This window comes from Rhizobiaceae bacterium, assembly GCA_023953835.1.
In the GTDB taxonomy this organism is placed as follows: domain Bacteria; phylum Pseudomonadota; class Alphaproteobacteria; order Rhizobiales; family Rhizobiaceae; genus Mesorhizobium_G.
Genome location: JAMLJB010000001.1, coordinates 2,555,711 through 2,669,156, shown reverse-complemented (window position 1 = coordinate 2,669,156; position 113,446 = coordinate 2,555,711). Strand labels below are relative to the sequence as shown.

At 60.6% G+C, this 113,446-nt stretch carries 105 protein-coding genes, 1 tRNA gene and 5 pseudogenes (2 of these 111 cut by a window edge); 52 read left to right on the top strand and 59 right to left on the bottom strand.

Going from position 1 to position 113,446, the window contains the following annotated elements; all coding sequences use genetic code 11:
- The 3 genes from M9924_12600 to M9924_12590 all read right to left on the bottom strand — a co-directional run.
- On the bottom strand, positions 1-616 hold the 5' portion of the coding sequence (locus M9924_12600) for an ABC transporter permease (GenBank protein ID MCO5065236.1). It extends 290 nt beyond the left edge of the window; the window shows 616 of its 906 coding nt (coding positions 1-616); its start codon is at positions 614-616; its stop codon lies off the left edge, out of view.
- Between the two features lie 11 nt (positions 617-627).
- Positions 628-1,692, bottom strand: a complete 1,065-nt coding sequence (locus M9924_12595) for a putative urea ABC transporter substrate-binding protein (GenBank protein ID MCO5065235.1) — start codon at positions 1,690-1,692, stop codon at positions 628-630.
- Positions 1,693-1,993: 301 nt separating this feature from the next.
- Positions 1,994-2,221, bottom strand: coding sequence for a hypothetical protein (locus M9924_12590; GenBank protein MCO5065234.1), 228 nt, complete (start codon positions 2,219-2,221; stop codon positions 1,994-1,996).
- Positions 2,222-2,300: 79 nt separating this feature from the next.
- On the opposite strand from M9924_12590, the pseudogene M9924_12585 reads away from it, so the two are divergent.
- The 5 genes and pseudogenes from M9924_12585 (at position 2,301) to M9924_12565 (ending at position 10,619) form a co-directional block, all read left to right on the top strand.
- Positions 2,301-4,004: pseudogene (locus M9924_12585) on the top strand (adenylate/guanylate cyclase domain-containing protein).
- 906 nt (positions 4,005-4,910) lie between these two features.
- Positions 4,911-5,615, top strand: coding sequence for an alpha/beta hydrolase (locus M9924_12580; GenBank protein ID MCO5065233.1), 705 nt, complete (start codon positions 4,911-4,913; stop codon positions 5,613-5,615).
- A 556-nt stretch (positions 5,616-6,171) separates the two neighbouring features.
- Entirely contained in the window at positions 6,172-7,821 is a 1,650-nt protein-coding gene (locus M9924_12575) for an FAD-dependent oxidoreductase (GenBank protein MCO5065232.1), read from the top strand.
- Between the two features lie 440 nt (positions 7,822-8,261).
- A complete protein-coding gene (locus M9924_12570) occupies positions 8,262-9,722 on the top strand; it encodes an NAD-dependent succinate-semialdehyde dehydrogenase (protein MCO5065231.1) in 1,461 nt (486 codons plus the stop codon).
- A 195-nt stretch (positions 9,723-9,917) separates the two neighbouring features.
- On the top strand, positions 9,918-10,619 hold the full coding sequence (locus M9924_12565) for a GntR family transcriptional regulator (GenBank protein ID MCO5065230.1): 702 nt from the start codon (positions 9,918-9,920) through the stop codon (positions 10,617-10,619).
- A gap of 39 nt (positions 10,620-10,658) precedes the next feature.
- Here the strand turns inward: M9924_12565 and M9924_12560 are convergent, their stop codons facing one another.
- The gene (locus M9924_12560) at positions 10,659-11,375 is read right to left on the bottom strand and encodes a GntR family transcriptional regulator (protein MCO5065229.1); all 717 of its coding nucleotides are present in this window, start codon (positions 11,373-11,375) and stop codon (positions 10,659-10,661) included.
- A 508-nt stretch (positions 11,376-11,883) separates the two neighbouring features.
- Between M9924_12560 and M9924_12555 the strand changes: the two genes are divergently transcribed.
- Both M9924_12555 and M9924_12550 read left to right on the top strand, forming a co-directional pair.
- Complete coding sequence (locus tag M9924_12555; protein MCO5065228.1) at positions 11,884-12,909, top strand: LysR family transcriptional regulator; 1,026 nt, start codon at positions 11,884-11,886, stop codon at positions 12,907-12,909.
- 262 nt (positions 12,910-13,171) lie between these two features.
- Entirely contained in the window at positions 13,172-14,101 is a 930-nt protein-coding gene (locus M9924_12550) for a dihydrodipicolinate synthase family protein (GenBank protein MCO5065227.1), read from the top strand.
- Positions 14,102-14,187: 86 nt separating this feature from the next.
- Here M9924_12550 and M9924_12545 read toward each other — a convergent pair whose 3' ends face one another.
- From M9924_12545 to M9924_12520, 6 genes are all read right to left on the bottom strand, one after another.
- Positions 14,188-15,183, bottom strand: a complete 996-nt coding sequence (locus M9924_12545; GenBank protein MCO5065226.1) for an ATP-binding cassette domain-containing protein — start codon at positions 15,181-15,183, stop codon at positions 14,188-14,190.
- A complete protein-coding gene (locus tag M9924_12540) occupies positions 15,180-16,181 on the bottom strand; it encodes an ABC transporter ATP-binding protein (protein ID MCO5065225.1) in 1,002 nt (333 codons plus the stop codon). The genes M9924_12545 and M9924_12540 overlap by 4 nt, the downstream gene beginning before the upstream one ends.
- Positions 16,178-17,077, bottom strand: coding sequence for an ABC transporter permease (locus tag M9924_12535; GenBank protein MCO5065224.1), 900 nt, complete (start codon positions 17,075-17,077; stop codon positions 16,178-16,180). The genes M9924_12540 and M9924_12535 overlap by 4 nt, the downstream gene beginning before the upstream one ends.
- A 5-nt stretch (positions 17,078-17,082) precedes the next feature.
- Entirely contained in the window at positions 17,083-18,000 is a 918-nt protein-coding gene (locus M9924_12530; protein MCO5065223.1) for an ABC transporter permease, read from the bottom strand.
- 315 nt (positions 18,001-18,315) lie between these two features.
- On the bottom strand, positions 18,316-19,857 hold the full coding sequence (locus tag M9924_12525; GenBank protein ID MCO5065222.1) for an ABC transporter substrate-binding protein: 1,542 nt from the start codon (positions 19,855-19,857) through the stop codon (positions 18,316-18,318).
- Between the two features lie 181 nt (positions 19,858-20,038).
- On the bottom strand, positions 20,039-21,205 hold the full coding sequence (locus M9924_12520) for a mandelate racemase/muconate lactonizing enzyme family protein (protein MCO5065221.1): 1,167 nt from the start codon (positions 21,203-21,205) through the stop codon (positions 20,039-20,041).
- 424 nt (positions 21,206-21,629) lie between these two features.
- Between M9924_12520 and M9924_12515 the strand changes: the two genes are divergently transcribed.
- Positions 21,630-22,583: a hypothetical protein gene (locus M9924_12515; protein ID MCO5065220.1), complete on the top strand. Its 954-nt coding sequence runs from the start codon at positions 21,630-21,632 to the stop codon at positions 22,581-22,583.
- Between the two features lie 235 nt (positions 22,584-22,818).
- Here the strand turns inward: M9924_12515 and M9924_12510 are convergent, their stop codons facing one another.
- The 3 genes and pseudogenes from M9924_12510 to M9924_12500 form a co-directional block, all read right to left on the bottom strand.
- Positions 22,819-23,274, bottom strand: coding sequence for a hypothetical protein (locus tag M9924_12510; GenBank protein ID MCO5065219.1), 456 nt, complete (start codon positions 23,272-23,274; stop codon positions 22,819-22,821).
- A 132-nt stretch (positions 23,275-23,406) separates the two neighbouring features.
- A pseudogene (locus tag M9924_12505) lies at positions 23,407-23,724 on the bottom strand (site-specific DNA-methyltransferase).
- Entirely contained in the window at positions 23,660-24,274 is a 615-nt protein-coding gene (locus M9924_12500; protein ID MCO5065218.1) for a TetR/AcrR family transcriptional regulator, read from the bottom strand. The pseudogene M9924_12505 and the gene M9924_12500 overlap by 65 nt, the downstream one beginning before the upstream one ends.
- Positions 24,275-24,425: 151 nt before the next feature.
- On the opposite strand from M9924_12500, the gene M9924_12495 reads away from it, so the two are divergent.
- Complete coding sequence (locus M9924_12495; GenBank protein MCO5065217.1) at positions 24,426-24,917, top strand: cupin domain-containing protein; 492 nt, start codon at positions 24,426-24,428, stop codon at positions 24,915-24,917.
- A 1,015-nt stretch (positions 24,918-25,932) separates the two neighbouring features.
- On the opposite strand, the gene M9924_12490 is transcribed toward M9924_12495, so the two are convergent.
- Positions 25,933-26,841 carry a LysR family transcriptional regulator gene (locus tag M9924_12490; protein MCO5065216.1) on the bottom strand — a complete coding sequence of 303 codons (909 nt, stop codon included), beginning with the start codon at positions 26,839-26,841 and terminating at the stop codon, positions 25,933-25,935.
- A gap of 625 nt (positions 26,842-27,466) precedes the next feature.
- On the opposite strand from M9924_12490, the gene M9924_12485 reads away from it, so the two are divergent.
- From M9924_12485 to M9924_12470, 4 genes are read left to right on the top strand one after another with little or no spacing between them, the layout of a single operon-like run.
- The gene (locus tag M9924_12485; GenBank protein ID MCO5065215.1) at positions 27,467-28,126 is read left to right on the top strand and encodes a hypothetical protein; all 660 of its coding nucleotides are present in this window, start codon (positions 27,467-27,469) and stop codon (positions 28,124-28,126) included.
- 7 nt (positions 28,127-28,133) lie between these two features.
- Positions 28,134-31,199, top strand: a complete 3,066-nt coding sequence (locus M9924_12480) for an OmpA family protein (protein ID MCO5065214.1) — start codon at positions 28,134-28,136, stop codon at positions 31,197-31,199.
- 19 nt (positions 31,200-31,218) lie between these two features.
- Positions 31,219-31,713 (top strand): GTP-binding protein, encoded by a 495-nt coding sequence (locus M9924_12475; GenBank protein MCO5065213.1) that lies wholly within the window; start codon positions 31,219-31,221, stop codon positions 31,711-31,713.
- Positions 31,714-31,716: 3 nt separating this feature from the next.
- A complete protein-coding gene (locus tag M9924_12470) occupies positions 31,717-32,787 on the top strand; it encodes an adenylate/guanylate cyclase domain-containing protein (protein ID MCO5065212.1) in 1,071 nt (356 codons plus the stop codon).
- Between the two features lie 395 nt (positions 32,788-33,182).
- Here the strand turns inward: M9924_12470 and M9924_12465 are convergent.
- Positions 33,183-33,258 (bottom strand) — tRNA-Ile (locus tag M9924_12465).
- 129 nt (positions 33,259-33,387) lie between these two features.
- Between M9924_12465 and M9924_12460 the strand changes: the two genes are divergently transcribed.
- Positions 33,388-34,101: an SIMPL domain-containing protein gene (locus M9924_12460; protein ID MCO5065211.1), complete on the top strand. Its 714-nt coding sequence runs from the start codon at positions 33,388-33,390 to the stop codon at positions 34,099-34,101.
- A gap of 90 nt (positions 34,102-34,191) precedes the next feature.
- Here M9924_12460 and M9924_12455 read toward each other — a convergent pair whose 3' ends face one another.
- Positions 34,192-34,659, bottom strand: coding sequence for a hypothetical protein (locus tag M9924_12455; GenBank protein MCO5065210.1), 468 nt, complete (start codon positions 34,657-34,659; stop codon positions 34,192-34,194).
- A gap of 160 nt (positions 34,660-34,819) precedes the next feature.
- Positions 34,820-35,266, bottom strand: a complete 447-nt coding sequence (locus tag M9924_12450) for a YcgN family cysteine cluster protein (protein MCO5065209.1) — start codon at positions 35,264-35,266, stop codon at positions 34,820-34,822.
- 120 nt (positions 35,267-35,386) lie between these two features.
- Here M9924_12450 and M9924_12445 point away from each other — a divergent pair, with 120 nt between their 5' ends.
- Positions 35,387-37,177 (top strand): OmpA family protein, encoded by a 1,791-nt coding sequence (locus tag M9924_12445; GenBank protein ID MCO5065208.1) that lies wholly within the window; start codon positions 35,387-35,389, stop codon positions 37,175-37,177.
- A 45-nt stretch (positions 37,178-37,222) separates the two neighbouring features.
- Here M9924_12445 and M9924_12440 read toward each other — a convergent pair whose 3' ends face one another.
- The gene (locus M9924_12440) at positions 37,223-38,185 is read right to left on the bottom strand and encodes a LysR family transcriptional regulator (GenBank protein ID MCO5065207.1); all 963 of its coding nucleotides are present in this window, start codon (positions 38,183-38,185) and stop codon (positions 37,223-37,225) included.
- Positions 38,186-38,309: 124 nt separating this feature from the next.
- Between M9924_12440 and M9924_12435 the strand changes: the two genes are divergently transcribed.
- Positions 38,310-38,957 (top strand): FMN-dependent NADH-azoreductase, encoded by a 648-nt coding sequence (locus M9924_12435; GenBank protein MCO5065206.1) that lies wholly within the window; start codon positions 38,310-38,312, stop codon positions 38,955-38,957.
- An 87-nt stretch (positions 38,958-39,044) separates the two neighbouring features.
- Here the strand turns inward: M9924_12435 and M9924_12430 are convergent, their stop codons facing one another.
- Together M9924_12430 and M9924_12425 are read right to left on the bottom strand one after the other, a co-directional pair.
- Complete coding sequence (locus M9924_12430) at positions 39,045-39,332, bottom strand: HlyU family transcriptional regulator (GenBank protein MCO5065205.1); 288 nt, start codon at positions 39,330-39,332, stop codon at positions 39,045-39,047.
- A gap of 54 nt (positions 39,333-39,386) precedes the next feature.
- Positions 39,387-40,016, bottom strand: a complete 630-nt coding sequence (locus tag M9924_12425; GenBank protein ID MCO5065204.1) for a TetR/AcrR family transcriptional regulator — start codon at positions 40,014-40,016, stop codon at positions 39,387-39,389.
- A gap of 497 nt (positions 40,017-40,513) precedes the next feature.
- Between M9924_12425 and M9924_12420 the strand changes: the two genes are divergently transcribed.
- Positions 40,514-40,969 (top strand): hypothetical protein, encoded by a 456-nt coding sequence (locus M9924_12420; GenBank protein ID MCO5065203.1) that lies wholly within the window; start codon positions 40,514-40,516, stop codon positions 40,967-40,969.
- A gap of 54 nt (positions 40,970-41,023) precedes the next feature.
- Here the strand turns inward: M9924_12420 and M9924_12415 are convergent, their stop codons facing one another.
- From M9924_12415 to M9924_12395, 5 genes are all read right to left on the bottom strand, one after another.
- A complete protein-coding gene (locus M9924_12415) occupies positions 41,024-41,446 on the bottom strand; it encodes a secondary thiamine-phosphate synthase enzyme YjbQ (protein ID MCO5065202.1) in 423 nt (140 codons plus the stop codon).
- Positions 41,447-41,498: 52 nt separating this feature from the next.
- The gene (rpoD, locus tag M9924_12410; GenBank protein ID MCO5065201.1) at positions 41,499-43,526 is read right to left on the bottom strand and encodes an RNA polymerase sigma factor RpoD; all 2,028 of its coding nucleotides are present in this window, start codon (positions 43,524-43,526) and stop codon (positions 41,499-41,501) included.
- Positions 43,527-44,117: 591 nt separating this feature from the next.
- The gene (locus M9924_12405; GenBank protein ID MCO5065200.1) at positions 44,118-44,339 is read right to left on the bottom strand and encodes a hypothetical protein; all 222 of its coding nucleotides are present in this window, start codon (positions 44,337-44,339) and stop codon (positions 44,118-44,120) included.
- Between the two features lie 305 nt (positions 44,340-44,644).
- On the bottom strand, positions 44,645-46,573 hold the full coding sequence (gene dnaG / locus M9924_12400; GenBank protein ID MCO5065199.1) for a DNA primase: 1,929 nt from the start codon (positions 46,571-46,573) through the stop codon (positions 44,645-44,647).
- A 242-nt stretch (positions 46,574-46,815) separates the two neighbouring features.
- A complete protein-coding gene (locus M9924_12395; protein ID MCO5065198.1) occupies positions 46,816-47,199 on the bottom strand; it encodes an RcnB family protein in 384 nt (127 codons plus the stop codon).
- A 291-nt stretch (positions 47,200-47,490) separates the two neighbouring features.
- Between M9924_12395 and M9924_12390 the strand changes: the two genes are divergently transcribed.
- Positions 47,491-49,152 (top strand): Na/Pi cotransporter family protein, encoded by a 1,662-nt coding sequence (locus tag M9924_12390; GenBank protein ID MCO5065197.1) that lies wholly within the window; start codon positions 47,491-47,493, stop codon positions 49,150-49,152.
- A 10-nt stretch (positions 49,153-49,162) separates the two neighbouring features.
- On the opposite strand, the gene M9924_12385 is transcribed toward M9924_12390, so the two are convergent.
- The 3 genes from M9924_12385 to M9924_12375 all read right to left on the bottom strand — a co-directional run bounded on the left by M9924_12385 (position 49,163) and on the right by M9924_12375 (position 50,687).
- Positions 49,163-49,867, bottom strand: coding sequence for a nucleotidyl transferase AbiEii/AbiGii toxin family protein (locus M9924_12385; protein MCO5065196.1), 705 nt, complete (start codon positions 49,865-49,867; stop codon positions 49,163-49,165).
- 69 nt (positions 49,868-49,936) lie between these two features.
- Positions 49,937-50,155: a hypothetical protein gene (locus M9924_12380; GenBank protein ID MCO5065195.1), complete on the bottom strand. Its 219-nt coding sequence runs from the start codon at positions 50,153-50,155 to the stop codon at positions 49,937-49,939.
- 82 nt (positions 50,156-50,237) lie between these two features.
- Positions 50,238-50,687, bottom strand: a complete 450-nt coding sequence (locus M9924_12375; protein MCO5065194.1) for a GatB/YqeY domain-containing protein — start codon at positions 50,685-50,687, stop codon at positions 50,238-50,240.
- 274 nt (positions 50,688-50,961) lie between these two features.
- Here M9924_12375 and carA point away from each other — a divergent pair, with 274 nt between their 5' ends.
- Positions 50,962-52,167: a glutamine-hydrolyzing carbamoyl-phosphate synthase small subunit gene (gene carA, locus M9924_12370; GenBank protein MCO5065193.1), complete on the top strand. Its 1,206-nt coding sequence runs from the start codon at positions 50,962-50,964 to the stop codon at positions 52,165-52,167.
- A gap of 111 nt (positions 52,168-52,278) precedes the next feature.
- Here carA and M9924_12365 read toward each other — a convergent pair whose 3' ends face one another.
- Both M9924_12365 and M9924_12360 read right to left on the bottom strand, forming a co-directional pair.
- Positions 52,279-53,193 carry a zinc metallopeptidase gene (locus tag M9924_12365; protein MCO5065192.1) on the bottom strand — a complete coding sequence of 305 codons (915 nt, stop codon included), beginning with the start codon at positions 53,191-53,193 and terminating at the stop codon, positions 52,279-52,281.
- A 100-nt stretch (positions 53,194-53,293) separates the two neighbouring features.
- Positions 53,294-53,482, bottom strand: a complete 189-nt coding sequence (locus M9924_12360; protein MCO5065191.1) for a hypothetical protein — start codon at positions 53,480-53,482, stop codon at positions 53,294-53,296.
- Between the two features lie 141 nt (positions 53,483-53,623).
- On the opposite strand from M9924_12360, the gene M9924_12355 reads away from it, so the two are divergent.
- The 4 genes from M9924_12355 to M9924_12340 all read left to right on the top strand — a co-directional run bounded on the left by M9924_12355 (position 53,624) and on the right by M9924_12340 (position 61,132).
- Positions 53,624-54,973 carry an Nramp family divalent metal transporter gene (locus tag M9924_12355; protein MCO5065190.1) on the top strand — a complete coding sequence of 450 codons (1,350 nt, stop codon included), beginning with the start codon at positions 53,624-53,626 and terminating at the stop codon, positions 54,971-54,973.
- Between the two features lie 276 nt (positions 54,974-55,249).
- Complete coding sequence (locus tag M9924_12350) at positions 55,250-55,618, top strand: SH3 domain-containing protein (GenBank protein ID MCO5065189.1); 369 nt, start codon at positions 55,250-55,252, stop codon at positions 55,616-55,618.
- A 159-nt stretch (positions 55,619-55,777) separates the two neighbouring features.
- Complete coding sequence (gene carB / locus M9924_12345) at positions 55,778-59,257, top strand: carbamoyl-phosphate synthase large subunit (protein MCO5065188.1); 3,480 nt, start codon at positions 55,778-55,780, stop codon at positions 59,255-59,257.
- A gap of 105 nt (positions 59,258-59,362) precedes the next feature.
- Positions 59,363-61,132: a DUF262 domain-containing protein gene (locus M9924_12340; GenBank protein MCO5065187.1), complete on the top strand. Its 1,770-nt coding sequence runs from the start codon at positions 59,363-59,365 to the stop codon at positions 61,130-61,132.
- Between the two features lie 36 nt (positions 61,133-61,168).
- On the opposite strand, the gene M9924_12335 is transcribed toward M9924_12340, so the two are convergent.
- Together M9924_12335 and M9924_12330 are read right to left on the bottom strand one after the other, a co-directional pair.
- Positions 61,169-61,609 carry a DNA-binding protein gene (locus M9924_12335; GenBank protein MCO5065186.1) on the bottom strand — a complete coding sequence of 147 codons (441 nt, stop codon included), beginning with the start codon at positions 61,607-61,609 and terminating at the stop codon, positions 61,169-61,171.
- A 64-nt stretch (positions 61,610-61,673) separates the two neighbouring features.
- On the bottom strand, positions 61,674-62,495 hold the full coding sequence (locus M9924_12330) for a lytic transglycosylase domain-containing protein (GenBank protein MCO5065185.1): 822 nt from the start codon (positions 62,493-62,495) through the stop codon (positions 61,674-61,676).
- Positions 62,496-62,681: 186 nt separating this feature from the next.
- On the opposite strand from M9924_12330, the gene M9924_12325 reads away from it, so the two are divergent.
- On the top strand, positions 62,682-63,227 hold the full coding sequence (locus tag M9924_12325; protein ID MCO5065184.1) for a methylated-DNA--[protein]-cysteine S-methyltransferase: 546 nt from the start codon (positions 62,682-62,684) through the stop codon (positions 63,225-63,227).
- Between the two features lie 6 nt (positions 63,228-63,233).
- On the opposite strand, the gene M9924_12320 is transcribed toward M9924_12325, so the two are convergent.
- The 3 genes from M9924_12320 to M9924_12310 form a co-directional block, all read right to left on the bottom strand.
- Complete coding sequence (locus M9924_12320) at positions 63,234-63,557, bottom strand: hypothetical protein (GenBank protein ID MCO5065183.1); 324 nt, start codon at positions 63,555-63,557, stop codon at positions 63,234-63,236.
- Between the two features lie 71 nt (positions 63,558-63,628).
- Positions 63,629-64,441 (bottom strand): hypothetical protein, encoded by an 813-nt coding sequence (locus M9924_12315; GenBank protein MCO5065182.1) that lies wholly within the window; start codon positions 64,439-64,441, stop codon positions 63,629-63,631.
- An 8-nt stretch (positions 64,442-64,449) separates the two neighbouring features.
- Positions 64,450-65,361: an EAL domain-containing protein gene (locus M9924_12310; GenBank protein MCO5065181.1), complete on the bottom strand. Its 912-nt coding sequence runs from the start codon at positions 65,359-65,361 to the stop codon at positions 64,450-64,452.
- Positions 65,362-65,526: 165 nt separating this feature from the next.
- Between M9924_12310 and M9924_12305 the strand changes: the two genes are divergently transcribed.
- The 4 genes from M9924_12305 (at position 65,527) to M9924_12290 (ending at position 70,563) form a co-directional block, all read left to right on the top strand.
- Complete coding sequence (locus M9924_12305; GenBank protein MCO5065180.1) at positions 65,527-66,729, top strand: pyridoxal phosphate-dependent aminotransferase; 1,203 nt, start codon at positions 65,527-65,529, stop codon at positions 66,727-66,729.
- Positions 66,730-66,874: 145 nt separating this feature from the next.
- Positions 66,875-68,926 carry an elongation factor G gene (locus M9924_12300; protein ID MCO5065179.1) on the top strand — a complete coding sequence of 684 codons (2,052 nt, stop codon included), beginning with the start codon at positions 66,875-66,877 and terminating at the stop codon, positions 68,924-68,926.
- Between the two features lie 119 nt (positions 68,927-69,045).
- Positions 69,046-70,002, top strand: coding sequence for a protein-methionine-sulfoxide reductase catalytic subunit MsrP (gene msrP, locus M9924_12295; protein MCO5065178.1), 957 nt, complete (start codon positions 69,046-69,048; stop codon positions 70,000-70,002).
- A gap of 318 nt (positions 70,003-70,320) precedes the next feature.
- Entirely contained in the window at positions 70,321-70,563 is a 243-nt protein-coding gene (locus M9924_12290; GenBank protein ID MCO5065177.1) for a hypothetical protein, read from the top strand.
- A 243-nt stretch (positions 70,564-70,806) separates the two neighbouring features.
- Here M9924_12290 and M9924_12285 read toward each other — a convergent pair whose 3' ends face one another.
- The 3 genes from M9924_12285 to M9924_12275 form a co-directional block, all read right to left on the bottom strand.
- Positions 70,807-71,703 carry a LysR family transcriptional regulator gene (locus M9924_12285; protein ID MCO5065176.1) on the bottom strand — a complete coding sequence of 299 codons (897 nt, stop codon included), beginning with the start codon at positions 71,701-71,703 and terminating at the stop codon, positions 70,807-70,809.
- 125 nt (positions 71,704-71,828) lie between these two features.
- Complete coding sequence (gene trxB / locus M9924_12280; GenBank protein MCO5065175.1) at positions 71,829-72,803, bottom strand: thioredoxin-disulfide reductase; 975 nt, start codon at positions 72,801-72,803, stop codon at positions 71,829-71,831.
- Positions 72,804-73,016: 213 nt separating this feature from the next.
- The gene (locus M9924_12275) at positions 73,017-74,309 is read right to left on the bottom strand and encodes an NAD(P)/FAD-dependent oxidoreductase (GenBank protein MCO5065174.1); all 1,293 of its coding nucleotides are present in this window, start codon (positions 74,307-74,309) and stop codon (positions 73,017-73,019) included.
- Positions 74,310-74,546: 237 nt separating this feature from the next.
- Between M9924_12275 and M9924_12270 the strand changes: the two genes are divergently transcribed.
- Positions 74,547-75,023: an Lrp/AsnC family transcriptional regulator gene (locus M9924_12270; protein ID MCO5065173.1), complete on the top strand. Its 477-nt coding sequence runs from the start codon at positions 74,547-74,549 to the stop codon at positions 75,021-75,023.
- A 1-nt stretch (position 75,024) separates the two neighbouring features.
- On the opposite strand, the gene M9924_12265 is transcribed toward M9924_12270, so the two are convergent.
- Together M9924_12265 and greA are read right to left on the bottom strand one after the other, a co-directional pair.
- Positions 75,025-76,113: a glycosyltransferase family 4 protein gene (locus tag M9924_12265; protein MCO5065172.1), complete on the bottom strand. Its 1,089-nt coding sequence runs from the start codon at positions 76,111-76,113 to the stop codon at positions 75,025-75,027.
- A gap of 7 nt (positions 76,114-76,120) precedes the next feature.
- Complete coding sequence (greA, locus tag M9924_12260) at positions 76,121-76,594, bottom strand: transcription elongation factor GreA (protein MCO5065171.1); 474 nt, start codon at positions 76,592-76,594, stop codon at positions 76,121-76,123.
- Positions 76,595-76,840: 246 nt separating this feature from the next.
- Here greA and M9924_12255 point away from each other — a divergent pair, with 246 nt between their 5' ends.
- Positions 76,841-77,968 (top strand): PQQ-dependent sugar dehydrogenase, encoded by a 1,128-nt coding sequence (locus tag M9924_12255; GenBank protein MCO5065170.1) that lies wholly within the window; start codon positions 76,841-76,843, stop codon positions 77,966-77,968.
- Positions 77,969-77,977: 9 nt separating this feature from the next.
- On the opposite strand, the gene M9924_12250 is transcribed toward M9924_12255, so the two are convergent.
- Both M9924_12250 and M9924_12245 read right to left on the bottom strand, forming a co-directional pair.
- Positions 77,978-78,523 carry a tetratricopeptide repeat protein gene (locus M9924_12250; protein MCO5065169.1) on the bottom strand — a complete coding sequence of 182 codons (546 nt, stop codon included), beginning with the start codon at positions 78,521-78,523 and terminating at the stop codon, positions 77,978-77,980.
- 72 nt (positions 78,524-78,595) lie between these two features.
- Positions 78,596-78,946: a DMT family protein gene (locus M9924_12245; GenBank protein ID MCO5065168.1), complete on the bottom strand. Its 351-nt coding sequence runs from the start codon at positions 78,944-78,946 to the stop codon at positions 78,596-78,598.
- A gap of 127 nt (positions 78,947-79,073) precedes the next feature.
- Between M9924_12245 and M9924_12240 the strand changes: the two genes are divergently transcribed.
- The 5 genes and pseudogenes from M9924_12240 to M9924_12220 all read left to right on the top strand — a co-directional run bounded on the left by M9924_12240 (position 79,074) and on the right by M9924_12220 (position 83,538).
- Positions 79,074-79,499 carry a DUF3775 domain-containing protein gene (locus M9924_12240; GenBank protein ID MCO5065167.1) on the top strand — a complete coding sequence of 142 codons (426 nt, stop codon included), beginning with the start codon at positions 79,074-79,076 and terminating at the stop codon, positions 79,497-79,499.
- The gene (locus M9924_12235) at positions 79,496-80,191 is read left to right on the top strand and encodes an extensin family protein (GenBank protein MCO5065166.1); all 696 of its coding nucleotides are present in this window, start codon (positions 79,496-79,498) and stop codon (positions 80,189-80,191) included. The genes M9924_12240 and M9924_12235 overlap by 4 nt, the downstream gene beginning before the upstream one ends.
- A gap of 707 nt (positions 80,192-80,898) precedes the next feature.
- A pseudogene (locus M9924_12230) lies at positions 80,899-81,432 on the top strand (extensin family protein).
- A 43-nt stretch (positions 81,433-81,475) separates the two neighbouring features.
- Positions 81,476-82,183 (top strand): LssY C-terminal domain-containing protein, encoded by a 708-nt coding sequence (locus tag M9924_12225; protein MCO5065165.1) that lies wholly within the window; start codon positions 81,476-81,478, stop codon positions 82,181-82,183.
- A gap of 53 nt (positions 82,184-82,236) precedes the next feature.
- Complete coding sequence (locus M9924_12220; protein MCO5065164.1) at positions 82,237-83,538, top strand: hemolysin family protein; 1,302 nt, start codon at positions 82,237-82,239, stop codon at positions 83,536-83,538.
- A gap of 18 nt (positions 83,539-83,556) precedes the next feature.
- Here M9924_12220 and M9924_12215 read toward each other — a convergent pair whose 3' ends face one another.
- Both M9924_12215 and M9924_12210 read right to left on the bottom strand, forming a co-directional pair.
- Positions 83,557-83,946 carry an acyl-CoA thioesterase gene (locus tag M9924_12215; protein MCO5065163.1) on the bottom strand — a complete coding sequence of 130 codons (390 nt, stop codon included), beginning with the start codon at positions 83,944-83,946 and terminating at the stop codon, positions 83,557-83,559.
- 88 nt (positions 83,947-84,034) lie between these two features.
- Positions 84,035-84,430 carry a cupin domain-containing protein gene (locus tag M9924_12210; protein ID MCO5065162.1) on the bottom strand — a complete coding sequence of 132 codons (396 nt, stop codon included), beginning with the start codon at positions 84,428-84,430 and terminating at the stop codon, positions 84,035-84,037.
- 168 nt (positions 84,431-84,598) lie between these two features.
- Here M9924_12210 and M9924_12205 point away from each other — a divergent pair, with 168 nt between their 5' ends.
- Together M9924_12205 and M9924_12200 are read left to right on the top strand one after the other, a co-directional pair.
- Positions 84,599-86,215, top strand: a complete 1,617-nt coding sequence (locus M9924_12205) for a GMC family oxidoreductase N-terminal domain-containing protein (GenBank protein MCO5065161.1) — start codon at positions 84,599-84,601, stop codon at positions 86,213-86,215.
- Positions 86,212-87,423, top strand: a complete 1,212-nt coding sequence (locus tag M9924_12200) for a mandelate racemase/muconate lactonizing enzyme family protein (protein ID MCO5065160.1) — start codon at positions 86,212-86,214, stop codon at positions 87,421-87,423. The genes M9924_12205 and M9924_12200 overlap by 4 nt, the downstream gene beginning before the upstream one ends.
- 72 nt (positions 87,424-87,495) lie before the next feature.
- Here the strand turns inward: M9924_12200 and M9924_12195 are convergent, their stop codons facing one another.
- Positions 87,496-88,428, bottom strand: coding sequence for a diacylglycerol kinase family lipid kinase (locus M9924_12195; GenBank protein MCO5065159.1), 933 nt, complete (start codon positions 88,426-88,428; stop codon positions 87,496-87,498).
- Positions 88,429-89,033: 605 nt separating this feature from the next.
- Between M9924_12195 and M9924_12190 the strand changes: the two genes are divergently transcribed.
- Positions 89,034-89,462 carry a DUF4383 domain-containing protein gene (locus M9924_12190; GenBank protein ID MCO5065158.1) on the top strand — a complete coding sequence of 143 codons (429 nt, stop codon included), beginning with the start codon at positions 89,034-89,036 and terminating at the stop codon, positions 89,460-89,462.
- Between the two features lie 3 nt (positions 89,463-89,465).
- Positions 89,466-90,599, top strand: coding sequence for a hypothetical protein (locus tag M9924_12185; GenBank protein MCO5065157.1), 1,134 nt, complete (start codon positions 89,466-89,468; stop codon positions 90,597-90,599).
- On the opposite strand, the gene M9924_12180 is transcribed toward M9924_12185, so the two are convergent.
- Together M9924_12180 and M9924_12175 are read right to left on the bottom strand one after the other, a co-directional pair.
- Complete coding sequence (locus tag M9924_12180) at positions 90,593-91,207, bottom strand: hypothetical protein (protein MCO5065156.1); 615 nt, start codon at positions 91,205-91,207, stop codon at positions 90,593-90,595. The genes M9924_12185 and M9924_12180 overlap by 7 nt on opposite strands.
- Complete coding sequence (locus M9924_12175) at positions 91,204-92,826, bottom strand: FAD-binding oxidoreductase (GenBank protein MCO5065155.1); 1,623 nt, start codon at positions 92,824-92,826, stop codon at positions 91,204-91,206. Before M9924_12175 ends, M9924_12180 begins: the two co-directional genes overlap by 4 nt.
- A gap of 249 nt (positions 92,827-93,075) precedes the next feature.
- On the opposite strand from M9924_12175, the gene M9924_12170 reads away from it, so the two are divergent.
- The 4 genes from M9924_12170 to uvrB all read left to right on the top strand — a co-directional run bounded on the left by M9924_12170 (position 93,076) and on the right by uvrB (position 98,310).
- On the top strand, positions 93,076-94,374 hold the full coding sequence (locus tag M9924_12170; protein MCO5065154.1) for a hypothetical protein: 1,299 nt from the start codon (positions 93,076-93,078) through the stop codon (positions 94,372-94,374).
- A 79-nt stretch (positions 94,375-94,453) separates the two neighbouring features.
- Complete coding sequence (locus tag M9924_12165; GenBank protein MCO5065153.1) at positions 94,454-95,062, top strand: hypothetical protein; 609 nt, start codon at positions 94,454-94,456, stop codon at positions 95,060-95,062.
- A gap of 166 nt (positions 95,063-95,228) precedes the next feature.
- The gene (locus M9924_12160) at positions 95,229-95,447 is read left to right on the top strand and encodes a SemiSWEET transporter (protein ID MCO5065152.1); all 219 of its coding nucleotides are present in this window, start codon (positions 95,229-95,231) and stop codon (positions 95,445-95,447) included.
- Positions 95,448-96,048: 601 nt separating this feature from the next.
- The gene (gene uvrB, locus M9924_12155) at positions 96,049-98,310 is read left to right on the top strand and encodes an excinuclease ABC subunit UvrB (protein MCO5065151.1); all 2,262 of its coding nucleotides are present in this window, start codon (positions 96,049-96,051) and stop codon (positions 98,308-98,310) included.
- 4 nt (positions 98,311-98,314) lie between these two features.
- On the opposite strand, the gene M9924_12150 is transcribed toward uvrB, so the two are convergent.
- The 4 genes from M9924_12150 to M9924_12135 form a co-directional block, all read right to left on the bottom strand.
- Positions 98,315-99,388 carry a class I SAM-dependent methyltransferase gene (locus M9924_12150; GenBank protein ID MCO5065150.1) on the bottom strand — a complete coding sequence of 358 codons (1,074 nt, stop codon included), beginning with the start codon at positions 99,386-99,388 and terminating at the stop codon, positions 98,315-98,317.
- Entirely contained in the window at positions 99,385-100,218 is an 834-nt protein-coding gene (gene lgt, locus M9924_12145; GenBank protein ID MCO5065149.1) for a prolipoprotein diacylglyceryl transferase, read from the bottom strand. Before lgt ends, M9924_12150 begins: the two co-directional genes overlap by 4 nt.
- Before the next feature lie 7 nt (positions 100,219-100,225).
- Complete coding sequence (locus tag M9924_12140) at positions 100,226-100,870, bottom strand: MBL fold metallo-hydrolase (GenBank protein ID MCO5065148.1); 645 nt, start codon at positions 100,868-100,870, stop codon at positions 100,226-100,228.
- 68 nt (positions 100,871-100,938) lie between these two features.
- Positions 100,939-101,232 carry a hypothetical protein gene (locus tag M9924_12135; GenBank protein ID MCO5065147.1) on the bottom strand — a complete coding sequence of 98 codons (294 nt, stop codon included), beginning with the start codon at positions 101,230-101,232 and terminating at the stop codon, positions 100,939-100,941.
- 271 nt (positions 101,233-101,503) lie between these two features.
- Here M9924_12135 and M9924_12130 point away from each other — a divergent pair, with 271 nt between their 5' ends.
- The 5 genes from M9924_12130 to M9924_12110 all read left to right on the top strand — a co-directional run bounded on the left by M9924_12130 (position 101,504) and on the right by M9924_12110 (position 105,823).
- Positions 101,504-102,037 (top strand): MarR family transcriptional regulator, encoded by a 534-nt coding sequence (locus M9924_12130; protein ID MCO5065146.1) that lies wholly within the window; start codon positions 101,504-101,506, stop codon positions 102,035-102,037.
- Positions 102,024-102,746, top strand: coding sequence for a response regulator transcription factor (locus tag M9924_12125; protein ID MCO5065145.1), 723 nt, complete (start codon positions 102,024-102,026; stop codon positions 102,744-102,746). The genes M9924_12130 and M9924_12125 overlap by 14 nt, the downstream gene beginning before the upstream one ends.
- A gap of 105 nt (positions 102,747-102,851) precedes the next feature.
- On the top strand, positions 102,852-104,159 hold the full coding sequence (locus tag M9924_12120; GenBank protein MCO5065144.1) for an ATP-binding protein: 1,308 nt from the start codon (positions 102,852-102,854) through the stop codon (positions 104,157-104,159).
- 102 nt (positions 104,160-104,261) lie between these two features.
- Entirely contained in the window at positions 104,262-104,822 is a 561-nt protein-coding gene (locus M9924_12115; GenBank protein MCO5065143.1) for an isochorismatase family protein, read from the top strand.
- A gap of 35 nt (positions 104,823-104,857) precedes the next feature.
- Positions 104,858-105,823, top strand: a complete 966-nt coding sequence (locus tag M9924_12110) for a helix-turn-helix domain-containing protein (GenBank protein ID MCO5065142.1) — start codon at positions 104,858-104,860, stop codon at positions 105,821-105,823.
- On the opposite strand, the gene M9924_12105 is transcribed toward M9924_12110, so the two are convergent.
- The 3 genes from M9924_12105 to M9924_12095 form a co-directional block, all read right to left on the bottom strand.
- Positions 105,815-106,174, bottom strand: a complete 360-nt coding sequence (locus M9924_12105; GenBank protein ID MCO5065141.1) for a tRNA-binding protein — start codon at positions 106,172-106,174, stop codon at positions 105,815-105,817. The genes M9924_12110 and M9924_12105 overlap by 9 nt on opposite strands.
- A gap of 11 nt (positions 106,175-106,185) precedes the next feature.
- Positions 106,186-106,686: a YbjN domain-containing protein gene (locus M9924_12100; GenBank protein ID MCO5065140.1), complete on the bottom strand. Its 501-nt coding sequence runs from the start codon at positions 106,684-106,686 to the stop codon at positions 106,186-106,188.
- A gap of 293 nt (positions 106,687-106,979) precedes the next feature.
- The gene (locus tag M9924_12095) at positions 106,980-107,294 is read right to left on the bottom strand and encodes an accessory factor UbiK family protein (protein ID MCO5065139.1); all 315 of its coding nucleotides are present in this window, start codon (positions 107,292-107,294) and stop codon (positions 106,980-106,982) included.
- Positions 107,295-107,477: 183 nt separating this feature from the next.
- On the opposite strand from M9924_12095, the gene M9924_12090 reads away from it, so the two are divergent.
- The 3 genes from M9924_12090 to M9924_12080 are packed head-to-tail and all read left to right on the top strand — an operon-like array spanning position 107,478 to position 109,084.
- On the top strand, positions 107,478-107,831 hold the full coding sequence (locus M9924_12090; GenBank protein ID MCO5065138.1) for a metalloregulator ArsR/SmtB family transcription factor: 354 nt from the start codon (positions 107,478-107,480) through the stop codon (positions 107,829-107,831).
- The gene (locus M9924_12085) at positions 107,828-108,385 is read left to right on the top strand and encodes an arsenate reductase ArsC (protein ID MCO5065137.1); all 558 of its coding nucleotides are present in this window, start codon (positions 107,828-107,830) and stop codon (positions 108,383-108,385) included. Before M9924_12090 ends, M9924_12085 begins: the two co-directional genes overlap by 4 nt.
- Before the next feature lie 15 nt (positions 108,386-108,400).
- Complete coding sequence (locus tag M9924_12080; GenBank protein MCO5065136.1) at positions 108,401-109,084, top strand: aquaporin family protein; 684 nt, start codon at positions 108,401-108,403, stop codon at positions 109,082-109,084.
- 113 nt (positions 109,085-109,197) lie between these two features.
- Here M9924_12080 and M9924_12075 read toward each other — a convergent pair whose 3' ends face one another.
- From M9924_12075 to M9924_12055, 5 genes and pseudogenes are all read right to left on the bottom strand, one after another.
- A complete protein-coding gene (locus M9924_12075; protein MCO5065135.1) occupies positions 109,198-109,410 on the bottom strand; it encodes a cold-shock protein in 213 nt (70 codons plus the stop codon).
- Between the two features lie 343 nt (positions 109,411-109,753).
- Entirely contained in the window at positions 109,754-109,966 is a 213-nt protein-coding gene (locus M9924_12070; protein ID MCO5065134.1) for a cold-shock protein, read from the bottom strand.
- Between the two features lie 324 nt (positions 109,967-110,290).
- On the bottom strand, positions 110,291-110,494 hold the full coding sequence (locus M9924_12065) for a type I secretion C-terminal target domain-containing protein (protein ID MCO5065133.1): 204 nt from the start codon (positions 110,492-110,494) through the stop codon (positions 110,291-110,293).
- A gap of 93 nt (positions 110,495-110,587) precedes the next feature.
- Positions 110,588-110,686: pseudogene (locus tag M9924_12060) on the bottom strand (hypothetical protein).
- Between the two features lie 300 nt (positions 110,687-110,986).
- Positions 110,987-113,077: pseudogene (locus M9924_12055) on the bottom strand (BspA family leucine-rich repeat surface protein).
- 198 nt (positions 113,078-113,275) lie between these two features.
- Between M9924_12055 and pgeF the strand changes: the two are divergent.
- On the top strand, positions 113,276-113,446 hold the 5' end (the start) of the coding sequence (gene pgeF, locus M9924_12050) for a peptidoglycan editing factor PgeF (protein ID MCO5065132.1). It continues 624 nt past the right edge of the window; only the first 171 of its 795 coding nucleotides appear in the window; its start codon is at positions 113,276-113,278; the stop codon falls past the right edge of the window.

The window sequence follows — 113,446 nt, the reverse complement described above, 5'->3', positions numbered from 1 at the left end:
TGCCGCCAAGAGTCTGCGCCTTGGCGACAAGCTCCGGGGGAACCTCCATAACGCGACTGGCGACGTCACGCACCATGACCGGCGCAACGCCGACGGCGATCAGCGTGATCTTTGCGGCCTCGCCAAGACCAAGAACGATAAAGAGGATCGGCAGGAGCGCCAAGGGCGGGATGACGCATACAACCGTGACGAAAGGTGCAAGCAAGGCACGCACACGCGGAATGAAGCCGATCGCGATGCCGAGGCAGAGCGCGATCAGGGTCGCGATCCCCACCCCTGCGAACAGGCGCAGCAAGCTCGCATAAGTGTCTACCCACAGGACCAGATCGCCGGACCTCTTGTCGGGAACCGTAGCGAGATCGAAAAAGGCGGACCACATCTGTTCGGGCGACGGCAGCAGCTTGTCATTGGGATTGACCGCGAGCCGTCGCGCCGAAGCAATGACATAGGCTATGCCCACCGCCACGAAAGGCAGCGCTCCAAGGACAAGAGCGGCTCCTTTCGTCGGCTTCAGGTTTATCAGGCGGAGCCGGACCTTCGTCGGGGTCCGGACTTGCTGTGGAATGGGATCGGCTTCGGCAGAAGAGCCTGCGACGCCGACCTTGCCCGACGACATTGTGCCGGGTCTCAAAGCGATCCGGCCGCAGCTTCCGCCATGAAGGCCGGATCAAAGCGCAGCTTGACATTGGCGGTGTCGCCCAGCGTCGAACCGTCCGCAAAGCTCATGCCGATGAAATCGACGCTCGGGGCGTTGGCGCCAAGAATGCCATGACTGAAGAGAAAGTTGCGCACATGGTCCATGGTCTTCGGCAGTTCGGCGCCCTTGGCGAACTCGACCGCTTTGGCCGGTTCGAAGAACATCGCGGTCGACGCAAGCTGTGCGTCGAAACCGGCAAGGTCCGTACCGGATGCCTTGGCCATTTCCTCCTTTGCCGCCTGGCCCTCCGGTGTACCAGATGCCATCAGGGCCATCGTCTCATACCAGGCGCCGACCAACGCCTTGCCGAGTTCCGGATTGTCCTTCAGCGTAGCGGTGTTCACCACCATCATGTCGATGATTTCGCCCGGAATTTGCGAGGAATCGAACACTTTGTTGGCGCCGGGCATGGCTAGGATTTCCGATACGAGCGGGTTCCAGGTCACCACCGAGGTGACGTCGGCCGTTCCGTAGGCGGCGACCATGTCCGCGTCGGAGGTATTGACGACGGTGATATCCTTTTCGGCCAGCCCCACCGTATCGAGTGCACGGGCCAGCAGGTAGTGAGAGACTGAAAGTTCGACCAGATTGACCTTCTGCCCGGCTATATCCTTCAGTTCGGTCTTGTCCTTCAGGATCACGGCGTCATTGCCGTTTGAGAAGTCCCCAATAATCAACGCGGTCGTATCGACGCCACCGCCAGCCGGGATAGACAGCGCGTCCATATTGGTCATGGAACACCCGTCGAACCCTCCGGCCGTATACTGGTTTATCGACTCGACATAGTCGTTGATGCGCGTGATCTCGACATTGATCCCATATTTATCGGCCCACTTCTTCATGATCCCGCTGTCCGAGAGATAGCCCCACGGCATCCAGCCGACATAGATCGACCAGCATATCTTGAAATCCTTCTTGGCTTGAGCCTGTGCCGTCGTCAGGGGCGCAAGGGCAAGGAAAGCAGTGAGAAACGTGACGGCCAGTTTGCGAAGCATGTTTTACCCCTCGGTTTCGTCCGGATCGCGTCCGAATGTCCTGTTGGAGTCCGCGCAGCGCAAAACCGGGAGAGGTTCGCGCCAGCAAACCCGTGCAGTCTTCTCCCGGGATTTTGGCCCGCCGTGTTCCGCCTTACGCGTCAACGCATAAGCTGCGGTTGCGTCTCTCGGACCAGCACCGCCACGTCGACAACATGACCTTCTCCGGAAACTTCCCGGATCATGTTGCGGCGGCCGGAACCCTAGACGCTCTGCACGTCCTCAACGAAGCAAGGACTGTGCCAAGCACGGCAGATTCCGCTCACGCCCGATTCTCGGGGCTTTCGAGCGGCCCTTGAAAACCGGCGAGAGCAAGAATGGTAAAAAAGTCATCTGAACGCCGAAAAAAGAGGCACATTCCGTCGCGCGGCTGCAAAGGCACGGTAAATCCATGTGAAACGGCAAGATGTCTGGTGGAATTTGCAGTCTGGAGCGAACCTGTCTCAGAAAAAGCACAGGGATTGCTGCGGAAAGACTTGCCACCGCTCATGCCGTTGCACCTTGTGCGGAACACGAGTCGCCTTCACTATGACCTCTTGCTCCAGTTCTGCTCGTAGGACGTAATTGGCATGCCGCTTCAAGCCATCCGACGCCGTCTCGCAGCTGTCGTCGTCGTGGACATGGTCGGTTTCTCTCGCCTGATGGAAATCGACGAGGCCAGTACCCTTGCCGGATTGAAGCGACTTCAGAGCAGGGCAATTGAGCCGGTCGTCCATCGCAACGGAGGGCGAGTGGTCAAGAATTCCGGCGACGGGTTTCTTATCGAGTTTCCCAGCGCGGTCAATGCAGTCATCGCGGCGCTCGAAATGCAGCGGGAAACGGCGCTTCCTGATATGAATATCATTGAGCACGAGCGATTGCTCTTGCGCATCGGAGTCAACCTTGGCGATGTTGTCGATGAGGGAGATGATGTTCTGGGCGAGGGTGTGAATGTTGCCGCGCGCCTTGAAACGTTAGCCTCGCCCGGCGGAATTTGTATTTCATCAAAAGTCTACGAGGAAATCGCGGGGAAAGTCGCCGCCAGTTTCTTCGATGCAGGATTGAGGAAACTCAAGAACCTCGCAAGGCCCGTGCATGTGTGGCATTGGCCGGACGCTCTGGAAAGCACGTTGCAGCTGCCGGAGAAGCCGTCGATAGCTGTTCTGCCGTTCACATGCACTTCCGGAACCGCGGAAGACGAGGCATTCGTTGATGGATTGACCGACGATCTTATAACGGATCTGTCGCGTTCGACCGAGTTGTTCGTCATCGCTCGGAACTCGGTTTTTGTATATAAAGGCAAAGCAGTCGACATACCTCATGTCGCGCAAAAACTGGGCGTCCGCTACATACTGGAAGGCAGCGCACGGCGTGCTCATGGCAGGCTGCGCATAAACGCACAACTTATCGACGCCGTGCACGGCCAGCATCTGTGGGCAGAACGCTTTGATCGGACTGAGGAAGATGTGTTTTCACTTCAGGACGAAGTGAACGCCAAAATTGTCGAAGCACTGGTCGGAAGGCTGACCACGCCACTTCGACGCAAGCGTCCCAGGAACCTGGAGGCCCACGACCTCTGCCTGCGGGCGCGGGCCTTGACCGAGGAATCTCCGCAAACGGCGCGCGAAGCGTATCTATTGCTCAAGCGGGCGATCGAACTTGAGCCCGGCTATGCTGAAGCTACCGGAATGCTTGCATACAACAGATGGCTTGCCTGGACGCATTTCGGCGAACCGGAGGATCCAAACCGACAACTTGCGGTTCAACTTTCGGAAAAGGCCGTCGAACTGGATCCCAGCGATGCTGGAAACTACTATTTCCTCGGTACGATCCTCGCTTATGAGAGAAGATGGCAAGAGTCGGAGCAGGCGTTTTCAAAGGCTCTCGAATTGGATTCGAACCACGCTGATACGTGGGCGGCCATGTCCGATATTTCCGTACTCAGCGGAAAGATTTCTGAAAGCCTGGAGCAAATCCAAAAGGCAATTCGCCTGAATCCCTATCCTGCTTGCTGGTACTATTGTCATCTGGGACAAGCGCAATACGCTGCTGGAGACTATGAAAAAGCAATCGAAACACTGCGCAGGGAGGACACCTATCGAACGAATTCGAGGAAATTTCTTGCCGCGAGCCTAGCTCAATTGGGAAAGACGGCCGAAGCAAGGCGCGAAGCAGAACTGTTCCTTGTTGCCCATCCTCATTTTTCGATAAGCCACTGGCTTAAATCACAACCGGTCAGAGACGATGCAGTCCGCAATCACATCATCGATGGGTTTCAAAAGGCCAACCTTCCATATGAGGGAAAGGCGCACAGCAATTTTGATGGTGTGAGCGACCTGGGTGCAAGGGTTGCAAGCAGCCCGAACCCAGCGGGAATACCCGACGGTCTATCAATAAAGGTTCTCGGAAATTTTCGCATGGAAAGCGATGGAGCAGAAATCTATCTGCCCCCGTCCAGGATAACGCGAGCACTGTTCGCGTATCTTGCCGTCGTCGACAAACCCGTCCTTCGCGAAAAATTGTGCCAGATGTTCTGGGAGATTCCATATGATCCCAGAGGGTCGCTGCGGTGGAGCCTCAACAAGATCCGCGCGATGCTGGGAGCACATGAGAATTCGCTTTGGACGGACCGCAATTCAGTTCATTTGCGCGTTTGGAAAAGCCTCGACTACGCTCAACTGAAAACGCTTGCCAAAGCCGATCTCAACAAGGTTCCGCTTGATGAACTCAAGCGGGCGGCGGACTCTGTAGAAGGCGGTTTCCTCAAGGATTTGTCCCTTGAGCGTTGCGAGGAATATCAGGCCTGGCGCGACGCGGTGGATGCCGAAGTCGAGGCGATCGAGAGGCGACTGCTTCGAGAATTGGTCGCCCGGCTTCACGCTCAACCAGAGGAGGCCGCTAAATATTCAACGCGGCTTTGGTCGAGTTCGAAGGCCACGTTTGAGAATGGCGAAGGCATAACGGTGCTTAAGGCTGGGCGGCGCCCCGATGCCGACGTGACACCAATCGAACGCCCTGCTGCGCATGCGAGGGCAACGACCCGGAATGATCAGGAGGTGTATTTCTGCAAGAGCCGTGATGGCGTCCGTTTGGCTTATGCAAAGTCAGGCGCAGGATCTCCCGTTTTGAGAGCGGCGCACTGGATGTCTCATCTCACATATGACTGGCGCAGTCCGATCTGGAAACACTGGATCTCCAGCATGTCCGAAAATCATCTGTTCGTCCGATATGACGAGCGATGCAACGGCCTGTCGGAACGGGAGGTCGAGGACGTCTCTTTCGAAGCCATGGTGTCAGACCTGGAAACGGTCGCAGACGCGGCCGGACTGGAGCGCTTTACGCTGCTTGGCATTTCGCAGGGTTGCCCATTGTCCATCGCTTACGCTGCCCGAAACCCCGGAAGGGTGAGCGGTCTCATTCTGTATGGTGGTTATGTGAAGGGGTGGCGCGCCCGCGGAGATCCGCATGAAATTGCAACCCGTCAGGCTTTGGCAACACTGATGCGAGAGGGGTGGGGCAACAGCAGCGCGACATTTCGACAATTGTTCTCTTCCATGTTTATCAAGGGAGCAAGTCCGGAACAGCTTACTTGGATGGACGAGTTGCAGCGACAAACAGTGCTGCCGGGCGACGCGTGGAGATTGCAGAACGTGTTTGCCGATATCGATGTGAGTGAATACCTGCCGTTGATCAATATCCCCACGATAGTGCTACACGCGCGCGAAGATGCCGTTGCCCCTCTCAATTCGGGCAAGGCATTGGCGGCTGAAATCAAAGGCGCAAGGTTCTTTGAACTCGACAGTCCGAACCATATTCTGCTTGAAGATGAGCCCGGATTTTCCGAATTCATGCGTCATGTCAATGAATTCATCGCGGCGACGTCCGATCGCGTCGTGTCGGATTAACGGCACTCTTCGACCGCAGCTGTGTCGGTATTCGTGGGCACTCTGCTCTACGCGGCCCTTTGCCTCGGAACTTTCAAAGATGACGGGCTGGATATTGCCCTGAACGTGGCTGCCTCCGGAACCTTCCAAGCCCGCTCGCTGTCTGCGCTGCGAGTGGTTCAAGATCATCGCACTGGACCGATAGATTCGGGCCTGCGGGCGAATGCGGTTATGTGAAAGTACAATGCAGCATCTGCATTTGAACGACTGTGATTGAGCCAGATTCTTCACTGAATATGCCAACGAATATTAGAGAGTATTTCGAATGAAATTTTGGAATAGGTGATGCGATTCTTTTCAATGGTCGCTCGTGGGGAATGCCGGTATCCCTCAATTGAAAAGATTGGAGGATCACCCAGGCTTATTGGATGTGGGAGAGGCTTCGCGCTGCACCGACGCCGTTCATAGTTCACCCACACGATGTTTGCCTGTGACTTCCCGCAAAGCCGGTCTCCGGGAATGATGGCAGGAGCCTGCCGCCTCGATGGCGGTAAGAGTTAAAGTGAGGATGGAGGACATGAACAGCATGAGCACGAAACCGAGAGAGCTGAGCACCCAGCTGCTGGTTGTAGGAGGAGGTCTGGGCGGAATCAGCGCGGCACTTGCCGCCTTGCGGGGTGGTACCAACGTCATCCTGGCGGAGGAGCGCGATTGGCTCGGCGGCCAGCTTACTTCGTGCGCTGTGCCGTTCGACATCGGATTGTGCGACGACAACGGCATCGGTTCGCGCAGCTATTCGAGGTTCCGGGAGATGATCCGGGACTATTACCGCCGCAACTTTCCGCTGACCTCGCAAGCACGCGCCCGGGTGCCACTCAACCCGGGTATGGCCAATATGAGCAAACTGTGTGTTGAGCCAAGAGTGGCCGTGCAAGCGATTTGGGAAATGCTTGCACCATACCAAGGCAGCGGCCGGTTGAGGGTTCTGACAAGGCACAAGGTGGAGGCCGTGGATCAGGTCGCAGACCATATCCGCAGCGTCGCATTTCTGGACCTCGATACGGGATCGAAGTTGTCCGTCACAGCCGATATCGTAATCGACGCAACGGAGACAGGCGAGCTTCTGGAATTTACCGACATCGAACACGTGCTCGGAGCTGAGAGCCGATCGGAGACGGGAGAACTGCATGCCATCGACGGGCCGGCAGACCCGTTCGACCAACAGCCCATCACCTGGTGCCTCGCCATTGATTACCTCCCAGAGGAAGATCATACGATTGACCGGCCTCCGGGCTACGAGACCTTCCGCGAACTGAAGCGCGATTACTGGCCCGGTCCGCAATATGGATGGACGGTGAGTGCAGGTTTCGCGCTATATGAAGGCGAGGTTAGCAGTCGCCCCATGACGTGGCCCCTGTTCGCCGGCGACAGCGATGAAGATAGCCTTTTTGACATCTGGCATTCGCGCCGAATAGCTCATCGAAAGAGCTTCGTGCCGGGCTTTTACCCAAGCGACATCACCATCATAAACACGCCTCAGACGGACTACTGGCTAAAGCCCGTTGTCGGTGTTTCACCGGAAGAAGAGGCGCGCGCGCTTGAAGAGTCGCGCAACCTCGCTCTGGGCTTTCTGTATTGGATGCAGACGGAAGCTCCGCGTCACGACGACAAAGGCGTCGGCTATCCTGGCCTGCGACTACGCGGCGATGTTCTCGGAACTTCGGACGGCTTGGCCAAGCAGGCATATTACCGGGAGGGTCGGCGCATCAAAGCGCAGTTCACGGTGCTCGAGCAGCATATCGGGGTGAAGGCCCGTCCAGGTGCAGACCGAGCGGAGCGATTCAAGGATTCTCTCGGCATTGGCGCCTATCGGATCGATATTCATGCCACGCGCAAGCGCGACACCGTCGATATTGACAGCTATCCTTTCCAGATTCCGCTGGGTGCGCTGTTGCCGGTCCGCGTCGAAAACTATCTGCCCGCCTGCAAGAATCTCGGCACGACGCGCATCACGAATGGGGCCTTCCGACTTCACCCGATCGAGTGGAGCATCGGCGAGGCAAGTGGCGCGCTCGCGGCGTTCTCCTTGCGCAAAGGCGTCCCTCCGCGTGCCGTCAGCGAATCGGGTGAACTTCTCGAGGAGTTGCAGGGGGAGTTGCGCGCAACTGGCGTCCCTCTGGAATGGCCAACCTTTGGTGCGTTGACACCGGAATTCCGGCCCGTTTGATCCCGGCCAGAACCTGCAGGCGCGGCACGATCTGCTCGCGCCTGCAAAACTCCAAAACGCCCCCATTCCGCCATGCCTGACGCGGATGCTCGCTCTCGGTCTAACTCGACATCGTCTACGATTTTGCATGTTCGAACGGCGCGCGAGGGTACCAGCATTTGGTTGCGGGAGGGCACACCGCAATTCCGCACAATGCGTGACCAGCGACACTGGCAATTGGCCAGATGAAGGTGGAGCCATGAAGATTTGGAATTGGCAGAACGATTCTTTTCAATGGTCAAATGTCCGGATCGGGGTCCAAAATGAAGCCAAACGTAGTGAAGGCAATATGAGACGGACCAGAAGTGGGCCGACATCTGCAATGCTGCATGCAGCTTCCACAAGGAAGTCATGTCGGCGTGGCAGTTTGCAAGAATATCCGAGGCATACGGTGACAGACAATGAATGAACGCAGCGGTAGCATTGCATATCCAACAGTCAATCTCCTCATTGGCGGCACTTGGCGGCAAGCCTCCGATGGTGCGACCCTTCCGATCCATAATCCGGCGACGGAGGAAGAGATCGGTAGAGTACCGGTAGCGACCGTGGCCGACCTCGATGCCGCGCTGCTTTCCTCCGATAAGGCGTTTGGAATCTGGCGGCGGTCCCTCCCCTATGAACGCTACCGCATTTTGCGCGCCGCCGCTCGGCTGCTCGAGCAACGGGTCGGCGATATCAGCACCATCATGACGATGGAACAGGGCAAACCTCTTGCCCAGGCACAGGCCGAGGCTGCCAGCGGTGTCGAGATTATTGACTGGTTCGCCGAGGAGGCGCGGCGGATATCCACTCGTATCGTGCCCGCGCGCGCCGACAATATCGAGCAGAAAGTGACGCGCGAGCCTATAGGTCCGGTGGCGGCTTTCACCCCGTGGAATTTTCCGATCAATCAGGCCGTTCGGAAAATCTGCGCCGCGGTCGCAACGGGCTGCACAATCGTGCTTAAAGGTCCGGAAGACACCCCTGCGAGCTGCGCTGCATTGGTGGCCGCATTTGTCGACGCGGGTTTGCCGGAGGGAGTGATAAACCTCGTTTACGGTAATCCGGCTCAGATTTCCGAGTATCTGATCCCGCATCCTGTGATCCGCAAAGTGTCGTTCACAGGCTCGACTGCGGTCGGCAAGCACCTTGCCTCTCTCGCCGGCGCCCATATGAAACCAGCGACAATGGAATTGGGCGGCCACGGTCCGGTGTTGGTTTTCGATGATGCCGACATCGAAAGAACAGTGAAGATTGTTTCGGCTGCCAAATATCGCAACGCCGGACAAGTTTGCACCTCACCAACGCGTTTCATCGTCCACCAGGAGGTGAAGGAGACTTTCGCGTCGGCCTTTGTCGAGGCAGCTCAGGCGGTCAAGGTCGGCAATGGTCTGGATGCCGACACTCAGATGGGGCCGCTCGTCCACGCTCGTCGGCTGACCGCAATGCAAGGTCTTGTCGAGAATGCGACCGCGGCTGGCGCCGTTTTGGCGACAGGCGGAAAGAGATTGGGCAATCGCGGCTATTTCTTCGAGCCTACAGTCTTGACGGACGTGCCGGTGAGCGCCCGGATCATGAACGAAGAGCCGTTTGGGCCGATCGCGCTCATCAATGCATATGGTGACGAGGAGCAGATGATCTCGGAAGCAAACAGATTGCAATACGGGCTGGCAGCTTACGCCTATACCGGCTCCTCACGTCGGGCCCGGGAGATAGGGCAAAGCCTCGAGGCGGGCATGGTTTCGATCAACCATCACAATCTCGGCCTTCCAGAAGTGCCGTTTGGCGGGATTCGAGATTCGGGCTACGGCAATGAAGGCGGGGCGGAAGCGCTCGACGCCTATCTGGTGTGCAAATATGTGAGCCAGTTTACCGGGTTGTGAATTTGAACGCCTGTTCGTCGCGGGAGGTCCGCTGATCCAAGAGCCAATTTCTCAGCGGACTTTTTGATGGTGCACCAGCCCACTTCGAGGCAGTCCTGGATGCTCTCGCGCATTCGTCCTTCGGATGTGGTCCTCACATCGTTTCAATCGGACTTGTGAGTTCATGACCTAGTTGTATTGCGCCAGGAGTGGACGATGAAACCTAAGAGGTCGCTTAATGGCGCGCCAAATACGCCTGCTTATGCAGCGGCGCGGGACATCATCCGGGCCGAGATCCTGTCGGGAAACATACCTGCGGGATCGCGCCTGACTGCCGGTTCGTTGGTCAAGCGCTTCGCCATCAGCCAGATGCCGGTCAGGGAGGCGCTTCAGGCCCTGGAGGGCGAAGGGCTGATTACAATACGCCATCACAAGGGCGCTACTGTCCTGGCGCTGGACGCCAAGAGGATCGGCCACATCTACGATCTGCTCAGTGCCGTGGAAATATTGCTCATGCGTTCCGCTCTTCCCAATATAACCAATGCGGCAATGACGAAGCTGCAAGATATGCAGCAAGCGATGCATCTGGCCAAAGAGGGAGGCGATTCAGCCAAGCTCTTCGAACTAAACAGTCAGTTTCATGTCCTGATATTCGATTATTCCGAGAGCCCGGACTTGCTTGGCATCTACGATCGCTATGTGAATCTGCTGCGGGCATGGCGCGCGAGATTTGGCTTTACCGCTTCAAGAATGTCCCAAATGCTCGAACAGCACGAAGAGATGCTTGAAGCGCTAAAGGCGGAAGATCTGCAACGGCTGGAAAAGATCGTGCACTCGCATTCTCAGGGCGCCAAGCACGACTTGGTGTCGTTGGTAGAGGAGGAGGAGCGGTCAGTTTGCCGATCCAAAGAGGCTTGAGCGCGTCGCCTGGCGCATCGCAGTAGAGGGCCAACCCGGTTACGGCGACGGGAGGGGCGCGTCATAGCGCGCCGCAGGTTCTGCCTGATTTTTGCTGTTCTGCATAAGGGCAAGCATGTCGAGCTTGGCCCCCTCGCAATGTCGCTCGATCAAGGCAGTCAGGCGCTGCTCGTCCTGGGTGCGCAACGACTCCAAAATCTCCTGATGCTCATCCATCATCCGCGCGACCCGCTCCTTGGTAAAGCCGTAGGTTTCGCGCAGCGTGCCGAGCAGACTCGCGTAACGATTGTAGATATCGAAAGCCTCAGAGTTTTCCGCGTGCCGGTACAGCAGATGATGAAACTGCTGATTCAGCGAAAAGAGATTGGCGTGATCGCCGTTGCCCATTTCCGCTTTCATCTGGTCGTGGATCGCAGCGGCCTGCGCCATGGCGCGGTTGCTCAGATTTGGCAGAGCCAGCTTGATCAGCAGCGCTTCCAGCGCACCGCGCAAATCGTAGATGTTACGTACACGAGAAACGTCCAAGGGGAGAACGGCGGCGCCCCTGTGGGGTGCGATCTCAATCAGGCCTTCCCCCTCAAGAGCCTGAAGCGCCTCGCGTATCGGCATCTGGCTGACGCCAAACCGCTCCACCAGTGACGCAGTGGTCAAACGCGCGCCGGCTGGCAGCTTGCCCGACAGAATTTCTGCCCGCAGGCGATCCCTGAGAGCAGCATAGGTCGGCACCCCCGGCTCGATCTCCATCTTCACGTCCATTGTATCACCGGCCAGCCGCATTTCTGAGAAGCAGTTTCAGATTGCCAAAATCACTACAGTGCCTGCCCCACCTATACTGCACCTGCAGGACTATCACCTTCAAAATATTATCTCTTTTTGTGTGCGCCCAAGTTTAGACGCATATCACTTTCTCCTGTTTTCGTCCATATGACCTCACCGATGCGGCCCATGAGGGCATCGGTCGAAAGTCGAAAACCAAGCTGATTCAATCGATTTGACGCGTTCGAAATCTCGGCGGCCGCCTCGATTTTAGATACAATCAACGGTTTCTATATTAAATATTTTGGATTGAAAAGGGGAACCGAACCGGCCCGCAGGTTGACACAAAAGACAGAATTCGATCTAATCACATTAATTTATATAGAAACCAAACTGACCGTCGTGATTTCAACCGCGAATTCCGTATGTGTCACACCTCGTTGCCGAGCTGCATCCACGTTTTAGCGATTGTTCAGGCAACTATTTGCGAAATGCTGGATCGAAATTCATGAATGTGTTCCAGAGGCCGCCCGAACAGCAACTCATGCGTGCGCTGACACGCATAAACTTCAAGCATCTGCGCCTCCTTGTTCTCATTTCCGCAACGAGCAACCTTCATCGAGCCGGCGAGGCCATGAACGTCACGCAGTCTGCCGCGACCAAGATGCTTCAGAATATCGAGACGGCACTCGACGTGCGAATCTTCGAACGTACGTCACGCGCGCTAGTGCCGACGGATATCGGGAAGTTCATCATCGATTTTGCCTCTACCACCCTCGCAGACAGCGGTCGGTTCTTTGCATCGCTCCAGAATCTCAAAGACGGAGGGTATGGTGAGCTGGCTGTCGGCGCGATCATGTCGACCGTGACCAAACTTCTGCCGGTCGCGATCGCTGAGTTGAAGGCCTTGCGACCGCTCGTGAAAATCAGGATCGTTTCCGACACGAGCGACCGATTGCTGGAGGAACTGGAACACGGCGACCTGGATTTGGTGATAGCTCGCTACAGCAACACCAAGCAACCTGTTCTGTTCAGCCGCGAGGCCATAGGCATCGATCCTATTGGTATCTTCGCGTCTGCCGACCATCCGCTTGCCGGTCGTAAAGCAATCAAAGCGGCAGAACTGCTCAATTATCCATGGGTGCTGCAGTCGAGAGATTCACCGCAGCGTGAAATCCTTGACGAGTATTTCTCTCAGTCAGGCCTTGATACGCCGCGCAATCTTGTTGAGACGGGCTCGGTTTTCGCGACGCTTCAATTGGTGAGCCAAGCCAAAATGCTCTCCGCAATGCACGACGACATCGTCGCAACTGCGAGCGGGAATTTCGTTCGCCTGCCGATCACACTTGCCGACCCGCGCGAGCCGTTCGGCATAATAAAGCGGAGAGGCATCGAATGGTCTCCGATTGCAGCGGAGTTTGCAGATATCCTCCGAACCGTTGCAAGAAAGCAGGGATACTCACTGCATGATCGAAGCTCGCAGCGCGAGCCGAGGTCCACGATAGACGGCGTCTGCGAAGGGTCCCCGGTCTGATGAACGTTTGGAATACCTTCATCGCCTCTTTTCAGTTCTGTAGATTCCGGTGCAGGCATAATGTTTGTGCAGCAGCCAAACGGTGGCGATGACGTCAGTTTTCTGTTGTTGCCGCATAGGAAGTGAAACCTGCGTTCGGGCTGTTCACTCGAGGATTGCTTAGAAGCAGGCTAACGGTCGGAACTGGCGTTTCTCCATCTGGCGAATTGCGGCTGGCCAGCCGGAAGATGCGCAAAACATCCATAAAGGGAAGCAACTGCCGATGGACGACATTCGTACCCGGAAGCTCACGGGCGTAGTGCCGGTAGCGCCAACACCGTTCCTGGAAAATGGCGCGCTTGACCTCGAAGGCCAGAAGCGGGTCATAGATTGCATGATCGATCAGGGCGTCGATGGAATATGCATACTTGCGAACTATTCCGAACAGTTTCTGCTGACTGACAACGAGCGTACCCAGCTTGTTGATCTTTGCATTGACCATGCTGCGGGGCGTGTTCCGATCATCGTGACATGCAGCCATTTTTCCACTGCGATCGCCGCCGAACGTGCAAGGCAGGCAGCGTCAGCGGGAGCCTTCATGCTGATGCTGATGCCACCCTACCACGGTGCGGGGCTACAGGCTGATGAAGAGGCAATGGTCGAACATTTCGCGGCGGTTGCCGAAGCGTCCCGTCTTCCGATCATGGTGCAGGACGCACCCTTGAGCGGCGTCCGGCTATCCGTCGCGTTTCTCGCGCGGCTCGCTGCGATCATACCAGCCGTTCACCATTTCAAGATAGAGGTTGCGGGCGCTGCCGCAAAATTGCGCGAACTTATCGAGGTAGGCGACGATGCGATTGTCGGTCCCTTCGACGGAGAGGAGTCGATCACGCTGATGGCGGACCTTGACGCCGGTGCTGTTGGCACGATGTGCAGTGCGCTTTTGCCCGACCTGATCCGCACGGTGGTGCAGAAACACCGGAATAATGACCGGATTGAAGCTGCGAAGGACTACGCGCGTATTCTGCCCCTCATCAACTTCGAGAACCGGCAGTGCGGCCTGCGCGCGGCAAAGGCCGTTTTGTTCGAGGGCCGCGTGATCGCCAGCGAAACCGTCCGTCATCCTCTACGACCCCTACATCCTGCGACCCGAGAGGGACTTCTGGAACTCGCGCGCGAGGTCTCCCCGCTCGCGCTTGGCTGGGGCAGATAAGACGGCGCGAAAAGTCCTGCGGGGCAGACTGCGGCGAGCTATGTCAATCCAGTTTGCCCCCTGCAGCAATAGCCGGTGCGGACCGATCAAAGGGGCTGGTCAGCCGTGTCATAGAGATGGCAAGCGACTCTCGCCCGTTTCAAATCACGCAGAACCGGCGGCTCGGTACTGCATCGGGGAAACGAACAAACACAGCGCGGATGAAATGAACATCCGCTGGGGGGGGCCATAGGATTCGGAAAGGTCGAGCCAAGGTTAAGCTCTGGCAATCCCAAGCCGGGTTCCGGAGTAAGAATAGAGGCCAGCAGGGCACGCGTATAGGGGTGACTTGGATTGGCGAACAGTTCCTCTGCTTCCGCCTCCTCAACCACTTTGCCCAGATACATTACGGCTACGCGTGTCGCAAAATGTTCGATCACTGCGAGATTGTGGCTGACGATTATTATTGTGAGATCGAGATCCCTCTTCATATCCATGAGAAGGTTCAGGATCTGCGACTGCACCGAAACATCAAGTGCGGAAGTCGGTTCATCGCATACGATGATCTTGGGGCTCATGATCAATGCGCGTGCAATGGCCACACGCTGTCGCTGTCCTCCCGACAATTCCGATGGATAAGAGGAATAGTAGCGCGCCGGCAATCCCACCCGATCCATCAGGTCCTGAACACGGCGGGTGCGGTCAGCCGTCTCGCCGATATGATGCACATGTAGCGGCTGGCCGATAATCGACCCGACTGTCCTGCGTGGATTTAAGGAGGAATAGGGATCCTGGAAAATGGGCTGAACCTTACGCGCCACCGCACTATGTCCCAGGCTATCGAGCGAGCGTCCCTCAATTGTGATCTGGCCGTTCGAGGGGCGCAACGTCCCTATCAGCATTCTGAGAAGAGTTGACTTCCCACATCCCGATTCTCCGACAATGCCAAGCACTTCTCCCCGACGAACTTGCAGAGAGACATCGGTCACCGCATGAAGGATGCGACGTGCCTTGAACATGCCGCCCGCCGTCCGGAACGTCTTGTACAATTGTGAAGCTTCCATGATGGGCGGCTGAGACGTCGTTGCGGCCGAAATATTCATTGCCGACCACCCATCGCCTGCCGGGCGCCTCGGCTTTGCCAAAGAACGCAACGAACGACATGATCTGCGGAAAGCTCCGACAAGTTCACATCTTCCGCACATTGCGGCATGGCGTAAGCGCACCGTTCACGAAACACACATCCCGAAATCTCTTCGGCAAGACTTGGCACCACACCTGGAATTGATCCGAGATATTGGCCTCTCTCCACTTTTCCAGGCACCGGAATGCATTTAAGCAACGCCTCCGTGTAGGGATGGATCGGGTTGAGCATGACCTCGCTCGACTTGCCGAGTTCTACGATCTCCCCCGCATACATAACCGCCACGCGATCCGCGATCCGAGAAACAATTCCCAGATCGTGAGTGATGAGCAGAAGCCCCATCCCGAATTCATCGCAAAGATCATTGAGAAGATGCAATATCTGTACCTGTATGGTGACATCCAACGCTGTCGTCGGTTCGTCCGCTATCAACAGCTTCGGATTGCACATAAGTGCCATTGCGATCATCACGCGTTGACGCAAGCCGCCGGACAGTTGATGCGGGTATTGTTTCAGACGCAGATGCGGAGCGGAGATACCCACCTTCTCCAGGAGAAACAGCGCCCGATCACGGGCCTCGGCACGGGAGGCGCCACGATGCCTCACCAGCACTTCCTCCAACTGATTTCCGATGGTGAAGCTCGGGTTGAGCGAGGTCATGGGATCCTGAAATATCATGGCGATCCCATTGCCCCGGATATCCATCATTGCGCGTTCGGGTATTGCTCCAAGTTCGAGTTCCTCAAACTTCAGCCGGGCGGCGCTGCGCCTTGCGCGCCGGGGAAGAAGGCCCATGATCGCAAGCGCAGTTAGGGATTTGCCGCAACCGGATTCGCCGACGATGCAGAGCGTTTCGCCGGGCTCGACGGAAAAGCTTACGTCTCGCACAGGTCTCAACAAGCCATGCGTCAGCGGAATTTCGACACTAAGATGCTCGACATCGAGAAGCGGGCTCATATGCGGCTCTCCGGACCAACCAGATCCCTGACACCGTCGCCAACCAGGTTGATGCAGAATACCAGTATGAAAAGCGAGAGGCCGGGAATGAAGATCACCCAGGGGCTGAAAAACATGTACTCCCTGCCTTCACTGATCATGAGACCCCATGAGGAGAGCGGGGGCTGTACCCCCAATCCCAGAAAGGACAATCCTGCTTCCAGCAGCGTGGCCTGAGCCATTTCCAAAGTGGCGACCACAATAAGGGGCGGTGCTATGTTGGGCAGAATCTCGAAGATCATGATATAAGGAGTCGAGCACCCCACCGCGCGGGCAGCCGCGACGTAGTCGCGCGACTGCGCCTCTCTTGTCGCCGCGCGAGCAACAACGGCGAAACGATCCCATAAGAGAAGCCCGAGAACAAGAATGAGAACCGTCAGCGAGCCTCCCACAAGGGCCACGACGGATAGCGCCACCAGAATAACCGGCATTGCAAGTCGAGTCGTCACAAGGAATGTGACAAAGGTGTCCAGGCGACCACCAAAGAAGCCGGCAAGCATGCCAAGCGTAATTCCAATGCTTGCCGACATTAACACCGCAACGCTACCAATAAGAAGAGATGTCTGCGCTCCGTAGACAAGGCGAGATAGATAGTCCCGCCCCAATCTGTCCGTGCCCAGCGGGTGTTCCCACGTTCCCGTTTCATGCCAGACGGGTGGAACCAATCGCTTCGAAATATCCGTATGGTCGGGCGCTTCTGTTACGAGAACTCGTGCAAAGATCGCCACAAGAACGATGGCAATCAAAACGACAGCGCCAAATACAGCCCCGGAGTTTCGAAGGATACGTATTCTCGCCGGGCGGGGTCGCTGTCGTGGCAAAGATTCAGCTTTCGAATCAACGAGTTCAGCAGCCATGACCGTTACTCCACTCTCGATCTGGGATCGAGAAATGCAATAATCATCTCTGCGATCAGGGTGAGGACGACATATATGAGGGCGAGGATCAGCACGATGGCTTGTACGACTGGAAAGTCGACCCGGCTGATGGATTCCCATGCGAGATATCCGAGCCCGTTAAGGGTGAATACGGTTTCGATCACGACAGACCCGCCGAGCATGAAGCCGAATTGGACCGGGGCCACGGAAGCTACGGGAATCACTGCATTGCGCAATGCGTGTTTAAAGATTACCGACGCCGGTCGCAGCCCCTTGGCTCGTGCCGTCCGGATATAGTCGGAGCCCATGACTTCGATCATTCCGGCGCGAGTAAGCCGCATAAAGGCGGGCAGTGCGTAAAAGCCCAGTGTAACTACCGGAAGAACGAAGTTCTGCCATGTATCGGTGCCGGATATTGGAAGCCAGCCAAGCTGCACGCCGAAAAAGATGATCAGCAGAAGCGCAAACCAGAAACTGGGCAGCGCCTGTCCAATCACTGAAATCGTCATCAAGAGCCGATCGACCCAGGTATTTTGCCACAGTGCCGCAAGGATGCCGAAGAGCATTCCCAACGACAGGGCAAACGCCAGGGCGAAAACGCCCAGGATGAAGGTTATGGGCAGGCGCGAAACGATCAGTTCCGTAACCGGGACCCGGAAAAAATACGAACTGCCGAGGTCGCCCTGCAGAGCGCGAAGCACCCAATCCATATATTGAATGATGATAGGGTGATCAAAGCCGTATGCGCGTCGTATCGCTTCGATTTCCTCCGGAGGAGCGCCCTGCCCGGCCATTGCGACTGCAAGATCGCCTGATACGTGCAACAACAGGAAGGCGATGACCGTGACCGTCACCGCAACCAACACCGCCATGATTGCTTTTTTGACTATGTATCTTAGCATGACTTGCCGCTTACTGTTCGAGATCGCTCCGCATGGCTGTACCCATCGTCGCGACGGCAGAACCGACGCAACTTCTCTCGGCGTCTACCCTCACATTGTCATATGGCGCTCCCATTTGCTCCCACGCCAGCGGGCCGAAGAAACACAGGATCCCGGGAAGTCCGCGGTCGCTCGGCAGCAGTGGAGAAGCGTCCGCCGGAAGGTCACATATTCCGGCTGAGGTCGGGAGCCGCTCATCCGACGGCAATCCCGACCCGAGTTCCATGACCATGCCTTATGGTTCTTTGCGACCGGCGCTGCCCTCCGCGTCCGGTATCAGTTCCATTTGTAAAGATAGTAGCGCAGCACCTCATCTTTGTAGGTGCTGAACTCGAGTCCTTCCCTGTATGCGTAGTAAACGCTCATGGAATTCAACGGCAAGATGTACATCTGATCCATCATACGCAGGATCGCCTTCTCATAGGCCGCCTTCCGTACTTCCGGGTCAGTGCTCGTATCACCGATATTCAGTTGTTCCTTCAACTCAGCGTCGCCGTAATAATCGGATATGCCCGACCAGTTGATGATGGTCGCCAAGGCGGCGGATGAGTCATTTATCCGGAACGAGGCCCAGCCCTGCATGCTGATCGGCGAAGCGCCGTCGGTCAGTTTCTTGTACCAGGGCTGAAACTGCAAAGTCTCGACTTTGGTCCGAACACCAACTGCCCCGAGATATCCCGCGATCACGTCACTAAGCTGGGTCGGCATGTATGTGTCGAGTTTGGTGTCAAATCCGTTCGGATATCCGGCTGCGGCAAGCAGGCTCTTTGCCTTCTCCGGATCATATTCATACTGAGGAGCATCCTGGTAACATCCAAACTGTTCCCAGAAGCAGGGCGCCTTTGCGGGCTTGGCCCCACCGCCATAGAGGACATTAGCTATCTCCTCCCGGTTGATGGCATGCGCGATTGCGCGTCGCACTTCGACCTGTTGCAGCGGCGACTTTCCGGCGCGGCCCGTGACGTCGAAGAAGAAGTAGACGAAACGCATGATTTCTCCGCCTACGGTTGCCAGGCCGGGGACGCCATCGAATTTCGAGACTTCGTCGACCGGCACATTGGGGATCCAATCCACTTTCCCCGCCAGCAGCAGCGCCATCTGCGTGGCCTTTTCGGGAATGAATCGGATAACGACCCGCGAGATGTTCGCCTTTCCGCGCGGGCCAAGTCCGTTGCCGCTCTCAAGCACGATCTCCTTGCCGAGATCGACGTTCGCCACCTGGTATGGCCCTGTTCCCACAGGATGAAGGCTCATGCCCTCGGAACCAACGCGCTCGTAATATTCGTTCGGATAGATGAGCACGGGGCCGGCCAGGAATTCGAGCGCGGCGGGAAAGGGCTCCTTCAGATGGATGCGGACAGTGTACTTATCAATCTTCTCCGCGTTCTTGATCCATCGCACATATACCGCACTCGTGACCTTTGATTTCGGATCGGAAACCAAGTTGAGAGTGTATACGACGTCATCGGCGTCAAAAGGCTCATCGTTGTGAAACTTCACGTCCTCGCGAAGTTTCAACTCAAGGGTGAGGTCATCAATCCACGCCCATGATGTAGCGAGCGAAGGCTTGTATTCATGGGTTACGGGGTCGCGTTCAATGAGGGAATCCCAAATCTCGCGGCCGAGGGAAAACATCTCGGGTGTCGAAATATAGTAGTAGTCGAGTGAAGGTATGCTGCGGTCCCACGCTACGGTTAGCGTGTTATCCTCTTTTCCTGCGTTTGCCGGGCTGAAAACAGCGGAAACACCCAACATCATGATGGCTGAGGCGGTGACCATCAACCGTCTCAAAACGCCAGATTTCTTTGTATCTTTCATATCTATCCTCCCTTGCCATTCTTATTTCCACTCAGAGACCTGTGCATGCGGCATGCGATCCGATCGCATCGATGGGGCGATGTGCTTGCTCGCACACTGGAAATTGCCTTCGACGATTCGTCCCTTGTTGCGCATCGAGTTCATTCGAAAGCACCGCTTCGCTCTGGTCCGGTCCAATCCTCTAGAACCAGCGGCAGGAATCTGGCGGACGGATGTCTGTCAGCTTGCCTGTAAAGTGGCGCAGGTTGTGAACCTTGTAGGGATAGTTGGCGAAGGCGTCCTTTCGCAATTCAACGCCGAGCCCTGGCTTGTCGGGCACGACGAAACAGCCGTCCTCGAATGTCCAATCCTCCGTCGTGATGTCACGCCGCCAGGGCACATCGATCACGAAGGTTTCAAGAACCGCGAAATTGTTGCACGCAGCCGCGAAGTGCAGGCCTGCGGCGTGGCACACCGCTCCGTTGGCATTGTGGGGTGCGACCGGAATGAGGCTGGCGTCAGCCATGGCAGCGATGCGTTTCATTTCGAGCAGGCCAGAGACATGGCAGATGTCCGGTTGGATAACATCGACCGCACCAGCGCTAATCAGGTCAGCGCAGTCGAAGCGGGAATAGGCGCGCTCACCAACCGCGATCGGCACGCGCACAGAACGACGGACTTCGGCGATGGGCGCCGCGCGAGTCGGGACGGTTGGCTCCTCGAACCACTTTACGCCCAAACCTTCCAGCGCCCGGCCAACCTCGATCGCCGTGGTGACGTTGAAGCGACCATGACCCTCGACATAGAGATCGACGTCGGGACCGACCGCTTCGCGCACCGCCACGACGTTCGCTATCGATGCGTTGAGCTGCGCCGTTGTCATAGTGAGGTAAGCTTGTCCGAATGGGTCCCACTTCAGACCCGTAAATCCCTGGGCTGTGGCTTGTGCTGCCTTTTCCGCAAACTGCTCGATCGATTTTGCGCCGGCAAACCAACTGTTGGCATAGACATTGATGCGGTCGCGCACTTTGCCGCCGAGAAGTTCGTAGACCGGTACACCGAGCGCCTTGCCCTTGATGTCCCATAGGGCCAGCTCGACCGCGCTTATTGCGGTCGACAAGATTGGGCCGGACCACCAGTAGCTCTCCCGCTGCATCAATAGATGCAGGCCCTCGATGGCGAACGGATCGGAGCCCAGCAAAATTCGCGATAATTCGTCAATGGCTTGGCAGACAGTCGGTTCTCGGTATTCGATGCTGCCTTCGCCGATCCCAACGATCCCTCCGTTGGTGTGAATCTCCACGAACACCCAGTTCGTTCGATAGCAGTCGACAATGAACGTTTCGATTCCGGTGATCTTCAGGTTCAACCCTCGACCCGAGGGGATCTTTATCGGATCGACACTCGTCGAGTTCGCCCGGGCCTCTGTAAGGGTCACGCTTGAATTCGGCATGTATCTAATCGAATCCTATATGATAGTATCTAGCAAGATTATATCTAATCTATCTAGATGTCAACCGTGACGCCGGCTTTTCAGGATTGGGTAGGCAGTCGATTGAAATGGCTCGAACTTTCATCCTGACGATGGGCCCCGCTGAGCGTGCGAGGATGAGCTTCGCGCTGTTTCCACACCATCATTGCGTAGGCTAAACGTAGCGTTGCAGGTTGACAGCGCAATGAAAATTATATCTAATTATTGAGATTTATATACAAACTTCTAGATCTTCCGCTTCCCCTCCTCCTTACGCAGGTCCTATTCGCACCGAGCAAGTCGGCTAAGGATAATAGCTCTAATGCGCGTAACCATCGCCACTGACGATTTCCTCGACCCGCAATTCATTCCGAGGATGGACCACGACGTAGTTCTTGCACCGCACGACGACGTCGATGCGCTGGTGACAGCCCTTGCCAATTCGGAGGCGCTGGTATCGAGGCGGGTCACGATTACATCCGAATTCATGAGCAGGACGCCACGGCTCCGATTTGTGCAGCAGGTCGGAGTCGGCACGGACCGCATCGACTTGGCTGCGGCTGCAGCGCTCGGCATACGTATCGCCAATACGCCTGATGCGCCCAACAACGCCGTCGTCGAGCACACATTCCTGATAATTCTCGCGGCATTGCGCAATTTCCCGGATCAGGTCCACACGATGCGCACAGGCGGCTGGTCAGGAACGAAAGTCTGGGAAGGTGAAGAGATTGGCGGCAAGACGGTCGGCATCATAGGCTACGGCTCGATCGGTTCAGATCTTGCAAAGCGCCTGGTCGTGTTCGGGGCCGACGTAATCGTCAATACCCGCACGATTCCCGCCAAAGCGCCGCACGGAGTGTCGTTCGCTGAACTGCCGGCGCTGCTTACACGCAGCGACATCCTCGTGGTTGCTGCGGGCCTGAACCCATCGACGCGCGGACTGCTAGGCGCTGCTGAACTTGCCATGATGAAGCCGGGGGCGCTTTTCGTAAACATTGCCCGTGGCGCAATCGTTGATGAGCAAGCGCTTACCCAGGCACTGCGAGCCGGACGTCTGCGGGCAGCGCTCGATGCGTTTGCTCACGAGCCTTTGCCCGAAAAATCACAGTTGCGGACACTGGAAAACGTAGTGCTAACCCCGCACAGCGCGGCAGCGTCCAAACAATCTCGCGACCGAATCTGGGCGCAGATGGTGGAAAATTTGAACCTTCTGTCGGCAGGCCAAAATCCGAAAAACGTTGTCAATTTGAACGAAATGCGTCGCCCGCCGCGATAGCGCGTATTTGCTTCAAGAGGAAAGACTGTCTCGTGGTGTTTGCAGTCTCGAGCGAACCGGTCTCAGAAGAATAACAGGGAATTTCATGCGTTTTCGCCTGTTAGAGCGCTCCGTTTGCCCAAGTATGCTCATCCGGAGTTGATATTCTCCAGCCAAATCAATTGCTTCCGACATCAGAAGCCACTTTCCTGTTAATCTGAATAACAGGGACCTTTCAAAGCCATATCAGGGCACGTCACATCCCTTTCAGGCTGATCTTACCCTGTAACTGCGCGACGGCTTCACAAAAAAGGGATTGCCAGGGAAACACGTCCCACCAATCGGGCCACTTTACCTTGTGCGGAGCACGGGTCGCCTTCACTATGACGTCTTGCTCCACTTTGCTGAGACGTCGCGATCCAAACCGCGAAAGAGTCACTTCAACCACCCACGGCTCCAGAACCGTCCTGTTCGATGGTCGCAATGCGTCGAGCCTCCGGGCCATCCCGAGCCTGAACATTGCACTGTTTGGGTTGCGCGGTCTCACCACCACCCGAACGATTTTGGCAATTGCTTCGGCTCTGCCAGTGCCTAATTGCCGCCAACCGTGTTCGATCGCTTCAAGCACAAGGTCGGCTTGTGCAGCATTTCCTTGGATCATCGTGTTCGTTGACCACCTCGATTGGCATGCGCCTGCGAGGTCTTGCAGCAAGGACTTTCTCGCGTTCCGAAATCATCTTCAGGATCCTGCGCTGTGCCGTGCGGCTACCCTGCAGCGCCTCATTGTAGGTACGAAGCTGGAGCGCTTCTTCAACGCAAAGCTCCCGCCCAATGCCGTCCGTGCTCACAAGGACCGAGCGATCCAGGATGACGTCATAGCTGGAGAACGAGTTTGCAAGGTCAACTTTGGGAGGCCTGCCTTTCGGGTTGCCGCTTTGCCCCGCACACATTGAGCTGTCTTGCCGGTCATGGCTTCCGACCGGGCGACCGCAACATCGACATAGGCTGGGTCAATCTCGGTACCAGGAAACCTTCGGCCGTTCCGCTCGGCTGCCAGAAGCGTTGTTCCTGACCCCAGAAACGTATCAAGCACGAGCTCACCACGTCTTGTGACATCCTTCAGCGCGTCCGCCACCAGTGCGATCGGCTTGACCGTCGGATGAAAAACCGGCAGCAGGCAAATGGGCCGGATATTCTGCCGAGATGATGGCGCTTCGGAGTAGCCTCGCGAAAAGGCGTCGTCGCTCTAGATCATCACACTCTATTCGCTGCATCGAATTCCAAACCGGGAAATCCGTCAGCGCAAGCACAAGCTGAAGTCGAGTGTCCGAAATGGACTCGTCCTTCAGCGCTTCGCGGACAAGGGCAGCAACGCTTGCCTCTACAGCTCGTAAAAACCGGTCCAGTTCCGGAATGCGATGCCGATCGGCAGACGCCTTTGCGAGCCGGAGCACTCCACGCCTGTAAAAATCGTTCAGTTCATCGACAAGACGTTGAAGACGATCCTCCAGCCGGTCGAGGCCCTCGAATATCGTCGGTGCCTGTTCGGGTATCGGTGGTGCCATCTCCTGCCAGACGTGAGCGCCGCAGGCCGCGACCAACGACCCCAAGGTGGGAAAATGCCGATAGACAGTAGCCGCGCCGATGCCGGCGCGCTTGGCGACATCCACGAAGGAGGTTGCCGCAACGCCCCGTTCGTCATGCAGCAGCATCGTCGCGGCAATGATGCGTTCACGAGTTTCTACCTGGGTCTTTGCGCGCTCTGTCATACGATAGGCGCGTCGGTTTGTTCGATCTTCCATATTGACGATAATGATATTCCGTGGAATTCGTATTCCGGTAAATTGCCTCATGGCGAGGTAATTGTCCATCGAGGATCGTACCATGAACATGATTACTCCCACAGCCACGAACATGCCATCGCGTGTCGAGGAACGCCGGTTTCTCGGCCTTCCGACCTGGATCAAGGCGGGGCGGGAACTCACCGGCGGTGAATTCAGCCTGATCGAGCAGATCATTCCGGCCGGCTTCGAGTCACCGTGGCATGTGCATCATTCCGAGGATGAAGCGTTCTACGTCATCGAGGGGCAAATGTCGGTGATCATGGAAGGTAGCAAAAGCTTGCTCCAGGCCGGGGACTTCGCCTTTGGACCGCGGGGCATTCCGCACGGGTTCCGCATTGAGGGCGAAGGCCCGGCGAAAATCCTGCTGATGACGACAGGAAGCGATTTTGCTGACTTCATCGCCGAGACAAGCGTGCCGAGTCACACGCCGCCCGTCGCTCCGGAAATCGCGCTGCTGGTTGCCGCAGCAGGACGGCACAATGTCACAATCCTCGGGCCCCTCCCACAATAGACAATAGATTTGGTGTCGCAGGAGAACCTTCCCAACAAATTTGCCTTTGCGATATGACTGCGCGTGAGCAAATACCAACATTTCCGTTTTGCGCCCCCGAGACGGACGTACAGGCAGGCTTGCCTTGTCCCGAAAGCAGTCATCCACGTGGCCGGCTCTAGACTAGAACCTGATGCGCGAGCCAAGTGCCCGATGCGAGTTTAGAAAGTCTCGCGCGGGTTGTGATCGCTATACCCTACGCGGCGCAGCGGCAACGCCTGCTGCGTTCCAGAAAATTCGATCGGTGCACTTCGTCCCATCGAACAGAAGCCATCACGACGTCCCGGAGCGCTTTGCGATTAACGGGTTAGGTCATGAACTCATAAATCCGATTGAAATGGTGTGAGGCCGTCGGTTCGGATACGCGGAGGAAAGACGCAGGAAATGTGGTGCATTTTCAAGTCTTTCCGACAAAGTAGCCGGGCCGATGGGCCACATCCGAAGGACGCCGAAACGGCTGCAAGCTGCCGCGTCGAACCGCTCGAACGATGGAGCCCCATCGCCCTTCGCGCTTCTCCACGCAGCTTCTTGCCGTTTCAGGCGCCATTTCAAACGCATTTATGAGTCCATGACCTAGGGTTTCACGGGAATAATGTCATGTCTTCGCCACGCTAAATGCCGGATCGGCAGTCCGTGCTTGGGCGGTTTGAGCTCGAAGGTTTTTGAAGATGGGTCTTGCAATCGAGCGTCCACTTTGCGCCTCCATATCGGTCATACGCAGAGCCAGACCAATTCACCAAATGCTGAATCCGTTCGAAGAGCTTCAGCCGATTTCGTGAGCTCGTTGGTGCGGAGACAATTACAAATTCGTGCCCCCGAATCGCAAGAGATTTCTGCCTCTTTGCGCAATTACAGCGCCCCGCGAGAAGGTCTTCTTTCGCAACAGGGTTTCACGTTTCGCGGAATCCGCGAAACGCGATGTCAGCAGGAGGTTTCGAATGAACGCACTGCCGTGCGAGGCATGGAAGTGCGGTAATTAGAAAACTTGGTAATGCTGGGCCAGAGAGGCAGATAGCTGTTCGGTAAAATGAGCGGCCGCCACGGGGAGGTTGCGGCCTTTGAGCTGCCCGACATAGAGCACGCCTGCCGGAACGTCGCGCTCGTCAAGCGGTCTGGAAACGATGTGTCCGGTCATAGTTCGATGAGTCAGGCCAATTGGAAAATGGAATGTGATGACATCTTCGGCTATCGCGTGGTTCCGGAGGAACTCAAAGCTATCCGATTGAACGACCGGCTCAAGCTTCAGGGAGAGTGATTGAGCCGCCATATCAAGCAAATAGCGCACTCCGTAGGCCGAGGTGGGAAGCACGATTGGATAATCGAGGCAGTCGCGCAGGCGCACTGTTTTGTGAGATGCCAGAGGGTGTTCCGGCCGCATGACAGCTTGAACGGGCTGAAGAACCCGCGTCAGTGTCTTGAATGACGCAAGTCGCAACGGCTCGTAGACAACGGCAATGTCGGCAGTGTGATCTGCCAGGGAACGCTCTGCCTCCTCCCGGTCGCGGAGATGCACGTTAAAGGTGACCTGCGGATGTGTCTTTCGGTAGAGCGCGATCTGAATCGGCAGATAGTATGGCAACAGCGCTTGGCTGGAGGCAATCGACACATGACCACTGCGGGCGCCCGCAAGATCGGCGATCTGCGATTTGACATGCTGCATATCGGACAAGTGGTTTCGCATGTGGTGCACAAGAATTTCGCCGGCACTCGACAACCGCACGCCATGCGGTAGTCGTTCGAAAATCGCGACCCCGAGCTCAGCCTCCATTGCCAAAATTCGCCGATTGAGTGCGGACGAATTTATCGCCAGCAGATCCGCGGCAGCGCGAATCGATCCAGTTCTAGCGACCACGTCAATGTAGTGAGCGGAGTTCAGGTAGCGCACCAACCGTATCCTCTCTAATGCTGCAATTATTGCAGCAGGCTGGGCCAAACATAACACAAGACAGCATCGCCTCGGGTTCGTACCTTTAACTTCGCGAGTAAACAAGGTGTGCAATTCGAACGTGTTCATCGAGCTCTGCGTACAGCGCGCCCTACAGAGTTTTTGGACCCGCGGGAGTCGCCCCGGTCGTTTGAATTGGCTTACCGGTACCGACTGGGGGACGGCACGCATGAAAGCAGTATAGTTTCAGCTTTGCCCGGCGGATTGTTGGGCTTAGATCCATTGTTGTAAGCAACGCGACCCGGCCTTCGCGCGAACATTCCGGCGCTGAAAGGAATTTGCTAAGCTAAACGAATTTGGGTCCTGTCGATTTTTCTATAATATAAACAGGTTGCATTCTACGAATATGAAATACTTAGAAATAAAGTCTCCGAGTAGAAAAGAATATTATATGATTAGAGATTAATAGTTTCGTTATAAAATCAATGAACCGTAAGAAGATTCTAACACATCTAATCTAGAATCGCCAAAATTTCATTTGCGGCTAGACTATTTTGCTGACATTATCAACCGGTTTTTTCGGTTTACAGTAAGTGGCAATTGTCAGACTTGAGGGAACATAACAATGGGCAAAGAAGCTTTGAATACCTCGTCTTCGGCAAATAAGCCCGAAGCGGCAGGCATTGTGGATGGAAACGGGTTGAGTTTTCTCGCGTCGCAGGCTCGCGACGGCGCGGCCCCAGGCGAGCCGGTTGGTGTCGATAAGATCCGTGACCTTCTATTTGGCAATCAAATGCAGGACTATGATCGCCGTTTTTCCAAGCTCGAGGAGCGATTCCTTCAGCGGTTCAAGGATGTTGAGTCCGAGGCCAAACGCAATCTTGAAGTGTACGAGTCGAACTCAAAAAAACAGGTTGAATCACTCGCGGCACAGTTGCGAAACGAAAAGGAAGCGCGCGCTGAGGCTGACAAGGAAATCGACCGAAATCTGCGCGAACAAAATCAATCGCTTGAGAAGCAGGTCCGCGCTCTATCGGATCAGTTGAGCGAACTGGACCGCGACGTCGCTGACAGGATAAATCGGAGCGACCAGTTACTGCGCGAGGAAATCAAACAGAAGATTGAGAGCGTTCAGCTACTGATCGAAAAGATGTTTTCTGATCTCAGCAACGTGAAGACCGATCGAAATCTTTTGGCCGGCTTGTTTGTCGAGGTCGCCAAAGCTCTTAATCAGGAGCCTGTCGGCAGCAAGAGCAACATGGAACGTGGTTGGAAATCGAGTTGATCGGAAGTTGACCAAGACGGCCGACCCAATCAGCCTGTTTCCAAGAGCAGCTTCTAACGAAAGCGAGATCGATCGAGAGGCTCTGGCTAGGCTTTTGGTTGGAATTGCGCGCAATGTCGATCCGTTAAATCATGCCAGCTTCGACGGAATTCCATCCGCCGATCCCCGGATGGAAACGATGCGGCAACTGTTGGTTGGTCGCGAGATTTCGGAGCTGTCACGGGTTTCGCAGTTGCTCGGTGTACCAGAGCAACTCGCAGGCGCGGTGGGAGAAGTCCTCCCCAGCGCAATAGCCAAAGCACCTCGAATTCCACTAAGTGAAGCATTTTCTCCGGTTGTTGAGCAATCCGTTCAAAGATCGATCCAGAAGAATCCGCGAACGCTGACGGACATTTTATATCCGCTGTTCCTGCCGGCTATCAGCAAGTCGATCGGAGAGAAGATCGATCAGACTTTTCAGTCGCTCAATGAATCATTGAGGCATCTATTCACTTGGCGCGGGCTTAAATGGAGACTTGAAGCTTGGAGAACCGGTGCAAGTTTCGCGGAAGTCGTGCTCAAGCATACTCTTGTCTATCGCGTTGAGCATGCCTTTCTCATTCATCGAAATTCCGGGCTTTTGATTGCGCATGCAACTGCTGAAAACGCCACGAGTGAGGACCCCCAGCTAATCTCGTCGATGCTCAGCGCAATTCAGGATTTTGTGAAAGATTCATTTCGCGAGAAAGAACAGAGTGGCCTGGATACAATCCGCTTTGGCGAACTTCGTCTCTGGTCAGAAGTTGGACCGTTTGCCACCTTGGTCGCCGTCATCCGCGGAAACCCGCCGGAAGAGCTGCACGAAGTTATACGCGGTGTACTGCTTCGCATCCATCGAGAATATCCGGCTGTGGTGGAGCGGTTTGATGGCGAAAGTTCGTCGTTTCCCGGCATTGAAACGCAGTTACAGACCTGCGTTGAACTGAAGCAGGAAGATTCGAACCAGGGATTTCCGTGGTTGGCGGTGGCTGCCGTCGCAGTTGTTTTGGCTGTGTTGGGCGGCTGGTTCGCTATATCCTGGCAAGCAAGGCATCGTTTGCAGGTGTACGTATCGCGACTCGCGGCCGAGCCGGGGATCGTCGTTACGGCACAAGAGATCGATGGTGGAAAATTCCACATCACTGGGTTGAGAGACCCGCTTGCCGCAGATCCGCAATCTCTGTTGCCGGGCACCGGGATCGACCCGGCTCTGGTCCATGCGCAATGGCAACCGTTTCAGAGTCTCGAACCTGAGTTCGTGCTGAAGCGCCTCAGGTCATCGCTCACTCCACCGGATACGGTGCAGCTTTCGATTGATAACGATCGCATCGTAGCGAAAGGCGAGGCTCCCGACACCTGGATAGCACGGGCAACGGATGCCGCCCGACAGCTCTCGGCGGGGGGACCGGCATTTGACATTTCTGCGGTTCGAGATGTTAGCCCGTTGTCACAAGCGGCTGAGCGTTGGCGATCCTATGTGTCGCGGCTCGAGGTCGAGCCGGGGATCGTCGTTACAGGACAAGAGTTCGACGGTGGAGAATTTCATATCACTGGGTTGAGAGACCCGCTTGCCGCAGATCCGCAAGGTCTATTGCCCGGGACGGGGCTCGACCCTGCTTTGGTCCATGCGCAATGGCAACCGTTTCAGAGTCTCGAACCTGAGTTTGTGCTGAAGCGCCTCAGGGCATCGCTCACTCCACCGGATACCGTGCAGCTTTCGATTGATAACGATCGCATCGTCGCGAAAGGCGAGGCTCCCGACACCTGGATAGCGCGGGCGACAGAGGCGGCGCGGCAGCTTTCCGCGGGGGGACCGGCATTCGATATTTCTGCGGTTCGCGACGTTAGCCCGCAGTCACGCGAGGCGGAGCGTTGGCAATCCTATGTATCGCGACTTGAGGCCGAGCCGGGTATCGTCGTAACAGGACAAGAAATCGATCGTGGACAGTTCCACATCACCGGGTTGAGAGACCCGCTTGCCGCAGATCCGCAATCTCTGTTGCCGGGGACGGGAATTGACCCCGCCTTGGTCCATGCGCAATGGCAACCGTTTCAGAGTCTCGAACCTGAGTTTGTGCTGAAGCGCCTCACGGCACAGCTCGCCCCACCGGATTCGGTACAGCTTTCGATAGATAATGATCGCATCGTAGCGAAAGGTGAGGCTCCCGACACCTGGATAGCACGGGCAACGGATGCCGCCCGACAGCTCTCGGCGGGCGGATCGGTATTCGATGTTTCCGTTGTTCGCAATGTTAGCCCCCTTTCACGCGAGGCGGACCGCTGGCGCTCCTATGTTTCAAAACTTGAGGCCGAGCCGGGAATCGTCATTACCGAACAAAAGATGGCGGATGGACAATTCCAGATCTCCGGCCTGAGAGACCCACTTTCTATTGACCCCCGCGCCCTGTTGACCGGAACGGGGATTGATCCCGCTTCAATCCGTTCGCAATGGCAATTCTATCAGAGCCTGGATCCTGAGTTCGTCTTGAAGCGGCTCGTGACGTCGCTCAATCCACCGGCCACGGTCCAACTTTCAATTGTTGATGAGCGCATCGTGGCCGAAGGTAGGGCGGCAGTCGGCTGGATAAAGCGAGCGATGCTCGCCGCCCAACAGCTATCCGCCGACGGACTCACCCTGGACCTCACAAAACTGTCTGAGTTGACCCCGCAAGAGCTCATTTATTTGAAGAACAGAATTCAAGCGATCGATATCTATTTCGATTCTGGCAAGGCCGTTCCGGGAACCGAGCAAATGCCGATGCTCGACATATTGGCGAGCATGTTGAACAAATTTGCTTCGGATGCACGCAAAGCGGGTGTGACGCCGCGCTTCACGTTAACTGGGCACTCGGATATGACGGGTCGCGAGAACGCCAATCTTTCGATCAGCTCGGCGCGAGCGGAGACTGTCCGTACGCTGCTGAAAAAGCGGGGCGTCGATGCAGAGCTACTTCTGGTCCGTGCGGCGGGTACCTTCGAGCCGGCGGAGGCTGAAAACGTTCTTACCGGTAGTCCTGCTAACCGTCGAGTTTCGGTTATTGTAAACGTGGAATAACGCGAAACGGACAGCTCGAATGTTGCAAAAGAAGATATGCATGCTGGGCGCGTTCGCGGTCGGAAAGACCAGCTTGGTTCGCAGGTTTGTACAAAGCATCTTTTCAGAGACTTATTTGACCACGGTAGGGGTCAAGATCGACAAAAAAAGTGTTGTACTGCCTGACAAGACCGTGGATTTAATCCTGTGGGATTTGGCTGGTGAAGACGATATTGGCTCGTTTCGGGTCAGTTATGTACGAGGCGCAACTGGCCTTGTCCTTGTTGTAGACGGAACTCGCGCCGCCACACTTGAGGTAGCTCTTACGCTGCGCGAGCGGGTAGAGGCAGAGTTCGGCTCTATGCCGTTTGTGTTACTTCTCAACAAGTCTGACCTCACCGATCAGTGGGAGATTGCGGATACTGAAATAAATCAAATGAGGCAATCTGGCTGGCAAATCTACCTAACGAGCGCGCTTTCGGGCCAGCATGTTGATGAGGCATTTTTTCAACTTGCGTCGATGGTTGCGAAGTGATCCATGGACGAACCGCCACAAGAAGTTAAGGACTGGCTGTACGGTTTCGTCAGCAACGATCGGTCTGTCGCCTATATCAAAATAGATTCCGAGCTCCGTCTGGCCGCGATGGGCGGTCGTATTGAGCATTACGGGCTCTCGTCACTTCGTATCGGCGGGTTCGTTGCCGAGCAAGTTGAAATCATGGAAGGTTTGTTGCCTTGTGACGATCTCCCATTTCATATGCCGATGGTGGAACTGCCCGGCGGTCGCGTCACAGACCTTATTCTTCTTGCTGGTGATGGATGCCTGTGGCTGCTCTTTCTGGACGCCACTGCCGAGCACGACAGTAAGCAGCGGATTCAGCAGAAGGCCTATGAGATGACCCTCCTGGAGGAGAGGGAGCGGCAACTCAACTACAAATTAGAGACGACAAACGAGGCGCTGAGGCTGAGCCAGGAAGGATTGTCGCGTGAGTATGAGCGTTCCGAGACGCTGCTCCTCAACATTTTGCCGGCGTCAATCGCTGAGCGCTTGAAAACTCAAGAGCAAATTGCAGACAACCACGCTGAGGTGAGTGTGCTTTTTGCTGACATCGTGCGCTTCACGGAAAAAGCCCGAAGCGTCGGAGCAGAAGGGACGCTCGCCATCCTGAACAGCTTCTTTAAGGGAGCTGACCTGCTCTCTGAACGGCACGGCTGCGAGAAAATCAAGACAATCGGCGATTGCGTAATGGTGGTCGCTGGCCTGCCTGTCGCACGACCCGATCACGCGGAGGCGCTTGCGCATTTTGCTCTGGAACTTAGGCGAGTCGGTAAGCGCGAGAACTTTGGAGGAGAACCTCTGAGCTTAAGGATCGGAATTCATTCAGGGCCAATCGTGGCGGGCGTTATTGGAAAAAAGCGCTTTGCATATGACCTTTGGGGAGACACCGTAAATCTCGCAGCTCGTATCCAGACTTCCGCCGAGCCGAATGAGATCCGCGTTTCGGACGCAACACACCAACTGTTTCGACAGAAATTTGTCTGCAGCTCCCTCGCGGAAACGGAACTGCGTGGTGCAGGTCGCGTGCAAATGTGGAGGCTCCTCGCTTAGTGCGCTGAGTGAGCAATCAGTCCTGATTCCAGGAAAGTCGCATAATGATCGAAACAGCCTCGTAGCATCCCGCTCGTGCCTGATATCGCATCACAAGCAAAGGGCGGCGGGCTCTGGCAGCTTAACCAAAAGCAAATCCGCCAGCCAAGCCGCCATACGGACCCGCTCATCCCAATGGTCGCGTGGAACACAGGAGATCAATATTCCGCGGAATTCAATAAGCGGCACACCTTTTATGCGAGCAAAGCGCGAAAGGCATCGAGCTTCCGACCCCGAGCCGGGATGCAAAAAGCGCGCCGGCTCAGGCCGGGGCGTCTTTTTTTGTGTCTATACGTTGCGCGCGGATGGGCGCATGTTGGGCGCAACGCCGAAAAACCCAATCATTTCAAAGTCTTTGGTGGGCCCGGAGGGACTCGAACCCCCAACCAAGCGGTTATGAGCCGCCGGCTCTAACCATTGAGCTACAGGCCCCACGCGGGTGCCTTAGTGTCTTTTTGTGTCGTGCACAAGCCGTCGCGTGCTTGCGCAATGCCGTATTGATCCCACAATCCTCGCCTTATGTGCGGTTCGCCATGAATACCCTTCGGAGCGGAGTAAACAATGAAGAAAGCCGCGCTTGCCATCGCGCTTGCCGCCACCCTCGCCCTGCCCTTTGCCGCACACGCGCAAGGGCGTAACATGAGGCCGCCCCACATAACAGTGACGGGCGAAGGCGAAGCCACCATGGCGCCCGACATCGCTATTCTCACAATCGCCGTCATGCGCGAGGCAAAGACCGCACGCGATGCGCTCACCGCCAACAATGACGCGATGGCAGCAGTGGTCGCCGCAATGAAATCGTCGGGCATCGCCGACAGGGACCTCCAGACCGCAGGGATTCAGATCAATCCGCGTTATGACTATCCCCAAAAGCCGGATGGCGGACAGGAAGCAGTCCTTGCGGCCTACCAGGTCACCAACACCCTTTCGGTGCGCATCCGCGACATCGAAAAGACCGGCGAAATTCTCGATAAATCCGTGTCGCTCGGCGTCAATCAGGGTGGCGACATCACCTTCCTGAACGAAAACCCGGCGCAGGCGCAGGAGGAGGCCCGCAAGAAGGCGGTCGCCGATGCCATCGCCAAGGCAAAGACGCTTGCCCAAGCGGCAGGCGTGTCACTCGGAAATGTGCTGGAAATCTCGGAAACAAATCCCGTCGCACCGCCCATGCCCATGGCGCAGGCCAAATTCCGGGCAGATGCCGCTGCTCCCCCCGTCGAGGCAGGCGAAAACGTTTACCGGGTGCAGGTCACCGTCAGCTATGAATTGAGATAGCCCGCAAAAACACGACCCCGGCCGCACGGCCGGGGTCGTAAAATGCAAATCAAATCGCGCGACATGCGCGTCCGGTGTATCCGCTTGCCTCTATCTGAGGATGGGGCAACCGGGATAGCGTCCGAAGGAAATCCATTCACGTCCGCGCGCGCCCACACCGGCGACGACGATCATGCGGCCGTTTTCACGCGCGACGAATGGACGATCCAGCCCCATCCTGTACGCCTTCCGCACTGCATAGCCGGGCGTGCACCCGGGCCCCGCCCAGTTGTCGGGCGGACGGTTCCAGGTCGGCGGCGGCAAGGGACGACCCCAATATGGAGGCGGCCGATCCCAACTGGGGCGGGGCCGGTCCCAACCGGGAGGCGGGCGGTCCCAGCTTGGACGCCGTACGTCACTTGCGGGCCTGTAGCCGTCGTCAAGCACCACGTCGCCACGCGGGCCACCAAATCCAAGTGAGAAGTAAAGGCTATCTGCCTGCGCGCTCGCAGGGGCAAGGGAAACCGCGCTTGCGCCAAGCAAGACCGATAGCACCACCGCTTTTGCTGTCCTGAACATTGTTGGCTCCTTTCCGCCAATGCTCGCTTTGAGCAGCGCACTAATCCCACAGCACGGCTGAATGGTGACCGAAGCGTGCATTCATCCCGCGTTCATCCGCTGGGCCACAGGCGTCTGTCGCGATTTTACGCCGGCAATGTTTGACAAGCAGTTGCAGCGTTCACATTTCGCCGTCGAGCATGTGTTCGAAATAGTCTTCCGGCTCCGCAAGGTCGGTCTCAAGGGCGGTGACGCGTCCGCGCACGGAGATTCCGGCCTCGTGCACGGTGTCGAACGATCCTGAAACGAGATGGTGCCACCAGTAGAGGTCCCGTCCTTCGGCGACCAGCCGATAGGCGCATGTCTGCGGAAGCCAGCCAAGACTGCGCACCTTGTCGGGCGTCAGGCCGACGCAATCGTCCACGACCTTCAGCCGGTTCGGATAATCCCTGCACCGGCACGTCTCGCAATCCAGCAGGCGACAACCCACCGACGTCCAGTAGATATCGCCGGTATCCTCGTCTTCCAGCTTGGAAAGACAGCACTTTCCGCAGCCGTCGCAAAGCGACTCCCATTCCTGCGCGGTCATGCGCTCAAGCGGCTTCGCCTTCCAGAATGGGATCGTCATGGCGGCGGTTTGGCAGCACCTCCGCCTGCCGTCAAGGTTTTGACGATTTACGCCAGCAAAGGGAACTTTGCGGCCCGCCAGCGGTTCGGCTCGCGATGGGACGCCAGACCGGAGACGATTATGAACAGATCACAGGCTCATTTCGCGGGCGGCGCAATCGCGCTGCTGCTGGCCTCAACTTCTGCATATGCAACACAGGTCGCGGCGCCCGCGCCCGCCGTCCCGCAGGCTTCGCGCGCCGCGATCGTCCTTGCACAGGCAGATTGCGAGGGGGAGAATTGCCTGCCCGTGGACAGAAAGCGCAGGCATGGACAAGACGGCGGATCGGATCGCAGCGATCAGTCGCAGCCGCAGGCATCCCCGCTGGAGAAGCAGCAATTGCCTGCCGCGCCGAAGCGGAAACCCAAGGAGTCTCCAGCGCCCAAGGCGGAAGCGCCGGCTCCACGTAAACCAAAGCCCGCCGCGTTGCCGGAACCGGAACGCGCGCCCGCGCCGCGGGCGAAAAAGCCTCAGGCCGAGCAGTTGCCCACAAGGCGCGCGGCGCCGGAACTGCGGCCGGAGGCTCCGCCCAAACGCAAGCATCGCGAGCAGGAAGCTCCCGCCCCTGTAGATCGGGCCGAACCATCGCCGCTTCCGGTCCGGCCCACGCAGAAGTCGGCACCAGCCCCCGACACTGCGCAGCAACCTGTTCCGAGGCCGAAGGAACTTCCAAGGAGAAGCACCGCGCAGCCCCAGCCCCAGCCGCAGGTGGTGCGACCCAAGCCACGGGCACTGCCCGAACAGCCAACTACGGCTCCCAATGACGCAGCGACGGCACCCGTGCTCGACAGCCAGAAATCGGGCGAAAACCCCGTCCGTCCACGCGGACAGGACAGGCAGAATGCGGCAGGCAGCGCAAAGCCGCGTCCCGTCGTGAAAGCCGGGCCGCCGCCAACCGATGACCGCGCTGCGCAGGAGGCTGTGCGGCCCGAGAGCATCGTTCCGCTGACGCGGGAAAAGGGCACGCGGAGGCAATCCGCGCCAGAAATGCTGCGCCGCGAACGACCTGAAGGCGCCGAGGTGGTCCGGCGCATGGGCGATCGCACCATCCTCGATTTCGGCGGGCAGGCCATCGTCGAGAGCGACGACAGGCAGCGCCTTGGGCGTGGCGCCCGGGATGTGTACTACGAGGACCTTCCGCGCGGTCGAACCCGCGAGGTGATCCAGCGCCCGAACGGCATACAGGTCGTAACCATCCGCAATCGATATGGCGACGTGATCCGGCGCTCGCGCATCATGCCGGATGGCCGGGAATATGTTCTGGTCTATGTCGAGGACAACGACCTTGACCGCGTGCGGGAATGGCGGGACCCCGGCGACGACCTGCCGCCGATGCAACTCGGCATTCCGGTCGATGACTACATCTTCGATGCCGAACGCGCCCGCGCGCCGGACGACTATTACGACTTCCTGAGTGAACCTCCGGTGGAGCGCGTCGAGCGGCTCTATTCCGTCGATGAGGTCAAGCGCTCCGCCCGCATTCGCGACAAGACGCGAAGGATCGACCTCGACACGATCACCTTCGAGTTCGGGCAGGCGTCCATACAGGAAAGCGAGATCGTGCGGCTCGAAGGCGTTGCAACGGCCATGCAGCGGTTGCTTGAAGCGAACCCGGCGGAGACCTTCCTTATCGAAGGCCACACGGATGCGGTGGGTTCGGACATCGCCAACCTCGCGCTTTCCGACCGGCGCGCCGAGGCGGTGGCGGACGCATTGACGAACGTGTTCGGCATTCCGCCCGAGAACCTCTCGACACAGGGCTATGGCGAACGCTTCCTCAAGGTGCGCACCGAGGGACCGGAACGCGAGAATCGTCGCGTTGCGATCCGCCGCATCACGCCGCTCGTCGCCCCTGTCGCGAGCGCCAACTGACGACATATGTGCGGGCTCGGCCCGCACATGGTCGCCCTCGCTTGGTTACAGATTGTCCGCTGCGACCCTCAGGCCATCGATGATGCCCCTGCGCGGCTTCATGATCGCGCAGACCTTCGGCAATTCTTCCTTGAATCGTTCGATCAGCCAGGTTGCCGCCGGTCCCGGCATGGAATCGGCGCGGTGGAACGCGAACAGCGAATAAGGCCGCACCGGATAAGGCTCCAGGTCGAGCGCCTTGAGCCGCCCGGCTTCGATATCCTCGGTCACCATCCATGTGGGCAGGCCGCCCCAGCCAAGACCGGAAAGGATAAGGTCGCGTTTGGTGGAGGGGTCGGTCATGCGCCAGGTTCGATAGGCGAACACCCCGAAATCCTTGCCCTCCGTCATTCGCGACGCGTCGGAAATCACAAGCTGGATGTTCTCCCGCACCACCGCCAGCGGCACCCTGCCCTTATAGACAGCCAGCGGATGGTGGGGTGCGGCGACCGGAATCATGCTGGCATCGCCGATACGAACGGAGATCAACTCATCGGTCGCGCCGATCAATTGGCCGCCGAAGCCGATGTCGCATTTCTGGTTCAGCAACTGATCCCAAACGACGCCCAGCGCGCCCACATTGAGCTTGAGCGTGACGGACGGAAACTGATGCTCGAAGCCTTTGAGCGCCTCGACCAGCGCCGGGGACGGCAGCGATACGTCCACCGCGATCGCCAGTTCCGACTCAAGCCCGAGCTTCATGCCCTCGGCCCGCGAACGAATATCGTTCAGCACGCCGATCATGCGCCGCGCATCCGGCAGCATCGCCTTGCCCTCCGGCGTCAGTCGCGGCTCGCGCGTGCCCTCGCGCTCGAACAGCGGCATCTCCAGTTGCGCTTCGAGGTTCGCGATCATGTAGCTGACCACGGATTGCGCGCGGTTGAGCCTGCGCGCGGCAGCGGAAAAACTGCCCTCCTCCGCAACGGCCAGAAACACCTGCAACTGATCGAGCGTCGGGTTCGCCTGCATGACCCATCAACTTTATGGATGTATATGATAGATATTTTCCCGATTTTTTGGATGGGTGTCCAGTCCTATTTTCAGCTTCGGAATGAAGGCGTCTTTCGACGCCGCAAGATACGGAGCCAAAACAATGTCCAATATCCTTCTCGTTACCTCCAGCCCGCGCGGCGACTCCTCCCAGTCGACCCGCGTGGCGACCGAATTTGCCGGCAAGCTTCAGGCGGCGCTGCCCGGCAGCACGCTCACCGTGCGCGACCTCGTCAAGAAGCCGCTGCCGCACATCGAGCCCGACTATGCGTCCGGCATCTACACCCCGGCTGAGTCGCGCACCCCGGCGCAGGCGAAGGTCGTCGGCGTTTCGGATGCGGCGGTCGACGAACTATTCGCCGCCGACCACATCATCCTCGCCACCGGCCTCATCAATTTCTCGATCTCGTCCACGCTGAAGTCGTGGATCGACCACGTCTCGCGTTCGGGCCGCACTTTCGCCTACGGACCGGACGGTCCGCAGGGCCTGGTCAAGGGCAAGAAGGTCTATGTCGTCCTCGCCTCCGGTGGCGTCTACTCGGAAGGCCCGGCGGCCGTCATGGATTTCGCCGTTCCCTATCTCAAGGGCGTGCTCGGCTTCAACGGCATGACCGATGTCGAGGTCATCCGTGTGGAAGGCATGGGCATGGGCGAGGATGCGGTCAAGGCGGCACTTGAAAAGGCTGGCAAGCAGATCGACGCCATTGTGAAGCAGGCCGCAGAAAAGCCGCTCGCGACCGCCGCCGCGTAACAAATGCCTCGGCGCCTTTGTTTGGCTCGGGCGTCGATGCGGTTCCCTTCTCCCCCGTCAAGGCGGGGGTGAGGGGCGCTTCCGCGTTCAGCCAAACAGCCTCTCGCCCTGCTCGTCGATGATCTGGCGGCCCTTGCTCAAGGTCAGTTGAACCACGTCGTCCAGCCCGGCAAAACGGTCCGCGCGGATGAAGCGATGCTCCTTCATCTCGCCGCCAACCTCTTTCGAAATGATCCCGCAGGTCTGGTACTGCCCATCCTGCTTGAAGGGCGTCGCCTTGATGACGAAGCCGCGATGCTCGGCTTCGCCTGCAACTTCCGGTTCGCTTGCGGCAGTTTCGCCGCCGCCCCCGAACAGCTTCCTGAAAAACGACATCGAAGCCTCCCGATCAATTGCGTGCATCTGTCTTGGCGCGCGGGCGTCGGCGCGTCAATGGGTCGAGCGTCCCGGATGGCGTTCCAGCCCGGCGAGATAGACCGTTACGAGATGGTCGACCTGCCGCCATGTTTCCTCTTCCGGGTTCGCATTCGACCGGCTGCTCGCGCCGCTGGTGACGATGCCGTGCACGCTTGACCACAGGATCCGCGCGTTCAGCACGCATTCCTCCTCGTCGAGCGCGAGCTTGTCGTCGTCGAGCAGCACCTGCGTGATGATGCCGAACAAGCCGTCCAGCCGACCCAGATAATCCTCCCGACGCGATGCCTCGATGCGCGTCGGGCTGAAGGCCAGCAGCGCCGCCCAGCTTTGCGGATGCGCCGCGACATATTCCAGATAGGTGCGCGCAAGGGCAAGCAGGCGTTGCTTCGTATCCGTCACCTTCGATGTCTGGATGTGCATCATCGTCTGCATTCCGGCGCGCGCCAGCCTGTCGAGCAGCCGGAAATTCACGGCCAGATGCAAGCCGTCGAGATCACCGTAGAGATTGTAGATCGAGCCGACGGCGATGCCCGCCTTCTCTGCAATCGTCCGCGCCTTGAGATTGATCGCACCGCCTTCGTTCAGAAGGTCCTCGGCGATGTCGAGCACGCGCGAACTGACTTCATCCTTGTCCAATGCCATTCAAACTTTCCTCCAGCCGCTTTCGCGGCAAACGATCGGACTCGTCCCTTGGAACATGATTCAGGCACAAATGTGAACATAGTTCAAGGTTTTTGAACCGGATTCATTTCGATCGCGGCGAGACCGGCCCATCATGCCCATGCGACGCAAGAAAAATGCGGAACAAGGTGAACTTTGTTCAAAATAAGTCTTGAACACCGTTCAGAACATGCTATGGTGTCTCTATGAACGAAGTTCAAGACATGGCGGGAGGTAAGATGTCAGCGACAATCGAAGTCCGACACAATCGCCTGTCGAATTTTTCGGGCGAGCGGGGGCGCTGACCGATCCTGGCCGGAGCGATGCTCCGGTCAGGACAGCAGTCGAGGAAAAACCAACAGATTTCGACAACAAGGGCGCGGGGCTGCGGGGCCTGGCGAGAGGATGAATTGCGGGGTTCATCCTCTCGCCGGACGCAAAAGAACCAATCGGGGCTTCCCGGCACATGGGAGCGGATCATGACAAACGGCACGTTGTTTCTGATGACTGGAGAAGAATTTTCAACCGAGGACAAGGCCGGCGGCGAAGTCACGCTGGAGCTCATCGACAGGCACCTCGCGGAGGCGCGCGCCCAGTGCCGCGAGATCAAGCAGACGCTGGATTGGCTGAAGCTGCACCTGCGCATCGAGCAAAAAAGCCTGCGGGCCTGCACGGCACGGATTTCGGACCTTGAGAACCGGGCGCGTCTGGCGCGCCGCGCCGGTTCCGAGATTCTGGTCCGCCATGTCGAGGCGGCAATCAGTGAACAGGAAAAGGAAGAGGACGCGCTGCACCTGCGCGTCTCGGATCTCGAAAGCAGGTTGGCGATCGCGCGTTTTACCTTCCAGCGCAAGCGCCGCCGGCTGGTCGAACTCAAGCGCGCAAGGGAAATCGTATTGAGACGCCGGTCAAGGTCGGCTGCCACCGGGTCCTGAGCGGTGGCGCCATGACGATGCCGGGGGTGACCTCCCTCCCCGGCATCGTCTTTTTCATGCGCCCAGATGCAGCACGATTTCCCTTCGGTGCGGCGCGCGACGATGCTCGAACAGATAAATGCCTTGCCAGGTGCCGAGCACAAGCTGCCCCTGGGAGACCGGAATCGAGAGTGACACCGCAGTCAACGCCGCCTTGATATGCGCCGGCATGTCATCCGGTCCCTCCAGCCTGTGCACCAGATAGCGCATGGATGGATCGTCGGCAGGCGGCACGAGCCGGGCAAAATACGCATCCAGATCGCGGCGCACGTCCCGATCGGCATTTTCCTGAATAAGCAGCGAGCATGAGGTGTGCCTGACGAAAACGGTCAGTAGTCCCTCGGTGACGGCATTTTGCCGGACAAACCGCGCAACCCTGTCCGTAACCTCATAGAGGCCCGCGCCCGTCGTCTCGATTGCGATCTTCTGTTGCGGCATCCGGATGGTTCAATCAGATGGAACAAGGGCGGCCCTGAGCCGCCCCGTCCGATCAACTGTCGAGGAAGCTGCGCAACTTGCGCGAGCGGCTCGGATGCTTGAGCTTGCGCAGCGCCTTCGCCTCGATCTGGCGAATGCGTTCGCGCGTGACCGAGAACTGCTGCCCGACTTCCTCCAGCGTGTGGTCGGTGTTCATGCCGATGCCGAAGCGCATGCGCAGCACGCGTTCCTCGCGCGGCGTAAGTGACGCAAGTACCCGCGTCGTGGTTTCGCGCAGATTGGCCTGGATCGCCGCGTCGATGGGCAGGATCGCCATCTTGTCCTCGATGAAATCGCCGAGATGCGAATCCTCCTCGTCGCCGACCGGCGTTTCGAGAGAGATCGGCTCCTTGGCGATCTTGAGCACCTTGCGCACCTTTTCGAGCGGCATTGCGAGCTTTTCCGCCAGTTCCTCCGGCGTCGGCTCGCGGCCAATCTCGTGCAGCATCTGGCGCGACGTCCGCACGATCTTGTTGATCGTCTCGATCATGTGCACCGGAATGCGGATCGTGCGCGCCTGATCCGCAATCGAGCGGGTGATCGCCTGCCTGATCCACCACGTCGCATAGGTCGAGAACTTGTAGCCGCGCCGGTACTCGAACTTGTCCACCGCCTTCATCAGGCCGATATTGCCTTCCTGAATGAGATCCAGGAACTGCAAGCCGCGATTGGTGTATTTCTTGGCGATGGAAATGACGAGACGCAAGTTCGCCTCCACCATCTCCTTCTTGGCAATCGCCGCCTCGCGCTCGCCCTTCTGCACCTGATTGACGATCTTGCGGAACTCAGCGATGGAAATCGCCGTCTCGGTCGCGAGGTTCTGGATTTCCGCCCGGATTTCCCGGATCGTTTCCTTCTCGTTCTTGGTGAACTCCTTCCAGCCCTTGCCAGAAAGATTGGAGATCGACTTCATCCAGTTCGGATCGAGCTCCGAGCCCTGATATTCCTTCACGAACTCTTCGCGCTTGACGCCGTGGCTCTCGGCCAGCCGCAGAAGCTTGCCTTCGTTCTGGTTGAGGCGCTTGGAAATGTCATAGAGCTGCTCGACCAGTGACTCGATGCGCGCCTGGTTGAGCGAAAGCGATTTCACCGCCTTGATCAGCTTGTCCTTCAGCTCCTTGGCGCGGCGGTCCTGACTGGGCGACAGCGTGCCGGCTGCCGCAAGGCGGTTTTCCACCTGCTGGTCCTGCAGCTTGCGCAGCTTCTTGTAGGTATCGGCAATCAGGTCGAGCGTTTCCATGACCTGCGGGCGAAGCTCGGCTTCCATGGCCGCGAGCGACAGGTTGCTCTCGTCCTCCTCGTCCTCTTCCTCCTCGATATTGCTCTCGCCGCCGACATTGGTGATGTCGTCCTCGTCCTCGCGCGAACGCCGCGCTCCCACGGGACGCGCCTGATCCTTCGGCTTCTCGGCCTCTTCCACGCGCTCGATCACCGGAGCCTGCTTGGCTTCCGGCCCCGCATAGGTGGCTTCAAGATCGATGATGTCACGCAGCAGGCCCTTGCCTTCGTTCAGGTCGTCGCGCCAGATGATGATGGCCTGAAAGGTCAGCGGGCTTTCGCAAAGCCCGGCAATCATCGTCTCGCGTCCGGCCTCGATGCGCTTGGCGATGGCGATTTCGCCCTCGCGCGACAGAAGCTCGACTGAACCCATTTCGCGCAGGTACATGCGCACGGGATCGTCGGTGCGGTCGGTCGGCTCCTTCTTGGCGACGGCAGCGACGGCTGTGCCGGTCTGCTCGGCGAGTTCGGTGGCCTCCTCCTCGGCGTCGTCGCTCTCTTCCTGTTCGGCCGCCTCGTCCTCCTCGACGACATTGATGCCCATGTCGGAGAGCATGGCCATCGTGTCCTCGATCTGGTCGGGCGACACTTCCTCGGAAGGCAGCACGGAGTTCAGCTCGTCCATCGTGACATAGCCGCGCTTCTTGGCGGCCTTTATCATCTTCTTGACGGCATCATCGGAAAGGTCGAGCAGCGGACCGTCCGGTGCGCCCTCGCGCTCGGTCTCCGCCTCTTCCTTTTCTTTGGTCACTTTATTCGCCATGCTTCAATCATCCTGCGTCGGCCCTTGGGCCGGCCCGTTATCTATATATCACCTTGGCAATTGGTTGGCTTCGGTCGGTGCGCATCGCCCGCGTTGCCTCTTCAGCGTCCACTATGTGGGGAGCGTCCCCCGATTCTTCCAGAGATTGCGGCGTTCCGTCCGATTACAACGCATTACCGCCACCGGCGATCCCTCGAATCGTCCTGATTCCGTTAATCTGGCGCAAGGTCAAGGCGCTGTGACATGATTCGCGTTAAAAAAGCGAATCAAATGGCGAATCACCGCAGAAGAGCTAGCTCGCGAAGTGAGTTAGGGCTTTCCGGGATGCCCTTGTCCCGCAATCTCGACGCCGCCGATCACCCCTACCCTCGTCTTGGCGGGAAGAAGGAGACGTCAGCAGTTGCCACCACCTCATCCGCCTGCCGGCACCTTCTCCCACAAGGGGAGAAGGACGATGGCAACAATGTCTCACACTTTCTGCAACGCTGGCGATTGAAACCGGCACGGATGACATGCCCTTCTCCCCTTGTGGGAGAAGGTGGCGGCAGCCGGATGAGGGGTATTGCGGCGCGGCACGGTCTGCGTTGGCGATCATCCTCCTTCTCCCCGCGAGCGGGGAGAAGGTCGCGGCAGCGGGATGAGGGGCCGCGCTATATCGACAAGACGGGAGCGGCGAAACAGTGGCGCGTTCACGACGATCCAAGTCAGGGCAATCAAAGTGCAGGGTGGCACGACTATCCAGAGCGCCTTGATGGCGTCGGACGACGACCGATAGGCATCAAAAAAGTCTTTCCAGAAATGATAGCTGTCCATCCGTGCCCCCGCGCCTGGATGGTCACCGAGGGGCTTCCCCTTGCCCCAAACACGCCCCTCTGGTGACCGGGGAGCTAGAAAGCCGCACAGCGACGGCTGCCTCGACCTTTAAGCCGAAGCTCTGGACATGCGCCGAGGCCTCCCCGGCCCTAAGGCTCGTGGAGATGCCGTTACGGCCGACATCGACCGCGCTGGATGGGGTTTCTAGATCCCAAGGTCCGGCCAAGCAACCGGACCCAACTCGACCATATTCTATCATATGCTAAAATAAAAGGGGGGATCGCGCTTTGTCGTTGGCGCTGTCCTCACCCTCGATCGACCCGGCCCGACAGCACCCCAAACCCTTCAATCAGCGCCTCTGCGGCCTGCAGATTGCGGAACTGCGCCTGCACCTCGACGAGATGGCGGTAGTTCTCTTCTGTCGGTTCATTTGCGAGCGCCACTTCCGCCGCCTTCAACTCTGTATGCAGGGTCCGCGCGCCCCGGTGCAATTGCAGCGCCTGCATGAAAGCCTCGCGCGCATCGTCAAGTGCCGCCGTCTCCAGTGCAGGCCAGTGTCCCGCACGGCGAACATGCTCCAGCGCGCGCTCCCACGACGGCACCAGCCCGGCCGCCTCGACGGCGGCCAGAACGGTGCTTCGGTCATGCGCCGCCTGATGCGCGAGAACATCAATCAGCACCAGCAGAAGCTGGCGCAATTCCTTGTGCGACAGGTCGAGCGCGCCAACCTCGTCGAAAAACTCCTCGGCCAGCAGCGGATGGTTGACGAGCGTGACAACCATGACGGCCTCTCGCAACGGCATCACGCCTCCGGAACGTTTCACCATTGCAGTCCGCGCAAGGCTTTCACTGACTGCCGTGCGGCCCGCCTGCGTAAAGCCGCCCCGGCCCTGCCAGCCTCCCGCGCCGCGCCGGTTGCCCTGCTGACCGCCGCGCCGGTCATCCCGCCGCGAACCGAAAAACGCCTGCACACGATCACGCATTTCCTGCTGGTAGTGGAAGCGCACGCTCTCGTCGCGAATCCGTCCGGTCAGTTCCCGCAGCGTCTTTTCAAGCTCCGCCCGGCGCTCCGGCGTGTCGAAAACCCCGCCTGCGGTCTCGCGCATCCACAACAGGTCCGCCAGCGGTCGCGCCTCTTCCAGCACCTTGCGGAATCCGTCCGCGCCCTCGGCCCTGACGAGATCGTCGGGGTCCTGCCCCTCCGGCATGAGGGCGAAGCGCACGGACCGCCCCGGCTGGATGGCGGGCAAGGCCAGATCGGCGGCGCGCCACGCCGCCTTCAGCCCGGCCTTGTCGCCGTCGAAGCACAGCACCGGCTCCGGCGACATGCGCCACAAAAGCTCAAGCTGGTTCTCGGTCAGCGCCGTCCCGAGCGGCGCGACGGCGTTCTCAAAGCCCGCCTGCGCCAGCGCGATCACGTCCATATAGCCCTCGACCTGAATAACCGAGCCGCCCTTTTGAAGCGATTTTCGCGCCCGCACATAATTGTAGAGCACATTGCCCTTGTGGAAGAGTTCGGTCTCCGGCGAGTTCATATATTTGGCCAGCGCATCCGCCGCCATGGCCCGCCCGCCGAACGCAATGATGCGGCCCCGCGAATCCGGGATCGGAAACATGATGCGGTCGCGGAAATAGTCGTAGGAAACGGGAATGTCCTCGCCATGGCGCACCAGCCCGCACGCCTCGACCTGATCCTTGCCAACGCCCTTCGAGGCCAGATATTCCTTGAGCGCATTGCGGCTGTCGGGCGCAAATCCCAGCCGGAACGCCTTTTGCGTGGCGGGAGTCAGCCCGCGTTCGCGCAGATAGGCGCGGGCGCGCGCGCCGTCCGCCGATTGCAGCCGCTCCTCGAAAAAGCCGGTCGCGAGTTCCATGACATCGTGCAGGCTCGCACGCTCCCGTTCGCGGCGCTCTTCCTGAGCATCGCGCACCGGCATGGGCACGCCCGCCATGTCGGCGATCTTCTCGACGGCTTCGGGAAAGCTCATGCCGTCCAGTTCGGTCAGGAATTTGAAATGGTCGCCGGTCACGCCGCAGCCGAAGCAGTGGTAGCGGCCCTTCTTGTCCTCGCAGTGGAAGCTCGGCGACTTTTCGCCATGGAAGGGGCAGCACGCCCACCAGTCGCCGCGCGAGGCGTTCGTCTTGCGCCGGTCCCACGTGACGCGCGACCCGATGACCGACGAAATCGGCACCCGGTCGCGAATCTCATCGAGGAAGGCAGGCGAAAAGCGCATGGCCCATACTTAGACCCTCGGCCACCGTCGCGCCACGTCGGAAGCAACGCAATCGACAGGAATCGGGTAAACCAAACCCCTCATCCGCCTGCCGGCACCTTCTCCCACAAGGGGAGAAGGAACTGTCATTCACGCTGGCTTCAACCATCCGACGCTGCAGAACGAACGCGACGCCGGGAATTCCGTCCTTCTCCCCTTGTGGGAGAAGGTGCCGGCAGGCGGATGAGGGGTACGGGCGCCACTCAATTCGCAGCGATGACGCCTGCGATGACACCGGAAGCGGCGGCGATCAGCAGATAGTCATTGTTGACCTTCACCCACTGCTGGCCCGGTCCCGGACGACGCAGCCCGTGGTAGCGATAGTCGCGCACCACATTCTGCCGCTGCCAGTACGGCACCCGGTGACCGCGCACCCAGCGCGTCGTGGTGGTGGTGCGCTTGACCACGATCTCGCGGCCAAATCGGTCCTTGCGAACCACTTCGCGTTCCACCTTTCTCTTGACGACGGGGCCGTGTTTCATATCCGCAACCACAATCGGCTGCGAATTGACGGGAGCAGCCTGCGCTGACACCGCCGGAAGGGCGAGCATGGTTGCGGCCAAAGCAGAGAGAACGAAGCGTTTCATGGAGAGGTTTCCTCGTTGTTGACACGAGAAAGCTAGCCGCCCCCGAATGAACCGAAACTGAACGGAGAATTACATTTATGTAATGATTTCGCAATGTTAGCTTGCGCAGATAAAGTCGATCGACGGCTTGGCCTCTACGCCTTTTTGCTCCAGCCTTTGCATCTTTAACCGGATTGGAAGATTATCCGGCTAATATGCTATCAATTGGCGGATCATGATTCTTTACCGAGCAAATAGAGAGACAATTCCGACACAATCGCCGGGCTCCCTGTCCGCCGACAGGAGGAAAGCTTGAGCGGTTCCGTTGTGCTCATTCATCTGGCGGGGGCTGTTGCGCTGTTGCTTTTCGCCACGCGGATGGTGCGCACGGGCGTCGAGCGCGCCTATGGGGACCTGCTGCGCCATCGCCTGCGCGGCATTCTCAAGAACCCGCTTCTGGCCGTGGGCGCCGGCGGCCTGCTCGCCATCTGCCTGCAAAGCGCCACCGCCGTCGCGCTGATCGTCGGAGCGTTCGTCGGCTCCGGAATTGTCGGCGGCACGTCGGGCCTGCTTGCCGCGCTCGGCGCGGATATCGGCTCGGCCCTGATCGCCAAGCTGCTGAGTTTCAATCTCAGCTTCCTGTCGCCGCTCTGTCTCGTGACGGGAACCGTCCTGTTCATGACCACCGAACGGCGCGACCTTCTCCAGATCGGGCGCATCCTGATCGGCATCGGCCTGCTGATCCTGTCGCTGCGCCTCATCGGCGAGGCGTCCGAGCCGCTGCGCGACAGCGCGCTCCTTCCGATCATCGTGCAATATCTGGCCGGCGACCCGATCACCGCCTTCATCGTCGCGGCCATCATGACATGGCTGTTCCACTCCAGCGTGGCCGCGATCCTGCTGTTCGCCGCGCTCGCACAACGCCAGCTCATTCCACTCGACCTTGGCGTGGTGCTGGTGCTGGGGGCCAATATCGGCGGCGCGGTCATCGCCGTGATGCTGTCGCGCGCCTCGCCGCCCCGCTCGCGCATCGTGCCGATTGGCAATCTGATCATGCGCGGCGCGGGCGCGATCATCGCACTCATCGCCATTATCCTTTTCGCCCCGCCATTCGAACGGCTGGGCGCAACGCCGACAGCCGCGATGCTCAACTGGCACATCGCGTTCAATGTCGCGCTCGCAACCGTGGGCATGATCGTGGCGGCGGGGGTCTATCGCATCGCGGAGCGCATCGCCACCGCGGGAGTCAAGCCGGAAGCCGACGACCCCGCCGTGATCGAACTCAATGTGCTGAACGAGGGTGCGCTCGATTCGCCCATGCAGGCGCTCGGAAACGCCACGCGCGAGGTCGTGCGGCTGTGCGAACTGGTCGAGATCATGTTGCAGCGGATTTTCGAGCTTTACGAACACCCTGACGAGGAGAAGATGAAGTCGCTGGCTGCGCTGGACGACCGCGTGGACCGCAAGCATCAGGCGATCAAGCTCTATCTCGCCAAGCTCACCACCCGCGACCTTTCCCAGGACGAGACGCTGCGCTGCGAGGAACTGCTCGGCGCCTGCGTCAAGCTTGAGCAGGTCGGCGACATCATCGTGCGCAACATGCTGGTGCATGTGCGCAAGAAGGCCGAGCACAGACTGGAATTCACCGAGCAGGGCTGGAAGGAATTGCGCGATTTCTACGCCGCCGTGCTCGCCAATGCGCGACTTGCCTTCAACATCCTCGTGTCGCGCGATGCGGAATCCGCGCGCCAGCTCGTGCTTGAGAAGGACCGGCTGCGCGACCTTGAGAAGCAGGCCAACGCCAGCCATTTCAACCGGCTGCGCGAAGGCACGTCGAAGAGCGTCGAGACTAGCACCATCCATCTCGACACGATCCGCGACCTCAAGCAGATCAATTCGCTGCTGGCCTCGATGGCCTATCCTGTGCTGGAAGAGCTTGGCATGCTGGGCGGCTCGCGCCTGAAAGCGGGTTGAACCGCCTCGCCTAGAACACGGATGGCCAGATGCGACCACAGGCGATGCGCAAATGCTGAATCGCCCGGACTGCATCCCCGGCATTCATATCGAGCTTCGCCGCCGCATCCCGAAGCTCGGATTCATCCTTCAGCCTGTGCAATACCCAATGCAATTTGCGTTCTATGTCCGCGCCATAGGCACGGGTCGCCTTTTCAAGGGATTCGGACGGTATTTCGCCGTGCGCCTCGACCAGCCTTCCAAGGTCGAGCGCGTCCCGATAGCCCACGCTGCGGTCCTGGCAGCGGTCGGCATTCGCCAGTAGTTTTTCGGCAAACATGTCCTGCAAGCTCAGCACCGGCACGCCCAATGACGGGTCGAACCGCCCTTCCAGCGAAATCCGCGCTTCCTTGACGATCTCGAACTTGATCGACAGGTCGCGGTAGATAACGAAAAGCCGAATGCCATACTGGTCCAGTCTCGGCTCGCGCGCGAACTGCGCCTGTGCCGGAAAGAGCGCGCGTGCCCTGTGTCCGGTCACGGCGTCGCGGACGGTGCGAAAACCTTCCGTACTCGAACAAAGGAAATCGACATCGAGCGAACGTCGGTATTCGCCGAACAGCAGCACGATTGCCGTGCCGCCTCCGAAGAAGCACTTGCCTTCATCGAGAAACGGCCCGTTCATTCCCTGAAGCAGGTCCGCGATGATCTGATGCTCAGCTCTGCGAAACGGCATCGACTTGTCCCGATTTTGCCAGCTTGTTCATCGCGACAAGAGCATATTCGAAAAGGAACGGAAATCCGATCAGATCAATCCGAAGCCATGCCCGAATTGATGACCCAGGTCCTTGATGAGAATCGTCTCGCGCTCCGTGAGCGCTTGCTGATCGACAAAACGCCAGTTGCGATCATACAGCGCAAACGCCTCTTCAGCCGCGAGCGGCTGCGCCGGATCGCGATTCCACACGAGCTTTCGCAACTCGGGAAACGCGGCGGGAATGATGTCGGTTCGAACCTCGGCCATAGCGCCCATCATATATACCGGCGGCCTCCGAAATTCAATTTCGGCCCGGCCCGCGCGCCTCCGCGCGCGAGCCGTGACCTGCCTATTTCAGCATGTCTTTCACAAGGCCGCTGGCCTTGCCGAAATCCATCTGGCCCGGATACTTCTCCTTCAGGACCGCCATGCACTTGCCCATGTCGCGCAGGCCGTCCGCGCCGATCTCGCTGATCACCTCACGGCAGGCCTGGTGCACGGCGTCTTCTCCAAGCTGCCGTGGCAGGAAGTCCTTGATGATCTCGATTTCGTCGCGCTCCTGCGCGGCAAGCTCCGCGCGGCCGCCCTGCTCGAAGGCTTTCGCCGACTCCTCGCGCTGCTTCACCATCTTGCTCAGGATCTGCAGGATTTCCTCATCGCTCACCGGGTCCTTGCCCGTGCCGCGATGCGCGATGTCACGATCCTGAATTGCCGCCTGGATAAGGCGCAACGTGCCGATCCGCCGCTTGTCCTGCGTCTTGAGGGCGGCCTTGAGCGCTTCTGCGATCTGGTCGCGCATGGTCATTACTCCTGTCAACTTTTTCCAACCATAGCTGCCCGACCCATCCAACGCAATCCGCAACGCTTTCACAAGCAGTTGTTTTCATTGATGAAAATAATCCGGGAAACGACAGGTCCGGCATTGACCGGCACCCGCCATTGACCTATTTTCCGCAGCTTACGGGATATGAGCAGCGTCTTGCGGCGGGCCAAATTGGCACCGCGCGCGTTTCGCTGCGTGATATGGCGCTTCCGGCCCTCTCTTGCAAGTGACGGCCCGCGCCCGAACGGGAATGACGACGATGGCGACTGCGCCCTGGACAATCGACAAGCCGACAGCGCTTCTGGTCCTTGCGGACGGCACCGTGATCGAGGGGCGCGGCCTCGGCGCCACGGGCAGCACCGTCGCGGAAGTCTGCTTCAACACCGCCCTGACCGGCTATCAGGAAATACTGACGGACCCTTCCTATGCGGGCCAGATCGTCACCTTCACCTTTCCGCACATCGGAAATGTCGGCGCGAACGATGAAGACATCGAAGACCTCAACCCCGCTGCCCGCGCCGGTGCGGTGGGCGCGGTGTTCAAGGCGTCGATCACCGATCCCTCGAACTACCGCTCCCATGCGCATTTCGACCAATGGTTGAAGAAGCGCGGCATCATCGCCATCAGCGGCATCGACACCCGCGCGCTGACCGCCGCAATCCGGCGCAACGGCGCGCCCAACGCGGCGATCGCCTATTCGCCCGACGGCGTGTTCGACGTCGCGGATTTGCGCCGGCGGGCCGCCGCGTGGTCGGGGCTCGTCGGGCTCGACCTTGCCAAAGAAGTCACCTCCGGCCAGTCGTTAGGCTGGAACCAGACGCCGTGGGAATGGAACAAGGGCTATGGCGAGCAGGATGCGCCCACCATGCATGTCGTGGCGGTGGACTACGGCGTGAAGCGCAACATCCTGCGCCTGCTCTCCGGTCTCGGGGCGAAGGTCACGGTCGTTTCGGCGAACACGTCCGCCGACGACATTCTCGCCATGCAGCCCGATGGCGTGTTCCTGTCGAACGGTCCCGGCGACCCCGCCGCGACGGGCGAATATGCCGTGCCGGTCATCCAGGATCTGCTCAAGACGGATCTGCCCATCTTCGGCATCTGTCTCGGGCACCAGATGCTGGCGCTGGCGCTCGGCGGCAAGACCGAGAAAATGCATCAGGGCCATCACGGGGCAAACCACCCCGTCAAGGACCACACCACCGGCAAGGTGGAGATCGTGTCCATGAATCACGGCTTCGCGGTGGATTCGAAGTCCCTGCCCGAAGGCGTTGAAGAGACTCACATTTCGCTGTTCGACGGGTCGAATTGCGGATTGTCGGTCACCGGCAAGCCGGTGTTTTCCGTGCAGCATCACCCGGAAGCCTCCCCCGGCCCGCAGGATTCACACTATCTCTTCCGCCGCTTCGTCAATCTCATCCGCGAACGCCGCGGCGAAGCGGCACTCGCCGAACGCTGATCGGCGTTCGCGCGACCCCTCATCCACCTGCCGGCACCTTCTCCCACAGGGGGAGAAGGACGATATTCACCGGCGCCCCTTCCTTGTCAAAATTGGGGTGAGAACCAGCGTCTAAACCGGATTGTTGAACGTATCGCAGTCGGACAGCTTGCCGCTGTTGAAGCCGCGCGCGAACCATGTCTGGCGTTGCTGCGAGGTACCGTGGTTGAAGCTCTCCGGCACGACATAGCCCTGCATGCGCTTCTGCAACGTATCGTCGCCGATCTGCTGGGCGGCGTTGAGCGCTTCTTCGGGATCGCCCTTGTCGAGGATACCCTTCTGCGCGGTGTAGTGCCCCCAGACACCGGCGAAGCAATCCGCCTGCAATTCGACGCGTACGGACATCGCGTTCGCCTCCGCCTCGCTCATTTGCTGGCGCATCTGGTTGAACTTGGGCAGCACGCCGATGAGGTTCTGGACGTGGTGTCCCACCTCATGCGCGATGACGTAGGCCTGGGCGAAATCGCCCGATGCCCCGAACTGCTGCGAGAGTTGCTTGAAGAAGGCCGTGTCGAGATAGACCTTCTGATCGTTCGGGCAGTAGAACGGCCCAGACGCGGCAGAGGCAAAGCCGCAGGCCGAGCGCACCTGCCCGCTGAACAGCACGAGCTTCGGGTCAGTGTAGGTCTCTCCCTCGGCCTTGAAGATACCCGACCAGGTGTCTTCCGTTTCCGCCAGCACGGTCGAGACGAACTGCTTCATTTCATCCGTGGCGGCAGGCTGGCCGCCTTCGTCTACCTCGGTCATCTGCGCGTCCGGCCCAAACCCGCCGCCATCGCCTGTCAAGACCTGAAGCGGGTCTATGCCGCAGGCGCGCAGCGCGAAGAACAGCACGACGAGGATGATGATGCCGGACAGGCCGCCACCGCCTGCACCGCCGCCGATCGGGATGCGGATGCGTCCGCCGCCGCCCGGCATGCCGAAGCCGCCGCCCTGTCCTCTGATGTCTTCCACATTGTCGCTCTGGCGACGGCCTCTCCAGCGCATGCACTTTCCCTCATTCCCGGCGGCCAGGCCGCTCCAGCCCTTCAACCCAAGCGTTAACGCAATCGCCGGTTGAAGTCACATTTTTTCTACATCTTGAAGACTATCGCTGCTTGGTTCCGGCGCTCTTGCCGTCCGAACTTTTCGAGCGCTCCTCGAAGCGCTTTTCACCCTTCTTGAGCGGCCTGCCGGTTTCGCCCTCCACCTTGCGTTCTTCTTTCTTCGCACTGCGTTTCAACCCTGCGGCTGCCGATTTGCCTGCCGCACTCTGTGCTTTGGTCGCGGTTTTCATGGTGTTCCTCCAACTGCACCGCCCGCACGGCGGCAGGCCGTAAACGGATTCCAGCCAACTGCGTTCCACCCCTCTTGCAAATCGTTTGCAAATGGCTATTGTTGAGAATGATTTGCAATTGCGAAAATTTCAGTGCGCTCCATGGATGCTTCCGTCAACACCGACTCCAATGACATCCGCGGCTGGATAAAGCCGCGCGGCGAGGCGTCCCTGTCCGACGTTCACGGCACCGTTCCCGTCTCCCGGGGCGGACCCGGCTGGAAGCGCGCGCTTGCCTTCGTCGGGCCGGGCTATCTGGTCGCCGTCGGCTACATGGACCCCGGCAACTGGGCGACCTCAATCGCGGGCGGCGCGCAGTTCGGCTACACGCTGCTGGTCGTGGCGCTGGTGTCGAACATCATGGCGATCATCCTGCAGGCGCTGTGCGCCCGGCTGGCCATCGGTTCGGGCCGCGACCTGGCGCAGGCCTGCCGCGACGCCTATCCGGCCCCGGTCGCCATCGCCCTTTGGGCACTGGCGGAAATCGCCATTGTCGCGACCGACATCGCCGAAGTCATCGGCACCGCCATCGGCCTGAATCTCCTGTTCGGCCTGCCGCTGGAAATCGGCGTCATCGTCACGGCGCTGGACGTGTTCCTGATCCTATACCTGCAAAAACTCGGATTCCGCTTCGTCGAGGCGTTCATCATCACGCTGCTTGGCGTCATCGCCGTGTGCTTTGCGGTGCAGATCGCGCTGGCCGATCCGAACTGGGGTGACGTGGTGCGGGGCTTCGCGCCCACCACGGAAATCGTCACCAACCCGCAGATGCTCTACCTTGCGCTCGGCATTCTGGGCGCGACCGTCATGCCGCACAACCTCTACCTGCATTCGGGCATCGTGCAGACCCGCGCCTACGGTAAATCGGTCGAGGAAAAGCGCGAGGCGCTGAAATTCGCCACCATCGATTCAACGGTCGCGCTGATGTTCGCGCTGCTGGTGAATTCCTCGATCCTGATTCTCGCCGCCGCCGCGTTTCACAACACCGGCAACACGGAGATCGTGGAGCTTGGCGAAGCGCATGCGCTGCTGTCGCCGCTGCTCGGCGCGGCCATCGCACCCGCCCTGTTCGGCATCGCGCTTTTGTGCTGCGGCCTGAACTCGACGGTGACGGCCACGCTTGCCGGCCAGATCGTGATGGAAGGTTTCCTCAACATCCGGCTGCGGCCATGGATGCGACGCCTCATCACGCGTGCCATCGCCATCGTGCCGGCGGCTGGCGTCACCATCTGGTACGGCGATCAGGGCACCGCCCACCTGCTGATCCTGACGCAGGTGGTGCTGTCGCTCCAACTGTCCTTTGCCGTGTTCCCGCTGGTTTTCTTCACAGCCTCAAAGGCCAAGATGGGCGCGCTCGTCGCGCCACGCTGGCTCACCGCCGCCGCGATGGCCATCGCAATCGTGATCGCGCTGCTCAACGTCAAGCTGCTGTTCGATTTCTTCTTTCAATAACCGCGCTCGCGCCACCCCTCATCCGCCTGCCGGCACCTTCTCCCACAGGGGGAGAAGGGAATGTCAGTAACGCCGGCCTCAGTCACCGACGTCGCAGAAAGTGCGAGACGTGGTTGCCGTCTTCCTTCTCCCCTTGTGGGAGAAGGTGCCGGCAGGCGGATGAGGGGCGGGATCCGACCCTCGGAAACCGAACAAGCGGCACTATCTCACCCTCCACCAAAAAACGGTCTGGAACTGCCTCCATCATGCGTGCAATCCTGAGTTGTTCGATTCACCATGACACATCTTCGCGCCCTGCCCTTTCTGATCCCCGCCCTCCTGCCCGTCGCCGCCGGCGCGCAGGATGCCGGCAACATGACTGAAATCCCGGTGTTCGAGGTGGGCGGCGTGGCGCCGAGCGACCTTTTGAACATGCGCGCCACGGCCTCGGCGGGCGGGCTGATCATCGCCCGGTTCGAAAACGGTGCGATGCTGAAAAACCTGGGCTGTTCGGATGTGCAGGGCACGAACTGGTGCAAGGTGCAATATGTTGACGATCCGAAGCTGATGGGTTGGGCGCCCGCGCGCTATCTGCTCGATCCGGCCACCGCCGGAATCGAGGAGCCGGACCCCGCGGAAGGCGAGGCGCAGGAACCGGCCCAATAGCGCGACAAACCATTCACGGAAAAGCGCATTTGCGGCCTTCCCACGCCGCGACTCCTCCCCTATAAGGCGCGCCTAGCCTGATAATAGAATATTGCCTGCGCGCCGGCCGGCCTCATCCCGCGCCGCCGTTTCGCGCAAGCCGCACACACGGATGACCGCATGCCAAAACGCACCGACATCAAGTCCATCCTGATCATCGGCGCGGGACCGATCGTCATCGGTCAGGCATGCGAGTTCGACTATTCAGGCACGCAGGCCTGCAAGGCGCTGCGCGAGGAAGGCTACCGCGTCATCCTGGTCAACTCCAACCCGGCGACGATCATGACCGACCCGGAACTGGCCGATGCGACCTATATCGAGCCGATCACGCCGGAAGTCGTCGCCAAGATCATCGCGCGCGAGCGGCCTAACGCACTGCTGCCGACGATGGGCGGCCAGACCGCGCTGAACACGGCGCTGTCGCTGCGGCGTATGGGCGTGCTGGAGCGCTACAATGTCGAGATGATCGGCGCGGACGCAGCCGCAATCGACATGGCCGAGGATCGCGCGCTGTTCCGCGAGGCGATGGCGAGGATCGGGCTGGAGACGCCGCGCTCCATGCTGGCCAACGCGACGGAGGTGAAGGACGCCGACCGCAAGACCCACGAATCCGGGCGCGCCAAGCTCAAGGCGGAAAACCCGGCGGACCTCGACGCCGCGCTCGATGCGCTCGAAACCCGCTGGAACCTTGGCGAGACGGACCGCAAGCAGCGCTACATGGCGCATGCCATGGCCGTCGCCGCACAGGCGCTGGACCATGTCGGCCTGCCGGCGATCATCCGCCCCTCCTTCACGCTGGGCGGCACGGGCGGCGGCATCGCCTACAACCGCGCCGAGTTCTTCGACATCGTGCAGGCGGGGCTGGACGCCTCGCCCACCACGGAAGTGCTGATCGAGGAAAGCGTGCTCGGCTGGAAGGAATTCGAGATGGAGGTCGTCCGAGACAAGGCGGACAATTGCATCATCGTGTGCTCCATCGAAAACATCGACCCGATGGGCGTGCATACGGGCGATTCCATCACGGTTGCGCCCGCGCTGACGCTGACCGACAAGGAATACCAGATCATGCGCAACGCCTCGATTGCGGTGCTGCGCGAGATCGGCGTCGAAACCGGCGGCTCGAACGTGCAGTTCGCGGTCAACCCCGCCGACGGACGCCTCGTCGTCATCGAGATGAACCCGCGCGTGTCGCGCTCCTCGGCGCTGGCCTCCAAGGCGACCGGCTTCCCCATCGCCAAGATCGCGGCCAAGCTCGCGGTCGGCTACACGCTGGACGAACTGGAAAACGACATTACAGGCGGCGCAACGCCCGCCAGCTTCGAGCCGTCCATCGACTATGTGGTGACGAAGATCCCGCGCTTCGCCTTCGAGAAGTTCCCCGGCGCGGAGCCGGTGCTGACCACCGCCATGAAGTCGGTCGGCGAGGTCATGGCCATCGGGCGCACCTTCCAGGAATCCCTGCAAAAGGCCCTGCGCGGGCTGGAAACGGGGCTGACCGGCCTCGACGAAATCGAGATTCCCGGCCTTGAATCGGGCGAGGACAAGAACGCGATCCGCGCCGCACTCGGCACGCCGACGCCCGACCGGCTGCGCATGGTGGCGCAGGCTCTGCGCATGGGCACCTCGCTGGAGGACGTGCACCAGATGTGCCGCATCGACCCGTGGTTCCTCGAACAGATCGCGGGCATCATCGCCATGGAAGCACGCATACGCGAGCACGGCCTGCCGCGTGACGCCGCGAACCTGCGCATGCTGAAGGCGATGGGTTTTTCCGACGCGCGCCTCGGTTCGCTGACCGGAGGCGACGCCGACACGGTGCGCGCCGCGCGCCAGAAGCTCGACGTGCATCCGGTCTACAAGCGCATCGACACCTGCGCCGCCGAGTTCGCCTCCCCCACCGCCTATATGTACTCGACCTATGAGGTGCCCTTCGCGGGCGCGCTGGACGACGAGGCGCAGGTGAGCGACCGCAAAAAGGTCGTCATCCTGGGCGGCGGGCCGAACCGCATCGGCCAGGGCATCGAGTTCGACTATTGCTGCTGCCACGCGGCCTTTGCGCTGCGCGAGGCGGACTATGAAGCGATCATGGTCAACTGCAACCCGGAGACGGTGTCGACCGACTACGACACCTCCGACCGGCTCTATTTCGAGCCGCTGACGGCGGAGGACGTGCTGGAAATCCTGCGCGTGGAACAGGCGAAAGGCACGCTGCACGGCGTCATCGTCCAGTTTGGCGGGCAGACCCCGCTCAAGCTTGCCGACGCGCTGGAAAAGGCGGGCATACCGATCCTCGGCACCTCGCCCGACGCCATCGACCTCGCGGAAGACCGCGACCGTTTCCAGAAGCTGCTCAACAGGCTCGGCCTCACCCAGCCGAAGAACGGCATCGCCTATTCCGTCGAGCAGGCGCGCACGGTGGCGAGCGAACTGGGCTTTCCGCTGGTCGTGCGCCCTTCTTATGTGCTTGGCGGGCGCGCCATGCAGATCATCAACGACGAGAGCCAGTTGCAGTCCTACCTGCTGGACACGGTGCCGGGCCTTGTGCCGGAGGACATCAAGCAGAAATACCCGAACGACAAGACCGGCCAGATCAACACGCTGCTCGGCAAGAACCCGCTTCTGTTCGACTCCTATTTGTCGGGGGCCATCGAGGTCGATGTGGACTGCCTGTCGGACGGCAAGTCGAACTATGTCGCGGGCGTAATGCAGCACATTGAGGAAGCGGGCATCCATTCCGGCGATTCCGCCTGCTCGCTGCCGGCCTACACGCTCGACACCGAAACCGTGGCCGAGCTTGAGCGGCAGGCCAAGGCAATGGCGCTGGCGCTCAAGGTCGGCGGCCTGATGAACGTCCAGTTCGCCATCAAGGACGGCCAGATCTACGTGCTGGAAGTGAACCCGCGCGCCAGCCGCACCGTGCCCTTCGTCGCCAAGGCGATCGGCCGCCCGATTGCAAAAATCGCCGCGCGCATCATGTCGGGCGAAACGCTCGACGCGGCCTTCGCCCATTACGGCAAGAAGGTCGACGCCACAGCGCTCAAGCACATAGCGGTGAAGGAAGCCGTGTTCCCCTTCGCGCGCTTCCCCGGCGTGGACACGCTGCTCGGCCCGGAGATGAAATCGACGGGCGAGGTCATGGGCCTCGACACCGACTTCGCGCTGGCCTTCGCCAAGAGCCAGCTTGGCGCAGGCATCGACCTGCCCCGCTCGGGCACGGTGTTCGTCTCCGTACGCGACGAGGACAAGAATGGCATATTGCCCGCCATCAAGCGCCTTGCCGACCTCGGCTTCAAGGTGCTGGCGACGAGCGGCACGCAGCGCTTCCTCGCGGAACACGGCGTGGCCGCCGAAAAGATCAACAAGGTGCTGGAAGGCCGTCCGCATATCGAGGACGCGATCCGCAACCGGCAGGTGCATCTGGTGTTCAACACCACCGACGGCCAGAAAGCCGTCTCGGACTCCAAGTCGCTGCGCCGCGCAACGCTGATGCAGAAGGTGCCGTACTACACGACGCTTGCCGGCGCCGCAGCCGCCGCCGAAGCAATCGCCGCGCTCAAGGCCGGGAGCCTTGAGGTGCGGAGGTTGCAGGAATATTTCTGAGAGCCGATTCACTTAACGACAACGACGATACAGCCAATGTGCTATCTAGAGTTGTTATGCGGGCAATGCTATTAACCGATAGATAGGTTACCCCGCGAGAGAGACATGGCAGAATTAGCTTCTCAACCGACGTCAGTCCAGACGATTTACAGTTGGTATCGGGATTCCAAGCTACAAGTAAACCGGCGCTATCAACGAAAATTGGTTTGGACGCTCGAAGAAAAGCAAAAACTCATTGATTCCCTGATCCGAAAATATCCGATCCCTGCAGTATTACTTGCGGAGAGAGCGGATTCGGCCGGAATCTACGAGATAATTGATGGTCTTCAACGGCTACACAGCATCGTTTCATTCATTGAGCATGGATTCCCTGATGCTGAAGGAAAGAAATTTAACGTTGAAGATTTCACGACCGCAAAGCTAAACGCAGATAAATTCGTTATTGATGAAAAGGCAACTTACATAAACTCAAAGGACGTATCGACGATACTTGATTATGTTCTACCGGTATCTATTATGAGAAACGCTACTGATTCTGAGATCGCAGATGTATTCGATAGAATCAATACATATGGACACCGGCTAAGCGATCAAGAGCGCCGTCAAGCTGGCGTAGAAACAGAATTCTCTAAGTTTGTACGCGATATCTCATGTGAAATTCGTGGGGACGTTTCACAAAACTTGGTAAATCTTTTTGACATGCCGGCAATCAGTATCAATCTTCCAAAGTCCAAGCACGGATACGCCGTTGAAGCGGAAGATGTATTTTGGGTCAACCAGGGCGTCTTGAGATCAACTGACTTACGAGATAGCTTAGATGAACAATGCGTCGCTGATATCGCAGCAACTGCAATTAGCGCTGAACCCATCGATCGTTCAAAAGAAGCTCTCGACCAAATCTACGATAAAACAAATGACGAATCTGCGCGGATTGAGGCTGCGCTAGGCGCATATGGGGTCAAAAAATTGTCCGATGAGTTCAAATTCTGTATAGCAGAAATTGCCAAAATTACGGACGCTGCTGGGCGAAAATTGCGCTCTATTATTTTTTCTAAAAACACGACAAATGCCTATCCAAGTGTCTTCGCAGTTATATTTACTGCGATACATGAGCTAATTATAAAAGATGGGCTCAGGATTGCTGATTACAAAGGAATGGCTTCTTCTCTAGGAAATATTGTTGATAGATTGGAGACAGGAAGGAAAGCTACTTCTCCAGACGAAAGAAGAAAGAATATAGATGCTGTAAAAGGACTTATAATATCAAGATTTTATAAGCCAAAAACCGATGGAATTATAAATGATATATATAACGACCATAGCGTTGTAGATATTGACAATATTATACGTAGGTCCATGGTTGAACTTCCAAATTATGAATTGAAGCAAGGAATTGTGCGCCTAGATTCAAAGGATCGCACTATCGATAACCGCGCGATAGATCGAATTATAAATACGATCTGTGGAATTGCAAACATCGGCCCACAATCCTCCGGAAAAATCGTGATTGGAGTATCAGATCAAGAAAGACACACTGAGAAAATTGTGGAAATAGACAATATTAAGCCCGTATCTGTTAACAATCGGGATGTGGTTGGTGTATATCGTGAGGCAAAGGCGCTAAATATTTCAAACGAAGCGTATCTAAAAGCTATTAGAGATAGAATATCAAATTCAAAATTGTCGGATGGCCTCAAGAATGATGTTCTTTCTAATATTGATATGAATGAATATTTTGGGCTTGGAATAATTATTATAACAGTTCCCCCTCAGAAAGAGGTCTCTAGTGTAGGAGATGAGGTATATTTCAGAAGTGGGAATCAGACCGAAAAGGCGAGCCCCAAATCTGTTGCGGAGATTGCAAAGCGATTTTAGCCGAGGCTGGGCGCCAAGAGGACAAATCCGGATACACTACCCCAAATCCAGCAGCGCGACCCCCAGCCCTTCGCGCTTCCTCCGGCGCAGGACGCGTGGGCTTTCGGTGATGATGACCTCCAGCGTGGGGTTCACATGCGCTTCCAGCAGATGCCCGCCCTTGCAGGAGCCGTCCGACAGGCCGAGCACCACGTGCAGGTGCAGGCTGGGCATTTCGTCATCGCCAAGGGCGATGTCGCCCAGCGCCGACAGCACCTCGCATTGCTCATCGACGGGAATGCGCGCGTAGTCTTTTCGCGCGAAGTCGAAGAAGCCCACTACCGCGCTTGAAAACGCGCCGATGGCGGACAGTTGCGCGCCGTCTATGTCCTCACGCACCGCAAAGGCGCGGATTGCGCCGAAGGCTTCCTCGCCCGGTTCCAGGACCAGCGCAAAGGTGCGCCCGTGATCTCCAAATGAAAGAAGCTTGGAATGCATCGTGGGTCTCCCTTCCTCAAGGAAAACCCCGATTTGCGCCTCTGGTTCCCGGCGCTTCCTCCGGTCAGAACCGGCTGCGCTTGCGGTCGGTGCCGAGCCCGGTTTCGTCCAGCAGGCCCATGCGCTTGGCGTCAAAATAATAGCCGCGCTGGTAGAGCTGGTCGGCGACCTCCTCGTTCCCCCTGGCCACCATATAGGCCCCGCGCAGGTAGCGGACGGCATATTTCAGGTTGGTTTCGGCATCGAGCAGGCCGCTGGCCTCGCCCAGATAGCCCATGCCGCGCGCGGTCGCATGGCTGATCTGCATCAGGCCCCAATACGGGCCGTTGCGCGCCTGCGGATTGAAGCGGCTCTCGCGCCTTGCCACGCGGCGCACCAGCGATTCCGGCACTTCGTAGTGCTCGGAATAGCTCTTGATAAGGCTGTCGAGTTCGGGGCTGCGCGCGGCGACCGCGCCGTCCGGGCCAAACTTGCCGACGGGTGCGTCCACCGGCTCAGGCCGCATGCGCAGCGCCAGCCCGCCGGGATCGAGCCCGTCATCGGCGGAAGCCAGCAGCACGGGCGGCTGTCCGCCTGTCGCCAGCGCAGGCTGGGATAGCGCGGCGGCGGCCGCCGGGTTGGAAACCGTCCCGCCGGAATAGGCGGACGGCAGCGAAGCGCCCTGCTCGACATCGGCGGCGAGGCTGCGCTGCCCAAGGTCGAGACCGTCACTGGTGGGATTCGATTCAGGAAGCGCCGCCACCATTTCCGGCAGGGCCGGATCGGCGGGCGAAACTGTCGGGGCGGCGTCGGCCAGGCTCGCTGTGCCGCCATCTGTCGTGCAGCCCGCAAGGCCGCCACAGGCGGCAAGCATCGCAGGCAAAATGAAAATCCGCAGTTGCTGCAAGCGGTCCTGCTCCGTTGTTCAATCGCCCATTACATGAGGTGATCGCCGTGGGCAACCTCCGGCAGGAAACGGGTGTCGCTTTTGTCGCATGCCCACTATGAAAACAAGCTGTGAAACGCCCATTTGTTCCTGTTTTGTACGCGCGAAAAATCATGCTAGAATGCAAATAATTTGAAGGATGCGGCCATGTCCCATCATATCTTTGAAACAGCGCTCGGCTTCATGGGCATCGCCTGGCGCACCGCCGGCATCGCCCGGCTTTGCACGCCCCAGCGCGAGCGCGGCGCAATCGAAGCCAGACTGTCGCGGCATGGCGCTTTCGTGGCGGCGGGCGATCTTCCGCCGGCCATTGCCGCCACCGTCGCGCTGCTGAAGCGCTATACGGCGGGCGAAACGGTCGATTTCTCTGGCGTCGAGGTCGATCTGGCAGACGTAGATGCGTTCCGGCTGGCCATTTACGAGGCCGCGCGCAGGCTGCAATTCGGCGAAACCACCACCTATGGCGGGCTGGCCGCTGCCGCCGGACATCCCGGCATGGCCCAGCAGACCGGACAGGCGCTCGGCCAGAATCCCGTGCCCATCATCGTGCCGTGCCATCGCATTCTGGCGGCGGGCGGCAAGATCGGCGGATTTTCAGCGCCCGGCGGGTCGCGCACCAAGGAAATGCTGCTTGCTCTGGAGGGTGTGCATGTCGGCCCGCCGCCGCCCGCCCAGGCGGCGTTCGCCTTCTAGCTCAACTCAGGGCGCGTAGAGCCAGAGGCGTTCATCATTGTCGGAGCGCACGCATTGCTTCACCGTGCAACTGCGCTTGTCGGCGGTCGGCACGGAATCCAGATCGATCACCTCGCCGCGATCGCAATAGCGCCCGTCGCTGACATAGCGTCCATAGAGCGGAAGGCCCGGCGTTCGTTTCGATTGCCACCGAAGGATCGCCACGCCGTCCCGCTTGAGCGCGGCCTGCACCTGCGCGCAGGTCATGCTCATGGTCTGATACCGGGTAATTGCCTGCGCCTGACCCGTGGCAACCACGAGCAACGCCACTGTGCCCAACAGTTTCAACATGAAGATCACCTCCGCCTGACTGCCGGAACGCAACGTCGTTCCAAAACGCGGCAAAGCTTTGTTCGGTTATCTTAGCCCGGTCGCCTGCGCCGTGCAAACGGCACGATGTTCTGCGCGCGCGCTGTGAGCGTGGAAAGCGGCACCGGCGAAAGGTTCATTGCCGCGCCCGCCGGCAGCGAAAGGCTGAGCGCATCGCCGCTGAACAGCGTGGCGCCAAGTCCGGGCGCAGCCGCTGCCCGCACCGGATTGTCGATGCCGCAAAACATCACTTCGGCAGCAGCGTCCCGGCAGGAACCGACAAACCGGGCAAGCAGCGACGCCAGCGCCGGATTTTCCGCCGCCTTCTCCACCCATTCGCCGGCAATGCGCACCACATGCGGCGCGGTGAGCGCGATGTTGTCGGCAAGGGCGGGGTCGCCGAACCCGGCCACCAAGCCGACCTTGTATCCCCTCTCCTTCAACCGGGCGGATATCGCGTCGGGCAGGCTCTCGCCGCCCTCCACGAAAACGGTGATTCGCCCCGCATCCATAGTCGGCGCCGCGAGTTCGTCGAGCGCTTCCAGCGAAATCGCCCGCGAGGGTCCGCCCGGAAAGTCGAGATACAGGGCCAGAGCGTCGGCGTCGCTGCGGTGATGGTTACGCACGATCAGCGTCATCGCCAGCAGGTCCATCGCTTGCCGCGCGGCGGGCGAAGGATCGTTGCCCAGCATGGCCTGCGGCTCGATGTCCACGCCATTGTGCATCGTCGCCATTTCGCCCTGCACCGCCACCGGATGCAGCAGCCCGCGGTCCAGCCGGTAGACCGGGCGATAGCGCGCGCGTGCCCGGAATTTTCCGAGCAAGGCAAATTCGATACCGATCTCGTCGGTCAGGATCGCACTCACGCCGGTTCCTATCTGTGCTTGCGGATGCGGCGGCCGAACACCCTTCCGCGACCGGCGCGTGCCGATGCGGCGGCCTCCGCGCCGTCGGGCGTCGCGGCCTCGTCGGCGGCGGCTTCATGGTCGAACGGGGCAAGGTCGAACGTATCGAAATTGGCCGGAACGGTCTGCGGACGGCCCAACGCATAGCCCTGCGCCATCGACACGCCGCAGGCTTCCGCGACCTCCACCTGCCACGGCTCTTCCAGCCCTTCGAACAGGGTCTTGATTCCGCGATTCTCGAACTCACCCACCATCGCCTTGAGCAGCGCGACGCCTGCGGTGGTGTCCATCAGCCGGGTGATCCAGAAGGCGTCGAACTTCACGATGTCGGGCGACAGGTCCTGTATGCGGCTCATATCGGAATCGTCTGCGCCATAGTCGTCCACCGCGATGCGGAAGCCGTGGTCGCGCAGCGCCGTCACCAGTCCCTTGAACGTTTCGTCGGAGGCGAATTCGTTTTCCGTCACCTCGCAAACGATGCGCTTCGGGTCGATTTTCGCCTCGTGCAGCACCAGCCGCATGTCGCGCAGCGCGCTGTCGGCCAGCGACGCCTCGGCAAACACGCTCGGATCGAAGTTGACGAAGATCGAATGCTGCTCGCCGAGGCATTGCGCGGCGTTCAGGAGGTGCAGGTTGCGGGTCAGCGTTTCGACGTGGAACCGCTCGACGGCGGCAAAGGTGGCAAAAAAGGCAGCCGGCGAAAGCTGCTCGCCATTGCGCGCCGGGCGGATCAGCCCCTCGAACGCATAGGGCGTCAGCCTGCCGCCGGAAAATGCGAATATGGGCTGGAATGCGCTGCGCAACTGGTAAGGCCCCCATACGCCGAACCAGGTGCGGTCTTCCGCTCGAACCAGATGAGAAAGGGCCAGGCTTCGCGCCAATTAACACCTCGCCAGTCAAATTTCGCGCGTGACACTAGCGCCACAGGTTTGACCGGGCGTTAATTTGAGTCCGCAGATTTTCACTTCCCCACATTCCGATGCTTGCAATCACGCATCGGCGGGACAATAGAAGCAGCGCTTTTTTGTCCTAACGGAGCCGTCAACATGGCCTTTCTCGCAGACGCCCTTTCGCGGGTGAAACCCTCCGCGACCATCGCGGTCACCCAGAAGGCGCGCGAACTGAAAAACGCCGGGCGCGACATTATCGGCCTGGGCGCGGGCGAGCCGGATTTCGACACGCCGGACAATGTGAAGAACGCCGCCATCGACGCGATCCGGCGCGGCGAGACAAAATATCCGCCCGTTTCCGGCATCGTTCCCCTGCGCGAGGCCATCGCCGCCAAGTTCAGGCGCGAGAACAATCTCGACTACAAGCCCGCACAGACCATCGTCGGCACGGGCGGCAAGCAGATCCTGTTCAACGCCTTGATGGCGACGGTCAATCCCGGCGACGAGGTCGTCATTCCCTCGCCCTACTGGGTCAGCTACCCGGAAATGGTGGCGCTTTGCGGCGGTACGCCGGTCTTTGCGCCCACCGGCATCGACAACGGCTTCAAGCTCGGCGCCGAGGCGCTCGAAAAGGCGATCACGCCGCGCACCAAATGGCTGATGCTCAACTCGCCGTCCAACCCCTCCGGCGCGGCCTATACGGAGGCGGAGCTTCGTGCACTCGCCGATGTGCTGCTGCGGCATCCGCATGTCTGGGTGCTCACCGACGACATCTACGAGCACCTCACCTATGGCGACTTCGTTTTCCGCACCATCGCCGAGGTCGAGCCGAAGCTGTATGAGCGCACACTGACCATGAACGGCGTGTCAAAGGCTTATGCCATGACCGGCTGGCGCATCGGCTATGCCGCCGGTCCGCTGGAACTGATCAAGGCGATGGACATGATCCAGGGCCAGCAGACGTCGGGCGCCTGCACCATCGCGCAATGGGCGTCGGTCGAAGCCCTGAACGGCCCGCAGGATTTCGTGCAGAAGAACAAGGCGATTTTCCAGGCGCGCCGCGACCTTGTCGTGTCGATGCTCAACCAGGCGCGCGGCGTCGAATGTCCGACGCCCGAGGGCGCATTCTATGTCTATCCGTCCTGCGCGAAGCTGATCGGCAAGAAGACGCCGGGCGGCACGGTCATCGACAGCGACGAAACGTTCTGCTCGCAGCTTCTGGAAACGGAAGGCGTCGCCGTGGTGTTCGGCACCGCCTTCGGCCTCGGCCCCAACTTCCGAATCTCCTACGCGACATCGGAAAAGCTGCTCGAAGAAGCCTGCATTCGCATCCAGCGCTTCACCGCATCTCTGGTTTAGGGGGCACACTCCCCCTTGCCCTTGTTCCGCTACGATGTACGATGACCTCATGGCCGGTGCTGGAGGAGCATCCGCCATGCGACGGCCTTAGGGCCTGAGGGCTGGAATGGCCGCCGCTCAGCAAACGATTGAGTGGAGGTCAATCATGGGAAATCGCGCCGGAGGAAGGCGAACGGGGCCGAAATGCGTTGCCATTGTCGGTCCCTTTGCAAGCGGAAAGTCCACCCTGCTCGAAGCAATTCTGGCCCGCACCGGGGCCGTTCAGCGGCAGAACGCAATCGGCTCGGGCAATACGGTCGCTGACCACAGCGCAGAAGCCAAAGGTCACGCCATGAGCGTCGAGGCGACCGTCGCCACGACCACATTCATGGGTGAGAGCCTGACATTCATCGACTGCCCCGGCTCCATCGAGTTCGCCTACGAATCCGAGCCCATCGTCGCCGCCTGCGACGTCGCGGTCGTGGTGGCGGAGGCCGACGAAAAGAAAATCCCCGCCCTTCAGCTTGTCATGCGCAGGCTGGATGAACTCGGCGTGCCGCGCATCCTGTTCCTGAACAAGATCGACCGCACTGCCGGCGGCGTGCGCGATGTGCTCAAGCTGTTGCAGCCGGCCAGCGCGCGACCGCTGATGCTGCGGCAGATTCCCTTGCGCAAGGACGGCAACGTGATCGGCTCGATCGACCTCGCGCTGGAGCGCGCCTATGTCTGGCGCGAGTTCGCCGAGAGCGAAATCACCGAAATTCCGGGCGACGAGAAGGCGCGCGAGCTTGAAGCGCGCTTCCAGATGCTGGAAACGCTGGCCGACCACGACGATGTGCTCATGGAACAATTGCTTGAAGACAAGGAGCCGCCCGCCGACGAGGTGTTCGACGATCTCGCCGCCGACCTGCGCGACGGGGCGGTGACGCCTGTTTTCATCGGCACGGCGGAAAAGGGCAATGGCGTGTTGCGCCTGCTGAAATCGATCCGCCACGATGCGCCGGATGTCGGCGCGACGGCGCGACGGCTCGGTGTTCCCGACAAGGCCGGCACAGTGGTGCAGGTGATGAAGACCATCCACACGCCGCATGGCGGCAAGCTGTCGGTATCGCGCGTGCTGGCGGGAACGCTGGCGGACGGCGCGGAACTGTATCTGCCGGGCGGCAATCCGGTCAAAATCTCCGGCATGTACAGCTTGCTCGGCACGGCCCAGGTCAAGACCTCCGCCGCGTCCACCGGCGACACGGTTGCGCTCGGAAAGCTGGACGACGCCATGACCGGGCAGACGCTGACCTCTTCCAGATCCGGCATGGAGCCACTGGTGAAACTGGTCCCGCCGCAGCCGGTCTATGCGTTTGCGCTGAGGCCGAAGGAGCGCAAGGACGAGGTGAAGATGTCGGCGGCGATCCATCGCCTTGCCGACGAGGACCCCTCGCTGTCGCTGGAGCACAATCAGGACACGGGCGAGACGATCCTGTCCGGCCATGGCGAAATGCACCTGCGGGTGGCGCGCGAGCGGCTGGAAGGCCGCAACCAGATACCGATCGAAAGCCGCAACCCCTCGGTGCCCTATCGCGAGACGATTCGCAAATCCGTAACCCAGCGCGGTCGCCACAAGAAGCAGTCGGGCGGCCATGGGCAGTTCGGCGACGTGGTGCTGGACATCAAGCCGCTGCCGCGCGGCAGCGGTTTCCAGTTCACCGAGACCATCACGGGCGGCGTGGTGCCGCGCCAGTACATCCCGTCCGTCGAGACCGGCGTGCGGGACTATCTGAAATCCGGCCCGCTCGGCTTCCCGGTGGTGGACATCGCCGTAAACCTTCAGGACGGCTCGTATCACACCGTCGATTCCTCGGACATGGCCTTCCAGATGGCGGCGAAGCTTGCCATGAAGGAAGGCATGGCAGCCTGCGGCCCGGTGCTGCTGGAGCCGATCATGAAGGTCGAGATCTTCACGCCTTCCGACGCCACCGCGAAGATCACCGCGCTGGTGCCGCAGCGGCGCGGGCAGATATTGGGCTATGACGGGCGCGAGGGCTGGCCCGGATGGGACGTGGTGGAAGCCACCATGCCGCAATCGGAAATCGGCGACCTCATCATCGAACTGCGCTCCGCGACGGCAGGCGTCGCCAGCTACCGCGCCACATTCGACCACATGGCCGAACTCACCGGGCGGCTGGCCGACGAGGTGATGAACGCCTCCGGCAAGGCGGCTTAGGTCATGGAGTCATAAAGACACAATCGGTTGATGGCCGGGAAATTCCCGGCCATCTGTAACGTTTGACGGGTGGAGCGCGAAGAAGAATATATTGGATTGCGACGCGCAGGAGATTTGCCATGACAGCCATCCACCGCCGCCCGGATTGGGCTCTTCCCGAGCGCCTCGCGACGCCGGAATCCGTATTCCTGAACCGGCGCACCATTCTGGCGGGCATGGGTCTTGGCCTGAGCGCCGCGTTGCTGCCGCGCCCGGCACGCGCGGAGACGGACCCGACCGCAGACCTCTATCCTGCGAAGCCGAACACGGCTTTCAAGCTCGACCGCAGCGTTACGCCGGAGGAGATCAACGCGAACTACAACAATTTCTACGAATACGGCACCTACAAGGAAATCGCCTCCGAGGCGCAGCAGCTCAAGACCCGGCCATGGCAGGTGGAAATCGGCGGTCTGGTGGGCAAGCCCATGACGCTGGAATTTGACGATCTGGTGCGGAAATTCCCGCTTGAAACCCGGCTTTATCGCCACCGCTGCGTCGAAGCATGGTCCATGACCATTCCATGGGCAGGCTTTCCGCTCAAATCGCTGGTTCAGGCGGTGGAGCCGCAATCTTCCGCGAAATTCGTGCGGTTCGAGACTTTCCTCGATCCCGACATGGCGCCCGGCCAGAACAATTTCCTCTACCCGTGGCCCTATATCGAGGGCGTGACCGTGGATGAAGCCATGAACGAACTGCCGTTCATCGTGACCGGCGCATATGACAAGCCTCTGGCCAAGCAGTTCGGCGCGCCGCTGCGTCTTGCGCTGCCGTGGAAATACGGATTCAAGTCTATCAAGTCGATCCGCAAGATCACCTTCGTGGAGGAACGCCCGGTCGGCCTGTGGGAAGCGATCCAGCCGAGCGAATACGGCTTCTGGGCCAATGTGAACCCCAAAGTGCCGCATCCGCGCTGGAGCCAGGCGCGCGAACGTGTTTTGCACACCGGCGAACTTGTGCCGACCCTGCTCTTCAACGGCTACGGCGATCAGGTCGCGCATCTCTACAAGGGCATGGACCCCGCGACGCTCTATATGTGATCGGGGGCGAGCTGGCGCTGCCCGATCCCTCATCCAAAATCCCGCTTCTATTTTAGCATATGATGGAATATGGTCGCGCCGGGTTCGGCCATCCGGTCGGGCCCGGGATCTAGAAGTCCCTCAAGAAGCGGTTATGTCGACCGAAACGGCAATTCCTGTCCTTCAGGGCCGGGAGGGCCACGGCTATACAACAGGTTCCCTGAACCAAAGGCCGTGGCAGCCGTCTTCTTGCGGCTTTCTAGCCTCCCGGTCACCAGAGGGGCGTGCTTGGGGCATGGGGAAGCCCCTCGGTGACCATCCAAAGCGCGGGGGGCACGGATGGACAGCTACAGTTTCTGGCAGGATTTTTTCAGCACGTTCCGCGCGTCGTCGGACTTCATCAAGGCGCTGTGGATTCTGGTGCCGCCGGCCTTCGTGGTGGCGCAGACTTGGGTCGTGATGCGTACACGCCCGCCGTTCCCGCAAAAGCCAACAAAAAAGCCGGATCAGTTGATCCGGCTGAGTTTGTTGGAAGTGCCTGTTAGGGCCAACCTCCAGAGGGGAACACTCACCGAGCGCTAATGGGAGGAGGAACGCGCTCAGGAGATGACCGATATATGAGCGCTGAATGCTTCTTTATCAAGCATCGATTTTGCATCGCTTTTATGCAAAAACCGATTGGCTGTGGCACAATCAACTTCGCCGCTCGTTAGTACCAGTACATTTGATCTATTAGCCGGGCAATGAGGGTTGCACGGAAATTAGTCGTGCCTATTTCTTAGGCGTACCCTCAGAGCGCTTACGTAACGTCAGTGCAAATCGCGGTCAATAGGACCAGTTTCGCGCTTTGCTGATCACAAAATCCCGGAAAACGTTGAGCTTGGCCTGATTCTTCATGGCTTCCGGGTAGGCGAAATAAGTGTCGAAGGAAGGCACTTCCGTCTGTTGCAGAAGCTGGACCAATCCCGCCTCCCTGCTGGCGACATAGTCTGGCAGCATGGCGATCCCCGCCCCCGCCTGCACCGCGCGCTTGATCGAAATGACATCGTTGATCTGAAGTGTCGCGGTGCGCTGCCCGCTGTCGAAATCACCCACCGTCTCAAGCCAGTTCAGTTCGGACAGATGCGGCGGAACCGGCACGCCGAATGTAACGATCCGGTGGTTCTTGAGATCGTCGATGGATTCCGGCTTGCCATGCTTGTTGACATAGGCGGCGGACGCGTAGAGATGGAAGTGCACCGTGAAAAGCCGCCGCTGGATGAGGTCCGGCTGTTGCGGCTGGCGCAGCCTGATCGCGCAATCGGCCTGCCGCATGGTGAGATCGAGTTCCTCATTGGCCAGAATGAGCTGCACCTGCATTTCCGGGTACATTTCCAGAAATTCCGGCATCCGCTCCGTGAGCCATCCGGCGCCGAGCCCGACCGTGGTCGTGACCTTGAGAAGCCCGGAGGGGCGGTCCTTGGTCTCGCTGAGCCGCGACTTGATGCTTTCGAGCTTCATCAGCACGTCGTGCGCCGTGCGGAACAGCAATTCGCCCTGCTCCGTGAGCACCAGTCCGCGCGCATGCCGGTTGAAGAGCGGCACGCCGACATCGTGTTCAAGCGCACTGACCTGCCGGGAAATGGCGGACTGCGACAGTTTCAACGTCTCAGCGGCGTGGGTGAACGACCCCGCTTCCGCTGCGGCGTGAAACACGCGTAGCTTGTCCCAATCCAGTGCCATATCGTCCCCTCGTTGATCGGCCTCTTGACGGGCCGTTCAAACAATCCGTCTATTAGAATGCACTATAATTTGACCAAAGATAGACCCGTGGGTCATTTCTCCATGGGCCACTTCATCGGGTCCGCCTATTCGGCGGCTTCCCGATGCACTTCCACACCCGCGAGATATTTTTCCGCTTCCAGCGCCGCCATGCACCCCATTCCGGCAGCCGTCACCGCCTGCCGATAGATATCGTCGGTGACGTCGCCTGCGGCGAAGACGCCCGGCACATCGGTCCGCGTCGAGTCCGGCGCGGTCCAGAGATAGCCGTTCGGCTTCTGCTTCAGCTTGCCGACGAACAGTTCCACCGCCGGCGCATGGCCGATGGCGACGAACACACCATCCGTCGGCATGTCGCTCACCTCGCCGGTCACCACGTTTTTCAGCCGGACGCCCGTTACAAAGGCTGGCAGCGGTGGCTTGCCCGGCGTGCCAGTGATCTCCTCCACGACGCTGTCCCACACCACCTTGATGTTGTCCTTGGCGAACAGCCGTTCGCGCAGGATGCGCTCCGAGCGAAACTCCCGGCGACGATGCACGACAGTGACCGACTTCGCCAGATTGGAGAGGTAAAGCGCCTCTTCCACGGCGGAATTGCCGCCGCCCACCACCACGACATCCTTGCCGCGATAGAAAAAACCGTCGCAGGTGGCGCAGGCCGAAACGCCAAAGCCCTGAAACACCTGCTCGCTCGGGATGCCCAGCCATTTCGCCTGCGCGCCGGTGGCGATGATCAGCGCATCGCAGGTGTAGGTCGTGCCGGAATCGCCGGTCAGCCGGAAGGGCCGCACGTCGAGATCTACGCTCGTGATGATGTCGTTGACGATCTCGGTGCCGACATGCTCGGCCTGCTTGAGCATTTCGCCCATCAGCCAGGGCCCCTGGATCGGCTCGGCAAATCCGGGATAGTTTTCCACATCGGTGGTGATGGTCAGTTGCCCGCCCTGCTGCAATCCGGCGACCAGCACGGGTTTCAGCATTGCGCGAGCCGCATAGATGGCAGCGGTATAGCCCGCCGGTCCTGACCCGATGATTAGAACAGGGGCGTGTTTGGTGGACATGGAAATCCCTCACGCGGCGCGCGCCGCCACATCGATGCGCAAAAAAGTGTCGAATACATAAGATAGGTATAGCCATGCGTCACATGCAAGGCTCGCCGGTCATGATCCCCTTCTATAATCGGGGATGCGGCGTCAAGGCTTCATCGGCCTGAACGGCATATTTTTGCGGACACCTTAATTTGAACGTCGGCCTATTCAGCCGGTTCGGCATGCCTATTCCGCCGGTTCGGCATGAATGTCCTTGAGCTTCTTGATGCCGAGCACGTCCAGCGCGAGGCTTTCGTAGAATGTTTCGGCCTTGCCCTGCCGCACCTTGCGCAGGAAATACTTTTCGAAGCCGACCTTGGCGGCGTGCACCCATTTGCCCTGCGACGACCAGTTGACGTTGCGCGGCGGGATCTGCGGCTGCGCGACGAAGGCAATCCCCTCGTCACCGAAATCGGCGAGGCAGACGGCATTCCAGCTTGCGACCGCGCTCGGCTTCTCGCCCTTGAGAAGCGCGCCGATATTCATCGCCGTTGCAGTGACCATGGACTCGATCATGAAGCCGGTTTTCGGCACGCCGACGGCCAGCGGCGCCTTGCCGACAGGCGGGATCGCCACGCAAACACCAATCGCGAATACGTTCTGGAATGCCGGATTTCGCTGGTATTTGTCGATGGTGATGAAACCGCGCGGATTGGTAAGACCTTCGATTCCGGCCACCGCCGGCACGCCCCTGAAGGCAGGCAACAGCATTGAATAGGAAAACGGTAGTTCATGGCCGGTCTTGACGGAGCCGTCCTCGTTGACCTCCTCGACGAACATCTTCCCGGCCTCGACCTTTGTTACCCGGGCATTGGTGATCCATTTGATGTGCCGCTCGCGCATCGCGCTTTCGAGCAGCCCCTTCGTGTCGCCAACCCCGTCGAGGCCGAGATGCCCGATATAGGGTTCCGGCGTAACGAAGGTCATCGGCACCTGATCGCGCTTCTTGGCGCGGCGCAGCGCCGTATCGAGGATGAAGGCAAATTCGTAGGCAGGCCCGAAACAGGACGCGCCCTGCGCGGCGCCCACGACAATCGGGCCGGGTTTATCGACAAGCGCCTCGAAATTGGCCTTTGCCGCGAGCGCATGATCGATATGACACACGGACTGGGTAAAGCCATCCGGTCCAAGCCCCGGAATTTCGTCGAAGGCCAGTTCGGGGCCCGTCGCGATGACGAGATAGTCATAGTCGATAAAGGAGCCGTCATTGAGCTCGATACGGTTTTCCTTCGGGTGGACGCGCCGCGCGCCTTCCGGTCGCAGCCCAATGCCGCGCTTTGCAAATGTCGACGTAAGATCGACGCTGATGTCGTCGCGCTCGCGCCAGCCGACGGCGACCCACGGATTGGACGGCACGAATGAATAGGCCGTCCCGAGATTGATGACGGTGATCTGGTCTTCGCGGCGAAGCTTCTCTTTCAACTCGTAAGCCATGATGGTGCCGCCAAGGCCCGCACCAAGAACGACGACGTGAGACATGAGCGTTTCCTCCACCTGCGATCCTGTTCGATGGCGAACCGCCGCAACCCGCCGGGCTGCAATGGTCCTCCCGCCATCCTGCTTATCACCTAACATTCAAACTTTCGAAATTCAAGAACTTTAATGTTTTAACATGTGCCGGAGACGGCAGGTGCCGCGCGACCTGTTTTCATGGCCTGCGAACTGGTTTACAGCGGAGACGAAAGATTCTTGCGCAATCAGTCGGAGATTTGAAACATGCCGCTCAAAGCGGAACTCGATGCGACCGACTGGAAAATCCTGAAGGAGCTTCAGGATGACGGCCGGATGACGAATGTCGAGTTGTCGCGCCGGGTCGGCATTTCCGCTCCGCCCTGCCTGCGGCGCGTCAAGCGGCTGGAGGATGCGGGCATCATCATGGGCTATCGCGCCCTGCTCAATGCGCCGATGCTCGGCGCGGATGTCGTCGCCTTCTGCCTCGTCGGCCTGCACCACCACTCCGAAAGCGAGCTGAAGGCCTTTGCCCAGCTCACACGTTCATGGATCATCGTGCGCGAGGCGTGGATGGTTTCCGGCGAGTCCGATTTCATGCTGCATTGCGTGGCCCGCGACCTTGCCACCTTCCAGAACTTCGTCATCGAAAGCCTTACCTCGGCTCCGAATGTCGATACGGTGCGCACCGCGCTGACCATCCGGCAGGAGAAGAACGAGGGCCTTGTCGCCATCGGCGACTGACCTATCCGGCCTGCCACAACCCTTCATAAACCGCGTTGAGGCGCTCGGCTTCCTTCTGCAAGGGAAAATTCGCGCTTGCATGAGCAAGCGCGGCCTTTCCGGCAGTCGCCCGCTGAGCCGCATCGTCCATGAGCGCGCCGGTCGCCTCGATCATCGAAGGCAGGTCGTCGCGCGCGATCAACCTTCCTGTCACGCCATCGACCACAAGCTCGGGAAATGCGCCGACATCCGTGGCGACGACCGGAACGCCCGTCGCCATGGCCTCCAGCGGCGTCAGCCCGAAACCTTCCCAGCGCTGCGGCGCAACGAAGAGCGACAAGACCCGATACCAGTCCGGAATATTGGTGTGCTCTCCCACGAACAATATCCGCCCGGACAGTCCCGCCTGCTCGACCTTCTGCCGCAAATCCTGCTCGAATGCCCGGTGCTCGGTGGTGGCCCGCCCCACAATGATTGCCGACCATTCGGGGCGCGACGGCAGCAACGCGATCATCGCGTCGACGAAAAGGTCGGTGCCCTTCTGGTGGCGCACGCGCCCAATGCAGCCGACATACCGCCTTGCCGGGTCCAGCCCGAGCGCCAGCGCCGCGTCGTCGCGATCCGGCGGCGGCGCGAAACGGTCAAGGTCAATCCCGTGCATGATGACGGTGTTCGGCACCTCCAGATAGGAGGCGGTACCCGCGCTGGTCGCGATGACCGCATCCATGCGGCGAATGAGGAATTTCGTCCATGCCCTGTGCGCGCGCTGCGAGGCCGAGGTGAACACCAGCTTGAGCGGCGCTCCGAGCGTGCGCAGCAACAGCCCGCCCAGCATTTCCACATTGCGCCGCGCATGCCAGATGCGCACGCGCCCGGATGCCGGCTGCCGCCACAGGAGCGGAAGCTGCCACCAGGCGAGGTGCGGCAGATAGGCAGGCAGGCCTGGCCCCAATGTTGCTATGCCGATGGTTTGCGCCTGCAGGGGCACGAGCTGGATGATGGTGCTGGTGACGCCGGAAAGGCGCCTCTTGAAGTTCGGCGCAATGACCTCGACGTGCGCGGGATCGGCGGGCGGCGCGACGCCGCCCTTCGGATCCCTGCCGCCGCTCATTTCAATTTCAACTGAAGCGGACTTCGAGCACTTCGTAGCCTCGCGCTCCACCCGGTGCGTTGACTTCGATGGCGTCGCCCACTTCCTTGCCGATCAGCGCGCGCGCAATCGGCGACGAAATCGAGATACGGCCCGACTTCACGTCGGCCTCCTGGTCGCCGACGATCTGATAGGTCTTTTTCTCTTCGGTGTCCTCGTCGACCAGCACGACTGTCGCGCCGAATTTGACCTTGCCGCCCGACAGCTTCGACACATCGATGACCTCGGCGCGCGCGATCAGGTCTTCCAGCTCGTTGATGCGGCCTTCATTATGGCTCTGCGCTTCCTTGGCGGAGTGGTACTCCGCGTTCTCGGAAAGATCGCCATGCGAACGGGCCTCGGAAATCGCCTCGATGATGCGCGGACGCTCCTCTTGCTGACGCCAGCGCAGCTCTTCCTTCAGCGCGTCGAAGCCAGTTTGGGTCATCGGGACCTTGTTCATTCCATCTGCCTTTCCTCGAAGCGGCAACGCGATCCTCTTGTATGCCGCATGCACAAAATAAAAACGGCCCGGCGGCCTTTCAGCCAACGGACACGTCCATATCCATCCGAGCAAATATAGCAGCCCGTTGCGGAAATTCCATTCCAAAATGAAATCGCAACCGGTTCACCACATTTTGAGCGAACAATGCGAGGCCGTCTGCATTGCGCTTGCCATGCCGCCACAATGCTCGGATAAGCCTGCATCATGCTCAGATTTTTCGCCCTCGCCCTGTCATCCGCGCTGGTCCCTTTCACCGCAGCGAACGCGCAGGAGTTCGATACGCAGAAGGTCCGCATTGACGCCCATGTCGTCGCCGACGGCCTGAAGAACCCGTGGGGCATGGACTTCCTGCCGGATGGCAGGATCATCGTCACCGAGCGCGGCGGCACCATGCAGATCATCGGCAAAGACGGCAAGGCAACCCCCGTCAGCGGCCTGCCGAAGATACTGGCGCGCGGCCAGGCGGGCCTGCTCGACGTCGCGCTCGCACCCGATTTCGAACAGTCCCGGGCGCTCTATTTCACCTTCGTGGAGCCCAAGAAGAATCTTTGGGGAACGGCAATCGCGCGCGCGATCCTTTCCGAATCGAAGGGTGTCTATGCGCTGAATGATGTGAACGTCCTGCTTCGCATGAGCAAACCCGCAACCACAAACCGTCATTTCGGCTCGCGCATCGTCTTTGCACCGGACGGCTCGATCTTCCTCACCACCGGGGATCGCGGACAGGGTGAGCGTGCGCAGGACATGTTCGATGAATCCGGCGCAGTGCTGCACATCAATGCCGACGGCAGCATCCCGCAGGACAATCCCTATGCGGACGGCAGCAAAGGCGCGCCGTCGATCTGGTCGAAAGGCCATCGCAACATTCAGGGCGCGACATTCGATCCCCTGACGGGCGCACTCCTGACGGTCGAGCACGGCGCGAAGGGCGGCGACGAGTTGAACCGTCCCGAGGCCGGGAAAAACTATGGCTGGCCGGTCATTTCCTACGGCGTCGATTATTCCGGCGAAAAGCTGGGGATCGGCACCGAGGCGCCCGGCTATGAGCAGCCGCTCTACTACTGGGACCCGTCCATCGCACCGTCCGGCATGGTCAGCTACAGCGGCGCCATGTTCCCCGAATGGAATGGCGACCTTCTTGTCGGCTCGCTCAAGTTCGGCCTGCTGGTGCGGCTCGACCGCGACGAAACCGGCAAGGTCGTGGGCGAGGAACGCATGCTGGAAGGTGCCTTCGGGCGCATCCGCGACGTGAACCTCGCGCCCGACGGTTCGCTGTACCTGCTCACCGACGAGCGCGACGGGGCGCTGATCCGTATCTCACGCGCCGATTGACGCGCCGCGTCAGCCCTTCTTTTCGAAGGCCTCTATCTCTTCCGCGAGGTCGCGATATTCCTCGCAGCTCGTACCGCCGCACAGCCGCTCGATCTCGGCCAATTGCTCCTTCGCCGCCGGCAGGTTGCCCATCTGGAGATGCGCTTCGCCCAGATATTCACGCACGAGCGTGTAGTCCGGCTTTTCGGCAAGTGCTGCCTGATAATATTTCAGGCCGAGTTCCACGTGGCCCAGCTTGCGGTTGGAATAGCCCAGATAGTTCAGGATACGCGGATCGTTGGGATTGGCCGCCAGTTCGAGAATATCGATCGCTTCCTGATAGCGTTCCGCGTTGGCAAGGTCGCGCCCCGCTTCATAGATGCTCTCGTCATCTGTCGCGCCGCGCTGGGCCTTGACGCATTTCTGCTTTTTCTTGTCCCATACCTCGCCCTTCTTGCACTGGCTGACGGTCGGATTTGAGCCCCCGCCACCCTCGCCGGCAGCCATCGACGCCGAGGTCAGCAATGGCAAGGCCATAAGGCATATGAATGCAGGCAACATCGCGGTCGTTTTCATCTGCGTTCTCCCTTGTTCGGTCCTCATGAACAAACGATGGCGCAAGGCGGATTCATCCCGGTCGCCGCTCCGTCATCCCTTGAACACGAAGGCTGCTCCGCCGGCGATCAGGGCGAAACCGATCAGATGATTCAAAGTAAGAGATTCCTTGAGGTAAAGAACTGAAAAGAAAGCGAAAACAGTAAGGGTGATAACCTCCTGCATGGTTTTCAGCTCGGCGGCGGAATAGACCTGGCTGCCGATCCGGTTGGCCGGGACCGCCAGCCAGTATTCGAAGAACGCGATGCCCCAGCTCACGATGACGGCGGCCCACAGCGGCGCGCTGGTATGCTTGAGATGGCCGTACCACGCGAACGTCATGAAGACGTTCGATGCAATCAGCATGAGGATGGGCAGGACCTTAGGAGACAGCACTGCGGCCATGACATTGAACCCTTTGGGACCTCGGACGTTTCCCACCTCACTATCCTGATTCTGCCGCCATTCGGGAGTTGCAATCATGGACCTGATGCGCACAAATATCGACGTTGATGGCCGCAGGGAGGGCCTGATGAAGCGTAGCCCAGAGAAGGAATGGGAACTGACGGTGGGACCGGACACGGTTCGCCTGCTCATCCTGAAAGCCAAGGCGATCAGCGCCGATGTCAATGACGACTATGCCGACGGCAGCGAGCACGAGGTCGAATATGACGGCGACGGGCACGACATCCACCACCATGACGGTCTTGCAGAGGAAGAGGAAGAAGATTTGACGGGGCGCGAACTGCGCGCGCTGATCGAGGACCTGAACGTCGATGAAGCGACCGAACTGGTTGCGCTGGCATGGATTGGCCGTGGCGATTTCGAAGCGGCGGAATGGAGCGAGGCGGTGGCCGCCGCGCGCCAGCAAAGCGCACGCCGCGCCGCACGATACCTGATGGGCATGCCGATGCTGGGGGACTATCTCGAAGAGGGGCTTGAGGCGCTCGGCGCATGAAACCTCACACACCGCTGGCGCTGGCGGCGCTGGTGGTATTGACGGGCGCGTCCGCGTCGGTCGATCTGCCGCAAAGCGTCGACCCCCCGCCGGAACGCCCGCCCGAGGCAAAGCCATTGGAACCCGTCGCTCCCCCGGTTGAATCCGCTGTCCCGCCCGATGAAACGGCCTGCAGGACCGAGTTGACGGCGCTCGGCGCCAGGTTCAAGGAACTGCCGCCCGTGCAGGAGGCGGAAGGCTGCGCCATGCCGCATCCGCTCGCCGTCACGCAAATGACGGCGGAGATTGCAATTGCGCCGGAGATAACGGTCAACTGCGCAACCGCACTCGCGCTCGCGAAGTTTGCGCGCGACGTGATGTCGCCCGCCGCACAGAAGGCGTTCGGGTCGCCGATCCGGTCGATCGCCCAGGCATCGGGCTATGTCTGCCGCCCGCGCAACGGCACGCAGAAACTGTCGGAACACGCCTTCGGCAACGCGGTCGACATTGCCTCCTTCACGCTGGCGGACAAAAAGACCGTCGCCATCGAACCCGCACCGCCCAAGGAGCACGAGACGTTCCTGCGCGACGTTCGCACCGCCGCGTGCGGCCCGTTCAAGACGGTGCTGGGGCCGGGCAGCGACGCGGACCATTCGCTGCACTTCCATTTCGACCTCGCACAGCGCCGCAATGGCGGAACCTTCTGCCAGTGACGGCCCGATTTTCGCCACAGCCCTGAACGGGCGCGCTGAGCATTCCTTTACATTTGCCCGATAGGCTTGCCGCGTTGGGACAGGAAACCGCCCCGAAAGGGATACGGATGACGGGGAAATTCTCCGCCGCACACGCCGGCTATCGAGGCTGGTGGGCAGGCATCGCCATGTTCGCGCTCGCCGCCTGTTCAAGCGACGGGCTCGGCGACCTGCGGCCTCCCGCCGATGTCGGCTCGCAGACCGGATCGATCCAGGCCGACCTCGCGCCGACCCGCGTCGAGCAGGAAACGGTCGTGCCGGTGGACCCGGAACCCGATGCCGCCTGGCAGGACCTGCCGCCGGTCGAGGAGGAGATGGCGCAGACCGCACCGCAAATGTCGATGCCGGTTTCCGACCCCGCACCTGCCGAAGAGCAGCCCATCATCATGGGAGCGCCCGAGCGACAGCTTGCGCAGGTTTTCCCTCCAATCGAAAATCCGGCCCGCACGCTGTCCGACGCCGAACCCGACATGCCGTCCGACGACATGGCGGAGCCTGACCCGGAACCGGATGCGCCCATGTCGGCTGAACCGGAGCAGGAACCCGCCATCGCGCCGCAGCCTTCGCCGCGCCAGGCAATGGTCGCCTATCCGCGTGTCCCCTCGCCGCTTCCCGCCGAACCGGACGTCGCGCCTCTGCCCGAGCGCGCGGCCCCGCTTTCCCGCGACGAGATCGAATGCCGCCAGAAGCTGCGCAAGCTCGGCGTGCGCTATGTCGATCTCAAGCCAATCCATGACAGCCCGTCCTGCCAGATCGCGCATCCGGTGAAATTGCAGGCCATCGGCAGTGTCGAAATCCGGCCCGCCGCGACGCTCACCTGCGCGATGGCCGAGACTTTTTCGGAGTGGACACGCAAGGAACTCGTGCCTTCCGCGCGGCTACGCTATTTCTCGGGCATCAAGACGATCCATCAGGGATCGGCCTATTCCTGCCGCCGCATCGCGCGTTCGCGCACCATGTCCGCTCATTCGCAGGGCAATGCGCTGGATGTCATGGCGCTGACGCTCGGCAACGGAAAGAAGATCGATGTGAAGAAACAGGGGCTGTTCGCGTTTCGCGCCCGCGGTCTCCTGAACAATGTTCGGTCGGACGGCTGCGATTATTTCACCACTGTGCTCGGGCCGGGCTATAATTGGGACCATCGCAACCATTTTCATTTCGACCTGATGGAGCGCCGCAACGGCCGCCGCGCCTGTCACTGACAAGCCGGCTTGCCGCCAAAACGGCTTCAGGTAATCTGCCTGCATGAGCGCCCCGTCCACCGCCAGAAGGCACCGCAGGCTTCGCGGCATCGCCTATCTCATCGCCGTCTATGCCGCCGCCGCCTATGTGGTGATCCCGGAGCTTTGGCGCGTTGCCGAGCACTATCGGCTCACACAGCCGGGCGGCATGGTCACGCACACCACAGCCGGCATCCCGGGCGACCCGATCAACATCGGCGTCGCGGGCGACAAGGCGCAGTTGCTGACCGCCTTCGGCAAGGCGGGCTGGGACCCGGCGGACCAGCTCACGCTGCGCACCGCCGTCGAAATCGGCCTCGCCGTCCTGTTCGACCATCCCTATCCCGACGCACCGGTCAGCACGTTGGTCTTTGAAGGCCGCCCGCAGGACCTCGCCTTCGAGAAGCCCATCGGCGGCAGTCCCGACCGGCGCAATCACGTGCGCTTCTGGCTGACGGCGCAGGAGGCCGACAACAACGAACTGTGGCTCGGTTCGGCGAGCCTCGACACGGGCGCGGGCGTCAGCCATGACACAGGCCAGATCACCCATCACATCGGGCCTGACATCGACGCGGAACGTGACCTCGTGATCCGCGATCTTCAGGATACTGGCCTCGTCTCGCGCGTTTACGAGATCGAGGGGCGCGGCGCGACCCAGGACGGGCGCAACGGCGGTGGCGACCGTTATTTCACCGACGGCAAGGCAAAAATCGCAGTGCTCAAGGATGATTGAATTTGTTCGATTGCGGCTTTTCTAACCGTTCGCTGCAATGATATGAGCTGATCATGTTATACGTCGAACTGGCCATCGTTGCCGTCCTCATCGTCGTCAACGGGCTGCTCGCCATGTCGGAACTGGCGATCGTTTCCTCCCGTCCCGCCCGGTTGAAAGGCATGGTTGAGCGCGGCGAGCGCGTCAACGGCGCGAGCCGTGCGCTCGATCTCGCCGCCAATCCGGGCCGCTTCCTTTCGACGGTGCAGATCGGCATCACGCTGGTCGGCGTACTGTCCGGCGCGTTTTCGGGCGCCACGCTCGGCGAGCGCCTTGCCACGACGCTGCTTTCGCTCGGCGTTTCCGAAAGCCTGTCCGATGCGCTGGGCGTCGGCATTGTCGTCGCGGTCATCACCTACGCATCGTTGATCGTCGGTGAACTTGTGCCCAAGCAGATCGCGCTGCGCGACCCGGAGTCGATCGCCTCGCGCGTCGCGCCGTTCATGGGTGTGCTGGCAACGGTATGCGCGCCGCTCGTCTGGCTGCTCGACATTTCGGGCCGCGCCGTGCTCTGGCTGCTTGGCCAGAGCGGCGAAAGCGAGGATCGCGTCACCGACGAGGAAATCAAGATGCTGGTCGCGGAAGCCGAACATCACGGCACCATCGAATCCGACGAACGGCGCATGATCGCGGGCGTCATGCGCCTTGGCGACCGCGCCGTCCGCGCCGTCATGACGCCGCGCACCGAGGTGGACTGGATCAATCTCGAGGCCGACGACGCGGTGATCCGCAAGCTTGTCATGGACACGCCGCACTCCCGCCTTCCGGCGGGCGAGGGCAGCGTCGACGCCATGGTCGGCGTCGTCCAGACCCGCGACATTCTGGCAGCGATGCTCGCCGGCAAGGCGTTCGACGTGCGCAAGCATGTCCGCCCGGCACCCATTGTCCACGACCAGGCCGATGCGCTGGACGTGCTGACCACACTCAAGGCGTCCGACGTTCCGATGGCGCTGGTACATGACGAGTACGGCCATTTCGAAGGAATCGTCTCACCGGCCGACATCCTCGAAGCCATCACCGGCGTTTTCCGCTCCGATCTCGACCAGGGCGACGCGCCGGAAAGCGCTGTCCGGCGCGAGGACGGCTCCTGGCTGCTGGAAGGCTACATGCAGGCCGACGAGATGGGCGAGTTGCTGAACATCCCGCTGCCGGAAAACCGCGACTACGAGACGGTGGCCGGATATGTCCTCTCGCACCTCAACCATATCCCCGCCACGGGCGAGCATTTCGAGGTGCAGGGCTGGCGCTTCGAGGTGGTGGACCTCGATGGCCGCCGCATCGACAAGGTCATCGCGACCAAGCTCCCGACGCAGTAGCGCGCGGTTTCATTCCATTCACTCAGGCGGAATGGGGGTCGGCTTTCCCTCGCCGTCAAGCGCGACCATCACGAAATCCGCGTAGGTCACTTTCTCGATGATATGGGTGAGGTAACGCCGCGCCCAGGCATCCACCTTGAGAGTGATCGACGTGCGGCCGATTTTCCTGATCTCGGTATAGACACAGAGCGTGTCGCCGATCTTGACCGGCTTGGCGAATGCCATTTCCTTCACGGCCACGGTTGCGACGCGCCCTCGCGCCCGTTCGGCAGCGCGCATGCCAGCCGCCATATCCATCTGCGCCATGACCCAGCCGCCGAAAATATCGCCCGCCGCATTGGCGTCGCTCGGCATGGCGAAGGTTCGAAGCGTCAGTTCGCCTGTCTGCAGCCCATCCGGTCCCGGCATTTCCTCTGTCCTGTTTCCCGCGCAACGAAGCTGCGGCCAATCTCAATGGAGAGGCGCAATTGTCAAGGCATGCGAACCGCCCGATTTCTCAACCCGCCTCGCGGAAACGATAGACCACGTCGGAGAAGCGATCCTGCGGGAACACGTAGAACAGGCGAAGCACGGCGCTGCCCTCATTACGGATGCCGTGTTCGGCATCGCCCGGAATGAACACCGTATCGCCCGCCGTCACCACACGATGCTCGCCGTCGAGTGTCAGCACGCCCTGCCCTTCGAGAATGTGATAGAGTTCGGCAGGCGCGTGCCGGTGCGGCTTCAGGATACCCGTACGTGCTTCAAGCTCGGCAATGCCGCAACTGAGCGCGCTGGTCGGCGTGATGTCGCCGCTCACAAGCGTGTACCAGGAAACCCTGCCGCGCGCCGGGTCGTCCCAGCCCTCGCGCTCGCGTTCGCTTTCATTCGTCACCACGGGCTTGTCGGACATCGGCGCTCCTCCAGTCGAGGCCCCATGCAACCGCATTGCAGTACGCGCCACGCGGCTGCCTGCGACACGCGCCGGTCGCAATTTTCACAGCGCTTGCCGCCCCGGCGCAACACGGACATATCTGTCAGCGACTAGCCTCGCCAAAGATTGAGGAACCGGCGCGCCGCCATGCAGACCTATGATTTCGTGATCGTCGGCTCCGGCTCGGCGGGTTCGGTGGTCGCCGAACGATTGTCGGCGAGCGGGCGCTATTCCGTGCTGGTTCTGGAAGCGGGCGGCACGGATCGGCGCTTCTTCGTGCAGATGCCGCTCGGCTACGGGAAATGCTTCTTCGACCCCGCCGTGAACTGGAACTACAGGACCGAACCCGACCCCGGCCTCGCGGGAAACGCCGATCACTGGCCGCGCGGAAAGATTCTCGGCGGATCGAGTTCCATCAACGCCATGGTGTGGATGCGCGGCCATCCGGCGGATTATGATGGCTGGGCGGCGGCAGGAAACATCGGCTGGGGCTGGCGCGACGTGCTGCCCGCCTTCAAGGCCATCGAGGACAACGAAACCGGCGCGGACGAATGGCGCGGCGTCGGCGGCCCCGTCCATGTCACGGATTGCACCGCCGCCGTGCATCCGCTGTCGCGCCGCTACCTTGACGCAGCACAACAGGCGGGCCTTCCGCTCAATGCCGATTTCAACGGCGCGACGCAGGAAGGCGTCGGCATCTACCAGATTTCCACGAAGGGCGGACGGCGCATGTCGGCGGCGCGCGCCTTCCTCCGCCCGGCGATGCGCCGCGCCAATGTCCGCGTCGAGATGCATGCGCTCGCCACCCGCATCCTGTTCGAGGGAAGGCGCGCCACCGGCATCGAATATGAACAGAAGGGCCGTCGCCATCAGGTGCGCGCCGCGCACGAGGTGATCGTCTGCGGCGGTTCCGTCAACTCGCCGCAATTGCTGCAATTGTCCGGCATCGGCCCGGCGACGCATCTGTCCGCGCTCGGCATCGGCGTCGTCCATCCCAACGAGCATGTCGGCCGCAATCTGGAAGACCATATCGGCATCAACTACACCTTCAGGGGTCGTTCGCCGACGCTGAACCAGATCCTGCGGCCATGGTGGGGCAAGGCGCTGGTCGGTGCGCAATATCTGCTGCTGCGCTCCGGCCCGCTTTCGCTCTCCATGAACAATGCGGGCGGCTTCTTCCGGACCGATCCGAGACAGCCGCGACCCAACATGCAGCTCTACTTCCAGGCCTTCTCGACTGTCATCCCGAAGGCAGGTGAGCGACCGATCCTGACGCCCGATCCGTGGCCGGGCTTCTCCATCGGCCTGTCGAACTGCCGCCCCACGAGTCGCGGCGAAATCATTATCCGCTCCGCCGATCCGCGCGACTATCCCCGCATCACGCCGAACGCGCTTTCCACTGAGCATGACGTTGCCGAAATGCTGGCCGCCGTAAAATTCGTCCGCACCATTGCGGCCCAACCTGCCATGGCCGAGTTCATCGAAGAGGAAATTCTGCCCGGTCCTTCAATCACTTCCGACGAGGATCTGATTCTGGATTTCCGCAAGCGCAGCGGCACGGTCTATCATCCGGTCGCCACCTGCCGCATGGGACCGGACCCGGCGCAGTCGGTGGTGGACCCGCGCCTGCGCGTGCACGGCGTCGACGGGCTGCGCGTTATCGATGCGTCCATTTTTCCGGGCAATATTGCGGGCAACACCAATGCGCCCGCGATCATGACCGGCTGGAAGGGTGCGGCGATGGTGCTGGAGGACCACGCATGAAGATCACCGACGTCAGGACATGGGTGGTCGGCAACGACGCCGCAGGGCTGGGCGGGCGCTATTTCATCTTCGTGAAGCTCACCACCGATTCCGGCGTCGTCGGCTATGGCGAAGCCTACAACGCCACCTTCGGCCCGCATGTCACGGCGCATATGATCGAGGATTGCGCCGCCCGCTATCTCGTCGGGCGCGATCCGCACGACATCGAGACCTTCTTCCGGCGCGCCTATGCGTCGGGCTTTTCGCAGCGTCCCGACCTGTCCATGATGGGCTGCGTCTCGGCGCTCGAAATCGCCTGCTGGGACATTATCGGCAAGGAAGCGGGCAAGCCCGTGCACAAGCTGCTCGGCGGCGCGGTGCTCGAGAAATTGCGCACCTACACCTATCTCTACCCACATGCCGGCAGCGTCGTGCCGTCCGAAGCGGGAGACGTGAACGTCTATAACGATCCCGGCCTCGCCGCCGAATGCGCCGCGCTCTATGTCGAGCAGGGTTTCAGCGCCGTGAAGCTCGACCCCGCCGGGCCGTGGTCCGCATGGGACGGACGCCAGCCGCGCCTTGCCGATATCGACCTGTCGGCCCGCATGATGAAGGCGATTCGAGAGGCGGTCGGAACACGCGCCGACATCCTGTTCGGCACGCACGGCCAGTTTACCGCATCGGGCGCGCTGCGCATGGCCGCGGCCATCGAGCCATACGATCCGCTCTGGTTCGAGGAGCCGGTCCCGCCCGACATGCCGGAAGTCATGGCCGAGGTGGCGCGCGGCACCAAAATCCCCATCGCCACCGGCGAGCGGCTCACCACGAAATGGGAGTTCGCGCGCGTCATCGAGCAGCGCGCCGCGACAATTCTCCAGCCCGATCTCGGCCGCTCCGGCGGCATTCTCGAAACGAAGAAGATCGCCGCGATGGCAGAGGCTTACCATATCCAGATCGCGCCACACTGCTATTGCGGCCCGGTGGTCGGCGCGGCGAACATCCAGCTTTCGCTCACCCTCCCGAACTTCCTCATCCTCGAATCCATCAGGACATGGGACGGCATCCACGCGCGGCTCCTGAAGAAAAAGATCGAGTGGCAGGACGGCTATGTGTTCCCCTCGACCGAACCCGGCCTCGGCGTCGAACTGGACGAAGCCTTTTGCGAGGCCAACCCTTACACCGGGACGCTGCTGCATCTGGAGCCGCATCCGGTTCCGGTTTTGCCGTGATACATCAAACACTTATCCAAGCCGACGGAATCATGACCGCAGGCAGTTGAATCAGTTTTCGAAGCTCTTGATTCAACACTTGAGCAGCAGCGCGCCGGGCAGAACCTCGAATGTCGCGGGCGCATATCCCGGTGCTTCGCCGTCCGCATCGACCAGCGGCACGTTAGTGGCGTCCATCGGCTCCACCACCAGCTTGCGGCATCGCAGGATCGTGACGGCATGGTGGTTGCGATGACGCCCGCCATAGAGCAGGCGCAGATCCCTCAGCAGGCCGAGCTTGCCGGATGCGCGCACGATCACGACATCGAACTGCCCGTCATCCAGTTCGGCATCCGGTGCGATCATCATGCCCGCGCCGAAATAGCGGCCATTGCAGGCCGACACCAGCGCCACGCGCGCCTCAAACGGCTCCGCATCGTCAACGGCGATCCGCACATCCTGAAACCTGAAGCGGAGAAATTCCACCACCGTGCGCCAGTAGAACAGTGCCTTTGCCGAGACCCGTCCCTTGCGCAGGTCGGCATTGACCGCGCGGTCGGTTGCGCCCGAAATCCCGACGCTTGCGACATTGATGAAATGGCGGCTGGCCAGCGCGCCATGGTCGTCGATGAAACTCACCCGCCCCGCATCGATGGCTCGCGGCGTCGCACCCACGATCCGCTTTGCGGCCTCGACCGGATCGAGCGGCAGGCCGAGCCCTCGCGCAAAATCGGTGCCTGTGCCGCAGGGCAGTATACCGAGCGCAACCGCCGTGCCCGTTTCCGCGCGTGCCTGCAACAGACCGTCGGCGACCTCGCTGGCGGTGCCGTCGCCGCCTGCCGCGATCACCAGTTCGCAGCCCTGCCCGGCGAAGGCCAGCGCCAGCCTCTCGCCGTCACCCGCCTCCTCCGTCTCGCGCATGTCGAGTTCGGTGCAATGTAGCTTCAACGCGGCCTCGATCTGCGGCCAGCGGCGTTTCAGGCGGCCTCCCCCGGCCACCGGGTTCAGGACGACCCCGATTTTCACCCGACTCCTCCTCCGGGCATGAACACTGTCACAAAGCCCCGAACACCTTTCGCTGGCAAGCAGGAATACGAGTTTAGCCGACACTTATTTTGCGCCGCAACGATTCCCGATAACCCCGTTATCCACAGGGGCGAGGTTGTATCCATCAAGCCCCCGACAAGCTAAGGTTTAGTCATCTCAGGCGGCCACGGAAATCGGAGCCGAAAGGCAAGGATAGACGAGGCCAGGCTGAGCCCGGCGAAGGACGGAACCTGCGGGCTTGCCCGTGGAGAACCGGACGAACCGGGACCGCAGACAGCGTGCAAGCGTTATCGGCGGACCGATGCTGCCATGAAGGCCGGTCAAGTCTTCGATGGACGTCAGGCAAACCCGCAAGGGTGCGCAAGGCGAGGTTCAAAACAGTCGGTGTTTTCGGACCCGGATGCGGCGAACCGTCAAAAAGAAGGCGATGGATGGCGCGAGACCTTCGGTATTGCTGCCTGAAAAAAGCCGGAACTTTGACAGGGAGGCGCTGGAAGCAATTCCAGCGCCTGCTCTGTTTTTTGGGCGTTTGTCATTCCTTAGCAGAGGTCGCATAGTCTCCGCGCCACGAACGGAGAACGCCCATGACTCTCATTCAGAAGCTCGCCGTTTTCTACGGCGTCATGTTCTTCCTGGTCGTGGCCATCGGCTATGTCCCGGCTTTCAACGACGCGAGCGGCAATCTGTTCGGCCTATTCAGCCTGCAATGGTATGACGACCTGCTGCATGCGTTCTCGGGCGTCTGGGCGCTTGCAGCGGCGTTCATCTCGAACCGGCAATCCGTGCTCTATTTCAGGCTGTTCGGCGCGGTCTACCTGTTTGACGGCGTGCTCGGCCTGCTCACAGGCTCGGGCTGCCTCGACGGCGGCATCTTCATCTCGGGCATCCGCCCCGACATCGACTTCCCGACCCGCTTCTTCGCCAACCTGCCGCATCTGGCCATCGGCGGCTTCGCGGTCTTTGTCGGCTATTGGCTGGCAAGACAGGCCCACCAACGCTATTCGGCCGCGTGACCCTTGTTCCCGTTGCGGCTCATATGGCGGCTGGCCAAAGTCGCGCTGGTCATTGTGCTGATCGTGGTGGCCATTCCGCTGGCGGGCATCGCCTATGGCTTCGCCACCACGCCCGCGATCCGCAAATCCTCGCTTCCCGGCCTCACGACCGGTGCACCGCTGCCCGAGCTTGCCGCCGAGGTGCGGGCAGAAATTCCCGGCTACCAGCGCACTGAGGAGTCCACCTATCTCACCTATCCCGAATGGGCGATCGTCTATGCCGCCCGCGAATATGCAGCCTTCCTCGATGCAGGCCGTCGCGAGAGCGAGTTCCCTTACTGGGCCTATATCGGGCGCTTCTGGCAGGACTATGCGATGGTGATCCGCGCCAGTTCCGGTCATCCGTTCAACTTCGCCAACCACCAGATGCTGGCGGTGATCGGCACAAGCCACACGATCGAGCTTGCCGTTCAATCGGCCTATGAAAACACCGTCGGTCGCTTCACGGAATGGACATCCGGCCGGCCGGTTGCCGCCGACCGTTACCTCGCCCGCGTCGCGAAGGACTATGCGGCGTTCCTCGACCAGGTGCCATGGTACCAATTCGCCTATGCGCAGAAGCGCGACGGATTGCTCCTGCTGCTCCCCGAAGAAGGCGACGATCCCACCCGCACCACCGAGCGAAAATCTGCCTTCGGTCTCGCCTACACGATCAAGCAGGCCTATGCCGATCTCATCAAGTCCGGCCTGTCGGCAACCGCCGAACCCGCCGCGCTCGACATCCATGTGTGGGCAAAAGGCCCGGTTGCGCTGGCCATCGACGGAGAGCCGGACACAAGGCTTGAAAAGGACATGGGGCTGGACGGTGCGGTGTTCGTAACGAAGCGCTACCAGGCGTTCACGGAAATGCTGCCGAGGCTCATCGGGCGCGGCCTGCGGTTCGTGGAAATCGGCGGCAACGACGAAATCCTCTTCACCGCGATTTCAAACGGCGCAATCGTCCTGCCGCCCAAGACGCGGCTGCTGTTCGATTATCGCCTGCCCGCCGACCCCCGCCATCGCCGCCTTGGGCTGGCGGTCGCGGTCAGGCGGCTGCATGAGGTCATACCCCTGCTGGAAAAGTCGGGCGCGCGGCTGGAACACGTCTACGACTACTGAATCCTGAACGTTTCCCAGAACTTGTCGATCTTGGCGCCGTCCTGCGCGGCGTTGTCGCGGTCCATCCGCGTGATGACGATCACACCGGCATCGTCCTTGCCGTAGGTCTCGATCTCATAGTCCACCGTGTCGTGTTTCAGCGTGGCGGTCGCCGCGATGCCCGACAGCTTTTTGCCAGCGGCATCGCGCCCCGCAGGCCGCCGGTCGAGTTTCGCGCCCGCCGACACCGCGTCGCCGGTCAGTTCCTTCAGCATCAGTTCGCCCAGCGAACTCGGATCGAGGTCGTCATAGCTCTGCACGATCACCATCGTACCGAGCGCCGTGGTCATGAGGTGCTGCACAAGACCTTCGCCAAGCAGCGAGCGAGTCACCGAAACGTCGCTCGGATGGACGAAGGAAAAGCCCTGTGCCGCATAGGTGGCAAATTCGTTGCGGCTCAGCGTGACCGTCGCCGTCGAGCCGTCCGGCAGGGTGATCCGCGCATCCTCATCGACGTCGAGATCGATGGACTGCTCCCCAAGCTTCAGCCGGAACGCCTTGCTCTCGTCCGCCAGCGTTGCCGTGGCGGCGAGCATCGCTGCGCCGAATAGCACAAGGCCTGTTTTCATGCTGTCCCCGATAGCGCCTTGAGCGCGCGATAGAAGGTGGATGTGAAAAGCTCGCCGGGATCGTAGCGCAGCTTGGCGGCAAGGAAACCCGGCATTTCCGGGTAGGACGCCAGCAATTGCGCGCCCGTATAGTGAAGCTGGTAGGGCAGGAAAAACCGTCCGCCATGCGCCAGTGTCAGGTCGACCAGCCTGCGCGTCAGGTCCCGCATCCGGCGGTTGCCCTCCTCCGTCGTCGGCTGGTTGACATAGAGCACCAGCGAGAAGGCCGGCGCAGGCGCATAGTTGAGCGCAATGTCCTCCTGATGCACGATCCTGATCGAGGCGTTGAGCACCGGCAGATCCTGCGCCGACAGCACCTCGCGCGCGCCTTCGATGAATCCGCCATAGGTCCCGCGCGGTATGAAATATTCGTGCAGTATATCGGTTTCGCCCGACAGGTCGTTGAACAGATAGGGCACGGAATCGTGCATCGGATTGTTGCGGGACACGAGGCACGCCTCGCCCTCGCCCATCGCCGCCGTCCTCGGCACCGTGCAGCTTTCAAAGCGTGGTTCGAGCGTCTTTTCGCTGAACCATTTGAACTCCTGGAACGGCCCGCCCCATTTCGCCATGTTCATGATGATGCGCTTGACGCCGACGGCACCCGGCGCGTCGAGCGCGGGCATGTCGGCGGGCGCCCTGTCCGCGACCTTGTCGTAGCGATAGACGATCATGTCCTGAAGGAAATTGCCGGGCGCGGTGGAAAGATGCCCGTAGAACAGCCCGACATTCGGATCGGGCTCCAGCTCCCGCGCGAAGAAGGCCGGAAAATCCGCCGCACTGATGATCTCGCGCGAGGTGCGGTAGACGGCATTGTCGGCAATGTCGAGTTCGGCCGACAGGATCACGCCGAACAGGCCGTAGCCTCCGATCACATGCCGGAAAAGATCGACATTCTCATTTCGCGAACAGGTCACGACCGATCCGTCTGCCAGCATCACCCGCAGCCGGCGCACGGTCCCCGCGATGGAGCCGACCTGATGGTCCATGCCGTGCGCGTTTACTGACAGTGAACCGCCGACGGAGAAAATATCGGTCGATTGCATCGCCTTCACCGCGAATCGCGGATGCAGCCGATTCTGTATTTCGTGCCATGTCGCACCCGGCCGCACGGTCACGGTGCGCGACTTTTCGTCCACCTCGATGCCGTTGAACGCCATCATGTCGAGCACGAGCGCGTCGTCGTCGAAGGCCTGTCCGCCCATTGAGTGGCGCACGGCAGCCATCGAAACCTTCAGCCCGTTGGCCCGCGCGAAGGCCAGGGCGGCGGCGACATCCTCTTCCGAAGCGACCTGCACGACGCCATAGACCGGGGTGCGCGAAAGGGCGCTGGCGTCGTTCAGCGCGCCCCCCTTCATCTTCCACGCCAAGGCCGGATCATAAGGCGGTCGAGGGCCGGACCCTTGCGCCGCAAGCCCGAAGCCGTCCGCATCCGCCACCCGCCCGAGGTCCTTGGAACCGCTCGGCCCCCGCGCCAGCCGGGCGAGCGTGGAGCCTGCCCAAAGGCCCGCGCCGCACAGCAGCGCCGCCCCGAGAATCACCCGCCTGCCCACTGCCCCGTTGCGGGAAATGCCTGCCATATGCAACCTTCTACTCGCCAAAGGTATAGCTTGCAGCTATCTCATTGACCAAAGGTTACATCGCAAAGATGATGCAGAATCAGAATAACGTGTTATGGACAGCCGAGTGGAAGTTCATCAGCGTCAGAATCGGACAAGATCGTCCTTTAATTAGATTAAATATGTAGCCAACCGAGTGCAAGAGAAAACGGCCGTGTCATGATAAATCTTGGGGAATTGTTCTCTCGGAAGGACCCTCTGGAAAAAGCGTTGGTCAATCTCGATGACGAGATGGAGAACGCGTTCAACGAAATCATCTCGAACGATCCGGTCGATGCCAAGGCGCAGGACGGCGCCACGGTTCAGGCAGACAACACACAGATCGCAACCGGATCGGAAGAAAACGCGCTCGAGCCGATCGGCTCGGCGCAACAGGACTCGGATCTGTCGATTCATGCCCAGGCGCGCATGTCAGCCTTCCAGGCTTTCGATGAATCACACCGCACTGCACGCGACGAACTGTTCAAGATCGGGCAGGCCTTCGCGGCGGTGATCGCCAGCCACACGCATGGCCGCTCCTTCCTCGACGATTGCGCCGCCGACATCGCGCGGCTGTCCGACCTTGAAATTTCGAACTCCAAGCTTTCAGCCGAAAAGCGCCGCCTTGAAGAGCAGGTCGACAAGCTGGAACGCCTGCGGGAGCGGCAGGAAGCCACCATCGAGTCGCACAAGGTGCGCGAGCAGCGCATTGCGCAGGAGTTCGAGCTTTTGCGCACCGGGCTGAACGATGCCCGGCTCGAAGCCGTCGAAACAAAGAGCCAGCTTTCCTCGCGCGAAAGCCTGCGAAGCGAGATGCAGCTCCAGATCACCGCACAGACGGTGGACATCGAACGGTTGAATCGCGAGGTGGAATCGCTGCGCGAGAAAAATGTTGTGCTGCGGCTCGACCTTGACGTTTCCCAACAGAAAGCCGCTGAATACCGCCGCAAGCTGGATGAAACCCAGAACCTCCTCTCCTCGGAATCGGCACGCGCTTCCGACGCGTCGACGCGGCTCAGCATTGGCGAGGCCGAGTTGCTGCGGCTGCAAAAGCAGAACGATGCGCTCGAAGCACGCCTGTCCGAGACGCTTGCGACGCTGCACACCGCCGAGCAGGACATTGCCGATCGCGACCGCCGCTACAGCACCGAACTCCAGTGCATGAAATCAGAGACCGCGCAGTTGACCGCGCGGCTCCAGACCGCCAAGGCGGATCAGGCCGAAAAGGCGAGCCAGCTCAGCCTGCTGGAAACGCGCCTCAACGAGGCCGAGGCGGAGCGCCGCATCCTTGAGCACAAGCTCTCACCTGTCGGGCACGGTCCAGTCCATGAGCCGGTCGAGGCCACGAAAACTCCCTCGCTTCCCGCGCCTCAGCCGAAGATATCCACCAACGGACAGGCGAACTCCGCCAACGGACAGGCAAACCAGGTGAAGGTGCTGAAGCAGAGCCTCGAGCACGCCGCCGAGATAAAGGCCAAGGCGGCCAAGGGTACCAAGCGCCGCAAGGCGGACACCCGCAACGCGGCCTGATGTAGAGGGAAAAGAGGATGATTCCCGCGGGGAGTCCTCTCTTTCCCGATAGACAAACCCGCCAAGAGACAGGACAAAGATGTCCGGGATGAACCGCTCGGCCCTTCTTGTCTCGCTCATTCTCGCGCTGCCTTCCATCGGCTCATGGATCAGCGGCAACGTGGTCTATCGCGTGCTCGACAATTGGCAGCAGCCGGTCCGGTCCGAAATATCCGAGCTTGAAGTCCAGAACGACGACCTCACCCGTTTCGTGACGCTGTTCCAGGCGAACGAATTGTCGCGCGCCACGCTCAACATCACGCTGGCCGCGCTCTCGGCGGACATGAAGCTGCGCTATGTCGGCGACCAACTCTACCGCTCGCAATCGGCCTCCATGGGCTCGCTGCGCCGCGCTGCGGCGATCCTGCATCCCTCGGGCTGGGACGACCGGATGAAGCCCTATGAGGACATGGTGCACACCGGCTACGACACGCCGGAAGCCGTCAACAGCCTGCAGGATTTCGAAAACGGACTTGTCGCGGAAGCATTGTCGCGGGTCACGGACAACCAGGCGCGCATCAACACGCTGTCGGCGCTCAACGACCGCTATGAGCGCTGGCGTTCATTCCTCAAGGAAAGCTTCCTGTACCTCGCCGTCGCGCTGTCGATTTTCCTCTTCTTCTTCGAACTTCGGAAAAGGGACGCCTGAGCCAAGGATCGGGCCCCGATAAACCACAATCACGCTCTGTTTATACCTGATGAGGAAATTCACTTCCAAAGCGATCTCGATTCAGTCATATGCTGCGCCGCGCAATCCCTCTCTGAAAGTTCCGTCCTTGTCCGCTTCAGTTGAACTCATCGGTTCGGTCGCAGCGATGCTCACCACGCTTGCCTGGCTGCCGCAGATCGTAAAAATCCTGCGTGAGCGACGCACGCACGACATCTCGCTCGGCACCAACGCCACTCTGGCGACCGGCGTGTTCCTCTGGTTCGTCTACGGCCTTTTCATCGGTTCTTTCCCGATCGTCTTTGCCAATGGCATCACGTTGATATTCGTGGTCACCATCCTCGGCCTCAAGCTGCGCTACGGCTGAAACTTCCTGACAACCTTGTGTCAGCAGGCCGACAGTGGCGGCGCAGCAATTGTCGCGCGCCCTTTCCATTTTGCCTGACTCTGCCCATATTCACGCAATGGCCAAATCGTCCGACAGCAAGACCGCGTCCGCTCCGCGCAAGCGTGGCAGCCCGCTCACCGACTACAGCGACGCATCCGAGCCGCTGGACGGCTTCGGCGAAGCGCCGCAGCCCGCGCTCACCGGCGCACCGCTGAAAGGGCCTGTCTCCGGCTGGGCCGAACAGATCGAGCGCGAAGCTGAAGAGCAGGGAAAGAGCCGCGCAAAACAGCCGAAGAAAATTCCCGAACGTTCGGCAGCGCCCACCCGCACAGGGCGCGGCACGTCGATGGGCGGCGCGGCCAGCGCGCGCGAGCGCGCCGCTGCCGGGCTCAATCCTGTCGCGGGTCTCGACATCGCGCTGGAAGATGCGGAGACCATTTCCAACAGCGGCATCACCGCCACGGTGGCCGCGCTTTCGGCGCTGATCGAATCCGGCAACCCGCTGCACAAGAACGGCCAGGTCTGGACGCCGCATCGCCCCGCGCGGCCGGACAAGTCCGAAGGCGGCATCGAAATCCAGATGGTGTCGGAGTACCAGCCGGCGGGCGACCAGCCCACCGCGATCCGCGATCTGGTCGAAGGCGTCAACGCACATGAGCGCAGCCAGGTGCTGCTTGGCGTGACCGGCTCCGGCAAGACCTTCACCATGGCAAAGGTGATCGAACAGACGCAGCGCCCTGCCCTGATCCTCGCACCCAACAAGACGCTCGCGGCGCAACTCTACGGCGAGTTCAAGAACTTCTTCCCCGAAAACGCGGTGGAATACTTCGTTTCCTATTACGACTATTACCAGCCCGAGGCCTACGTTCCGCGCACCGACACCTATATCGAGAAGGAATCCTCCATCAACGAGCAGATCGACCGGATGCGCCACTCGGCCACCCGCTCGTTGCTCGAGCGCGACGACGTCATCATCGTCGCTTCCGTCTCCTGCATCTACGGTATCGGTTCGGTCGAGACCTACACTGCCATGACCTTCCAGATGCAGATCGGCGACCGGCTCGACCAGCGGCAATTGCTCGCCGATCTCGTGGCGCAGCAATACAAGCGGCAGGACGTGAACTTCGTGCGCGGCTCCTTCCGCGTGCGCGGCGACACCATCGAAATCTTTCCGGCCCACCTTGAGGATCGCGCCTGGCGCATCTCGCTTTTCGGCGATGAGATCGAGGCAATCACCGAGTTCGACCCGCTGACCGGCCACAAGACGATGGACCTGAAAAGCGTCAAGATCTATGCGAACTCGCATTATGTGACCCCGCGCCCGACCTTGAATCAAGCTATCAAGTCCATCAAGGAAGAGCTGCAAGGCCGCCTGCAAGAGCTTGAAAAGGCAGGGCGTTTGCTGGAGGCGCAAAGGCTGGAGCAGCGCACGCGCTTCGACCTCGAAATGCTGGAGGCCACCGGCTCCTGCGCGGGCATCGAAAACTATTCGCGCTATCTGACGGGCCGCGCGCCGGGCGAGCCGCCGCCCACCCTGTTCGAATATGTGCCCGACAATGCGCTGATCTTCATCGACGAAAGCCACGTCACCGTACCGCAGATCGGCGGCATGTATCGCGGCGACTTCCGGCGCAAGGCGACGCTGGCGGAATATGGATTCCGCCTGCCCTCCTGCATGGACAACAGGCCGCTGCGCTTCGAGGAGTGGGACGCCATGCGCCCGCTCACCGTCGCCGTTTCGGCGACGCCCGGCGGCTGGGAAATGGAGCAGTCGGGCGGCGTGTTCGCCGAGCAGGTCATCCGCCCCACCGGCCTTATCGATCCCCCGGTCGAGGTTCGGCCCGCCAAGACGCAGGTGGACGACGTCGTGGGCGAAATCCGCGAAACCACGGCGAAAGGCTATCGCACGCTGGTCACGGTGCTGACCAAGCGCATGGCCGAGGACCTCACTGAATATCTGCACGAACAGGGCATCCGCGTTCGCTACATGCACTCCGACATCGACACGCTGGAGCGCATCGAGATCATCCGCGACCTGCGGCTCGGCGCGTTCGACGTGCTGGTCGGCATCAACCTCTTGCGCGAGGGCCTCGACATTCCCGAATGCGGCTTCGTAGCGATCCTCGACGCCGACAAGGAAGGCTTCCTGCGTTCCGAAACCTCGCTGATCCAGACCATCGGGCGCGCGGCGCGCAATGTGGACGGAAAGGTCATCCTCTATGCCGACGCGATCACCGGCTCGATGGAACGCGCGATGGCGGAAACCAATCGCCGCCGCGAAAAGCAGCTCGCCTACAATGCCGAACACGGCATCACGCCGGAAAGCGTGAAGTCGCGCATCGCCGACATACTGGATTCGATCTACGAGAAGGACCATGTGCGCGCCGACATCAGCGGCCTTGCCGGAAACGAAGGCGCGCTCATGGGCAACAACCTCACCGCCCATCTCGAAGCGCTCACCAAGCAGATGCGCGATGCCGCCGCCGACCTCGACTTCGAGAAGGCGGCGCGCCTGCGCGACGAGATCAAGCGGTTGCGCGAGATGGAACTGGCGATTTCCGACGACCCGATGGCGCGCGACGTGGAGGCGCAAAGCCCCGCCAGCGGGCGCGAGAAAGGCAAACACAACAAGGGCATTGCGCGCCACCGCACAGCGGACGAAGGCACCTCGCTGTTCCGCAAGAACACGCTCGATGAAATGACCGTCGGCCGCACCGAAAAGCCGGTCGAGGGCGTCAAGCCCGTCAAGCGCGAGAAGATCGGCGCGGGTTCATATGAGGACCCCGCCGACCAGCGGGCACAGGGGCGCAAATCGCACAAGACGGGCCGTCCGGGCCACTAGGGGATCAGGAAAACCCGACCGGTTTCTTGGCTGCTGAACTGAACGCCAGCACCTTGAAAAGATTGCCCATCCGGTCCGGCCCGGCAAGCCGCTCCACGGCCTGCCGCAACTCCTCCCGAACGGTTTCAGACGCGTTACCGCCGAGACGGCCCGCCCGCTCCAGCAGGCCCATCGCCAGCAGGAAGTGACCCTGCGTCGCAAGATGGGCGACAAGCCCTGCGCCGCGCACCGCCGCAGCCAGCGCCGCGAAATCGACATGGCTCGTCAGGTCGGCGAGACCGGGATGGGCGAGCGGGTCGTCGTAGCGGTGATCGAGCACGGCCTGCAGCGTATCGCCGAGGCCGGGTTCGAGATGGCCATAGTCGAAGAACAGCGCCGCGCCGCCGCCCTGCGCCACGCGCAGCGCGATCTGCTGAACCAGCGCCTCGCGCGCCGGCGATGCCTCGAAGATCGCGCCTTCGGGCGCATCCGACGCCGCCGGCGGAAGCAGCCGGGGATCGATGCCCCCGCTTCCCGCCACAAACACGAATGCATCCTCTTTGCCGAGCGCGATGCATCTCTCGCGCCAGCCTTCCCGGGTGCGCACATACTGGCGCGCGGGGATCGCGTCGAACAACTCGTTGCCCACCAGCAGAAGCGGGCCTTCGGGCAGGTCGGCGAATGTCCTGTGCCAACGCGCCGCAACGCCTGACGATTCCAGCGTCTCTTTCTGCACGGCGGCAAGGCGGGGACTGGCCTCGATCAGGTGCACGCTGCCGGCAAGGCCGGGCGCCACCTGCGCAAGTGTGCGCAGCATGTCCTTCATCATGGTGCCGCGTCCCGGGCCGATCTCCGCGACGAGGCAGTCGCACGGTTCACCGAGGTCGCGCCATGCCGCCACCAGCCATGCGGCGCACAGTTCCCCGAACATCTGGCTGATTTCCGGCGCGGTCACGAAATCGCCGCCGCGCCCGAAGGGCTGGCGCGTCGTGTAATATCCGTGCTCGGGATCGAACAGGCACAGCGCCATGTAGTCGCTGACGGAAATCGGCCCGTTCGCACGGATCAGCGCGGCGATCCTCGCGCCAAGTCCGTTCATGCCGGAATTTGGCCGCGCGCCGGTCGTGCCGTCGCCATCAGCGCGACGCCGACCAGCACCAGCGGCACGGACAACACCATGCCCATCGTCAGCCAGCCGCCCGCCAGATAGCCGATCTGCACGTCGGGCTCGCGGAAGAACTCGACGAAAATGCGCGCGCAGCCATAGCCCGCGACAAAGGCACCGGCCACGAAGCCCGGCGTCGCAAGCCTCAGGCGGCCATGAGTGAGGTAGCGCAGCAGCAGGAACAGCGCGAAGCCTTCCAGCAGCGCCTCGTAGAGCTGGCTCGGATGCCGCGCGAACGGCCCGCCATTCGGGAAAACGATCGACCACGGCACATCGGTCGGGCGGCCCCAAAGCTCGGAATTGATGAAGTTCGTGCAGCGCACGAGGCCGATGCCCACCGTGGCGGAGGGCGCGATGACGTCGAACAGGCTGCGCATCGGCAGGCCGCGCTTGAGCGAGAACACGATCATCGCGATCAGCACGCCGAGAAAGCCGCCATGGAACGACATGCCGCCTTGCCACACGGCGAATATGTCGAACGGATTGGCGAGATAGCGCGACAGGTCGTAGAAGAGGATATAGCCGATGCGCCCGCCAAGCACGATGCCGAGCGCGGCCCACACCAGCAAATCGTCTATGTCGGTCGCCTTGATCGGCGACTTGCCGTTCGGCCACAGCCGCGTGTCGGTGCACAGGCGCTTGGCGTACCACCAGCCGAACAGGATGCCGACCACATAGCCGAGGCCGTACCAGTGAATTGCCAGCGGCCCGAGCTGGACAATGACCGGGTCTATGTCGGGAAAGGGCAGTTCGGCGGGAAACATCATGGATTCAAACCAGATACGGATTGCTGCGGCGTTCGTCGCCGAAGCGGCTGCCGGGGCCGTGCCCGCACAGGAAGCCGATGTCGTCGCCAAGCGGCAGCAGCTTCTCCTTGATCATGCGGATCAGCGTTTCATGGTTGCCGCCCGGCAGGTCGGTGCGCCCGACGGAGCCGTGGAACAACACGTCGCCGACATGGGCGAAGCGTGCCGCATCGTTGAAGAAAACGACATGGCCCGGCGCGTGACCGGGGCAATGGAACACCTTGAAGCTGTGGTCGCCAAAGGAAACGGTGTCGCCTTCTTCAAGGTAGCGGTCGGGTGTGCAATTGCGCATGGTTCCGCCGATGCCGTAGCGCTCGGACTGGGTCTCGATGTTCGACAGGAGCTGCGCGTCGTCCTTGTGCGGACCGATGATCTCGATGCCGCCCAGCCGCTCCTTCAGTTCCATCGCGCCGCCCGCATGGTCGAGATGGCCGTGGGTCAGCCAGATCTGACGGATCGTCAGCCCGTTCTGCGTGATCGCCTCGACGATGCGGTCCACGTCGCCGCCGGGGTCGACCACCACGCCTTCCTTCGTTTCGTCGTCGAACAGGATTGCGCAATTCTGCTGGAACGGCGTCACGGGGACGATCCCGGCGCTCAATCGGCCCATTTTCCATATCCTTCCAAAAAAACAACGGGCGGCCAAGCGACCGCCCGCCTTACATATTCGCTTCGGCGCTACTTGTTCATGGCCTTCATGATCTGGCCGACAATCGCGGTGAGGATTGCGCCGCCGCCAGCGCCGCCAAGAATGTTGTTCAGGTTGAGCGCGCCATCCGAAACGGCAGCCGGATCCGCACCACCGAGAAGGCTGCCGAGTATGGTAGCCCCGCCGATGCCACCGATGGCTCCGCTGAGGATTTTCGGCAGTTGTCCCATCACTGCCGAGGAGATTGCTGCCCCCACGGCCTGTCCACCCAGAATGCCGGTGATAACCTGCACGATGATCGGCATCAAAGCTTCCATCGTCACTTCCCTCCACGCTAAACCGGCCCAGTGCCGGCGCGGATATCAGACCCTGATTCTGGCGAATGTCAAACGATCCTGTGGCCGCCGAACCGGCGGATGCAACGCCGCGGCGCCGCGGAGCGAGGCTCCGGAACCGAAAAGCACATGATTTGTGCACGAAACCGTCGCGTATCCGGGCTTTTCGGTCGCAATCCATGCAAAAGCTTGGCAAAATTGTAGCGAAGCCCCAATTATGTCAATACTACTGACATAAGACGCGCATATGGGAGACGTGATGTCTGAGCGGAACGGGGCGGCGGCAATGCCGCTCAAGGCGGCGATTACAGACGAGGACGGTCTCGACCTCGCGCTGATAGAGTTGCTGTTTTTCGCATACAGGGATTTCACCTCCGACCCGGACCAGATACTCACAGAGTTCGGCTATGGCCGCGCGCATCATCGCGTGCTGCACTTCGTCAACCGCATGCCGGGACTGACCGTCGCCGAATTGCTCGACGTGCTGAAGATAACCAAGCAGAGCCTTGGCCGCGTGCTGAAGCAGTTGATCGACGGCGGCCACATCGTGCAGGAGCGCGGGCCTCGCGACGGGCGGCAGCGCGAGCTTTACCCGACGCCGAAAGGCCGCTCGCTGGCGCTGGCGCTGGCGAGGCCCCAGTCGCGGCGCATTCGCGCGGCGCTCGAATGCTCCGGGCTGGAGGAGCGCGACGTGGTCGAGCGCTTCCTGAAGGCCATGGTGAACCCTGAACTGCGCGGGCAGATCGATAAATTGCCCGGCCAATTGTCTGGGAGGACAAATGGAAACGGTTGATCGCGGAAGCCCTCGGACAAGCGCGCCGAGCGACGATGCCCCTCATCTGCTGGTCATCGACGACGACACGCGCATCCGAAACCTGCTCAAGCAATATCTCTCCGAGAACGGCTTTCGGGTCACTGTGTCCAGCAATGCGGCGGATGCCCGCCGCAAACTTGAAGGTCTCGATTTCGACCTTTTGATCGTCGATGTAATGATGCCGGGGGAATCCGGCGTGGAACTGACGGCTTCGCTGCGCGAAAGGGGCAAGGTGCCGATATTGATGCTCACCGCGCTTTCGGAAACGGAAAGCCGCATCGCCGGGCTGGAGGCGGGCGCGGACGATTATCTGCCGAAGCCATTCGACCCGCGCGAGCTGATCCTGCGCATCAACAACATCCTGCGGCGCGGCGGCCCGCAGCCCCAGCCCAAGGTGGAGCAGGTGGTTTTCGGGCCATATACGTTCCAGATCGCGCGGCGCGAGTTGAAGCGGGGCGGCGAGCCGTTGAAGCTGACCGATCGCGAGCAGGAGATCATGGCGATCTTCGCCGAACGGGCTGGCGAAACAATTCCGAGGCACGAACTGGTGGCCAACGATTCGGAAGTCGGCGAACGCACCATCGACGTGCAGATCAACCGCTTGCGCCGCAAGATCGAGCGTGACCCGGCAAACCCTGTGTGGCTCCAGACCGTGCGCGGCATCGGCTACCGGCTGAGCGTGGAGTAGCGAACAGGCGCGATGGCCTCCTCGGATTTCGATAGCGCACCGACCGGCGGGCTTCGCGCCACGCTTTCGGGCGCGCGCGAATCCTGGAACCGCTTCTGGCGCAAGATGTCTTTCTACCTGCCGAAGCGGCTTTATGCGCGCTCGCTGCTGATCGTCGTCATGCCGATGATCCTGCTGCAATCGGTCGTGGCCTATGTCTACATGGACCGCTACTGGCGCGCCGTGACGGAAAGGCTGTCGGCAGCGACCGCCCGCGAACTGGCAACCGTGGTCGACCTCGTGCAGGAGGCTCCGCCGGGAAGCGACTACAAGGACATCATCAGCATCGCGAGCAGCCGGCTTGAGTTCAACGTCTACGTGCTGCCGCCCGAGCCGCTGCCGGAACAGAGCGGCGCGCCCTTCTTCGACGTGCTGAACGACACGCTGCACGACGAGATCGCGTCCCGCGTCCAGTTGCCGTTCTGGATCGACACGGTCGGCAATTCGCGCACCGTGGAGATGCGCGTCGCCTTCCCCGACAAGGTCTTGCAGGTGTTTGCGCCGCGCAAGCAGACCGCGCCCTCCAACACGCACATTTTCCTGGTCTGGATGGTCGGCACCTCGCTGGTTCTGCTGGTGATCGCGATCACCTTCCTGCGCAACCAGATCAGGCCCATCATCGCGCTGACCGAAGCGGCGGAGAGTTTCGGGCGCGGCAGGCCTGCGCCACGCGATTTCCGTCCGCGAGGCGCCGAGGAGGTGCGGCGCGCGGGACTTGCCTTCATCCAGATGCGCGAGCGCATCGAGCGCCAGATCGAGCAGCGCACCGCCATGCTGAGCGGGGTCAGTCATGACCTGCGCACCATCCTGACGAGGTTCCGGCTCCAGCTCGCGCTGGTCGGCTCCAAGGCTGACCGGGAAGCGTTGAATCAGGATATCGACGCCATGCAGTCGATGCTGGAAGGTTATTTGCAGTTCGCGCGTGGCGAGGCCGAAGAAGATACAGGCGTATTCGACCTGCGCGCCTATCTGGAACGGATCGACGAGGAAGCCGATCTGCTCGGTCGCCAGCTTACGTTCAGCCTGTCCGGCGACCCCATCGTCCATGTCCGGCCGCAGGCGTTCAACCGGCTGCTCGACAATGTTGTGGGCAACGCATTCCGCTACGCCAAGGTCGTGAAAGTGGATGTGACGCACCGCCCCGGCATGCTGGTCATCACCATAGACGATGACGGGTCGGGCATACCCGCAGACCAGCGCGAGGAGGTGTTCAAGCCGTTCGTGCGGCTGGAAGGCGGCCGCAACCTCGATTCGAGCGGCACCGGCCTCGGGCTTGCCATCGCCCGCGACGTGGCGCGCAGCCATGGCGGCGACATCGTGCTGGCGGACAGCCCCCTTGGCGGATTGCGGGTCATCATACGCACGCCGATGTAAGCCGATTGGCGTGAAATGTCCCATATTTGTCCGGCATCCGCGTTCCGGCCTTTTCTGCATGGGAGTATGTGGGATACATCTCTCACAACGGAGTTGCCTGAAATGTCCGCTACAGCTCTTCTCGTCATCGACGCGCAGGAATCGTTCCGCCATCGCCCCTATTTCAGCGAAGAAGGGGTAGGCTCCTATATCGAACGCCAGCAGGCCCTCATCGACGGCGCGGCAGCGCGAGGCATTCCCGTCATCCAGATCTTTCATGTCGAGGAAGCGGGCGTATTTTCCGAGGCGTCGGGATTTGTTACCACGCTGAAACCCTTGCGCATCCAGCCGGCGATGCTGTTTCGCAAGACCCGGCACAGCGCCCTCATCGGCACCGGCCTCGATGTCTGGCTGACGGAAAAGGGTATCCGAAGGCTTGTCGTCTCGGGCATCCGCACCGAGCAGTGCTGCGAGACGACCACGCGCAATGCTTCTGACCTGGGCTACGAGGTGGATTTCGTGTCGGAGGCGACGCTGACCTTTCCGATGATGGACAGTCGCGGCAGGGAATGGAGCGCCGCCGAAATCCGCGCGCGCACCGAGCTGGTGCTGGAAGGCCGCTTCTGCCGCGTTGTGACGGTTGAGCAGGCGCTCGACGCAAGCACGGAGAAGAAGGCGGCGTGAACACGGGAGCCGCGCCGCGAACCGTTCCCCTGTTCATGGTGGTTCCGCCGCGCGCCCTGCTGCTCGACATTGCCGGCCCGATCGAGGTGCTGCGCAAGGCCAATCTCGAGCAGGACGCCGTTCGGTTCGCCGTCCGTTTCATCGGCCCGGCGCAGACGGCCAGCAGTTCGATCGGCCTCGAACTTGCGGGCATCGAGCCGCTGCCGGAGTCGCTGCCCGAAGGCGCGGTCGTCGTCGTATCCGGCGCGGCCGACCAGCCGCTCGGCGCAGCGCCCGGCGACCGCCAACGGGACGAACCGCTGGAAAAGGCCACCATCGAATGGCTGCGCCGGGCGATTGTGCCCGGCATCCGGCTGGTGACGATATGCTCCGGCGCGCTTCTGGCGGCGCGGGCCGGATTGCTGGAAGGGGTCGAATGCACCACCCACCATGAGGTGGCCGACGAGCTTCGGCGGCTGACCCCGACCGCGCAAGTCCGGGAGAACAGGCTTTATGTCGAGGATGGCGAGCGCCTCAGCAGCGCGGGCATCACCGCTGGCGTCGACCTGATGCTGGCCTTCGTCGCGCGGGAGGTTGGCCATGCCGTTGCGCTGGCCGTGGCGCGCTATCTCGTCGTTTACCTGCGGCGGGGCGGCGGCGATCCGCAGCTTTCCCCCTGGCTGGAAGGGCGCAACCATATTCACCCGGCCATTCATCGCGCGCAGGATGCAATTGTGGCGCAGCCGGCGCGGGCGTGGTCGGTGGAGCGGCTCGCCGACATCTCGGCAACCAGCCCCCGCAACCTGTCGCGCCTTTTCAACGAGCATGCAGGCATGAGCGTAACGGACTATGTAAACCTTGTGCGGGTGGCGCTGGCGCGCGAACTCGTCACGGGTTCGAGGCTGGACATGGAGACGGTCGCCGAGCGCGCCGGCTTTTCCTCCGCGCGGCAATTCCGGCGCGTGTGGAACCGCCTGCAGGACGCATCACCCCGCCGCCTGCGCGAGCAGGTCCTAGAATAGCCGTCCGCCGTTCGGCACGGTGTGCTCGATCGCGCCGAGCACCACCTCGCCCTCTTCGTCGGGAAAGCCCAGCGTCAGCACCTCGGACATGAATTTGCCGATCTGGCGCGGCGGAAAGTTCACAACCGCGAACACCTGCCTGCCGACCAGCGTTTCCGGCGTGTAGTGCTTCGTGATCTGCGCCGAGGAGCGCTTGACCCCGATCACCGGACCGAAGTCGATCTTCAGCTTGAAGGCAGGTTTGCGCGCCTCCGGATAAGGCTCCACCTCGACGATGGTGCCTGCACGAATATCGACCTTCTCGAAATCGTCGAAAACGATCTGTGGCTTCGGCTCGGGTGAAAGCGCCATGCGAAAATCCGTCAGGCGGTCCCGGAGGTTTCGAACATGACGTGCGACAGCGCTTCTCGGGCGTTGGTGCCCGACCACACGACGAACTGGAACGCCTGGAAATAGCATTCGCAGGCTTCGAGCGCGCTCGACAGCAGCACCTCGACCTGGCGGCTCGTCGGCTCCGCGCCGCCGCACAGCAGCAGCGACTGGCGGAACATGATCGCGCCTTCCTGCTCCCACAGGTCGAAATGGCCGAACAGCAATTGCTCGTTGATGAGCGACAGGAGGCGCATGATTTCGGTGACGCGGTTTTCCGGCACCTTGAGGTCGAAGGCGCAGGCCAGGTGCAGCGCCTCGAAATCCTCCATCCACGAAAAGGAGGCGTGGTAGTCGGACCAGTTTCCCGTCACGGAGATGGATATTTCGTCGTCGCCTGCCCGCTCGAACGCCCAGTCATTGTTCTGGGCGACCTGCTCGATCACGTCGACCGGGTGCGCATCCCGCGCAATTTCGATTTCAATCAGTTCCATATGCCCATTCCGCTGTCAGGGACGCGCGACGGCGCCCCGGCCAACCCCAGTCTTTGCCAACGAATGAAACCCCCGGCGGCACCCAACACGCACACGGCGCCGTAACTCAATCCACGGCATTTTGGCCGCCGCGAATCATTGAATAAATTCAGTGTATTGATGCGCTGACTCAGCGCCAGCCCCATTTCGCGACTGAGTGTGGAAAGCGCCTGCCAAAAAGATTCAGGCGAAGGTGCTAAGCGATTCAGCCAATAGGCTTTTTTTCAGCCGTGCGCTGTGGACAAAATTTTAGATTATTTTTTTGCAGTGCGGGCCGAAGCGGGCTTTGCACCCTTTCCCGAAGCTGCGGGGGCAGCCTCGACGCCCAGTTTCGCCTCAAGCGCCTCGATCCGGGCCGCGAGCTTGACGTTCTCCTCACGTGCCTTGCGCGCCATGTCCGACATCGCATCGAACTCTTCGCGCTGCACGAGGTCCATCGTGTTGAGCAACCGCTCGGCCTGCGCGCGAAACGCCGTTTCGACCTCGCGGCGCACGCCCTGCGCCGCGCCCGCCGCATCCGTCATCAGCTTTGCGAGATCGTCGAGCAGTCTGTTGGGGCCGGTTGCCATCGCTTTGTCCTCACCACTGAAAGAGCAATTAGTGGCGGCTGCCGGTGAATACAAGATGGAAACGGGCGATTGGGCCGACAGCCTTTCCTACGCCCCCTTCCCCATCCGCCAATAAAAAAACCGGTTGGCAATCCGCGGGTCTTGCGCTAGAAATCGATTCAATATTTGTAGGAATATTGAAATATGGACGAAGCACAGGCCCTTCTCGCTTTCTCCGCAATCTCGCAGGAGACGCGCCTGCGCATTTTGCGGATGCTGGTGGTGGCAGGTCCAGAGGGGACCGCTGCGGGTGCGCTTGCCGAACAGGCCGGGGTTTCTCCGTCAAACGCCAGTTTTCACCTCAAGGAACTCGAGCGCGCGGGTCTGATCTCGCAGCGCCGCGATTCCCGCACGATCTTCTACAGCATCGAATATCGCGCGCTCGGCGATCTGGTGCGCTTCCTGATGGAGGATTGCTGCGCCGGCCATCCTGAAATCTGCGCGCCGATCCTGACGCCCTCCACCTGCTGCGCTCCTGAGAAAGAAACCGCCCAATGACCGATCGAATCCATAACGTGCTGTTCCTGTGCACCGGTAACAGCGCCCGTTCCATCATGGCGGAGAGCATATTGCGCAAGGAAGGCGCAGGCCGGTTCAGGGCCTTTTCCGCCGGCAGCCAACCGAAGGGAGCCGTCAATCCGTTCGCGCTGAAGGTTCTTGCCGCGATGGACTATCCGACGGACGGCATGCGCTCCAAGAACTGGGATGAGTTCGCGGTTGCCGGAGCGCCTGTCATGGATTTCGTTTTCACGGTCTGCGACAACGCCGCCGGAGAGTCCTGTCCAGTCTGGCCCGGCCAGCCCATGACCGCACATTGGGGCATTGAGGACCCTGCCGAAGTCGAAGGTTCGGACATCGACAAGGAACGCGCGTTTTCTACCGCCGCCCGCTACCTGAAGAACCGCATCGAGGCATTCCTGAACCTGCCGATTGCCGCTGTCGACCGGTTGGCGCTGGAGCGCCAGTTGCGCCGCATCGGCGCGAGCGACGGCGCAACTGCCCTCTCGACGAAGCCTGCGGAGGCGACCGGCGCTCCCTCCATCCAGCGGTGAGGACGGCCGGCTTCGATGTCCTTTGCATTCGACATCCGCCGCCGCGCGGTCGCTGAGGCGCTGGGGACGGCGCTGCTCGTTGCCACCATCGTCGGGTCGGGCATCATGGCCTCCACGCTCACGCGCGATGTGGCCCTGGCGCTTCTGGCCAACACCATGGCCACCGCCGCGATGCTGGTGGTGCTTATCAGCCTGCTGGGGCCGATTTCAGGCGCGCATTTCAACCCGGCCGTCTCGCTGGTGATGTCACTGCGCGGCGAACTCACCCTGCGGGACTGCGTGGCCTATGTCGCCGCCCAGTTCGCAGGCGGCATTGCGGGCACATGGGCCGCGCATCTGATGTTCGCACGCGTGATATTCGAGACGTCGAACGTGACGCGCTTCGGCTCCAACCAGTGGATTTCCGAAGCCGTGGCGACGTTCGGCCTGCTCTTTGTCATCCTTGCCGCCTTGCGCTTCGCGCAAGCCTCGCTCGCATTGTTTGTCGGGCTCTACATCGCGGCGGCATATTGGTTCACGGCTTCCACATCCTTCGCGAATCCGGCTGTTGCCGTCGCGCGCAGCCTGACAGACACGTTCGCCGGCATAAGGCCGGTCGACGTGCCGGTTTTCATCGTGGCGGAACTGATCGGCGCGCTGCTCGCGCTCATGTTCTGCGCATGGATGTTCAAGAAGCGGGAAACGCAGAAAAACGGATAGGAAGGGACTGCCGCGCGGCGTCAATCCTGGCCAAAAATCCCTGTGCCTGCTGCAATATTCTCAGACCAACATGGGGGACGCCAGGCAACGACGCCCACCCCTGTCACTGCGGCCTAGCCGACGGTAAGGTTGACCGCTTTCGGTCCCTTTCCGCGCTTGTCCGGTTCGGTCTCGAATGTCACCTTCTGACCATCTTCCAGCCCCGGCAGGCCGGATGCCTGTACAGCAGAAATATGGACAAATACATCCTTGCCGCCATCTTCAGGCGTGATGAAGCCAAATCCCTTGGCATGGTTGAAAAATTTGACAGTGCCGGATTGCGGCATCGTAGACTCCTCTAGTCCCAAGTCTGAATGTCGCGCGGCCCATTCTCCGCACGCCCAGGCAGTTGACTGGAGGAGTAGCAACAGCTTGCGCGCCGCAACGGGTCCTTGCCAAAACCTCTTTTCCGCGACCGTCTCCCGCTGCCGTATCGCGGCAGCAGGACGCACCATTCCTATCTCCGGGCCGGCAACTTCCCGAAGTGCAAATTTGTCCATTATTTTGGCAGTTTGGGCAAGCGAATCTTTTCCGGCCCGAACAGCGCGGGCTGCTTCAAAAAAAACGCGGCTGCCGAAGCGCCGCGCTTTCAGAACAGATCTATTGCCTGTCCGGCAGTCTGCCGCCGATTTACTCGGCGCGCAGGTTGACCGCCTTGGGGCCCTTGCCCATGCGGTCAGGCTCGATGTCGAAGGAAACCTTCTGGCCATCGACGAGCGTGCGCAGGCCCGACTTTTCGATCGCGGAGATGTGGACGAACACGTCCTTGGCGCCGCCATCTGGCGTGATAAAGCCGAAGCCTTTGGTTGCGTTGAAGAATTTTACGGTACCGGTCTGGGACATCTGGGGAAACTCCTTCACCCGTTTCAGTCGTGGATCTGGCGATGCGCTTCGATCCGTTTACCCTGGCGGTCATGCATCGCGCACGATCGGACCCTCACCAGGCAAGGGTCTGTCAGATATCTACGATGTCGGGGAAAGGGTCGTCCAAAACGTTCCAGTCTCCGGGTTGCAAATGCCCGAACACGAAATTTATCGCACGGAAACATGTCCGTGGCAAGACTGCAATATGAGACAGGAAATCTAAATTGATATTATCAAATACTAATTTAGACTACTTCATGCTTGTCTCTCCCGATCGATGAACTGCCGTCGTGGCCCCGCGCATCAGGCCAGCACCAGATTTCCGTTGCTGACAAGATCGTCAAGCAGGTTGGCGGTATAGCCGACGCCGAGCAGGCGAACCGAAACGAGGTCTGTCGCCGCACCACCGCCGTCATGGTCGACGGTGATGATCGTGCCGGTGCCGCCATCGCTGACCGCCGTCACATATGAAGAAAGATCGGACGCGCCGGGGCTGTAGCCTTCCAGCAGATCGGCCAGATTGATCGTGTCGCCACCAACTCCAATCGTGAAGTCGGTAATCAGGTCGTCGCCTGCATCGGTGAAGCCATACTGGAACGTGTCCGAACCCGCGCCGCCGGTGAGAACATCGACACCCGCACCGCCGACGATCCAGTCATTGCCGGAACCGCCGATGATCGTATCGTTGCCGCCGAGGCCGTGGATCGACTGCGCCGAGGTCTGCGAACTGAAAACGAGCGTGTCGTTGCCCGAGGTCCCCGCCTGGCTCCCGGCGGCCAGCGTTCCGGTGATCGTCCAGCCATATTCGTCGATCAGGTGCTGCGCGGCGGTCGCGTCGCTGTAGGTCGCAACACCCAGATTGACATTGTTCTGGATCGCTTCCCCTGCGTCGAGCTTTGCCCAGCCGCGCAGCGTGGCGTCCATGTTGGCGACCGACATGCCGCTTTGCGTGAACATGCCCGTCGCATCGCCGAGGCTCGCTATGTTCCAGCTTCCGAGATTCTGGTTGAACGCAGCCGCGTGGTCGAACATCCGGCTCATGTCCTCCACGCCGCTGACATTCCATGAACTCAGGTCCTGGTCGAACAGCGCCGTGTTCTGGAACATGCGGCTCATGTTCGTCACATTCTCGAAGTTCCAGCCGAGGATCGACTGGTTGAACGCGATGGCCCCCGCGAACATGCCCTGCATGGTGGTGACGTTTCCGACATCCCACGCACCGAGGTTGCGATTGAATGCGGCAGCCCCGGAAAACATGTTTTCCATGCTCACCACGTTCGAGACGTCCCATGTGGAAATATCCTGATTGAACGCAACAGCGCCCTCGAACATGCCTTTCATCGTCATCACGCTGCCGGTGTCCCAATCGCCTATGTCGCGGTTGAAGGAGAGCGCGCCGCTGAACATGGCGTCCATCGTCGCCACCCTGCTCACATCCCAGCCGCCGATGTTCTGGTTGAACGCAGCAGCCCCGGCGAACATGCTCCTCATGTTCGTCACATTGCCGGTGTCCCAGGAGCCGATGTCCTGGTTGAAGCTCGACGCCATGTAGAACATCTTCGTCATGGTGCCGACATTGCCGACATCCCAGCCGCCGATATACTCGTTGAAGGTCCCATTGGAATCGAATGTCGAGACCGCCGAGACGGCGTGCGACGTATCCATTCCGGCAGCGTCGCTGCCAATGGGCGTGACCGGGCTGAACAATCTGTCGAGCGTCGTGATATTGTTGCCTTCGAGATTGTAATGGCTGGAATAGGCGGATTTGACCCCGCCCGCATCGAGCGTCACCGCGACATTTGTGGTCGCGCCCGGGTCCGGCGTCACATAGGCATGCCAGGTCGTCGCGTCGATCTGGATGAGCGAGCCGGCGTTGAGCGTGCCGTTTGCAACGGTGATGTCGCTTTCCGTGAAGCTTGCCGCATCGACGGCCGTGCTGAAGTTGAACACGATCAGCCCGCCCGCGCTGCCGTTCCCGACAATTGTCACCGCGGGGTGCGTGGTGTCGATCACCACTTCGAAAACGGGCGAGGCTGGCGAAACATTGCCCGCCGTATCCGTGGCGACGGCAGTGACGTCATAGGTGCCGTCGGCCAGCGGCGTGGCTGTGTGATCGAGGCTCCAGTTGCCGCTGGAATCCGCCATTGTCGTGCCGATCGAATTTCCATCGATGAACACTTCCACCCGCGAGCCCGGTTCCGACGTGCCGGAGATCACGACTTCATTGGGCGCGGGATGCATGCCGTTCGCCTCAGTCGCCACTTCACGGGCCACTTCGAACCCGGAAGGTGCAACAGGCGCGGCGGTATCGATGACGAGCGGCACGCCCTCCGAAACGGTGGAGGCGTGTCCCGACGCGTCGGTGGCCTGCATCGTCACGACATAGGCGCCATCCGGCAGCGGCGTGCCGCTGAGGTCGAGCGACCATTCGCCGTCCTGATCGGCCCGCGCAATGCCCACCGATACGCCATTCAGCCAGACCTCGACCGACACGCCCGGATCGGCGCTGCCGGCAAGCACGAGCCTGTTGTCGGAGGTGATGTGATCGTGGGCCGATGCGCCCGTATCGGAGGCGACGGCAAACTCGAACGGGGTCTCGACCGCATCCGGCACTTCGGGTTCGACGACCGGGGCAGGAGCTGCGGGCGACGATTCCCCGCCGCCACCGCCGCCGCTCGCCAGCGCGACGGCTCCGCCGCCTGCCGATGCCGCGCCCAGAATGCCCAGCAGGGCGCCCTGCGAACCGGCGGTTGCGCCAAGCGAACCGGCGGTTTCGCCGAGCGAACCCGTTATCAGCTCATCGACGATGCCGTCGCCGGCAAGCGAAACGGCATGGCTTACGTCAAGCTCGACCCGCCGCTCGCCGTCCTGCACCACCAGCCCGTTATAGTCCCATCCGAGCGCGCCGAAATCATAGATGGTGTGGACCCGTCCGTCCGTCATCTCGATGATGAGGTCTTTGCCCCGCCGCTCGAAATTGGCGATTTCGGACGGCTTTCCGTCAATCACGAACACGCTCGGGCGCGTCGATGCGGTTACAATGCCGTCGACATGAACGGTGGGGCGTCCATGAAAAAGCTCAGACAGCATGACGGGCCTCCAGAATGCGTGCTTCATCCTAAATCGGGTAATTTTCCTAATTTAGTATAAAATTATATACGTTCTCAGATTTTAAGTCGCACACCCTTGTCATGGCCGTCGCGAACACCGGATCGCGGCTTCACAATTGGTGGGCCAGATGCATTCCAGCCTTGACGGAGGCCGCGCCCGCGGACCACAACACGCGCCATGACGACCACGACCATGCCCGAACCGATCGTCTCGCCGCTTCTGGAAGGGCTTGCCGCATCCGGCATCCGCCACGGCTATTTCACCCGCACAGGCGGCGTTTCCGAAGGCATCTACAAGGGTCTGAACACCGGCACGGGATCGAGCGACGATCCCGCGAAGGTGCGCGAA

What these genes read in the sequence shown, in the direction of transcription:
- carB (MCO5065188.1), top strand. Translation starts at nt 55,778, where the DNA reads ATGCCAAAACGCACCGACATCAAGTCCATCCTGATCATCGGCGCGGGA.
- M9924_12555 (MCO5065228.1), top strand. Translation starts at nt 11,884, where the DNA reads ATGAATGTGTTCCAGAGGCCGCCCGAACAGCAACTCATGCGTGCGCTG.
- M9924_12545 (MCO5065226.1), bottom strand. Translation starts at nt 15,183, where the DNA reads ATGAATATTTCGGCCGCAACGACGTCTCAGCCGCCCATCATGGAAGCT.
- M9924_12435 (MCO5065206.1), top strand. Translation starts at nt 38,310, where the DNA reads ATGTCCAATATCCTTCTCGTTACCTCCAGCCCGCGCGGCGACTCCTCC.
- M9924_12595 (MCO5065235.1), bottom strand. Translation starts at nt 1,692, where the DNA reads ATGCTTCGCAAACTGGCCGTCACGTTTCTCACTGCTTTCCTTGCCCTT.
- M9924_12290 (MCO5065177.1), top strand. Translation starts at nt 70,321, where the DNA reads ATGGACAGCTACAGTTTCTGGCAGGATTTTTTCAGCACGTTCCGCGCG.
- M9924_12215 (MCO5065163.1), bottom strand. Translation starts at nt 83,946, where the DNA reads ATGCCGGGACCGGATGGGCTGCAGACAGGCGAACTGACGCTTCGAACC.
- M9924_12205 (MCO5065161.1), top strand. Translation starts at nt 84,599, where the DNA reads ATGCAGACCTATGATTTCGTGATCGTCGGCTCCGGCTCGGCGGGTTCG.
- M9924_12165 (MCO5065153.1), top strand. Translation starts at nt 94,454, where the DNA reads ATGTCCGGGATGAACCGCTCGGCCCTTCTTGTCTCGCTCATTCTCGCG.
- M9924_12525 (MCO5065222.1), bottom strand. Translation starts at nt 19,857, where the DNA reads ATGAAAGATACAAAGAAATCTGGCGTTTTGAGACGGTTGATGGTCACC.
- M9924_12565 (MCO5065230.1), top strand. Translation starts at nt 9,918, where the DNA reads ATGAAACCTAAGAGGTCGCTTAATGGCGCGCCAAATACGCCTGCTTAT.
- M9924_12240 (MCO5065167.1), top strand. Translation starts at nt 79,074, where the DNA reads ATGAAGCGTAGCCCAGAGAAGGAATGGGAACTGACGGTGGGACCGGAC.
- M9924_12080 (MCO5065136.1), top strand. Translation starts at nt 108,401, where the DNA reads ATGTCCTTTGCATTCGACATCCGCCGCCGCGCGGTCGCTGAGGCGCTG.
- carA (MCO5065193.1), top strand. Translation starts at nt 50,962, where the DNA reads ATGACGACGATGGCGACTGCGCCCTGGACAATCGACAAGCCGACAGCG.
- M9924_12460 (MCO5065211.1), top strand. Translation starts at nt 33,388, where the DNA reads ATGAAGAAAGCCGCGCTTGCCATCGCGCTTGCCGCCACCCTCGCCCTG.
- M9924_12575 (MCO5065232.1), top strand. Translation starts at nt 6,172, where the DNA reads ATGAACAGCATGAGCACGAAACCGAGAGAGCTGAGCACCCAGCTGCTG.
- M9924_12125 (MCO5065145.1), top strand. Translation starts at nt 102,024, where the DNA reads ATGGAAACGGTTGATCGCGGAAGCCCTCGGACAAGCGCGCCGAGCGAC.
- M9924_12500 (MCO5065218.1), bottom strand. Translation starts at nt 24,274, where the DNA reads ATGCTGCTGCATGACGAACGGGGCGTTGCGGCAACCTCCTTCGTGGAT.
- greA (MCO5065171.1), bottom strand. Translation starts at nt 76,594, where the DNA reads ATGAACAAGGTCCCGATGACCCAAACTGGCTTCGACGCGCTGAAGGAA.
- M9924_12415 (MCO5065202.1), bottom strand. Translation starts at nt 41,446, where the DNA reads ATGCCGCAACAGAAGATCGCAATCGAGACGACGGGCGCGGGCCTCTAT.
- M9924_12445 (MCO5065208.1), top strand. Translation starts at nt 35,387, where the DNA reads ATGAACAGATCACAGGCTCATTTCGCGGGCGGCGCAATCGCGCTGCTG.
- lgt (MCO5065149.1), bottom strand. Translation starts at nt 100,218, where the DNA reads ATGTTTCCCGCCGAACTGCCCTTTCCCGACATAGACCCGGTCATTGTC.
- M9924_12105 (MCO5065141.1), bottom strand. Translation starts at nt 106,174, where the DNA reads ATGGCGCTTTCACCCGAGCCGAAGCCACAGATCGTTTTCGACGATTTC.
- M9924_12395 (MCO5065198.1), bottom strand. Translation starts at nt 47,199, where the DNA reads ATGAAACGCTTCGTTCTCTCTGCTTTGGCCGCAACCATGCTCGCCCTT.
- M9924_12130 (MCO5065146.1), top strand. Translation starts at nt 101,504, where the DNA reads ATGTCTGAGCGGAACGGGGCGGCGGCAATGCCGCTCAAGGCGGCGATT.
- M9924_12190 (MCO5065158.1), top strand. Translation starts at nt 89,034, where the DNA reads ATGACTCTCATTCAGAAGCTCGCCGTTTTCTACGGCGTCATGTTCTTC.
- M9924_12570 (MCO5065231.1), top strand. Translation starts at nt 8,262, where the DNA reads ATGAATGAACGCAGCGGTAGCATTGCATATCCAACAGTCAATCTCCTC.
- M9924_12590 (MCO5065234.1), bottom strand. Translation starts at nt 2,221, where the DNA reads ATGAGCGGTGGCAAGTCTTTCCGCAGCAATCCCTGTGCTTTTTCTGAG.
- M9924_12375 (MCO5065194.1), bottom strand. Translation starts at nt 50,687, where the DNA reads ATGCGCGACCAGATCGCAGAAGCGCTCAAGGCCGCCCTCAAGACGCAG.
- M9924_12420 (MCO5065203.1), top strand. Translation starts at nt 40,514, where the DNA reads ATGACAAACGGCACGTTGTTTCTGATGACTGGAGAAGAATTTTCAACC.
- M9924_12285 (MCO5065176.1), bottom strand. Translation starts at nt 71,703, where the DNA reads ATGGCACTGGATTGGGACAAGCTACGCGTGTTTCACGCCGCAGCGGAA.
- M9924_12365 (MCO5065192.1), bottom strand. Translation starts at nt 53,193, where the DNA reads ATGCGCTGGAGAGGCCGTCGCCAGAGCGACAATGTGGAAGACATCAGA.
- M9924_12455 (MCO5065210.1), bottom strand. Translation starts at nt 34,659, where the DNA reads ATGTTCAGGACAGCAAAAGCGGTGGTGCTATCGGTCTTGCTTGGCGCA.
- M9924_12250 (MCO5065169.1), bottom strand. Translation starts at nt 78,523, where the DNA reads ATGAAAACGACCGCGATGTTGCCTGCATTCATATGCCTTATGGCCTTG.
- M9924_12180 (MCO5065156.1), bottom strand. Translation starts at nt 91,207, where the DNA reads ATGAAAACAGGCCTTGTGCTATTCGGCGCAGCGATGCTCGCCGCCACG.
- M9924_12305 (MCO5065180.1), top strand. Translation starts at nt 65,527, where the DNA reads ATGGCCTTTCTCGCAGACGCCCTTTCGCGGGTGAAACCCTCCGCGACC.
- M9924_12535 (MCO5065224.1), bottom strand. Translation starts at nt 17,077, where the DNA reads ATGGCTGCTGAACTCGTTGATTCGAAAGCTGAATCTTTGCCACGACAG.
- M9924_12255 (MCO5065170.1), top strand. Translation starts at nt 76,841, where the DNA reads ATGCTCAGATTTTTCGCCCTCGCCCTGTCATCCGCGCTGGTCCCTTTC.
- M9924_12115 (MCO5065143.1), top strand. Translation starts at nt 104,262, where the DNA reads ATGTCCGCTACAGCTCTTCTCGTCATCGACGCGCAGGAATCGTTCCGC.
- M9924_12425 (MCO5065204.1), bottom strand. Translation starts at nt 40,016, where the DNA reads ATGGCATTGGACAAGGATGAAGTCAGTTCGCGCGTGCTCGACATCGCC.
- M9924_12340 (MCO5065187.1), top strand. Translation starts at nt 59,363, where the DNA reads ATGGCAGAATTAGCTTCTCAACCGACGTCAGTCCAGACGATTTACAGT.
- M9924_12275 (MCO5065174.1), bottom strand. Translation starts at nt 74,309, where the DNA reads ATGTCTCACGTCGTCGTTCTTGGTGCGGGCCTTGGCGGCACCATCATG.
- M9924_12530 (MCO5065223.1), bottom strand. Translation starts at nt 18,000, where the DNA reads ATGCTAAGATACATAGTCAAAAAAGCAATCATGGCGGTGTTGGTTGCG.
- M9924_12140 (MCO5065148.1), bottom strand. Translation starts at nt 100,870, where the DNA reads ATGGGCCGATTGAGCGCCGGGATCGTCCCCGTGACGCCGTTCCAGCAG.
- M9924_12440 (MCO5065207.1), bottom strand. Translation starts at nt 38,185, where the DNA reads ATGCAGGCGAACCCGACGCTCGATCAGTTGCAGGTGTTTCTGGCCGTT.
- M9924_12110 (MCO5065142.1), top strand. Translation starts at nt 104,858, where the DNA reads ATGGTGGTTCCGCCGCGCGCCCTGCTGCTCGACATTGCCGGCCCGATC.
- dnaG (MCO5065199.1), bottom strand. Translation starts at nt 46,573, where the DNA reads ATGCGCTTTTCGCCTGCCTTCCTCGATGAGATTCGCGACCGGGTGCCG.
- M9924_12210 (MCO5065162.1), bottom strand. Translation starts at nt 84,430, where the DNA reads ATGTCCGACAAGCCCGTGGTGACGAATGAAAGCGAACGCGAGCGCGAG.
- M9924_12075 (MCO5065135.1), bottom strand. Translation starts at nt 109,410, where the DNA reads ATGCCGCAATCCGGCACTGTCAAATTTTTCAACCATGCCAAGGGATTT.
- M9924_12560 (MCO5065229.1), bottom strand. Translation starts at nt 11,375, where the DNA reads ATGGACGTGAAGATGGAGATCGAGCCGGGGGTGCCGACCTATGCTGCT.
- msrP (MCO5065178.1), top strand. Translation starts at nt 69,046, where the DNA reads ATGACAGCCATCCACCGCCGCCCGGATTGGGCTCTTCCCGAGCGCCTC.
- M9924_12085 (MCO5065137.1), top strand. Translation starts at nt 107,828, where the DNA reads ATGACCGATCGAATCCATAACGTGCTGTTCCTGTGCACCGGTAACAGC.
- M9924_12160 (MCO5065152.1), top strand. Translation starts at nt 95,229, where the DNA reads ATGCTCACCACGCTTGCCTGGCTGCCGCAGATCGTAAAAATCCTGCGT.
- M9924_12270 (MCO5065173.1), top strand. Translation starts at nt 74,547, where the DNA reads ATGCCGCTCAAAGCGGAACTCGATGCGACCGACTGGAAAATCCTGAAG.
- trxB (MCO5065175.1), bottom strand. Translation starts at nt 72,803, where the DNA reads ATGTCCACCAAACACGCCCCTGTTCTAATCATCGGGTCAGGACCGGCG.
- M9924_12430 (MCO5065205.1), bottom strand. Translation starts at nt 39,332, where the DNA reads ATGTCGTTTTTCAGGAAGCTGTTCGGGGGCGGCGGCGAAACTGCCGCA.
- M9924_12405 (MCO5065200.1), bottom strand. Translation starts at nt 44,339, where the DNA reads ATGGACAGCTATCATTTCTGGAAAGACTTTTTTGATGCCTATCGGTCG.
- M9924_12450 (MCO5065209.1), bottom strand. Translation starts at nt 35,266, where the DNA reads ATGACGATCCCATTCTGGAAGGCGAAGCCGCTTGAGCGCATGACCGCG.
- M9924_12470 (MCO5065212.1), top strand. Translation starts at nt 31,717, where the DNA reads ATGGACGAACCGCCACAAGAAGTTAAGGACTGGCTGTACGGTTTCGTC.
- M9924_12225 (MCO5065165.1), top strand. Translation starts at nt 81,476, where the DNA reads ATGAGCGCCCCGTCCACCGCCAGAAGGCACCGCAGGCTTCGCGGCATC.
- M9924_12350 (MCO5065189.1), top strand. Translation starts at nt 55,250, where the DNA reads ATGACACATCTTCGCGCCCTGCCCTTTCTGATCCCCGCCCTCCTGCCC.
- M9924_12320 (MCO5065183.1), bottom strand. Translation starts at nt 63,557, where the DNA reads ATGTTGAAACTGTTGGGCACAGTGGCGTTGCTCGTGGTTGCCACGGGT.
- M9924_12090 (MCO5065138.1), top strand. Translation starts at nt 107,478, where the DNA reads ATGGACGAAGCACAGGCCCTTCTCGCTTTCTCCGCAATCTCGCAGGAG.
- M9924_12355 (MCO5065190.1), top strand. Translation starts at nt 53,624, where the DNA reads ATGGATGCTTCCGTCAACACCGACTCCAATGACATCCGCGGCTGGATA.
- M9924_12175 (MCO5065155.1), bottom strand. Translation starts at nt 92,826, where the DNA reads ATGGCAGGCATTTCCCGCAACGGGGCAGTGGGCAGGCGGGTGATTCTC.
- M9924_12120 (MCO5065144.1), top strand. Translation starts at nt 102,852, where the DNA reads ATGTCTTTCTACCTGCCGAAGCGGCTTTATGCGCGCTCGCTGCTGATC.
- M9924_12380 (MCO5065195.1), bottom strand. Translation starts at nt 50,155, where the DNA reads ATGGCCGAGGTTCGAACCGACATCATTCCCGCCGCGTTTCCCGAGTTG.
- rpoD (MCO5065201.1), bottom strand. Translation starts at nt 43,526, where the DNA reads ATGGCGAATAAAGTGACCAAAGAAAAGGAAGAGGCGGAGACCGAGCGC.
- M9924_12070 (MCO5065134.1), bottom strand. Translation starts at nt 109,966, where the DNA reads ATGTCCCAGACCGGTACCGTAAAATTCTTCAACGCAACCAAAGGCTTC.
- M9924_12515 (MCO5065220.1), top strand. Translation starts at nt 21,630, where the DNA reads ATGCGCGTAACCATCGCCACTGACGATTTCCTCGACCCGCAATTCATT.
- M9924_12360 (MCO5065191.1), bottom strand. Translation starts at nt 53,482, where the DNA reads ATGAAAACCGCGACCAAAGCACAGAGTGCGGCAGGCAAATCGGCAGCC.
- M9924_12200 (MCO5065160.1), top strand. Translation starts at nt 86,212, where the DNA reads ATGAAGATCACCGACGTCAGGACATGGGTGGTCGGCAACGACGCCGCA.
- M9924_12475 (MCO5065213.1), top strand. Translation starts at nt 31,219, where the DNA reads ATGTTGCAAAAGAAGATATGCATGCTGGGCGCGTTCGCGGTCGGAAAG.
- M9924_12485 (MCO5065215.1), top strand. Translation starts at nt 27,467, where the DNA reads ATGGGCAAAGAAGCTTTGAATACCTCGTCTTCGGCAAATAAGCCCGAA.
- M9924_12550 (MCO5065227.1), top strand. Translation starts at nt 13,172, where the DNA reads ATGGACGACATTCGTACCCGGAAGCTCACGGGCGTAGTGCCGGTAGCG.
- M9924_12150 (MCO5065150.1), bottom strand. Translation starts at nt 99,388, where the DNA reads ATGAACGGACTTGGCGCGAGGATCGCCGCGCTGATCCGTGCGAACGGG.
- M9924_12245 (MCO5065168.1), bottom strand. Translation starts at nt 78,946, where the DNA reads ATGGCCGCAGTGCTGTCTCCTAAGGTCCTGCCCATCCTCATGCTGATT.
- M9924_12235 (MCO5065166.1), top strand. Translation starts at nt 79,496, where the DNA reads ATGAAACCTCACACACCGCTGGCGCTGGCGGCGCTGGTGGTATTGACG.
- M9924_12385 (MCO5065196.1), bottom strand. Translation starts at nt 49,867, where the DNA reads ATGCCGTTTCGCAGAGCTGAGCATCAGATCATCGCGGACCTGCTTCAG.
- M9924_12540 (MCO5065225.1), bottom strand. Translation starts at nt 16,181, where the DNA reads ATGAGCCCGCTTCTCGATGTCGAGCATCTTAGTGTCGAAATTCCGCTG.
- uvrB (MCO5065151.1), top strand. Translation starts at nt 96,049, where the DNA reads ATGGTGTCGGAGTACCAGCCGGCGGGCGACCAGCCCACCGCGATCCGC.
- M9924_12095 (MCO5065139.1), bottom strand. Translation starts at nt 107,294, where the DNA reads ATGGCAACCGGCCCCAACAGACTGCTCGACGATCTCGCAAAGCTGATG.
- M9924_12220 (MCO5065164.1), top strand. Translation starts at nt 82,237, where the DNA reads ATGTTATACGTCGAACTGGCCATCGTTGCCGTCCTCATCGTCGTCAAC.
- M9924_12100 (MCO5065140.1), bottom strand. Translation starts at nt 106,686, where the DNA reads ATGGAACTGATTGAAATCGAAATTGCGCGGGATGCGCACCCGGTCGAC.
- M9924_12265 (MCO5065172.1), bottom strand. Translation starts at nt 76,113, where the DNA reads ATGAGCGGCGGCAGGGATCCGAAGGGCGGCGTCGCGCCGCCCGCCGAT.
- M9924_12300 (MCO5065179.1), top strand. Translation starts at nt 66,875, where the DNA reads ATGGGAAATCGCGCCGGAGGAAGGCGAACGGGGCCGAAATGCGTTGCC.
- M9924_12335 (MCO5065186.1), bottom strand. Translation starts at nt 61,609, where the DNA reads ATGCATTCCAAGCTTCTTTCATTTGGAGATCACGGGCGCACCTTTGCG.
- M9924_12580 (MCO5065233.1), top strand. Translation starts at nt 4,911, where the DNA reads ATGTCCGAAAATCATCTGTTCGTCCGATATGACGAGCGATGCAACGGC.
- M9924_12325 (MCO5065184.1), top strand. Translation starts at nt 62,682, where the DNA reads ATGTCCCATCATATCTTTGAAACAGCGCTCGGCTTCATGGGCATCGCC.